This is a genomic window from Nostoc sp. DedQUE02 (assembly GCF_034531035.1).
In the GTDB taxonomy this organism is placed as follows: Bacteria; Cyanobacteriota; Cyanobacteriia; order Cyanobacteriales; family Nostocaceae; genus Nostoc.
Genome location: NZ_JAVRBY020000037.1, coordinates 1 through 81,141 on the forward strand (window position 1 = coordinate 1; position 81,141 = coordinate 81,141).

Annotated in this window: 62 protein-coding genes and 1 pseudogene; 37 read left to right on the forward strand and 26 right to left on the reverse strand. The window is 41.3% G+C overall.

The window, feature by feature from the left end:
- Nucleotides 1–164: 164 nt before the first annotated feature.
- From RMX98_RS23580 to RMX98_RS23590, 3 genes are all read right to left on the reverse strand, one after another.
- Nucleotides 165–1,331, reverse strand: a complete 1,167-nt coding sequence (locus tag RMX98_RS23580) for an EcsC family protein (RefSeq protein WP_322679249.1) — start codon at nt 1,329–1,331, stop codon at nt 165–167.
- A gap of 349 nt (nt 1,332–1,680) precedes the next feature.
- Nucleotides 1,681–2,499 (reverse strand): alpha/beta hydrolase, encoded by an 819-nt coding sequence (locus tag RMX98_RS23585; protein WP_322679248.1) that lies wholly within the window; start codon nt 2,497–2,499, stop codon nt 1,681–1,683.
- Between the two features lie 148 nt (nt 2,500–2,647).
- Nucleotides 2,648–3,373 (reverse strand): 1-acyl-sn-glycerol-3-phosphate acyltransferase, encoded by a 726-nt coding sequence (locus RMX98_RS23590; RefSeq protein WP_322679247.1) that lies wholly within the window; start codon nt 3,371–3,373, stop codon nt 2,648–2,650.
- A 379-nt stretch (nt 3,374–3,752) separates the two neighbouring features.
- Between RMX98_RS23590 and metG the strand changes: the two genes are divergently transcribed.
- The 5 genes from metG to menH all read left to right on the forward strand — a co-directional run bounded on the left by metG (nt 3,753) and on the right by menH (nt 9,005).
- Nucleotides 3,753–5,357, forward strand: coding sequence for a methionine--tRNA ligase (gene metG / locus RMX98_RS23595; RefSeq protein ID WP_322679246.1), 1,605 nt, complete (start codon nt 3,753–3,755; stop codon nt 5,355–5,357).
- A gap of 166 nt (nt 5,358–5,523) precedes the next feature.
- Nucleotides 5,524–6,153 (forward strand): NYN domain-containing protein, encoded by a 630-nt coding sequence (locus tag RMX98_RS23600; RefSeq protein WP_094348455.1) that lies wholly within the window; start codon nt 5,524–5,526, stop codon nt 6,151–6,153.
- Entirely contained in the window at nt 6,153–7,361 is a 1,209-nt protein-coding gene (gene lptC / locus RMX98_RS23605; RefSeq protein ID WP_322679245.1) for an LPS export ABC transporter periplasmic protein LptC, read from the forward strand. Before RMX98_RS23600 ends, lptC begins: the two co-directional genes overlap by 1 nt.
- Before the next feature lie 201 nt (nt 7,362–7,562).
- On the forward strand, nt 7,563–7,964 hold the full coding sequence (locus RMX98_RS23610; RefSeq protein WP_322679244.1) for a metal-sensitive transcriptional regulator: 402 nt from the start codon (nt 7,563–7,565) through the stop codon (nt 7,962–7,964).
- 222 nt (nt 7,965–8,186) lie between these two features.
- On the forward strand, nt 8,187–9,005 hold the full coding sequence (gene menH, locus RMX98_RS23615; protein ID WP_322679243.1) for a 2-succinyl-6-hydroxy-2,4-cyclohexadiene-1-carboxylate synthase: 819 nt from the start codon (nt 8,187–8,189) through the stop codon (nt 9,003–9,005).
- Nucleotides 9,006–9,022: 17 nt separating this feature from the next.
- On the opposite strand, the gene RMX98_RS23620 is transcribed toward menH, so the two are convergent.
- Nucleotides 9,023–9,664 (reverse strand): glycoside hydrolase family protein, encoded by a 642-nt coding sequence (locus tag RMX98_RS23620; protein WP_322679242.1) that lies wholly within the window; start codon nt 9,662–9,664, stop codon nt 9,023–9,025.
- Nucleotides 9,665–9,877: 213 nt separating this feature from the next.
- On the reverse strand, nt 9,878–10,537 hold the full coding sequence (locus tag RMX98_RS23625; protein WP_322679241.1) for an NAD(P)H-binding protein: 660 nt from the start codon (nt 10,535–10,537) through the stop codon (nt 9,878–9,880).
- A 178-nt stretch (nt 10,538–10,715) separates the two neighbouring features.
- Between RMX98_RS23625 and RMX98_RS23630 the strand changes: the two genes are divergently transcribed.
- On the forward strand, nt 10,716–11,387 hold the full coding sequence (locus RMX98_RS23630; protein WP_322679240.1) for a DUF1997 domain-containing protein: 672 nt from the start codon (nt 10,716–10,718) through the stop codon (nt 11,385–11,387).
- A 52-nt stretch (nt 11,388–11,439) separates the two neighbouring features.
- On the opposite strand, the gene RMX98_RS23635 is transcribed toward RMX98_RS23630, so the two are convergent.
- A complete protein-coding gene (locus RMX98_RS23635) occupies nt 11,440–11,910 on the reverse strand; it encodes a DUF4079 domain-containing protein (RefSeq protein WP_322679239.1) in 471 nt (156 codons plus the stop codon).
- Nucleotides 11,911–12,109: 199 nt separating this feature from the next.
- On the opposite strand from RMX98_RS23635, the gene RMX98_RS23640 reads away from it, so the two are divergent.
- Nucleotides 12,110–13,393 (forward strand): ankyrin repeat domain-containing protein, encoded by a 1,284-nt coding sequence (locus tag RMX98_RS23640; protein ID WP_322679238.1) that lies wholly within the window; start codon nt 12,110–12,112, stop codon nt 13,391–13,393.
- An 820-nt stretch (nt 13,394–14,213) separates the two neighbouring features.
- Here the strand turns inward: RMX98_RS23640 and RMX98_RS23645 are convergent.
- The gene (locus RMX98_RS23645) at nt 14,214–15,803 is read right to left on the reverse strand and encodes a glycoside hydrolase family 57 protein (RefSeq protein WP_322679237.1); all 1,590 of its coding nucleotides are present in this window, start codon (nt 15,801–15,803) and stop codon (nt 14,214–14,216) included.
- A 634-nt stretch (nt 15,804–16,437) separates the two neighbouring features.
- On the opposite strand from RMX98_RS23645, the gene RMX98_RS23650 reads away from it, so the two are divergent.
- Entirely contained in the window at nt 16,438–16,575 is a 138-nt protein-coding gene (locus tag RMX98_RS23650) for a hypothetical protein (protein ID WP_322679236.1), read from the forward strand.
- A gap of 322 nt (nt 16,576–16,897) precedes the next feature.
- On the opposite strand, the gene RMX98_RS23655 is transcribed toward RMX98_RS23650, so the two are convergent.
- The 6 genes from RMX98_RS23655 to grpE form a co-directional block, all read right to left on the reverse strand.
- Nucleotides 16,898–17,659, reverse strand: a complete 762-nt coding sequence (locus tag RMX98_RS23655) for a Uma2 family endonuclease (RefSeq protein WP_322679235.1) — start codon at nt 17,657–17,659, stop codon at nt 16,898–16,900.
- Nucleotides 17,660–17,863: 204 nt separating this feature from the next.
- Entirely contained in the window at nt 17,864–19,003 is a 1,140-nt protein-coding gene (gene rsgA, locus RMX98_RS23660) for a small ribosomal subunit biogenesis GTPase RsgA (RefSeq protein ID WP_322679234.1), read from the reverse strand.
- Nucleotides 19,000–19,257 (reverse strand): sulfurtransferase TusA family protein, encoded by a 258-nt coding sequence (locus RMX98_RS23665; RefSeq protein WP_322679233.1) that lies wholly within the window; start codon nt 19,255–19,257, stop codon nt 19,000–19,002. Before RMX98_RS23665 ends, rsgA begins: the two co-directional genes overlap by 4 nt.
- Nucleotides 19,257–20,387 carry a molecular chaperone DnaJ gene (gene dnaJ / locus RMX98_RS23670; protein ID WP_322679232.1) on the reverse strand — a complete coding sequence of 377 codons (1,131 nt, stop codon included), beginning with the start codon at nt 20,385–20,387 and terminating at the stop codon, nt 19,257–19,259. Before dnaJ ends, RMX98_RS23665 begins: the two co-directional genes overlap by 1 nt.
- Nucleotides 20,388–21,032: 645 nt before the next feature.
- Nucleotides 21,033–22,991 (reverse strand): molecular chaperone DnaK, encoded by a 1,959-nt coding sequence (dnaK, locus tag RMX98_RS23675; RefSeq protein ID WP_322679231.1) that lies wholly within the window; start codon nt 22,989–22,991, stop codon nt 21,033–21,035.
- Between the two features lie 227 nt (nt 22,992–23,218).
- Entirely contained in the window at nt 23,219–23,965 is a 747-nt protein-coding gene (gene grpE, locus RMX98_RS23680) for a nucleotide exchange factor GrpE (RefSeq protein WP_322679308.1), read from the reverse strand.
- Nucleotides 23,966–24,430: 465 nt separating this feature from the next.
- Between grpE and RMX98_RS23685 the strand changes: the two genes are divergently transcribed.
- The 7 genes from RMX98_RS23685 (at nt 24,431) to RMX98_RS23715 (ending at nt 34,729) form a co-directional block, all read left to right on the forward strand.
- Entirely contained in the window at nt 24,431–26,434 is a 2,004-nt protein-coding gene (locus RMX98_RS23685) for a GspE/PulE family protein (protein WP_322679230.1), read from the forward strand.
- A gap of 107 nt (nt 26,435–26,541) precedes the next feature.
- Nucleotides 26,542–27,669, forward strand: a complete 1,128-nt coding sequence (locus RMX98_RS23690; protein WP_322679229.1) for a type IV pilus twitching motility protein PilT — start codon at nt 26,542–26,544, stop codon at nt 27,667–27,669.
- Nucleotides 27,670–27,760: 91 nt separating this feature from the next.
- Entirely contained in the window at nt 27,761–28,984 is a 1,224-nt protein-coding gene (locus tag RMX98_RS23695) for a type II secretion system F family protein (protein ID WP_322679228.1), read from the forward strand.
- A 126-nt stretch (nt 28,985–29,110) separates the two neighbouring features.
- Nucleotides 29,111–29,671 (forward strand): hypothetical protein, encoded by a 561-nt coding sequence (locus tag RMX98_RS23700; protein WP_322679227.1) that lies wholly within the window; start codon nt 29,111–29,113, stop codon nt 29,669–29,671.
- A gap of 617 nt (nt 29,672–30,288) precedes the next feature.
- Complete coding sequence (locus RMX98_RS23705; protein WP_322679226.1) at nt 30,289–31,338, forward strand: serine/threonine-protein kinase; 1,050 nt, start codon at nt 30,289–30,291, stop codon at nt 31,336–31,338.
- A gap of 439 nt (nt 31,339–31,777) precedes the next feature.
- Nucleotides 31,778–33,814 (forward strand): serine/threonine-protein kinase, encoded by a 2,037-nt coding sequence (locus tag RMX98_RS23710; protein WP_322679225.1) that lies wholly within the window; start codon nt 31,778–31,780, stop codon nt 33,812–33,814.
- Between the two features lie 180 nt (nt 33,815–33,994).
- A complete protein-coding gene (locus RMX98_RS23715) occupies nt 33,995–34,729 on the forward strand; it encodes a 2-phosphosulfolactate phosphatase (RefSeq protein WP_322679224.1) in 735 nt (244 codons plus the stop codon).
- Between the two features lie 31 nt (nt 34,730–34,760).
- On the opposite strand, the gene RMX98_RS23720 is transcribed toward RMX98_RS23715, so the two are convergent.
- Nucleotides 34,761–35,291 (reverse strand): hypothetical protein, encoded by a 531-nt coding sequence (locus RMX98_RS23720; protein WP_322679223.1) that lies wholly within the window; start codon nt 35,289–35,291, stop codon nt 34,761–34,763.
- Between the two features lie 538 nt (nt 35,292–35,829).
- Here RMX98_RS23720 and RMX98_RS23725 point away from each other — a divergent pair.
- The 4 genes and pseudogenes from RMX98_RS23725 to RMX98_RS23740 all read left to right on the forward strand — a co-directional run.
- Nucleotides 35,830–39,124 (forward strand): annotated as a pseudogene (locus RMX98_RS23725) (phycobilisome rod-core linker polypeptide); the annotation flags it as partial.
- A 398-nt stretch (nt 39,125–39,522) separates the two neighbouring features.
- The gene (apcA, locus tag RMX98_RS23730; RefSeq protein WP_094341663.1) at nt 39,523–40,011 is read left to right on the forward strand and encodes an allophycocyanin subunit alpha; all 489 of its coding nucleotides are present in this window, start codon (nt 39,523–39,525) and stop codon (nt 40,009–40,011) included.
- A gap of 65 nt (nt 40,012–40,076) precedes the next feature.
- Nucleotides 40,077–40,565, forward strand: a complete 489-nt coding sequence (gene apcB, locus RMX98_RS23735; RefSeq protein WP_104908010.1) for an allophycocyanin subunit beta — start codon at nt 40,077–40,079, stop codon at nt 40,563–40,565.
- 222 nt (nt 40,566–40,787) lie between these two features.
- Nucleotides 40,788–40,994, forward strand: coding sequence for a phycobilisome linker polypeptide (locus RMX98_RS23740; RefSeq protein ID WP_012411143.1), 207 nt, complete (start codon nt 40,788–40,790; stop codon nt 40,992–40,994).
- An 80-nt stretch (nt 40,995–41,074) separates the two neighbouring features.
- Here the strand turns inward: RMX98_RS23740 and RMX98_RS23745 are convergent, their stop codons facing one another.
- Together RMX98_RS23745 and RMX98_RS23750 are read right to left on the reverse strand one after the other, a co-directional pair.
- The gene (locus tag RMX98_RS23745) at nt 41,075–41,230 is read right to left on the reverse strand and encodes a hypothetical protein (protein WP_322679222.1); all 156 of its coding nucleotides are present in this window, start codon (nt 41,228–41,230) and stop codon (nt 41,075–41,077) included.
- Between the two features lie 75 nt (nt 41,231–41,305).
- Nucleotides 41,306–41,842 (reverse strand): hypothetical protein, encoded by a 537-nt coding sequence (locus tag RMX98_RS23750; RefSeq protein ID WP_322679221.1) that lies wholly within the window; start codon nt 41,840–41,842, stop codon nt 41,306–41,308.
- 76 nt (nt 41,843–41,918) lie between these two features.
- On the opposite strand from RMX98_RS23750, the gene RMX98_RS23755 reads away from it, so the two are divergent.
- From RMX98_RS23755 to RMX98_RS23765, 3 genes are all read left to right on the forward strand, one after another.
- Complete coding sequence (locus RMX98_RS23755) at nt 41,919–42,344, forward strand: hypothetical protein (protein WP_322679220.1); 426 nt, start codon at nt 41,919–41,921, stop codon at nt 42,342–42,344.
- Nucleotides 42,345–42,565: 221 nt separating this feature from the next.
- Nucleotides 42,566–43,768 (forward strand): FtsW/RodA/SpoVE family cell cycle protein, encoded by a 1,203-nt coding sequence (locus RMX98_RS23760; protein ID WP_322679219.1) that lies wholly within the window; start codon nt 42,566–42,568, stop codon nt 43,766–43,768.
- Nucleotides 43,769–43,825: 57 nt separating this feature from the next.
- Nucleotides 43,826–44,671, forward strand: a complete 846-nt coding sequence (locus tag RMX98_RS23765) for a class I SAM-dependent methyltransferase (protein WP_322679218.1) — start codon at nt 43,826–43,828, stop codon at nt 44,669–44,671.
- Here the strand turns inward: RMX98_RS23765 and RMX98_RS23770 are convergent.
- From RMX98_RS23770 to RMX98_RS23780, 3 genes are all read right to left on the reverse strand, one after another.
- A complete protein-coding gene (locus tag RMX98_RS23770; RefSeq protein ID WP_322679217.1) occupies nt 44,646–46,952 on the reverse strand; it encodes a hypothetical protein in 2,307 nt (768 codons plus the stop codon). The genes RMX98_RS23765 and RMX98_RS23770 overlap by 26 nt on opposite strands.
- Nucleotides 46,953–46,965: 13 nt before the next feature.
- A complete protein-coding gene (locus tag RMX98_RS23775; RefSeq protein WP_322679216.1) occupies nt 46,966–49,200 on the reverse strand; it encodes a hypothetical protein in 2,235 nt (744 codons plus the stop codon).
- A 574-nt stretch (nt 49,201–49,774) separates the two neighbouring features.
- Entirely contained in the window at nt 49,775–51,871 is a 2,097-nt protein-coding gene (locus RMX98_RS23780) for an outer membrane protein assembly factor (protein WP_322679215.1), read from the reverse strand.
- A 259-nt stretch (nt 51,872–52,130) separates the two neighbouring features.
- Here RMX98_RS23780 and RMX98_RS23785 point away from each other — a divergent pair, with 259 nt between their 5' ends.
- A complete protein-coding gene (locus tag RMX98_RS23785) occupies nt 52,131–53,492 on the forward strand; it encodes a lipid-A-disaccharide synthase-related protein (RefSeq protein WP_322679214.1) in 1,362 nt (453 codons plus the stop codon).
- 102 nt (nt 53,493–53,594) lie between these two features.
- On the opposite strand, the gene RMX98_RS23790 is transcribed toward RMX98_RS23785, so the two are convergent.
- On the reverse strand, nt 53,595–54,317 hold the full coding sequence (locus RMX98_RS23790) for a response regulator transcription factor (RefSeq protein WP_322679213.1): 723 nt from the start codon (nt 54,315–54,317) through the stop codon (nt 53,595–53,597).
- 1,276 nt (nt 54,318–55,593) lie between these two features.
- On the opposite strand from RMX98_RS23790, the gene RMX98_RS23795 reads away from it, so the two are divergent.
- A complete protein-coding gene (locus RMX98_RS23795) occupies nt 55,594–56,943 on the forward strand; it encodes an ATP-binding protein (RefSeq protein WP_322679212.1) in 1,350 nt (449 codons plus the stop codon).
- Between the two features lie 16 nt (nt 56,944–56,959).
- Nucleotides 56,960–58,084, forward strand: coding sequence for a hybrid sensor histidine kinase/response regulator (locus RMX98_RS23800; protein ID WP_322679211.1), 1,125 nt, complete (start codon nt 56,960–56,962; stop codon nt 58,082–58,084).
- A gap of 919 nt (nt 58,085–59,003) precedes the next feature.
- Here RMX98_RS23800 and msrA read toward each other — a convergent pair.
- Nucleotides 59,004–59,672, reverse strand: coding sequence for a peptide-methionine (S)-S-oxide reductase MsrA (gene msrA, locus RMX98_RS23805; protein WP_322679210.1), 669 nt, complete (start codon nt 59,670–59,672; stop codon nt 59,004–59,006).
- Between the two features lie 181 nt (nt 59,673–59,853).
- Here msrA and RMX98_RS23810 point away from each other — a divergent pair, with 181 nt between their 5' ends.
- Nucleotides 59,854–60,312, forward strand: coding sequence for a YidH family protein (locus tag RMX98_RS23810; protein WP_322679209.1), 459 nt, complete (start codon nt 59,854–59,856; stop codon nt 60,310–60,312).
- Between the two features lie 627 nt (nt 60,313–60,939).
- Here the strand turns inward: RMX98_RS23810 and RMX98_RS23815 are convergent.
- A complete protein-coding gene (locus RMX98_RS23815; protein WP_322679208.1) occupies nt 60,940–63,117 on the reverse strand; it encodes a recombinase family protein in 2,178 nt (725 codons plus the stop codon).
- Between the two features lie 78 nt (nt 63,118–63,195).
- Here RMX98_RS23815 and RMX98_RS23820 point away from each other — a divergent pair, with 78 nt between their 5' ends.
- Together RMX98_RS23820 and RMX98_RS23825 are read left to right on the forward strand one after the other, a co-directional pair.
- Entirely contained in the window at nt 63,196–64,551 is a 1,356-nt protein-coding gene (locus RMX98_RS23820; RefSeq protein WP_322679207.1) for a proton extrusion protein PcxA, read from the forward strand.
- Between the two features lie 139 nt (nt 64,552–64,690).
- Nucleotides 64,691–65,983 carry a murein transglycosylase A gene (locus tag RMX98_RS23825; RefSeq protein WP_322679206.1) on the forward strand — a complete coding sequence of 431 codons (1,293 nt, stop codon included), beginning with the start codon at nt 64,691–64,693 and terminating at the stop codon, nt 65,981–65,983.
- A gap of 238 nt (nt 65,984–66,221) precedes the next feature.
- Here RMX98_RS23825 and RMX98_RS23830 read toward each other — a convergent pair whose 3' ends face one another.
- From RMX98_RS23830 to RMX98_RS23845, 4 genes are all read right to left on the reverse strand, one after another.
- Complete coding sequence (locus tag RMX98_RS23830; RefSeq protein ID WP_322679205.1) at nt 66,222–66,455, reverse strand: DUF3134 domain-containing protein; 234 nt, start codon at nt 66,453–66,455, stop codon at nt 66,222–66,224.
- Nucleotides 66,456–66,656: 201 nt separating this feature from the next.
- Entirely contained in the window at nt 66,657–67,085 is a 429-nt protein-coding gene (locus RMX98_RS23835) for a hypothetical protein (RefSeq protein WP_322679204.1), read from the reverse strand.
- Between the two features lie 135 nt (nt 67,086–67,220).
- Nucleotides 67,221–67,397 (reverse strand): hypothetical protein, encoded by a 177-nt coding sequence (locus RMX98_RS23840; protein WP_322679203.1) that lies wholly within the window; start codon nt 67,395–67,397, stop codon nt 67,221–67,223.
- A 496-nt stretch (nt 67,398–67,893) separates the two neighbouring features.
- On the reverse strand, nt 67,894–69,309 hold the full coding sequence (locus tag RMX98_RS23845; protein WP_322679202.1) for a substrate-binding domain-containing protein: 1,416 nt from the start codon (nt 69,307–69,309) through the stop codon (nt 67,894–67,896).
- A gap of 1,581 nt (nt 69,310–70,890) precedes the next feature.
- Between RMX98_RS23845 and RMX98_RS23850 the strand changes: the two genes are divergently transcribed.
- From RMX98_RS23850 to RMX98_RS23890, 9 genes are all read left to right on the forward strand, one after another.
- Nucleotides 70,891–71,511, forward strand: coding sequence for a hypothetical protein (locus RMX98_RS23850; protein ID WP_322679201.1), 621 nt, complete (start codon nt 70,891–70,893; stop codon nt 71,509–71,511).
- 15 nt (nt 71,512–71,526) lie between these two features.
- Nucleotides 71,527–71,898: a hypothetical protein gene (locus RMX98_RS23855; RefSeq protein ID WP_322679200.1), complete on the forward strand. Its 372-nt coding sequence runs from the start codon at nt 71,527–71,529 to the stop codon at nt 71,896–71,898.
- On the forward strand, nt 71,852–74,599 hold the full coding sequence (locus RMX98_RS23860; protein ID WP_322679199.1) for a hypothetical protein: 2,748 nt from the start codon (nt 71,852–71,854) through the stop codon (nt 74,597–74,599). Before RMX98_RS23855 ends, RMX98_RS23860 begins: the two co-directional genes overlap by 47 nt.
- A gap of 221 nt (nt 74,600–74,820) precedes the next feature.
- The gene (locus RMX98_RS23865; RefSeq protein WP_322679198.1) at nt 74,821–75,648 is read left to right on the forward strand and encodes a hypothetical protein; all 828 of its coding nucleotides are present in this window, start codon (nt 74,821–74,823) and stop codon (nt 75,646–75,648) included.
- A 271-nt stretch (nt 75,649–75,919) separates the two neighbouring features.
- Nucleotides 75,920–76,969, forward strand: a complete 1,050-nt coding sequence (locus RMX98_RS23870) for a hypothetical protein (RefSeq protein WP_322679307.1) — start codon at nt 75,920–75,922, stop codon at nt 76,967–76,969.
- Between the two features lie 93 nt (nt 76,970–77,062).
- Nucleotides 77,063–77,887 carry a hypothetical protein gene (locus RMX98_RS23875; RefSeq protein WP_322679197.1) on the forward strand — a complete coding sequence of 275 codons (825 nt, stop codon included), beginning with the start codon at nt 77,063–77,065 and terminating at the stop codon, nt 77,885–77,887.
- 50 nt (nt 77,888–77,937) lie between these two features.
- The gene (locus RMX98_RS23880) at nt 77,938–78,630 is read left to right on the forward strand and encodes a hypothetical protein (RefSeq protein WP_322679196.1); all 693 of its coding nucleotides are present in this window, start codon (nt 77,938–77,940) and stop codon (nt 78,628–78,630) included.
- A gap of 8 nt (nt 78,631–78,638) precedes the next feature.
- Entirely contained in the window at nt 78,639–80,252 is a 1,614-nt protein-coding gene (locus RMX98_RS23885; RefSeq protein WP_322679195.1) for a TrbI/VirB10 family protein, read from the forward strand.
- 38 nt (nt 80,253–80,290) lie between these two features.
- Nucleotides 80,291–80,863 carry a hypothetical protein gene (locus RMX98_RS23890; RefSeq protein ID WP_322679194.1) on the forward strand — a complete coding sequence of 191 codons (573 nt, stop codon included), beginning with the start codon at nt 80,291–80,293 and terminating at the stop codon, nt 80,861–80,863.
- The last annotated feature ends 278 nt before the right edge of the window (nt 80,864–81,141 follow it).

Below are 81,141 nucleotides of genomic sequence, written 5' to 3' on the forward strand. Positions count from 1 at the left end.
TTTATCTTGTGTCTTTGGTCTTTTGTATTTTTCCGTGCTGCAGTTCCCCTCCTTATTCATAACTCATAACTCATAACTCATAACTCATAACTCATAACTCATAACTCATAACTCATCACTCAGAACTCAGCACTCAGAACTCAGCACTCCTAACGCCCAATGCGCTATGCCCCAATTGCATTTGTATCAATATCAAATTTCTTGGCGATCGCGGCGATTATTTCTTGCTCGCGTGGTGTAGTCTTATTATCAAGCTGGGTAATTTTTTTACACTGAGCTAGCAAGGGGATGGCAAAATCACGATTTAGCTGATTGAGCAGTATATCTAAAGACTTAGGTGATTTGATATTTTGAGCAATCGCATCCAACGAGGTAGGACTGAGTTTTACAGCTTGTAATTCTGGCAAAATTTCTTCTAAAGTCTTGTCTGGATGACTAGCAAGGATCATGTGAACTAAGATTTGATCCATGACGGCTTCTTGAGCGATCGCACTTTCCAGATACTTCTCACTTTCGGCTTTTAATGTTGCTAATGTCTGTGGCGATGCCAAGGAAGTTGATTCATTCAGCTTGGTTTCGTAAAATCGACAAGCAGCATATCCCAATGAATAAATCATCGTCGCGTTTGAACTAGCTCCAATCACTGCACCCGCTAAGGGCACATTTCGCAACAACCCTAATCCTGCGGCTTTCAACAAACGCCCTCCACCCAAAGCCAACCCAAAAATTGCCAAAATTTCACCTTTACGGGCAGGATCTTTTAAATCCAACCCGTAGACAGATGCAATTTGATAAAGCATTTCTGACTGCAATTTTGTCGTTGCTGTTAAATCAATTGCCAACAATGCCACTGCTATACCTGGCAAAATACTAGTGGCTAATCCCACTGTGCCTGCTTGAGTTGCTTTTTCCAGCATGATTCGGTGAGCAATCTCGCTAGGTGATTCATTTGGATACTGTTGCTTAAGCTTTTTTACCGCCGCTTCTGCTTCTTCCAAATCAACAAGGTTAGTATCACTAATTAGCCAATTTAGATTTAACACTCCAGATAGTTTTCTAATCAGCCAATTTTCGCTGAGGCGATTTACAATCTGACCACTGCTTTGAGTTGTTTGCTCAATAAATTTGTGTGTTTCTTTGGCTGTTGCTTCTCCCACCTCTACTGCTGTGTCTAAAACTGCTTTGCCAGTTTCAGCAACATTTTGAATAAAAGACTCGAATATAGAAGGTTCATTTTCTACTGATGATTGAGTCTGAATTCCTACTTCTGATATTTCTCTGGATGAATTAACTAATTTATTCACCTCTGTTTCTTGGGGTTTGTTTGTCATTGCTTGACACCATCCTGTAAAGCCTCTCTATTTAAAGTTGTAGCGAAGTCTGAGCGGCTCTACATCCCTCTATAAGTACAATTTTTTAGAGCAAATAGAAATTATTTTGAGTCTTAACTATAGACATAGGAAGGATGACAGAGGTTCTGATTTTATAACTGATAACCTAATATCAATAACACTTTACCTTTTAGGAAAGTGAGGATTTATGGAGTCATAACGCACACTTTTATTTGCAATCTTATTTTATCAAATACTCGTAATTGGTGGCAAAGAGCAGGCTAAGGAACTCTTTGAGAGCAAGCATTTGATAGTCTCCAAAAATATGTGCTTAAGCTATTTCAGGTGGTTAGTTTTTAACTCTACCTATATCAGCTTTACTTTCTAAAAAGTCGTTAGCCTGAAGAATTTCGTAGAGATTAGTATCTTGTTCTAGCAAGCAAGCGTGTCCACAATGAGGCAATACAACTATTTTGTTATTTGGTAAGATGTTGCCTATCCGCTTTACTTCAGTTACAGAGGGCAAAAGGCGATCGCTACCACCAGCAATCAACAAAACTGGTTGAGTCAAGTGACTCAATTTTTCCTCATCAATATGAAACTCTCGCAGTAAAGACAACCGCCAAAGTACGGTTTCTGACGGGACAGAACGCATAGTTTTCAGCAAATCGTGGCGATCGCTCCGAGAAAGACGTGGCAAAGATGCTAAAAACGGCAACAACCCCAATGCGCCAACATCATACAATCCTGATGGCACTAAATAAGTGAGTTGCGATGCCCAATTCAACCAAGGACGAAGATGAAAGGATGAAGCTGGGTTAATCAGGATAATTCGTTTAAATAATTGGGGTGCTTGGATTGCGACTTTCATTGCCAAGCAACCACCAAATGACTCACCACACAAGTAAACTGGTCTCTGAGAGCTTTTTTCTAATTCAGCATCGATCAAGTCCAATACACTCTTAGCTAACACATCCCAAGAGTTAAGGTCTTTCCGGGGGAGTGCCAAACAACGGACATCAAAACCAGTTTCTAATCCAGCTGTTTGCGATCGCAATAATTGACCAGTTCCATCCATTCCTGGCAAATATACCAATAGCGGATACTCTGGTTGTACTCGTTCAGGAGTCAGGAAACAAGGATTTAGCTCAACTTCTTGGATAATCATTGGTCACTTGTACTGAGCGTAGTCGTTGGCGTAGCCTCTCGTTAGAGAAGTATTGGTCAATGGTCATTAGTCAATGGTATAAAACTTTTGGGCTGCTGATTGTTGCTGTTACGAGCTTCGCTACTTTTGAGTTCCAAATCGAATCGCTTTAATAGCAACCTTGACGCAGTAAATTGCTAATTTCACCATGACAGTGTTCTGTCAGTTCAGCCACAACAGTTCTAGCGTATTTGCCATGATATTTTTGATGATGTTGGGGCGTAATCCAATAAGGACGACCAATTAACACTGCAACCCGGCGATAAATTACCAAAGGATGCCAACCACTTTGATTAAATAAAGGTTCTGAAGGGTCAAATATACTCAAAAGCTTTAAGGGAAAGCCAGATGTGTTTACCTCTTCTAAGGAGGCGATCGCGATCGGTAAAATCGCTAAATCTTGCACATTCGCTCGCAAAGCCAAATGGGCAAATCCGCGCTGAAACTCACCCAGATGATCTGGCTGAGTAAATTTCACCATTGGTTCTGTCCCTTCTGGAAATACTCCTACCATCTGCTTGGACTGCAATAACATCTGTGACTGCGAAAAAAAGCTTTGCTGGCGGTTTTGAGTCTCCTCCAAAGGAAAACACCCCAATTGACCGGTGACAATCTCCCGCATTATTGGCACTTGCCCCATGTAGTGATGGCAAGCAAAGCGAATCGGACTTGATAACGCTGCCATTAAAATCAGTGCATCCATAAAGCTGCGGTGATTGCTGACTACCAACACGCTAGCATTCTGAGGAATCCGATCCTCATAATAGCGAAACATTTGCGTTGAGAGTGCCGCCACCAAAGCGCGAGAAATCTCTAGGGGGCTATTTCGACTCATACCTAATCAATATATTTTCCGTTAAATATGGCAGTTCACCTTAATTTAATTTTCACATTTCTTTACTATCGCCATGACCGTCTTAAGATAGAAATATCTAATCTACAAAAGTAATTAGTTTTTCTGCGTTCTCAATTATGTGTTCTTGAACACAAGAATATCTGATATAAACTATTCAAAAAAATTATGATTAGTTAATTTCTATCTTTTAGGTAAAAATGAATTTAATTGATGCATATTAAAAAACAATTTTTGACCTGATAAATTTGCTAGGATAAATACGTTATTGGAAAAAATATGAATATTATTGTATAATTGCGTGGTTTTGCCGCCAAAAGCTAAGAAGTAAAACGTTTTAATAAGTTAATTTTTATTTTCTATGAATCTAGTGAATAAAAAAGAATTGACATTTGCACTGACCACACCTCTATACTACGTAAACGATGTCCCCCATATAGGCAGTGCTTATACGACGATCGCCGCAGATGTAGTCGCGCGATTTCAGAGACTACTAGGACATAAGGTATTACTAATTACAGGTACAGATGAGCATGGGCAAAAAATTCAGCGATCGGCAGAAAGTTTAGGCAAAGCACCACAAGAGTTTTGTGATGAAATAGTTCCTAGTTTTGTAAGTTTATGGCAGTTACTAGACATTCAATACGATCGCTTTAGTCGGACTACCGCGCCTCGTCATCAAGCGATCGTTAAAGAATTCTTTGAGCGAGTATGGGAATCGGGTGATATTTACCAGGGACAACAACAAGGCTGGTACTGCGTATCCTGCGAAGAATTCAAAGAAGAACGGGATCTACTAGAAGGACACCGTTGCCCAATTCATACTAACAAAGAAGTGGAGTGGCGAGACGAACAAAACTATTTTTTCCGTTTATCTAAATATCAAACTAAGCTGACAGAATTTTATCAAGCTAAACCGGATTTTATTCAACCAGAAAGTCGGCGTAATGAAGTCCTCAGCTTTGTCAATCAAGGGCTACAAGATTTTTCTATTTCGCGAGTGAATCTAGATTGGGGTTTTCCCGTACCAGTTGATCCCAAGCATACCCTTTATGTCTGGTTTGATGCACTGCTAGGTTATGTCACAGCACTACTAGAACCAGATGCAGAACCGACTTTAGCAAATGCTTTAGAAACATGGTGGCCGATTAACCTGCACCTAATTGGTAAAGATATTCTGCGCTTCCATGCAGTTTACTGGCCAGCAATGCTGTTATCGGCTGGTTTACCCTTGCCAGAAAGAGTCTTTGGGCATGGCTTTTTGACTAAAGACGGGCAGAAGATGGGCAAAAGTCTGGGTAACACCCTTGATCCTGTGGCGTTAGTTCAGCGCTATGGTAGTGATGCCGTTCGTTATTACTTCCTTAAGGAAATCGAATTTGGCAAGGATGGAGATTTTAATGAAGTTAGGTTCATTAATGTTCTGAATGCAGATTTGGCAAATGATTTAGGTAATTTGCTCAATCGCACTTTGAGCATGGTGAAAAAGTACTGCGCCCAGAATAATGTCCCATCAATCGCCAATGAAGCAATTCCTGACGAAAATCCTTTGAAAGCAATTGGTTTACGTCTAGGGGAACAGGTAAAACAAGCATACCAAGAGCTAGCCTTCAGTCAAGCCTGCGTGGCCATACTTTCACTGGCGCAAGCCAGTAATAAGTTTATTGATGAACAAGCTCCTTGGTCATTATATAAACAGGGACAGCAGGAGGCGGTGGAAAAAGTTCTCTACGCACTTCTAGAATCAGTTAGACTAGCAGCTTATCTGCTATCCCCAATTATTCCGAACATCAGCAGCGATATTTATCAACAGCTGGGCTTTGGAATAAACTTTAACGATCAAATACAAAGTTCTATTACTGCTCCTTTTGCTACCCATGCTACATGGGGACTACTATCGAGCAAACAACAGTTAGGTACATACCAACCTGTTTTTCAGCGAATAGAACCCCCGAAAAACGATTAGTCCTTATCAAACTCTGATTTTGTTCAATTTCTTATTTTCTCAAAAAATTTATCGGGGCTTAATTTAAATTAGCCCCGGAACATTATCATAAGCCGCTGTGACTAGCATCTAAAAGTTGGTAATTTGTATCAAAAATAACAGGGATAAAAATTGAGGTATCACAATGATGTTGAATAATTTGGAAAACGATTCAATATTTACGCCAGAACAAGTTTTAGAGAATCGGGGTAGAGTCGCCATATTTATTGATGGCTCAAATTTATTTTACGCTGCACTACAACTAGGGATCGAAATCGACTACACCAAGTTATTGTGTCGATTAACAGGAGGTTCTAGACTGCTGCGTTCTTTTTTCTACACTGGTGTAGACCGGACAAACGAGAAGCAACAGGGGTTTTTGCTGTGGATGCGTCGCAATGGCTATCGAGTCATTGCTAAAGATTTAGTCCAGCTACCAGATGGCTCTAAAAAAGCTAACCTAGATGTAGAAATAGCAGTAGACATGATGGCACTAGTAGATTCTTATGATACCGCAGTTTTAGTTAGCGGTGATGGGGATTTGGCTTATGCGGTAAATTCAGTCAGCTATCGTGGCGTGCGGGTAGAAGTGGTGAGCTTGCGTTCGATGACCAGTGACAGTTTAATTAATGTCAGCGATCGCTACATTGATTTAGAAGCGATCAAAGAGGATATTCAAAAGACCCCTCGTCAAAGCTATCCATACCGGCCGTTATCTGGGATCGGCTTTTTGGAAGACCCTAGAACTAGTGATGGACATTTAGAAATCCAAGAATAATGGCGCATCAATTTCATACAAGAGGGAGATGGGGAAAGAGAAAAATTCAAAATTTCTCCTCCACTCCCTCCTTTCTTGTTTTACCTTTGGCCTTGTTCTTAATATTTGGTTTAGTCGCTTGTGAGAGCAAATCTCCCCCAGCTTCTCAACAAAATACTGAGGTTTCATCTAAATCAGATAGCGATTTGACTTTTTTTGATGTCACCCTAGAACAAGCAGATGAAGTAGGAAGACCGATTTGGAAAGTTAGGGCTAAAAAGGCAAAATACACCAAAGAAAAACAAATTGGTCAGGCTGAAAGTCCTTATGGTGAACTATACCAAGATGGCAAAGTAGTTTACCAAATCAAGGCAGATGTCGCAGACATTGAACAAGATGGGAAGCAGTTATTTCTTAAAGGTAAGATATTTGCCATAGATCCTAGTAATGGGATTGTATTGCAAGGTAATGAATTAGAATGGCGACCCAAAGAAGATTTATTGATTGTTCGTAATCAGATTAATGGTACTCATAAACAACTAAAAGCAGTGGCGCAGGAAGCGCGAGTTAAAACCCGCGAACAGCGTATGGAATTTTCGGGAGGGGTAATAGCCAATTCCACCGATCCCCAGATGCAAATGAGAACCGAGCATTTAATTTGGAATATTAAAGAAGAAAAACTGATTGGCGATCGCCCCATAGAAATTGACCGCTACAAAGATAATAAAATTAGCGATCGCGGCAAGGGAAATTCTGCTGAAGTCAACCTCAAAACAAAAATTGCCACTGTCAAACAAAATGCTCAACTAGATTTACTAGATCCACCAATGCAAATAGCTAGTAACTCTATGATCTGGAACATGAACGCAGAAACTGTCACCACAAACTCGCCTACGCGAATGTTCCAGCGTGCCGAAAACGTAACAGTGACAGCTAATCAAGGTGAAATGAAAATACCACAAAAAATCGTTTATTTGACAGGAAACGTCAACGCCGTTGGGCAGCGTCGCCAGTCTCTGAGATCCAATACATTAACTTGGTATTTAGATAATAAGTTAGTTGAAGCTCAAGGAAATGTCACTTATCGACAAGTTGATCCACCATTAAATTTTGTCGGTGAAACAGCCGTTGGTAATCTGCAAACAGAAAATATTGTTGTTAAAGGCGGCAGCTCTAGCGGTAGGGTAGTAACAGAGATTATTCCCCAAGAAAGAGCCAATCGTCGGTAGTAAACTTAGGGGAGTAGGGAGTGAAGAGTAAGAAGTCTTTGAACTCGGTTAACAAGTGTCTGAGTTTAGATGAACAATTCCTTGAGAGAAATGAACAAAATTCCAACTCTCCCTTATCTTTCTCATCCACCCACTCCCCACTCATAAATTTTGGTCGAGTACTAGGCTACGATCTTGGTATTACAAGTCCTCTGATAACCCATGAATGGATCAAACCAATTAGGTAAGGAATTCTTGCCAACATCCCAGCAAGTAGAACATTCCCACGATCGCGATACAGACTACGAGCATACAGATCATACTTATGGAACTGGAGAGTTGCCTCATCCTCACGTCCATAGCGAAGAGTCTTTACGGCGAATTGTCAATCGATTATCACGTATAGAAGGACATGTTCGTGGTATTAAGACAATGGTGCAGCAAAGTACCCCTTGTCCTGATGTTTTACTGCAAATTGCCGCAGTGCGCGGCGCATTGGATCGAGTCGCACGAATTGTTTTGGATGAACATTTAACTGAGTGTATTGGTAGAGCGGCACAAGAGGGTAATATTGACGTTGAAATTAAACAGTTAAAAGCTGCTTTAGATCGATTTTTACCTTAATAATAAAATAATTTAGAATGCATTCGCCGAATTCGTGATGTAGGAGCAGCAATACATCAGAATTCAATAGTGCATCCTGAAGTTTACCACGCTAACATCAGCTTGCGAAGTGATCATAAACCTATTTTAATAGACTTTCCTTTATTCTCTCGTCAAAAAAAACAAAAAAGCTTATTTTGTAAGATAATACTCTGTGCAAAAACGATAGTTTTTAGCTAAACTATGCTCCGAAAAAATTATCAATTTCATTATTCTTTAATTGGCACTTTAGATAAACCACTAATTATTTTTTTGCATGGCTTTATGGGAAATATTGACGAATTTGATGAAGCCATAAAATTACTATTTGACGAATTTTCCTATCTAACACTTGACCTACCTGGACATGGTAAAACTCAAGTCTTTGGTGGAAATGAGTATTATACAATGGCAAATACTGCTCATGCTTTAATCAACTTACTGGATGAGTTAAAAATTGCTAAATGCTTCTTAGTTGGTTATTCAATGGGTGGGAGATTGGCTTTATACCTTACCATGTATTTTCCAGAACGTTTTCATAAAGTTGTGCTAGAGTCAGCTTCCCCAGGCTTGCCAACAGAAGCAGAACGATTAGAACGCATTAAAATTGATACACAAATAGGTAGAAAATTAACAATAAGCATTGAAAAAAATGATTTTATTGCTTTTCTAGCAAATTGGTATAATCAGACGATTTTTGGTAATCTAAAAAATCATCCAGAATACGATCGCATGGTACAAAGCCGATTGCAGAACGATCCACAGGAATTAGATAAATCGCTGCGTTTCATGGGTACTGGATGCCAACCTTCTTTATGGGAAATTCTCAAAAATAATAAAATTCCTATTCTTTTGCTAACTGGTGAATATGATGAAAAATTTATCTCTATTAATATAAAAATGACTAAAATATGTGAATTTATCCAGATAAAAATAATTAGTAATGCTGGACATAATATTCATTTTGAAAATACCTCAGCATTTGTGAAAAATATCAAAGATTTTTTCTTTGCAACAAGTTAAAAATTAGAATAACTTCACTACTTCTTTACTGCCTTCCTAGAAGGAGTTGGGGATGGTATCGAATTTGGGGTTTTTGGTTGCTTTGCTGCCGTTAATTCCTCTTGCAACATTTTCTGATAAACCTTAGGTAAAGAGCTACTAACAGAATTAGTTTCTATGCCATATCCCAGACTTGTCCAGGTGGGAGAAAGTCGCCGCAAAACTTCATTTAACTTTCCCTGACGCAACAGTTGAGAAAGATCAGTTCCCCAAACTTTAGGATCATTTAACCAACGGTAAACTACTATATCTTGATATTCTGCTTCAAAACTATAAGCAGTCCAAAACATCATCTGCATCGGCTTAGGGTGATAACGTGGGGCTAAACGATACCAAGTAACGTTGATAATTTGATATCTGCCAGCAGCAGTAGAACAATTACCTGTGTTGGGGCCTGTGACAATTGTGACGCATATCTCAGGATGTCGGCTGAGGTCATTGACTTGCTGTCCACCGTATAACAGCGAATAGGGACGGTTTCCACTAGCCTCACTCGCCGAGATAGTTCGCATTAAAGCGCGGATATAGGGATCGCCCTGTTTCATGACCAAAGGCGGCTGTTTATTTTCAAAGATGGGATCAGAAGGCGATCGCAAGTCTCCAATATACCATTGCAACAAATATACAAAGCCGAGAAGCGCGGCTATTGGGCCAATAAGTTTTTCAACACCTTTGAATTCAAAGCCTTTCAGAGTCTAACTCCTTCAAATTCGCTCTCTTTGCTAACAAAATCATCGACGAACTCATTTTGGCAAAGTTCACCAGCGCTTCACTCAAGTTAAAAGTGAGGAGTAGAGATACGATTAATCGCGTTTCTACTCCTCACTTTTTCCTCAAACGACGTTAGCAAATAATTCCCCAAAAGTTTTAGAGGTAGCTTCAGGTTTAGCAACAATTTCGACAATTTTATTGCGTGCATCTGCTTCAAACAGCGCCTCAACAGCAACTTGGGCGACTTTTTGCCTGGGGATGCTACCGTCAAACAATGTATCTGCACTCTGCATCACGATCGCATCGGAATTATCTTCATTTTTCAAGCCACCAGGCCGCACAATCGTATAAGTAAGACCACTTTTCTGGATATACTCTTCAGCTTGTTTTTTCCATAACAAAATCAGCCAAAACAAGTTCAGGGGATGGAAAAGCTGGGAAGTACACAAAGATGAAACCAAGACAAAATGCTCAATTCCCTTGTTTTTAGCAGTATCTACTAAATTTCTAGTGCCTTCAAAATCCACTTTATAGGGCCCAGTGGGGTCAAAGCTAGGTTTTGCGCCAGTCGCAACTAACACAACTGTGCTATCTCCCAACGCCGTAGTTAAACTTTCTGGTTGTAATACGTCGCCTACGACTAATTCGACTTCAGGAGACAGAATACCCTTAGCTTTCTCTATATCCCGCACCAAGGCTCGGACGGGAATATTCCGCGCTATCAATTCTTGCACAATCCGGCGACCTGTTTCACCTGTTGCCCCTGCTACAAATGCTTTCATGAGAAATGCTATCCTGGGAAACTATTGTGTGCTTGTTCAGTTCTTTATTTTAGTAATTCTATGGAGCTGATGGCAGATTAATGAGGTTTCAGTCAAAATGGGATCTGAATGCGAAATGACCCAGGTGTGTGGGGAATCATTAATATAGACCAACGCCAAAATATACAGTAATGCATTTATGCTCTCAAGAAAAGGCGAATATAAATCCTGGGAAATAACAGAAGCAGTTTTACCTGTAGTGTCTACTCAAGAAGCCGAGGACACATTAACAGAAGTAAATGTAGCGACGCTGACAAAATTTTACGGTCGTTACGAAGATTTTATGGAAATGGCTGCCCCAGTGGAGAAAGTTGCTGAGTATCTCAACGCTCATGCCTCATGGTTTTCGCGTTGCGCTGAACCTATGAAGGTACAATCACTTGGGGAAAATGGCTATGCTTTAACAATTGGTCGTTTTGGTTCTTTTGGCTATGAAGTAGAACCGAAAATTGGTTTAGAATTGTTGCCTCCAGATGAGGGTATTTACCGCATCCGTACAATTCCCATTCCTGACTACCAACCGCCTGGTTATGACGTAGACTATCGCGCATCTCTAGAGTTAAAAGAAACCGATGTTTCCACTAGCATTGGTAAGGTTACAAGAGTTGAATGGGAATTAGATTTGATAGTTTATCTTCACTTTCCTCGGTTTATTCAGCGATTACCCAAGTCTATAATTCAATCTACAGGCGATCGCTTACTTAACCAAATTGTCCGCCAAGTTTCCCGCCGCTTAACTCGCAAAGTTCAGGAAGATTTTCATAAATCTTTGGAAATACCTTTTCCTGCTAATTTTAAGCAAAAGCGTTGAGTCAATAGTCAGTTAACAGTTATCGTCTGTTAACTGACAAATAACTTACAGACTATGCTTGAGTGAGAATTCTTTGGACAATTTGCACGCCAGTAACAGCCTGCCAAGCAAAAAGTCCCAAAAGGGTGAAATTTATCAAAATGTGAGTTGCACGCGCCCAATTTGCCCCTTTCTGCATATAAGGGGACAAAGCAGCAGAAAATGCAATTAGACTCGTCATGCCAAGTCCCGCCAGCAGGTGAGGCGCGACAAATAACTTACCATTATTGATGTAAGTGACAGCCATCCCACCAATCGCACCTGCCACCATCAAAGCTAGGAGTATAGAACCGATTTGGTAGTGTCTGACGTTATATCTACCTTTAATGAGTTCTTTCTTTTCTTCTCCCTGAGCATTTCTGGTACGCTGTACTTGCAGCCCCAAGTAGGCAGCATAAATCGAGAGTACTAATAGCGCCCACATGAGCACCGGATGGAAGAAGTTCAGCCAATATTTCACCGACGTAGAAAGTTCCAGACTCATCGTGTTCTCCCCTAATTAATTATTAAATATTTATAAAAATTAGCATAACTCTATTTTCTGTGCTTAATGTTGCACAAATTATAAAGAGACTCTTGTATATTCCTGACTATTTTCCTTCACCCTCTTGCCAAAGTGGATAAACAATCTCAGACTAAATTTTGAGGGTAGACGAACAAACCCCCTGTGTGGGATCTCATTCATGACTGAAAACAACGATACTTTGCTGCTAAAAGCTGCTAAAAGTGGCGATATCAAGGGGCTATGTGCGTTACTGGCTGCTGGTGCAAGGGTGGACGCGTGCGATCGCCTTGGCACCACAGCATTAATGTTTGCTGCTAATTTAGGCTATACCGAAATTGTGCGATCGCTGCTGGATGCTGGGGCAAATATCAACTTGCCCAGAAAACTCTATGGTTTGACGGCTTTGATGTTGGCTACTAGTGCCAAACAACTTGACATTGTGCAACTTTTATTGTCCAGAGGTGCTGATGTTAATGCCACTAATGAAGATGGCAGCACAGCTTTAATGGCAGCAGTACTCAAAGGTTATATCGATATAGTGCGAGTTTTATTGGCTGCTGGTGCCCAAGTTAATATCATAGATAAAGATGATGATACTGCGTTAAAACTTGCCGTTAAGCAGGGAAAAATAGAAGTTTTACAAGCAATTCTCCAAACTGATGTCGATGTCAATATCCCAAATGAAGAGGGTGAGACACTCTTAATGCTAGCGGCAGACTTGGGACATCTGGAGATTGTGGAAGCACTGCTAGCAGCAGGGGCTGATGTGAATCTGAAAAACCCTGATGGTGGAACTGCCCTATCGGCGGCGGCAGCAGCTGGACATAGTGCGATTGCAGCAGCTTTACTAGATCGAGGTGCCGAAATTAATCTCCAAGACCAAGATGGTGAAACCGCCTTACACCTTGCCGTTGTGGAAGGTTACATTGATGTCGTGCAAGTGTTACTTAACAAAGGCGCAAATGTTCACATTAGCAACCACCTGGGTGATACACCACTGCTTGTAGCAGCATTGCAAGGACATAGCCAAATTGTCGAGGCACTACTGCGTTCTGGAGGAGATATTAATGGAAAAAATCTCGGTGAAGTACCTTTGACGTTGGCTGCATCACAAGGACACACCCAAACAGTGAAAGTGTTGTTAGACTATGATGCTGATGTTAACATTCCGGGAGATAATGGCAAAACTGCTTTGATCAAAGCAACCGAACGTAAGCACACAGAGATTATCCATTTGTTGCTGGCAAAGGGGGCAGATGTGAATTTTCAAGACTCAGCGAAGGCAACATCACTGATGTGGGCTGCCTCAGCAGGTTATAACGAAATTGTGCAGGTATTACTCCAAGCTGGGGCAAATGTGAATTTGAAAAACCGGGGTGGTTATACTGCTTTGATGATTGCAGAATTTAATGGTTATAAGAATGTAGTGCGGAGTCTGCAAAAAGCTGGAGCGCAAGAATAGAATAGCCATCTAAATTCTTTATCTAAAATATTTTCAGAAATATCTTGACAACTCATTAAATGAAGGTAAACAAATTGAATACTTAGGGAGTTTATAACAACCAGTTCTAAACTTAAAAAACAAAGAAAGCAAAACTCCGTCGTAGCTGTTGTGAACTTGCTACGGCGGAGAAAGTAAAAATTAAAACGCTAAGAGGGAGCAGGCTAAATGCTTGCGTCACAAGGATAGAAAGAAAGCAAAAATGAAGAAGTAAATTTACCTTTTACTATTTACCTTGTACCTTTTACTTTTTACCTGCTCTCCCCCTTAGCGTTTCCTACTGTGCTAGATGTGCAAAATATATAGTTTTTACTTGAACAGAAAAGTATTCTAAGGATCATTTTTGATGTATTATCCTAAAGGGGAAATACAAACAACTAACTAAGAAAGGTTGATGTGCAACCATTTAGGCGATCGCTACGGCAATTCCCATAAAAAATAAATAAAAAATTAAATTTCATAGAATCACTGTGGTAAATACGAAGTGAAGCAATCTCCAAACCCTTGCTTTTTCAACACGAAGCTGTAGAAGTTCCGCCTAATACTCCTGATTGGATACTCAATGAAAGCGATGTCTACGGTGGTCACTGAATCTCGACTTCGCTCGATTTCCGCGTAGCCGAAGTGCGGGCTACGCCTACGCGATTGGGAATTTTTGGTGATTTGACAAACCCCTACGAGGGCTAAGGCTTTCTTTGTTGTTGCGTAAAATAAAAGCTCCTCACTACTAATATAGGGTGGGCAATGCCCACCCTAATACTTTTGATTATTTTTTGTGCGACTATAACGGACGGTAGACGCGATAGTTGATTTTGGGGAAGATATTATCCATTAATTCGACTTTTTCCAACCAACCACTGTCAACTTTGCCAACTTTAACGTCTTCATAGAGCTTATTAAACCGCATTAGGTGCGATCGCGTCCGTCTGACTGCATAAGGTACCATAGTTCCCGTCCGCATAATAAAAGCCCAGTCGGAAGATTGTGCTAATAACAATTCCCGCGCTGCTTGGTTCAATGCTTTTTCTGCCAACTCATCCTCTGGTTCCAAGTGTGAAATTTCAATCATCCGTTCAGCCGCTTTGTGCAAATGCGGATAAACCCACGCATTCGTTTCATTCAACCAATATTCGTGGAAACCTTTGAAACCCCAACTCGACTGCGAAGGACGACAGACTTGCTGAGTTGGCTGCTCACGCAGATAGTCTGCTAAATGAGTCATTTGATATGTTCCTTGGTCATACCACGACTTGCGGAATAAGTAATCGATGAACCAAGGGCCTTCATACCACCAATGTCCAAATAACTCTGCGTCATAAGGCGAAACGATAATTGGCGGTCGTTGCATTATACCATAGAGATGTTCAGATTGTCGCTCTCGATTATACATAAAGTTAGCAGCGTGTTCTGCTGCCTTCTCCCTAGCCCAATATGGATCGTAGAGCGCCTTATCTGATAGACCTAAACCACGCCCTGTAATTTTGTGATACTTAATGCCCGTATTTTTCCGTTGACCATTAGGCATGATGTAGGGCTTGATGTACTCATATTCTGCTTCCCAGCCCAAATCCTTGTAAAATTCCCGATATTCCGCCGCCCCAGGATAGCCAACCTCAGAAGACCATACCTGTTGGGAAGATTCATGATCTCGACCAAAGACAGCAACGCCAGTTTCTGTATAAATTGGGGCATAAGTCCCAAAGCGCGGCCGGGGACGGGCGTAAAGGATGCCATGCCCATCAGTGAGAAAGTAGCGTAACCCAGCATCGGCTAGCATCCGCTCTAAGCCTTCATAGTAGGCGCATTCAGGCAACCAAATGCCTCTGGGTGCTTGTCCAAAGGTTTGCTCATAATGTTCGCAGGCTACCTGAATTTGCGCCCACACTGCTTGCGGATACATTTTCATCAACGGTAAATAGCCGTGAGTAGCGCCGCAAGTAATGATTTCCAGGTTGTTACTGTCTTGGAACTTCTTAAAAGCTGTCACCAAGTCACCGCCGTAGCGTTCCCATAGCTGACGCGCTTCGCTAAACTCAGTAACGTAATGTTCGGCTAAATAACGAAGATGTCCGTTGTTGACATTATGTTCTGCTTCTAGTGCTATAAGTTCTTCTAATTGAGCTAAGTGTGCTTCATAGCGTTCTTGAAGCAGAGGATCGCGAAGCATTGACACTAAAGGGGGTGTCATACTCATCGTGATTTTAAAGTCGATACCGTCTCGCTTTAAGCCTTCAAATACTTTCAATAAAGGGATGTAGGTTTCTGTAATGGCTTCATAGAGCCATTCTTCCTCCAGCACGTAGTCACTTTCCGGGTGACGAACGAAGGGCAGATGTGCGTGGAGTACAAGCGCGACGTAGCCAATAGCCATAGTGATTTTGGGGTGATACTTGTAAGTTGAAGGTCGAGAGGTTTGGCAGAAATTAACAATATTTTAAGACTTTATGGGGATTGTAAAGTAGATTTATAACAGTTTTCAATTAACAAATCTGGGTGTTTAAGTCTTCTGCTTCTAAAAGCGGCAAGGCAAATTTTTTGGCGAGCTGCGAGGTGAGCGTTGAGTCGAACGCCTCAATTTCTGTGACAAAACTTAATTATAAATTGCGAATTATTTTGTCGAATGGTTTAAATCCACTTTTGAAATTCTCTTTTCTACAAGACGCGCGCGTAGCTTGTTTCCCTGTAAGGGTACAAATTTTGAATTTGGAATTTTGCCTTCTTCAGTGAAGTTGAGTTTGAGAGGATGTCTGAGAAGTATCAAATATTTGTTGCTCCCCCCTAACCCAATACGCTTGGGTTTAAGCAAATTTATCTGTTACGGCCGGCTGGTCTGTTAAGGCAGGCAGGGGAGGCAGGGGAAGCAGGGGGAGAGAAAAAAGCTTAACTGAACTGTATTGCCCCCTAACCCCCTTCAAAAGGCTACGGTGTACACACAAGTCCTAAAAACCTAGCTTGATTGGGCTTAACTCATTCTTATACAAAGTATCGGAACGAGAGAAATAGCATTGTTAGTCAATGTAATGCCATTGTTAGTCGATGCAATGCCATTGTTAGTCGATGTAATGCCATTGTTATTCGATGCAATGCCATTGTTAGTCGATGCAATGCCATTGCAGGTTAAGAAACTTGTGTGTACACCGTAGCTTCAAAAGGGGGGAATAAGAGTCTTAAAGTCCCCCAATTGATCGGGGATTTAGGGGGATCTCCAAGGGTTAGGTATATACAAAAAACTTTTCAGACATCCTTTGAAGAGCAATGCCTACGCTAGAATTATGCAAAAAATGCTGAACTCGAAGCCCGAAACCTGGAAACAATGATGATGTGATTTCGCGATCGACCAGCGAGTCGAGATTCAACTACCGCGCAGTCGTTGTGTCCCCGGTTTTCACTCCTTAATTCAGGAATCAAATCGGATTACTATAGTATTATTTTTCCATACCTAGTTTAGAGAGAAAATTCTATTTTTCAGAATATTTGCTCAGGATCAATACCTGCGGCTTGTAAACGTTCTGCCAATATTGCGACCCGTTGACGTTCTTGTTCTAGTTGTTGATTTGTTTGCTCTAACTGTTGATTTGCCTGCTCTAACTGTTGGTTTACCTGCTCTAACTGTTGATTGGATTCTTCCTCTGGCAACATCACCAGCTGTCCATCTGGTGTAAAGAAGCGTAATTTGCCCAAATATACTGCCAAATACAGCCCTAACTGCTGACTCCACAACCAACCTGACTCAGTGGGTACAAGGTCTTGATATTGCCCATCAATTAAGTGAAATCCCTGGAATTCTAGGTTATTTGGATCAAACCAAAAGTAATCTGGAGTGCGAAATGTATTTTGGTATATTTGCTTTTTCAAACCTTTATCAACCGAGGCAGTGGAATTAGATAATAGTTCAATAATCACATTGGGGTATTTGCCGTCTTCTTGCCACACAACCCAGCTTTTGCGGTCTTTTTTCTCTGTATCTAAAACCACAAAGAAATCCGGCCCACGAAATTCTTCTGACTTTTTCTGGTTGGGACTAAAATAGATTGTCAGGTTGCCGGTAGCATAAAAATCCTGATGATCGCGCCACCACGATTTAATCAGGCGGATGAGTAAATCAATTTGTTCGCGGTGTAAGTCAGATTCCAAGGGGGGTTCGTCACTATAGATATCACCTGGTGGGAAAATTATACTCTCAGTGACATCTTGTAAACTAGGGGTGGTGGCAAGGGGCTGAGACATACAAGATACTTTTTCTATTTGTATATATGCTATCGTGACCAACCTTTGCATTATGAATGCGTAAGCGCAGCCCGCACTTCTCTACGAGACGCTCCGCGTAGCTTGCTTCCACGAAGTGGTACGGCTGCGCGGAAATCGAGCGACTTGCACTGAGCGGCGTCGAAGTGAGTCGAGATTCAGTGACCATCGTAGACATCGCACCACTTATTCCTCATCCCGATATAATTCCTGCAAGTCCTGTAACTGAGTCTTGCGGGAAATCCGGCGATATTTTTTACTTTCTAACTTAGGTTCGTATTGACTCTGCCCTTTGCCTTTGCTTTTGCTTTTTAACTTCATGCTAGATTCTGGATCGGCTTGTTGGTGCAGCTGAGTTTGATGAGCGATCGCAGCATCCAAAAATTCTAAATAATGTTCATAGCGTTCCCAATCTCCCCGCACTGCACACTCAGGCTCGTCTCGATGCAGACAATTACTAAACCGACAGCTAGCAACTGCTAACCGCTTTCTTCCTTCTGGGAAATAATGGATTAATTCTTCTGGTATGCAATCCATATCAGGCTGATTAAAGCCAGGGGTGTCTGCAAGCAAACCACCGCTAGGCAACTCAAATAATTCTATATGACGAGTGGTATGACGACCACGAGCTAATTTGCCAGAAACTTCTCCGACTCGCAGTTCAACAGAGTCAATCAGCGTATTAATTAGGCTAGATTTGCCAACGCCGGAAGGCCCAGCGATTACAGTAATTTTATTGCTTAAATATTTATTTGCTTGGTCAGTATTTATACCATCTTTAACACTGATAAATATTGGTTGATAGCCCCAACCAAGGAGGCGATCGCTAACTTGCTGCTGTTCTAGGGCTGAAATTAAATCACTTTTATTCAAGCATAAAAGCACATCCAAACCAGTAGACTCAGCTTTAATTAGAAATCGACTCAGTTGATAAGGTTCCAAAGGTGGATCGGCAACGGCAAATACCAAAAGGATTTGGTTGACATTGGCGATCGCCGGACGATCTAATTCACTTTGGCGGGGTAAAACCTCAGCGATCGCTCCGCGTCCCCCAGCCCAATCTGGCTCTTCTACCACAACGCGATCGCCTACCATCACCTGTTGGCCGATTTTTTTCAGGCGTGTTCGGCGAGTACAAAGCAGCAAAGGAGGCAAGGGGGCAGGGGGGCAGAGGGGCAGGGGGGCATTTAAATTCAGTTTCTCCTCTACTTCCTTGATCCTCTGCTCTTCATCCTCTCGATCTAGCTTTACTCGGTAAAAATTAGCTTGTACAGCTACCACTGTACCCAATAATCGTCCAGTTGCAGCAGAAATTTCCCCTGTCATTGGCCAGCAACTGGACGGCGTACTAATAGAGAAAAATAACTAATGCAGTCTGTAATTTGTTCTACCTGATAACCTGCCATTGCCAAACTATCAGGAACTTGCTCAATTGGCTCACCTGGATCTAACCAAACTTCTAGCAAACCTCCCAATGGCATTTTCTCCAGACGTAATTTTGTCCGCACGAAATTAATCGGGCAAGGGGTGCCGCGTAAATCAAGTTGAGCATCGGGAGTTAAAACAGAAGAGGGCTTCATCACTTAAATAAATTTCCCAAGAATCCTTCTAGACCGCCTTTACCAGTGCGATCCCCCTTAATTTTAGCCAGCTTCTCTAGCAGTTCCCTCTCCTCTGGGGTGACTTTATTGGGAATATCAATTAATACGTTCAGCATGTGATCCCCACGACTTACGGGATTACCCAAACGGGGTACACCGCGATTTTCCAGTTTCATCACCGTATTCGGCTGAGTTCCTGCTGGAATAATCAGTTCCACTGGCCCATCTACCGTATTTACCTCTAACCGACAACCTAAAATCGCTTGCAGGTAGCTAACTTTGATTTCCGAGAGAATGTTAATGCCATCCCGTTGGAATTCCTCATCTTCATTGACGAACAAGTAAACGTACAAATCCCCAGGCGGCCCATTACGTTGGCCAGCATCGCCTTCACTAGAAATCCGCAAGCGTGTGCCATTATCCACCCCAGCTGGAATGGTAATTTTGAGTTTCTTGGTGACTTGATTGGCACCCTTACCATCACAGGCATCACATTTATCTTCAATTACCATCCCTGTACCATTACAGGTAGGACAAGTCGAGACTTGGGTGAAACTGCCAAAGGGTGTTCTAGTGACACGGCGTACTTGACCCGATCCGCTACAAGTCGAACAAGTACGAGGGCGAGTTCCAGGTTTAGCACCAGAACCGCTACATACTTCACAATTTTCTAAATGGGAAATGCGAATTTCTTTTTCGCCACCAAATATTGCTTCCCGGAAGTCTAACTTTAGGTCTAGCCGCAAGTCATCGCCCCTCGCAGGCCCACTGCGCCGTCTTTGTTGCGTGGGGCCACCCATACCGCCAGCAAAACCACTAAAAATGCTTTCAAAGATATCGGCAAAACCACCCATATCGCCGACATCTTGAAAGCCCGCGCCAGCAGCACCTGATACACCTTCTGGGCCAAAGCGATCGTAACGAGCGCGGGTTTCTGGCTCTGAGAGTACCTCATAAGCGCGGTTAATTTCTTTAAAGCGATCCTCCGCCCCCGGTTCTTTGTTCACATCTGGGTGATACTTCCGGGCTAAACGGCGATAGGCTTGTTTGATTTCTTCTTTGTCGGTGTCACGAGAGACACCCAGGATTTCATAATAGTCGCGGGCCATATAGCAAAGGTAAAAGTTAGAAGGAAGAAAGCAGAAGTCAGTAGAACGTCATTCACGGTCACTTGCTACCCTACGGAAAAGTGTTTTACATACAGATATGCAAGAGCAATACAGTATCTGTTTATAGGGCGGCTTGCCGGAGGACAGGCAGAAGATAAAATTAATTTTTGTTAATAACTGATTTTACCCTTTACCTTTTACAAAAATCACCGACAAATCTTGAACAACAGATGCTTTCCTCGTGTGAGACGACAAAAGCTATAGAAGTTAAAGCAGCGAAAGCCTCTGCTCAGACTTCTCACTGCCGAGTCGGCTGTCTCTTTTACAATTGTGCTACGTAGGAGAGGAAAACCTCGCCCATCAACCAGAGGGGCTAGCCGCACCATTAGGTGTGGAAAACCACCCTTATGCAATGGAAGTACATTTTAACTAGCACATGTGCTTAGCTCAAAGTAATTTGCTTCTACAATCTAGCAAACCCCTGGGGTCTTGTGAAACTTCGCTAAATCTAAATATTTAGATATATTAAAGTATCTTAATAAAAATTTGCTACTTTGGGTATTAGAGACTGAAAGCTAGGGAGCAGCGAAAGAAAACATTGACCAATGCCCCATGCCCAATGCCCCCATACCCAATGCCCAACCCCTAATCTATCGCCTCATAATCAGCTTGTGCGGTACTTTCTTCGTCAAAATCAAAGTTGAATTGTGGTATGAGTGTACCATTCATTGGTGAGTCTACTTCTGGGGTAAAGAGACTAGCTGAAGCCTCCTCAATCTCATCACTTTGGTTGTTAGCTCGGTTATAGACATCAGCACCAATTGCAAACAGGGTTTGTTGAAAATCGTCTAAGCGCTGCTTAAATTCCACAGTGGAGATGCTGGAATCAATCATTGCAGCTTGGAGTTGGGAAACTTTTTCACTGGCCAAAGTTTTCATCTGGTCGCCGATGAAATTGCTATTATCCTTGATGGTAGATTCATAACTGAACAACAAATTATCTGCTTGGTTTTTGAGTTCAACCAGTTCTTTACGTCTTCTATCTTCTTCAGCAAAAAGTTCGGCCTCTTGCCGCATCCGTTCGACTTCGTTGCTACTCAAACCACCTGTATTAGTAATTCGAATACTCTGTTCTCTACCAGTACCTTTATCTTGAGCTGAAACCTTCAGGATACCGTTGACATCGATTTCAAAGGATACTTCAATTTGTGGCACACCACGGGGTGATGGGGGAATTCCTGTTAACAGAAACTTGCCGAGACTCTTGTTATCTCGTGACATTGCCCGTTCCCCTTGGAGAATGTGAATTTCCACTGAGGTTTGCCCATCAACTGCGGTGGAAAAAACTTGTGACCGACTCGTAGGAATTGTGGTGTTGCGTTCAATGATTTTGGTGAACACTTCACCCAAGGTTTCAATTCCCAAGGACAGGGGGGTGACATCCAATAGTAAGAGATTATCGACTTCGCCGCCCAACACACCTGCTTGAATAGCTGCTCCCAATGCTACGGCTTCGTCAGGGTTAATGGAGCGATCGGGAGCTTTGCCATTGAAAAACTTAATCAGCGCGTTTTGGACTGCGGGAATACGTGTAGAACCACCTACTAAAATAATCCGATCTATGGCTGATGGTTTGAGATCGGCATCTTTGAGCGATTGGATCATTGGTTCGATCGTCGCTTCAATTAATTTTCCTGCAAGTTCTTCAAATTTAGAACGGCTAAGTTCCATCTCCAGATGCTTTGGCCCCGTGTTATCGGCTGTGATAAATGGCAAGTTGATCGATGTATTCATCATACTGGAGAGTTCAATTTTTGCCTTTTCCGCAGCTTCCCGCAGGCGTTGCAGTGCCATTTTATCTTGGGAAAGGTCAATTTTTTCTTGTTGCTGGAAGCGTTCCATCATCCAACGCACGATCGCATTATCAAAGTCGTCTCCACCTAAGTGGTTGTTACCACAAGTCGCCTTAACTTCAAAAACGCCATCCCCAAGTTGCAGGATCGATACGTCGAATGTACCGCCTCCTAAGTCAAATACTAAAATTAGCTGCTCTTGGTCTTGCTTTTCCAATCCAAAAGCCAAAGCAGCAGCTGTTGGTTCATTGATGATTCGCAGGACTTCTAGCCCAGCAATTGTGCCAGCATCTTTAGTTGCTTGTCGTTGGGCATCTGTGAAATATGCTGGTACGGTGATCACTGCCTGTGTTACCTCCTCACCCAAGAAGTTTTCCGCATCCTGCTTCAGTTTTTGCAGGATCATGGCAGATAATTCTTGTGGGGTATAGTTTTTTGAGCGAATTTGGACATCAACAGTCTCGTCTCGACCTTTAATACAGTTGTAGGGGACGCGATCGCGTTCTGTTTCAGTGTCTTCCCAACGCCGCCCAATAAATCGTTTAATACTGTAAATTGTGTTCTCAGCATTGGTTACAGCTTGGCGTTTTGCCAATTGACCAACCAAGCGATCGCCACTCTTTCCGAATCCCACAATACTTGGAGTAGTTCGTCCACCTTCAGAATTGGAGATCACAAGTGGTTGACCGCCCTCCAAAACTGCGACGCAACTGTTAGTAGTGCCTAAGTCAATCCCAATAACTTTTCCCATATTTAACAGTATTTTTACCGAGTTTTTCTGCTGTAATTTGTCGCGGACTAACTTTTTTGCTAAAAACAAAGGCTAGCGGATAACGTCTGTGGAAATCCTGTTGCTGGTAGCAACGTCAGAAGTTTAAACACAGAGAGTTATCCAAAGCCTTGTCTTTATTTAGGTACGCGATGCTCGTCCTTGCTAGAACCCAGGCACTTTTGGTCAGCGAGGCGAGCGATTACAGCTTAACTGAAGGCTTGACTCGACTGATCTTCTGGTGCAACAGGGCTATCTTCCTTGGGAGCAGCTACTTTGACCATTGCATGGCGTAGCACGCGATCGCCCAAGTAATATCCACGCACTAACTCTTCTAACACTGTTCCTTCAGGATGTTCATCCGTAGGTTCCCGCATTACTGCTTCATGCAGGTTAGGATCAAATTCTTGACCTTCAGGACGCATTGGTGATACACCCAAGCGCTTTAGACTATCTACTAATTGTTTGTAAACGCCTTGGTAACTTTTGTGCATGGTCATTTCGCCATCAGATTGCGGTTTGAGGTGCGATCGCGCCCGCTCAAAATTATCGACTACTGGTAGCAATTCCAAAATCGTATTCCGCTTCACCTGCAACTCTAAGTCTTCTTTTTCTTTGCTAGTACGTTTCCGGTAATTCTCAAAATCAGCCGCAATCCGCATATATTGAGTACTACGCTCTTCTAATTGCGTTTTGAGAGACTCGTTTTGTTGAGTCAGTTCTGCCAAAGCTGCTGTTTCCACTCCAGTTCTCTCGGTTGCAGGGACACCAATTTCTGAGTTCGGAGCTGTATCTCCCGATATATTAGTTTGTGCTGCCACGTCTTCTGTCACCTCGCTACCAGATTCATTGAAATTAATTTGGGCTGGGGAGTCACTCATCATTGCTTGCTTTACCTCTGTTGGTTCACCCAATTGCTGGCTTGTATTGTTTATCTGTTTATTTTCATCCATTATTGTCTATTCATTCCAGATGCTATTTATGGCAGTGTATCTCCACAGCTTGCAACCGTCGTCATCCACGACGTGCCACTGAGGCTGATTTTATTAGCCAACAAGTTCCTGGAAGTGATGTAACCGTCCTCTTATTGTGACAAATGGTGAACACGTTAGCCCAAACACTACTAAGGCGGGAACCCGAACGATCAATTTGGAAGAGTGACGCTGAATGTGACTTGCCTCTCATCCTATTTATAAATTCCCATCTGAACGCGAAGAGCCTGCCGTAGGCAATAATATCTTTAATTTTGAATTAGGAGCGTACTCTTTCCCTAAAGGATGCTTCGTGAACAAAGAAGCAAATTACGCGCAGCATTTTGTTAGAAAAGTGACATAACTTAAGACTTTTTTGGGAAATGAGAATTCTGTCTCCCAGGCTGGGAATACTTTAAGCAGAGGTTTCCCCAAATCAATTGCTCATTTATGAACTCGTCAGCACATCGGCGCAGTACCGCTCTAACTACCAGAACAGAGTTTTCGCCCTTTGGCAACAAGCTAGTACAATCTGGCTATGTCAATACCGAACAGATGAGGCAGGCACTAATTGAAAGCCGCAAATCTGGCAGACCCTTAACAGAAGTACTAGAGTCAATCACTGGGCAACAACTATCGCCTGAGTTGCTTAGGCAATATAAAAAACAGCAGCTATTTGAACTTAAAATACTATATGGAGTTGAATTCCTCGATCCGGAAGTCAGCTCCGTTGGCAACACGATGATGGGGAACCTGATTGAAACCCTCATCCCAGTGGATATCTGCCGTCGCCATCGTTTAGTACCACTATCGAAACACGAAGACCAAACCCCGCCCTCAGTCTTAGTGGCGATGGTCGCTCCAGATAATCTAGAGGCTTCCGATGACCTGAATCGCATCTTGCGCCCCCAAGGCTTGGCATTGCAGCGCATGGTGATTACCCAAGAAGACTACCAACAGCTAATCAACCAATACCTGGATGAAATGGCTGTTAAGCAAAAGCATCTGGAACAAGAGAAGTTTACAGATATTAATCAGGATTTAGAAAACCTCGGAAATCTGGATATTTCGGATGCTCCTGAAGAAATGGAGGCTGATTTAGGGGCGGCGATGAAGGGTGCAGAGGATGCCCCAGTCATCAACCTAGTTAACAGAATCCTGGCTAAAGCCTTGCATGAAGGGATTTCTGACATTCATATCGAACCGCAAGAAGAAAACTTACGCATTCGCTTTCGCAAGGATGGCGTACTACGCGAAGCTTTCGATCCCCTACCGAAAAAGATCATCCCGGCGGTGACAGCCCGATTTAAAATCATCTCCAATCTAGACATTGCTGAACGCCGTTTACCCCAAGATGGACGTATCCGCAGGTTGTTTGAGGGACGCAAAGTGGATTTCCGGGTGAATACCTTACCCAGTCGCTACGGGGAAAAGGTGGTGCTGCGGATTTTGGATAACTCCTCTACTCAATTGGGATTAGATAAGTTAATTACCGATCCAGAAACTTTGGATATTGTCAAGGATATGGTTAGCCGTCCCTTTGGTCTGATTTTGGTAACTGGACCAACTGGTTCTGGGAAAACAACTTCACTGTATTCTGCACTCTCAGAAAAGAATGATCCCGGAATTAATATCAGTACTGTGGAAGACCCAATTGAGTACAGCCTTCCAGGGATTACTCAAGTACAAGTTATTCGAGAAAAAGGCTTAGATTTTGCTACGGCGTTGCGGGCTTTCTTGCGGCAAGATCCAGATGTGCTACTGGTGGGTGAAACGCGGGATAAGGAAACAGCAAAAACAGCAATTGAGGCTGCCTTGACCGGTCACTTAGTATTAACTACCTTACATACCAATGATGCCCCAGGTGCGATCGCACGTTTGGGAGAAATGGGGATTGAGCCTTTCATGGTTTCTAGTTCCCTAATTGGCGTTTTAGCTCAACGTTTGGTGCGGCGCGTATGTTCTGAATGTCGTATTCCCTACACTCCCACAACCGAGGAACTGGCTCGTTACGGTTTATCAGCTTCCTCAGATGTAGCAGTCACCTTCTATAAAGCTAATACCTTGACATTAGATGCGATCGCAGATGCCAAAGCCAAAAATCACCTTTGCTCAAAATGTAATGGTGTCGGCTACAAAGGGCGTTGTGGTGTTTATGAAGTCATGCGAGTCACCGAAAACCTGCAAACTCTCATCAACGAAGATGCACCCACGGAACGCATCAAGGAAGTGGCAATAGAAGAGGGCATGAAAACCTTGCTGGCCTATAGTTTGGACTTAGTGCGTCAAGGTTCCACCACGCTAGAAGAAGTAGAACGAGTAACTTTTACTGATACTGGCTTGGAAGCAGAGTTAAAAGCCAAACGCAAAACTGGTCTTACCTGCCGGAGTTGCGATGCCACTTTGAAACAAGAATGGCTGGATTGTCCTTACTGTATGACACCTCGGTTTTAAGGCTAGTCATTAGTCATTAGTTATTAAATGATGCTTAGTAACTTTAAACAAGTGACAAAGGACAAATAACAAATAACAAATAACAAATATTACAAGGAAGCAGAACTATGGAAATGATGATCGAAGACCTGATGGAGCAATTGATTGAATTGGGTGGCTCGGATATGCATTTATCCGCAGGTTTGCCTCCCTACTTCCGCATCAGTGGCAAACTCACACCCATAGGTGAGCATATATTGACAGCCGACCAATGTCAAAGGCTAATTTTTAGTATGCTCAACAATACCCAACGTAAAACCTTAGAGCAGAATTGGGAGTTGGATTGTTCTTATGGTGTTAAAGGTTTGGCTCGCTTTCGGGTCAATGTCTATAAAGAACGTGGTTCTTATGCTGCTTGCTTACGGGCATTAAGTTCTAAGATTCCTAATTTTGAAAAATTAGGTTTGCCAGATATCGTCCGGGAAATGACAGATAAGCCCAGAGGGTTAATTCTGGTGACAGGCCCTACAGGCTCCGGCAAGACTACTACCCTAGCGGCAATGATTGACTTGATTAACCGCACCAAGGCAGAGCATATTTTAACGGTGGAAGATCCAATTGAATTCGTCTACGAACCAATTAAAAGCTTGGTTCACCAACGGCAACTGGGTGAAGATACCAAGAGTTTTGCTAATGCTTTGAAAGCAGCTTTGCGGGAAGATCCAGATATTGTTCTGGTGGGAGAAATGCGCGATTTGGAAACGATTTCTTTGGCGATTTCCGCCGCAGAAACAGGACACTTGGTATTTGGTACTCTCCACACTAGTTCTGCCGCCCAGACAGTTGACCGGATTATCGACGTTTTCCCCCATGAAAGACAAACCCAGGTGCGGGTGCAGTTATCTAACTCATTAGTAGCGGTATTTAGCCAGACTTTGGTATCCAAGAAAAACCCTAAACCCGGTGAATATGGTCGGGTGATGGCTCAAGAAATTCTGGTTGTTACTCCTGCTATTTCTAACTTGATTCGAGAAGGCAAAACATCTCAAATTTACTCAGCAATTCAAACTGGTGGCAAATTGGGAATGCAAACTCTGGAGAAGGTTTTAGCTGATTTTTACAAAGCTGGAACGATTTCTTTTGAAGCGGCGATGTCTAAGACTTCCAAGCCAGATGAAATTCAACGTCTCATCGGTACTTCTGTACCACCGCAAGCAGCAGGTGCGAAACCTGGTGCGGCTGCCAAAGCGCATTAAAAGAAGTAGGGATGATAAGGGAGACGAGGGAGTGAGGAAGAAATAACTTATGCCCTATCCCTAATGAATAACAACTATTTTGAATTTATTTATGCCAAACTTCGTTGCCCGTGTTCGGGATTCGCAAGGAAAATCTCGAACAGAAAAAATTGTTGCCGAATCCTTGGTACAAGCTCGTACTAATCTCAGAGATCAAGGTTTTGTAATTCAAGAACTCAAGCAATCTCAGGGATTTCAGCCAGATGTTGCCTTCAAAAACTTCCAAAATTCCTTAGTTAAGGTTTCTGTAAAAGACAAAGCCGTTTTTTCGCGTCAATTTGCCGTTTTGATGAATGCGGGTGTTGCGATCGTTAGAAGTCTGGGGGTACTTTCCGAACAGTGTAGTAATACTAAATTGAAACAAGCTCTTGTGGAAATTAGCACTGATGTTCAAAGCGGAATGAATCTTTCAGAGGCAATGCGGAAGCATCCTGACTGTTTTGATGGACTATATGTGAGTATGATTCAGGCTGGCGAAGTTGGTGGTGTTCTAGACGAAGTATTAAATCGTTTAGCTAAGTTGTTAGAGGATGTTGCCCGCTTACAAAACCAAATTAAATCAGCATTGTCTTATCCAACGGTCGTAGGTTTTATCGCAGTTGCTATCTTTCTCGGTATGACCATTTTTCTGATTCCCATTTTTGCCACGATTTTTGTACAAATTGGAATCTCATTACCGCCTCTAACGCAATTTTTGATGGATGCCAGTAAATTTTTAAGAAGTCCGGGTGCTTTCGTACTTCTAGGTATTCTTATAGGATTGAAAATTGCTTTTACACAATACAGTAAAACTCCTGTTGGTCGCATCACAATTGATCGTTTTTCTCTTAAAATGCCATTGTTTGGTGACTTAATTCAAAAGTCTTCGGTTGCCCGCTTTAGTCGGACTTTTGGTTCTTTGACTCGTTCAGGTGTACCAATTTTAACTTGCTTAGAAATTGTCCGAGATACATCAGGAAACCAAGTGATTGCCAATGCCATAGACGCAGCCCGTATGGAGATTCAACAAGGAGGTATGATTAGCATTGCTTTACAAAAAGATGCCGTTTTTCCGGCTATGGCAATTCAGATGATTAGTATTGGGGAAGAAACTGGAGAATTAGATGGAATGTTAATGAAGGTTGCCGATTTCTATGAAGATGAAGTCGAGCAAGCAGTAAAAGCAATGACCAGTATTTTGGAACCAGTGATGATTGTAGTTTTAGGGGGAATGGTTGGAACCATTTTGTTAGCAATGTATTTGCCTATGTTTGCGGTATTTGAAAAACTAGGATAGGGGATTAGGAGCAAAGGCAAAGATGGTTCGCTTCCGGTTAGAAGTTAGGGTATGAAACTGTTTACTTTTTATTCTTAACTTCTAACTGATTAATTTTATGGTTAAATCCTCACTATTTAATAAATTATGACTGTGCAAAAATCTCATTATGAAGCGAGTTTAGCAGAGTATAGCAATCATCTAAGTGCGATCGCCTTACTAAAGCAATATCGGCCATACTTGGAGATGATCCCCAGTTTGCGTCGTCCAGATGAAAGTGTTATCACTATACCTTTGCCAATTGTCCGGCTTCGCGACACTGGTACAATTGCACCACAAACGATTTGCTTACCTTGTGATGTGGCAATTTTGATGTGCGATCCAGAGTGGAAAATCAAAACTGGAGCTGAAATTTTAGTCTTTATTCATCGTGCTCACGAAGACTTTTCTGATTTATTAGGACGTTGGCGACAAACCCAAGTTTTTTTGGACAATGATTATGAGTGGTTGATGCCTCTCCGTCACAGTCATATTTTGAGTGAAGGAGCTAATACTATATATCCTCTGTTTGTCGTTTTTAGCGAGACTTTAGAACGCATCCAAAGAGGTCTTGTGGGAGCAGAACTCCCATTTATTATGCAAACACCAGATTTACTGCTTGAGGAAAATTTCACAGATATTTTCTCTCCAGAAATTCCACCAGCTTAGAAAAAGTTAGGAATTAACAGTGAGTACTTATACAAACTTTTAAAGAACACAAAGAGATAAGAAGTCTGATTGGCGGATGTATAGATGGGTTTAAAAGCCCCACTAAATCATAGATTTAGTGGGGCTTTTAAAGATCCTGCACGTAACTTTAACTTGCTTGTATTGTAGGGGTACGTGCAATACGGTTCGGATAAGCAGGGGAGGCAGTGGAAAAAAGAGGCTTATTGTTCAGTAATTCTTCTCTTCCCCCCTGGCTGCCTCAACCAAAAAATTCCTTAAATACTTCAAAATACACTTGATTTATTTCTCCTCCCCTGCGTCCCCTGCCTCCCCTGCGTCCCCTGCCTCCCCTGCTTGCCCACCTCACTCTCATCGCATTGCTCCCACGGTGAGGGTACGCAGACTCGTTGGCATAGGCTCTCGGTTACATTATCTCCCACTGATTAATTCTAATTCTGACTAGAGCTTCATAGTTGGAGACTCTGCTCCTGACTTCTCAATTTTTGAATTTTTAATAGAAAAGCAATGAGGATTTGGCAAAGATACAGTAATATTACTGTTCTTTGAGAATATTTGTCGTAAGATTAGAGACATTTTAGAGCAGATATTTTATACTAATGAATCGCTTTTCTCAGAAAATAACAAATTCTCAAGAGAGCATTTCACAACAAACTCAGTTGGGTCAGATGTGTGGTTCTAAACGGTTATTTCGCGATCGCTATGAAATACTGCAAATTTTGGGTAGAGGTGGTTTTGGCATCACGTTTTTAGCCAAAAATGCTGTATTACCTGGCAATCCCCTATGTGTGATTAAACAGCTTTGTCCGAAAGTGAGTAGCCCCCAAAGTTGGCAAAGGGCGTGTATGCGCTTTGAAAAAGAAGCAAGAACTTTGGGTCAACTCGGTAGTCATTCGCAAATTCCCATGCTACTAGACTATTTTCAGGCGAATGGTGAGTTTTTTTTAATTCAAGAATACGTACCTGGTTTGACTTTAGCACGGGAAGTGCAGCAAACTGGGCCCAAAAGTGAAGCCGCAGTTAAACAGTTTTTACAGGCATTATTACCTGTATTACAGTATCTTCATAAACATCATGTAATTCATCGGGATATTAAGCCCCAGAATTTATTGCGGTGTGAGTATGACGGGCGGGTAGTGTTGATTGATTTTGGTGCGGTGAAAGAGCAATTAGTTGATGCTTGTGAAAATTCAATTAATCAAGCTGCAAATACCAATTTTATTGGAACTAAGGGATTTGCACCACCTGAACAGTTTTCTCTACGTCCAGTTTATGCCAGTGATATTTATGCACTAGGTGTAACTTGTATTTATATGTTGACTGCTAAAAGTCCTTTAGAATTGGATTATGACCCAAATACTGGTGAAATATGTTGGCAAAAACAGGTAAATATTAGCAACAGTTTCGCCCAGATTTTAGGAAAGATGGTGAAAATTACCTTAGAAGATCGGTTTAAGACTGCTGATGAAGTGATCAAAGCTTTAGGTAATGACAGTTACTTGCCCAGTTTAGCTAACTGTCTAACTACCCAAAAATTGAATAATAAAAGTATTGCACAACACGAAAATTATGATGTATACGTGCCACCTGTAGCCAGAACTGCTAGTGCAATTCGGCAATGGAGAGCAAAGCTTAAGGAAAGAAGGTAGTACATTTAAGTTGAAGTCTTTTTTTACCTAAAGTATCAAATGAATAATTAATTATGGACAATTCAAAATATCCAAAATAAATTTAGTAATCATTTTAACTATATTTGCTAGTCAGTAATGACTAATCAATCAGGGTTTATCTTCAATACTTAGTCAATTATCGCTTGCTAATATACAAGCAAAATTACGATGTTTAATATTTAATAAAAATATTTATATTCAGATTATTATATAATAGATAGAATAATTAATCTTATGGCTCTCGTAGTTTTCCACATAAGAGGAAGACGGACTACTATTTACAAACGCTAACTATATAAGTAATTCCCCAATCCCCAGAACAGGGTTTTCTACCACCAGTAAGCGAGAGTCAATTTTCTTAAGGGAAAGTTCGGGGCAAACTTAGCCTAAGTTGTCATGCAGTCGCGCCTGTCAGATCATGATCTGCTGCTTAAATCCCGATTGCTCAAATCCCCTGAATCCTAATGGAAAGAAGTTTTGCCAAAGTTGTAGCACCCCACTGGTGTCACTTTTAAGAAATCGCTTCCGTGTCATCCGAGTCCTTTCAGATGAGGGGGGATTTGGCAGAACCTATCTATCAGAAGATGTAGATAAACTCAATGAACGTTGTGTTATCAAGCAATTAGCTCCAAAATTCCAAGGAACTTGGTCGCAAAAAAAGGCGATGGAGTTGTTTGCTGAAGAAGCGCAGCGACTACAAGACCTTGGGGAACATCCCCAAATTCCGACTTTGATAGCTTACTTTGAGCAAGACGGCTGCCTATATTTGGTGCAGCAGTTTATCAATGGGGAGAATTTATTAAAGGAATTGGAACAGCGCAAATCTTATAACGCCAGGGAAATCCAATCTATTTTGCTAGATTTACTCCCGATCCTGAAATTTATCCACGATCGCAAAGTCATTCATCGGGACATCAAGCCAGAAAATATTATCCGCCATAAAAGTGATGGGCGATTAAGCCTGATTGATTTTGGTTCCTCAAAACAATTCACTGCCAAAGTTCAGCAAAAATCTGGTACATCCATTGGTTCACATGGTTATTCTCCGCTAGAACAGATTCGAGATGGTAAAGCTTTTCCCGCGAGTGACTTGTTCGGTGTGGGGGCTACCTGCTTTCATTTGCTAACGGGAAATTCGCCCTTTCAGTTGTGGATGGAATCTGGGTACGCCTGGGTGAATAATTGGCGGGAATATTTGCGGAGTCCATTAAATCCTGAGTTGGATTTTGTCATTGATAAACTTTTGAAAAAAGATATCCATGAACGTTACCAGTCAGCCGATGAAGTTCTCAGAGACTTGACTCCAAAACAACTCCTGGCACTACCACCAGCCGGAAAATCGTCTGGGAAAATACCACCAACTAGAGCGCCATCTTTACCAAAAAGTTATCCCTTACTAAGAATTTTAATCTTAATAAGTGCTTTGATTATGTTGTTCGGCTTTGGAGAATCTTGGTATAAACATTTTCGCCAGATTCAGACTAGTCTAGTCTCTAGGTTGAGTCAGCATAATAGTTCTGGCAAAGATGAAGCCCTTTTAAGTCAACCACTAAAGATTACTTTGGGTAAGGTTTCCCTAACTAACACCCTCCAAGCACACGAAAACTCAGTTTTATCTGTTGCCATCAGCCCCGATGGCAAAACCATTGCCAGCAGTGGCGACGATCGCACAATCAAACTTTGGAATCTCGCAACTGGAAAACCAATCTCTTCACTCAAAGGGCATTTTCAACGGGTGAATGTGGTGGTAATTAGCCCAGATGGCAAACTTCTGGTTAGTGCCAGTGATGACAACACCATCAAAATCTGGAATTTGGCAACGCGAAAACAAATTCGCACTCTTATGGGGCATTCTGATTCAGTTCATGCCCTAGCCATTAGTGCTGATAGCGAGACTCTGGTTACTGGTAGTGATGATAACACGATTAAAATTTGGGATTTGGCAACAGGAGAGCAAATTCGGACACTAGCAGGGCATACATTTTGGGTGCGTTCAGTAGCTATCAGCCCCGATGGCGTGATTTTGGCTAGTGGAAGTTTTGACAAGACGATTAAAATCTGGAATTTAACAAAGGGATACCCAATCCGCACGCTAGAAGGAAATTCTCAAACAGTAACAACCGTGGCTATTAGCCCAGATGGTAAAACTTTAGCTAGTGGTGGCCGCGATCGCACCATCAAACTTTGGAATTTAGCTACCGGAAGAGAAATTCGTACATTGTCGGGACATGGTAACACTATTACAACCGTAGCCTTCAGTACTGATGGTAAAATTCTTGCTAGTGGTAGCCGCGATCGCACCATCAAACTGTGGAATTTAGCCACAGGAGAAGAAATTCTAACATTAACGGGGCACACTAACACCGTGACATCCGTCGCCTTCAGCCCTGATGGCAAAACCCTTGTCAGTGGTAGTGAAGACAACACTATTAAGGTTTGGCGGTTGTTTCAGTGAGGGGGAACTAGGGGATGAGGGAGAATTATCCCAACTCTCCAAAATAAAGCTTTGGAAAATGTGCCGCGAATGTTACAGCTTCGATCTGTTTATCTCAATGCAAACCTTTAATTATTTACACTAGGTTTATTTATTTTCTATAGTTTGATTTTTATCATATTGTTTTTTGCGATCGCTCTAATGATTTACAATCAATCAGAGTTTAATTTACGCTGTGAATGGGGCCCACAAGGAGTTGCTCAACTTGCTCCCATCAGTGATGTAGTTGTGATAGTTGATGTTCTCTCTTTTTCTACCTGTGTGGAAATTGCTACCAACAACGGCGCGATAATTTTTCCCTACGCATATAAAGATGAATCAGCCATAAATTATGCCAAGTCAGTACAAGCAGAGTTAGCAAGTCATAGACAACGTTGGACTACAACTGGATATTCTCTCTCGCCAAAATCGGTAACTCAGATTCCTGCTGGAACCAGACTAGTTTTACCTTCACCTAATGGTTCTTTTCTGACTTTACATACAGGAAATACCCCAACTTTGGCTGGCTGCTTGCGAAATTGCCAAGCTGTAGCGCAGTTTGCTCAAACGTATGGTGATAAAATCGCTGTGATTCCTGCTGGTGAGAGGTGGAAAGAAGATGGTAGCCTCCGACCTGCATTTGAAGATTTAATTGGTGCTGGGGCAATTCTCAGTTATTTAGATGGCAGCCTATCACCAGAAGCCGAAGTCGCTGTGACAACATTTCAAGCTTTCCAGCAGGATTTACTGGGTTACTTGAAAAAATGCAGTTCAGGGAAAGAGTTGATTGAAAAAGGTTTTGAGTCAGATGTTGAACTGTCCGCCGCCTACAACATTAGTGATTGCGTGCCTTTGTTTACTGACAATGCTTATGTAAATTATACGCCACAGGCTTAATCAAACTCAAAAATTACGAATTACGAATTAATTAAACGTCGCACTGATTGGTTTGGCAATATTTGGCATTATCTATAAACTCTTGCAACTTATTCAAGGGAATTATTTGCAATGATGACCCACCCTGTACCTCAGCAGCGATATAAGCAAACTTTTGTCCACGATAAAACTGGTCACGTCCAACTTTGGTGATATATCGGGACTTCTGGAAGTCATTGGCAATATTAGAATTATAAATATTTTGTAACAATTTCACCGCATTAGCATTTTTTGTGGTGAATTTGAGGCGATCGCTACCACTAACGGTTATGCCTTCTTTAGTCACTGTCCCATTTTGAGAAGTGACATCAGCATAAAAGTATAAATTTCCCTTTGTACCCTCGTAGCCGTGGGCTTCGCTGTTGTATCTCAGAGTTGGTAGTAAAGGTCTGGTCTTTGCCCACTTCGCAACGGTGTTGATGTTTTGTTCTGGAAGCGCATTTGCTGGAGTGATAGCCAAAATAACTGCGATCGTAGACAGGGCAGCATTAAATAAATAGTTAAATTTAGAACTTTTTTGCATAGTATTTTCCGGTTAAAGAATGCTGAAAGCAAATGCTTAAACCACAGCAGTTTAAGAATTATTTCTAGGATGAGTTATATTTTCGGTATTAATTTGCCAGTAGCAAAAATAACTTAACATCGACTAATGGCTACTGTCCACCGATATTGCTATAGGCAATTTGGTTTCAACTAAAATTTTGTATAAATTGTAATAATCATAGAGTGGACACTGCCACAAACATCAAAATAGAGGTTTTCGGCATCAGTAGACCATGCTTACTCTATTACTTAGTTACAGAACTTAGATTTTGTCTCAGCCAAAGAAGAGTATGTACTCTTAAGACTGGATGTATCTAAGCTAAGGTTCTACACAGTTCTTAATAAACCAGCTTTGAGAACGCAAAACGTTCTAATCTAAAAGCTAACCGGGTTAATTTACTGGCAGTTTTGCAGGCACTACTCTCAAGCTTATAAAGCACAGACACACCGATGTGTCAAGCCTCAAAGCGACCCAGACTTAACACATAAATGATTATGATGGGAGTTTTACAAATCCGATGAGTGTTAAGGCAAGTGGTGGAAGCTCAGTTGCGCGTCCGCAACTATATCAAACCCTAGCTGTAGCGACAATTACCCAAGCCGAGCAGCAAGACCGTTTTTTGGGAAGTGGTGAATTAGATGAACTGGCAAGCTATTTTGCATCTGGTGCAAAGCGTCTAGAAATTTCCCAGACGCTGACGGATAATGCCGAGATTATTGTATCTCGCGCTGCCAACCGGATTTTTGTCGGTGGTTCGCCAATGGCTTTTTTAGAAAAGCCTAGAGAAGTAGAAATAGTACCTGTTAGTGCTGGTGCTAATGTTCAGCAAGGGATGCAACTAGGAACTGTAACCTACGTTGAAAGTCGTGGTGGGTTCCTAGAAAATTTACGATCAATATTTAATTCATCCCCCAGTGGCCCGACACCTCCGGGTTTCAGACCAATTAACATTGCTCGATATGGCCCAAGCAACATGGCCAAGAGCTTGCGGGATTTATCCTGGTTCTTGCGCTACGCTACTTATGCGATCGTTGCTGGCGACCCCAACATCATAGCGGTGAATACACGGGGTTTGCGGGAAATCATTGAAAATGCCTGCTCTGGTGAAGCAACGCTGGTAGCTTTGCAAGAAATCAAAGCCGCGTCGCTTTCCTTTTTCCGCAACGATGCTGAGGCTACAGAAATTGTGTCTCAGTACATGGATGTTTTGTTAACAGAATTCAAAGCAGCCACACCTTCAAATAAACTCCGCCAACGTCCCTCTAGCGACCAGCAAGGGTTGGAACTGCCGCAAATTTACTTTAATGCGTCAGAACGGCGTCCCAAGTTTGTGATGAAACCTGGGTTGTCAAGTAGCGAAAAAAATGAGGTTGTCAAAGCGGCTTATCGGCAAATCTTTGAGCGTGATATTACCCGTGCTTATAGCTTGTCAATATCTGACCTAGAATCTAAGGTGAAAAATGGCGACATTTCCATGAAGGAATTTGTTCGTCGTCTAGCTAAATCTCCCCTTTACCAAAAACAGTTTTATCAGCCTTTTATTAACAGCCGAGTCATCGAACTAGCTTTCCGTCACATTCTGGGACGGGGCCCAAGTAGCCGCGAAGAAGTACAAAAATACTTCTCAATTGTTTCTAACGGTGGTCTGCCAGCCTTAGTAGATGCCTTAGTAGATTCTGCTGAATACGGCGACTATTTTGGCGAAGAAACAGTACCCTACCTGCGGGGACTGGGACAAGAAGCACAAGAATGTCGCAACTGGGGGCCGCAGCAAGACCTGTTTAACTACAGTGCTCCTTTCCGCAAGATACCTCAGTTTATTACGACATTTGCGGCTTACGAACAGCCACTACCAGACCAACATCCTTACGGTTCTGGTAATGACCCCTTGGAAATTCAATTTGGGGCGATTTTCCCCAAAGAAACTCGCAACCCCAGCACCCGTCCGGCTCCTTTTGGCAAGGATACCAAACGCATCCTGATTCACCAAGGGGCAGGGATTAATAACCAAAATAGTAATCCGAAAGCGCGGGGTGAAACTCCTGGTACTCTTGGGGCCAAGGTGTTTAAGTTAGACCAACTGCCTGGTACTAGAGGTAAAAAGGCTGCCAAAAATTCTAGCATTAGATTCTCCGAAAGCTCCACGCAGGCAGTGATCAAAGCTGCTTACCTGCAAGTTTTCGGTCGTGATCTTTACGAAGGTCAGCGCTCGAAGGTATTGGAAATCAAGCTAGAAAACGGCGACATCTCTGTACGAGAGTTTATCCGTGCTTTGGCTAAGTCGGATGTATTCCGCAATCTGTACTGGTCATCGCTATATGTTTGTAAAGCGATCGAGTATATTCACCGCCGCTTGTTGGGTCGTCCTACATATGGTCGTCAAGAAATCAACAAGTACTTTGATATCGCTTCTAAACAGGGTTTTTACGCTGTCGTTGATGCCATTATTAACAGCGTAGAATACAGCGAAGCATTTGGTGAAGATACAATTCCTTACGAACGGTATCTGACTCCTGGTGGTGTATCAGGGCGGCAATTGCGCGTTGGTAGTATTCGTGACGATGTTGCGGCGAAAGTTCAGAAGGAAGAAACGCCGGGCTTTGTAACATTGGGTACAGTCACAGAAAATCGGTCAGAACCAGATATTCAGTTCCGCATTAATCAAGGTGTCAGCAAGCAACGCGAACAAACCAAAATCTTCAAACTGGTGGCGAATAACAGTGACAAAGTTGCTGTAAAAACTTTGATTAGTGCTGCGTATCGTCAAATTTTTGAGCGGGATATTGCACCCTACATCGCCAAAAACGAATTTACAAAATGGGAAAGCAAGCTGGGTAATGGCGAAATTAGTGTGAAGGAATTTATTGAAGGTTTGGGTTACTCTAACCTTTACCTGAAAGAATTCTACACACCCTACCCCAACACGAAAGTGATTGAGTTAGGAACCAAACACTTCTTGGGACGTGCGCCACTAGACCAAGCAGAAATCCGCAAGTATAACCAGATTTTGGCTACTCAAGGTATTCGTGCCTTTATTGCTGCTTTGGTAAATAGTGTGGAATATAACCAGGTATTTGGTGAAGATACAGTACCTTACCGTCGCTTCCCGACCCTACCTGCGGCAAACTTCCCGAATACGGAGAAGCTGTATAACCAGCTTACCAAGCAAAACGATGACGTGGTTGTGCCGAGCTTTAAGCCAGTGCAAACCCGCGTCGGGGCTGGCGATACGCCGCTTTTGACACAGGCAATCGCAGATATAGCAGTGCAAACAAATGGTAAGCCCTCATTTGCTGAACTGGGTCGTTCCTACAACGATGGTAGCGGACAAACCGTAGAAGAGGGTGTGCGTAAATATGCACGCATTTACCGTCTAACTGAAACCACCAACCAAGCCGAAAAACAACAGGCAATCAACGCCATTTACCGTCAAGTGTTGGATGTATTTAGCGGTGAAGTGCCTGATAATTTCCGCCGTACTGACCTAGAGGGCAAACTCCAGAATGGGGAAATTTCCGTCCGCGAGTTTGTGCGTGAACTAGCCAGTTCCGAAATCTATCGCCAGCGCTTCTTATCACCTTATCCTCATGCCAAGGTCATTGAGTTACTCTTCCGTCACCTGTTGGGGCGTACAGCCGCAGATCAGGAAGAAATTCGCCAGTATAACAAGCTGCTAGCTGATAGTGGTTTGTCGGCTGCTGTAGAAGCAATAGTCGAAAGCCCAGAATATTGCCGCTACTTCGGTGAAGATGTTGTGCCCTACAACCGCTTCCCATCCAGCAGGTAAATATCTCGGTAGTGTACAAGTGGCTGAATAGGGAATAGGGAGTAGGGAATAGGGAATAAATTATTTCCAGTCCCCAATCCCTAGTCCCCAGCCCCCTGTAACCCTTCCCCTGTCCCCTTCGTAACCTTTCGTAATACCGCTCTCAGATTGCTGCTAAAACAGGAAATTCTGAAAAGCAATATTACAAAGTATTAAGAGCAGTCATAAATGCTCAACAGAATGCCGGAAAATGTTTTGCGGAAGGGAATTGAGTTTAAAAGCTTGTGTACTTATGTTGACTCAAGCAAACTCGTAATTTATTAGCCGTAGCAGTTGTAAAACTGTTGTGTTTAAAAGAACGAGAAAATAGACTCAGTAAACCAAACTCAAAGTCGCGCCAGTTTAATCAAATCCTGGTTTCATTCGTATTGGAGGAATCCATTAATGAGTATCGTCACGAAAGCTATCGTGAATGCTGATGCAGAAGCCCGCTATCTCAGCCCTGGTGAGTTAGATCGGATCAAATCCTTCGTTGCAAGTGGTGAGCGCCGTGTGCGGATTGCTCAAATTCTGTCAGAAAATCGCGAACGCCTTGTTAAGCAAGCTGGCGATCAACTGTTCCAAAAGCGTCCTGATGTTGTATCTCCTGGTGGAAACGCTTACGGTCAAGAATTGACTGCTACTTGTCTGCGTGACCTAGATTACTACCTCCGCCTCGTTACCTACGGTATCGTTGCTGGTGATGTTACCCCCATCGAAGAAATCGGTGTTATCGGTGCCCGTGAACTGTACAAGTCCTTGGGAACTCCTATCGATGGTGTCGCTGAAGGTATCCGTGGGCTGAAGAATGTAGCTGGTACATTGCTGTCTGGTGATGATGCTAGTGAAGCTGGTAGCTACTTCGACTACCTAGTTGGCGCTCTTCTAGGATAGGGTAAAGCTGTTTACCTACTGAAACAGAAGTATTGCAATACGGTTGGAAATAAGGAATTAACAACATGGCTCAAGACGCAATTACCGCTGTCATTAACTCCGCAGACGTTCAAGGTAAATACCTAGACTCTTCTGCTTTAGAGAAGCTAAAAGGCTACTTCTCTACTGGCGAACTACGGGTACGTGCTGCTAGCACCATTAGTGCTAACGCTGCTGCGATCGTCAAAGAAGCTGTAGCAAAATCTTTGCTGTACTCTGACATCACCCGTCCCGGCGGCAACATGTATACCACTCGCCGCTATGCTGCTTGCATCCGTGATTTGGACTACTACCTCCGCTATGCCACCTATGCTATGTTAGCTGGCGATCCTTCCATTTTGGATGAGCGTGTATTAAATGGCTTGAAGGAAACCTACAACTCTTTAGGAGTTCCCGTTGGTGCTACCGTGCAAGCTATTCAAGCAATCAAGGAAGTAACCGCTAGCTTGGTTGGTTCTGATGCTGGTAAGGAAATGGGTGTTTACTTAGACTATATCTCCTCTGGCTTAAGCTAAGAACTAGTTTGCGCTTAAGAATTTAGGTGCGGCTTTATTAAGGTCTGGAAATCAGCCGTGAGTGCTAGAACGTTATATTGCTTATCTTGGTAAATTATCAGTGATGAGTGTTGGTGGTCTAGTATTGATGTTTGATTTCCAGCCTTTGAATGATTAAAAGATTTGCACTCAAAATTTTGAGATAAAAAAGTTTTCACAAAATATACAGGAGATTTTCAAAATATGTCCCGTTTGTTTAAAATTACTGCTCTAGTTCCCAGCCAAACCCGAATTCGTACCCAACGCGAACTGCAAAATACTTACTTCACTAAGCTAGTTCCTTATGAGAACTGGTTCCGGGAACAGCAACGTATTCAAAAAGCAGGCGGCAAAATCATCAAAGTGGAATTGGCAACTGGTAAGCAAGGTGCTAATACAGGCTTGTCTTAATTTTGTAAATAGAATATTATTTTAGGGAATTGATAAGAGGTCGAGAAAGACCTCTTTTTTATGGTTAGGATTTTTGCAAATCAAGAATCAAACATATTTAAAAGGCGATACCCGCGAGTATATAGCGGAACTGGAGCGCCAGAATTCTGTTTTTTTCTCGCCTGCTCAACAGCTTCATCAAATACAATTAGCGTTTCTTTTCCAACCTTCAGCCAGTCTTCATAGGGCACGCTCATATCAATACTGCTCGGTTAAGCATTTTCAACTCGGCATTGGGTTTGGGGAAAAGGTTAAAGGGTAAAGGTTAAAGGTTAAAGGTTTTTTCTTTCCCCTTCCCCCCGCCCCTTATCCCCAGAGGGGGCCCCACCTTCCCCTTTTCCCCTTAACCGACAAGTATTGACGCTCATATCTTCTTCAACACCACCAATACTAGGTGCTACCATTGCTTGATAAGCTTCATTGAATTTTCTGCGGAACCGGAAATCTACCGAAATTCTTAGACCTTCAGTTTTTCTTCTCACCGTTTGATGCAATCCACGGGCATCATTAAAGTACATTGTGCCGTGTTGTAGTTGTGCTTCTGTATAGGAGACAACCATTGGAATATCCCGACCTTCATCGAAGTCTGACATCACCTGCATAGCTTGTAGTTCAATTTCGCGGGGCATTTTACCCGCTTCGATGGTTATATTATCGATATCGCTAAATAGGGGCAGAACCACTACAGTTGCATCAGCTGCAACACCCGCCCAGACATCGCTATGGCACTTTGAGCTAGCGAAGGGCAAACCCAACTTCTTGGCGTCAGTCTTGCCATAAACCATACGGAGATTTACTGGTAAATCCACTGCATCAATCAGGTCATTTGCTCCTAGTTGGTAGAAAGCCTCTGCGACGCTTTTTTGAAAAAGGTTAAATGCGAGAGTGTGTTCTCTCTTTGTCTTGTGCCTACGGAATTTCTCTCGCCTTGATGAAGCAGAGAAGAAAAGAGTTGATATTCACCAGGTACTGGATAGTACTTTGCTGATTTTACAGAGTCGCTTCAAAGATAGTATTGATCGTCCTGGAATCAAAGTAGTGAAAAATTATGGAGATTTACCTTTAGTAGATTGCTACCCTGGTCAACTCAATCAAGTATTCATGAATATTATCAGTAATGCAATCGATGCGCTCGATAACTATGATAGTAAACGCGCGATCGCAGAAATTCATGCTAATCCTAATAAAATTACAATTACTACGGTCAAAATTGCAACTCGCATATCCCCGACAACTTTTACGAAGTCGGGGATTTACGGGTTTGATTCAGTAGCCCTATGTCCCAGTGATAAATTCTCAATATTTAATTGAGTATAAAATAGTACTTTTTTGTAGGTAGCGATGCTTTTTGTACGAGAGGCTTTGCCAACAGCAGGTATAGCTAACGCAATTTGTCATAAATATTGACTAGTGGCGTATTTAAGTTGACAACTCTAAGATTTATGGTTGTAAAGCTTACTTATAAGTTATAAGTTATGATTTATGAGTTTTATTTCTAACTCCTAATTCCTAACTTTTTACCTGTACTGCTCGTGAATCTACGCCGCCTAATTCCAATTTTTGATAGTTCAGTCTCCAACTGGGCATTAGAAGCACGGTTGTTGCGCTGGTTAACTTTGATTTGGCTGTTCGCAGGCTTGATCATGCTATTTTCAGCATCATATCCTGTCGCTGATGCCCGTCAGAATGATGGGTTGTACTACTTTAAGCGTCAACTGCTTTGGGTCTTAGTTTCCTTAATCGGATTCAATATTATTGTTAATTCGCCGTTACAGAAAATTTTGGGACTATCCCATTGGTTTTTGTTGCTGTTTTTGGGGTTAATTTTTGTCACACTGATCCCAGGATTGGGAAGAAAAGCTTTTGATGCAGCGCGTTGGATTGCGATCGGGCCAATTCCGATTCAACCTTCAGAACTAATTAAACCCTTTTTGGTGCTGCAAAGTGCGCGGCTTTTTGGTCAGTGGGAACGAATCAGTTGGCGGGTTCGCTTAACTTGGTTGGGTATTTTTGGTCTGGTACTTTTAGGAATTCTTGCCCAACCTAACTTAAGTACAACAGCACTTTGTGGTATGACTATTTGGCTAATTGCTTTAGCTGCTGGCTTACCTTATAAGTATCTGGGAGGAACAGCAATTGGTGGAGTGATGTTGGCAGTACTCAGTATTAGCATTAAAGAGTACCAGCGTAAGCGGGTGATGTCATTCCTTAATCCGTGGGCAGACGCTACAGGAGATGGCTACCAGTTGGTGCAAAGTCTACTAGCTGTGGGTTCTGGGAAAACTTGGGGAGCTGGATATGGGCTTTCTCAACAAAAGCTGTTTTATCTACCAATTCAAGATACCGATTTTATTTTTGCGGTGTTCGCTGAAGAGTTTGGCTTTGTTGGCAGTATAGTGTTGTTGCTGCTTTTAGCTACATTCGCTACTCTCGGATTAGTTGTAGCACTGAAGGCTAAAAATATAGTACATCGATTAGTAGCGATCGGTGTGACAACTGTGATGGTAGGACAATCATTGCTCCACATCGGTGTTGCTACAGGTTCTCTACCGACTACGGGCTTACCTTTGCCCATGTTTAGTTATGGTGGTAATTCCATGATTGCCAGCTTAATAGCTGCTGGGTTGCTGATTCGGGTAGCACGCGAGAGTAGCGAAGCTGAGGTAGTACCGTTGCGAAAACCTCTGCTTGAAAATGGGCGCAGACGCCGAGCTTTTCATAAAAATAGAAATTGAGCTAGCAAAAGCCACGACAGACAAAGTTTTACGCTCTTTGCAGGAATTGAATAGATTATGAAAGATTTAAAACAAACAATAATCAGTTACTCCAGCACAGACCTAGAACAGCGCAAACATTGGTATTCTCCAGCCGCGCAAGCTTACAATCAGGCAAGACCACGCTATCCTCAAGATTTAATTCAGCAAGTTGTAGAACTTACTCAACTCTCCACTGACTCAAAAATTCTGGAAGTGGGATGTGGCCCTGGAACTGCAACAGTAGCGATCGCTCAATTGGGTTGCTCTATAATCTGCTTAGAACCCAATCCAGATTTTTTCCAGTTAGCTCAACAGAATTGTCAACCGTATTCCAATGTAGAGATTGAGAACACATCCTTTGAAGAGTGGGAACTCAAGCCACTTGAATTTAATGCTGTTTTAGCAGCGAGTTCTTTTCATTGGATATCACCAGAAGTTGGATATCCAAAAGCTGCAAATGCCCTAAAAGAGAATGGCTACCTAATTTTATTATGGAATAAGGAACTTCAACCCAGCTACGAAGTGTACCAAAGTTTGTCGCAAGTCTATCAACTACATACTCCATCTCTTGACCGATATGAAAACCAAGAAACTCAAGAATATATCTTGAGACAATTAGGAAATATGGCCATTGATTCGGGAAAATTCAAAGGCTTGATCTCAGGACAAGTTATCTCAGAAGTAACCTACACTGTCGATGAATATTTAACACTTTTGAACACTTATTCGCCATATCTAAAATTAGCTCCAGAAAATAAAGAGTTTTTATTTTTGGGATTGAGGCGTTGTATAGAAGATGATTTTGGCGGTAGTCTGCAACTTTCATATATCTCTGCTTTTCACATCACCCAAAAAGTTACCTCTGAGGTAAGGGAGTTTTAAATGGGCTACTGTTGGATGGAAGACTAGGTGCAAGTGGGTTAATGCTAGGTATAGGAATAGGCTCTACTTTTTTAAGGACTGTGATTGCAAATCCTCTTTGCTGCGATTGTTGCTTACCAGATATATCATTAACTTGCAATGCGATTTGAGGTGGAAAGGCTTGATTGACTGGAAGCTTCATTGAGCCGACTGCTGGAATATCATTGCCGTATGGTAGAAGTTTAACCTGAATGTTTTCTCCTTCTACTCTCCAACTCAGAGTAGCAGATGTCCCTTCGTTCAGAACCAAATTTGGTTGCTCACTACCGTTGATTTTGAAAGAGACAATCTTAAATGGTTTTGGTAATATTTGAATTTTTGATTCAGCTTTTCTAGAACTAATTTTGTCGCTTCCATTGTTGGGAAAAGCTTTGATTTCAAAAGCGAAGTTTCCCACTTTATTTGCTGCTAAAGGAACATTTTTACATCGCAGTTGTTGATTTTCTTGAGTACATAGCTTTTTAAATTTAGGGTCTGTAATATTGCCTTGATTAAATTTATAAGTAACTGGCTCACTATAGGATGTTCCATCATCTGCATTACCAATAACCTGAAGTTGTGACAGCAATAATGGACGTGCAATTGTCCAACTAAAAAGAATATTTTCACCTTTTGTATACTGTGGCTTATCTAACTGAAAACCAACTACTGATGCAATTTGTTTTTCAGTAATTTCTACCTGCGTAGTTTGCGTTGCTACTTGGTTATTTCGAGAAAATATTTGTATCCCATTACGATAAAAAGCTTGTAATTCAAAAGTGTAATTACCTTTTGTTTTTACTCCAGTTTTTACGTTGCTACAAATTAACTGTTGTTTATCTTGTACCTGACAAGGAGGGATTTCATTAGCACTTCCTTTATCCAGTGTTTCAGGAATGCCATTGCTAAAATCATAAGTAATAGGCTGAATAGGTTGGGAACCTTTAGCTGTTAGAACTAACTTTTGTAACTGTTTATAGTGGTAAATTTCCCAGTTTAAAGCGACCTCATCACCTTCAGTGATTTTAGAGTCATTTGCACTAAAATTTTCTAATCTCAAAGGAGCGGGATTTAAAATTCTCCAAATGATAAATCCTATCCCTCCCAATAACCCCAAAGCTATCAAAATTAACAAAATAAATTGCCACCAAGGACGGGGTTTCCATACCAAAGTTCCTTGAGGTAATGTATTAGGTAAAGGTAAATCTTGTTGGTCTTTGATATCGAGTTGAAAGTTGATTACTAACCCTGCACCAAACCACGGCTGTCGCCACCAAGGTTTGGGTTTGACCGTCAAATTCGTCACAACACTTCTATTAGGTAATAATCTTACTTCAGTAGGATCAAATTTATAAGTATATAGTTCTTCTTCGTCTCGACTTTTTAAGTTTAATATCAGTTCGCGGACAATATTGCCCCGGTTCGCTAGTGATAATTCGTATTTGCCAAGACTACGGCTAACTTGTCCCAAGATGGTATTAAGTTCTATATCTAGGCGATAATTTGTCGGAATTTGGACATACACCAAATCCAGCAGTACTAAGTCTGGAGAGTTTTCCGAATACAAGCGGATTGTCGGAGAATAACTTCCTGCCAGAGTATCCCCAGGTGGGTGAAATTTCAATAATATTTGACCTTGAGTACCAGGGTTGAGTTCTAGTGCAGTCACTTCAGACACTAACCCTGGCCCCTCAAATCCAGTTGCGGGATAATTAATTGTAAACCAGTCATCGTCTAAATCTGGGCAACTCAAGCGGAACCTATCTACAAGATAAGAGCGATTGTCTACTATTACCTCTACTTGCAGAGGCTCACTAGAATTGAAAATTAATGGTTTGTTGGGGTTGGTGTTAGGTCTAAGGGAAAATGTCGGGTCGTTCACCCGAATTGCAGTCTGTTCTTTTAGCAGAACCTTAATTTGATTTGGGTAGGTTATGGGAGTGTCTTGGGGATAATGTAGAGGGGAATCTACGACTAGTGTATAGTCATAGGTTCCGGGGAGAGCATTTGCGGCAATTGGAAACTCAAATTTTACTTCATCACTATTTTGTCCTGGAGCTAATGCTAAACTTTCTCTAGGAGAACTAGACCAAGCGGTTAAATTTTGAAATACTTCGTCAAAAACAAAATATAAGTCAATAACCGCACTTTGATCTCCCTGATTGATCACAACAATATAGAGTTCAATGGTATCTCCTGGCATCCCAAATTGAATTCCAGGTGGGTTGATAATAACTTGCAGTGGATTGAATTTAGCTTGCATGTCATTGATTCCCTTATTTGATGCGGTGTAATTTGACCTGAAAATCTTCACCACCACTCACAATCATGGTTCCTTGATTGGTTTTCAAGTCGATACTATTGATTTTTTTAGAGCTTTGGTAAATTGTTTTACCTTCTGCTGCTTTTGCTTTGTCGAGTTTATGTTCGGGGGTTAAGTCCCAAACCACTACTCGTCCATCATCGCCACCACTTACTAAGAGACTACCATCATCACTAAATGCCAGACTACGCACAGATGTTTTTGATGCTGACCATCGGTCTAAGGGCGTACAATTGAGTTGATTTACTTTTTCGAGGGGATTTGAATTTTTGATAGTTTGGCACTGATTCAAATTCCAAATCGTAATGAAGCCCGCAGAATCAGAAGTTGCCAGGATTTTTCCTGTTGAGTCAGGAACAAAAGCCAATCCCCAAATATAGTCTTCACGCCCAACTAATGGGTCTAGTTTTTCTAGATTTTGCACTGATAAACCTGGAAATTGTTTATCAGATTGATTTGGATTCCACTGCCACAAGATGAAACGCTTAAAGTTTCCGCCAATTACTAGAGTTTTTGCATCTGGACTGAGATTTAATGCCCGGACTTGAAAACCTGATAGTTTCAATGTACTTTGTACGTCAATAACTTGCGGTTCTGGGAGAAAATCGCTGTTAGGCGCTGATCTTGACCATAGTCTCACTTTACCACTGCCATAGCCACTAAATAAGTTAAGTGAGTTTGAGGTAAACGCTAGGTCAAAAACGCGATCGCCTTTTGCTTTAGGATCTTTAAGGTCTTGAAGTTCGCTGATTTTTGCACCTGATGGTACATCTCTGAGTTCAATCACACCATTATCTAGACCAACAGCAACACGATTATTTTGTAATGGCATGAAGCGTAAGACTTCTACAGCATCATCGGTAATCGCCATCAAACCCTTGGGCTGTTGCGGTTGATCACAAGCAAGGGGCTGCCCAGCGTATGTTACTGTATCATCAGGGTCTAACCTATCAGCACCAATTCTCCAAAGCCTTAAGGTGCAATCATCTGAGCCACTGACGACAGATAAACCAATGCCACTAAAACGTACTGAGTTTACAGAACGAGTATGCATTACATTTCTTGGTTGCAATATTAATGCGAGGAGTGCGGCTAAAAGTGCGATCGCAGCCAATTGTAGCCATAAAGGTATAATTGGCAGAGTCTTCACTTCTAATGTCTGCGTGGCTGGGTCTGTACTCCCTAAACGTTGGTCGGATAATTCAGATTTGGCTTCTAATAATAGAGTTTTGCCGATTCCTACCCAAGGACGTTTTGTTTTTACATCGAGGATGACTTTACTTGTCTCTCCTAGATGGGGATTGGCGGTTTCAGGAAGCTTTTTAAAAGTACATTTTCGCCAGTCTCTACCCTGCATTTGTACATTAATTTGCTGGTTAAGGTTGCTAGCATTTTTAAATAGTAATTCAAAGGAAGCTGTATCAGATTTCCAGTCAGGCAACCATGCCGATTTACTCGGAATTTTCAGGTGTTTTTGGGTGGTGGTAAAGTCTATAAAACCCACAGGTAAAACTTCAATGTTGCCTTCAGCATTAGTTGGATAACCATTATTGCTAACAGCTTCAATAGTAAAAGGGTAATTTTGACTGGGCGCTTGGACTACAGAAGGAGGTTGGCATTGGAATGTAGCTTCTGCTAGACCACCTGGATCTAAGGATAATCGGCGTTCTGCACTGCCTACTAGCCAAGATGGATTAACGCCTGTAAAACGTAGTACCACATCTGTCGGTTGTTGCCCCAAATTCCGCACCCGCACTGGTATATCTACAGAATTGCGGGGATAAACTTGGAACTCTCGCACAGGCAATTCTACACTTAAATGTGTTGGTCTGTTGTCTCGCTCAATTTTCAGGCGTAGCACAAGTCTGCACTGTTGTGCTAATTGCGGTGAAAAAATATTGACCATCAGGTTGACAGTGCCAACAAATCCCGGAATGGGTGTATTGAATACAAAAACTTGGAAGATGGTACTACTACCGGGTGGCTTGGCTGCTGCTACCTCTGGTTCGAGTCTATACCAGCGATATCCTGTATTTCGGGTTTCTCCTGCCGCAGTAATTTCTATCTGAAAATTGACAAAGCGATCGCTGTCATTATTGACACTTACCTCAAATGATACAGGAGTATCACCTGGACGAAAGGTTAAGTTCTGGGTAGAAAGGCTGGCATTTATAACACTTTTTTCCATACTATTACTTATAATATTTTTCTATATTCTGTATGATTGGTACTATTAAAAAATTAATGTCTGCGAAAATGTGATAAGAATTCTTTTGGTTTGATTATTAAAATGTATATATAGGGCAATACGGTTCGTTAAGCATTTTTCTCTTTCCCTGCTTTCCCTACCTATCTCAATAAAGAATTTAGAGAGGTAGCAGTGCTACCTCTCTACAAGAGTTCTGGATAATACATAACCCGCATTTCTCACAAGCTTGAGGGGCGGAGGGGCAGAGGGGCAGAGGGGCGAAGGGGCAAGAGGGGCAAAGGGGAAAGAACAAAGCACATTGAACTCTCCTCTGCTCCCCTGCTCCCCTGCTCCCCTGCTCAAGCGCAGGCTTATTCAAGATATGGTGAGAAATCCGGGATAACACCTCTTCCAAAAGTTCCCTAACACCCCACCCCCAGCTCCTCCTCGCGTGCGGGGAGGGGGGACTTTGAGGTAAGTCAAAAGCGGGATAGGGTTCTTTTTTTGATTTATGCAGGAAGTCTCATATTTAATTTTTGAAGGATATGACCTCTCAGCAACACCTTAACTCAGACTAAAATCGCTGCCCAATTCCTAAATGCACCTTGCTTTCTCCTTGGTCATTAATACCATAGTCAGCCCGAATTAAGCCTAGTGGCGAATTTAATCGGACTCCCGCCCCATAACCAAAACCATAGCCTGGTTTGCCTCGTACACCGGCCGGATCTCCTAATACAGTATCACCAGAGCCTAAGTCTGAGGCGAAGTCGGCAAATAATACACCGCCGACGATTGGTAAGACTGGGAAACGATATTCTGCGGAAGCTAACACATAACTGCGCCCACTTCCTACATCTCCAGAATCGTAACCGCGCACTGAGTTGGAACCACCCAAATTAAAGCTTTCGTAAGGCGGTAAATTCCCAATGACAGTACCAGCTTGCAAATTCACTGCAAATACCTGTGGTTGTTTGGTATTAAATAACTGCACTGGTAAATATTGGCTGTAATTGGCTTTCAGGCGATTCAGGGAAATATTACCTTGACCGATGGGCACAGATTGTTCTGTACTCAAACTCAAAACGGAACCTTGAGTTGGATTGAGGGGATTATCTCGTTGGTCTTTGGTGGCGGTGAAGGAGACGGTAGTTAGGTCATCAATACCAGTTCCACTCGCAGAGAGGGGATTGCCCTGAACGTCGGTAGGAGTAATATTACCTTGGCGATCGCGAATACTGGTTCGGGTATAGTTTAATCCTAATGAGGTATTCCAGTCATCAATTGGTCGCTGTAAACTTACACTGCCACCAATTTGACCTTCCCGTACTGTGTCACCGTTGGCTAGCTTGATATTATCGTCAAAGGTTTCTGAAAGTTCCCGACGACGAAAACCATTTACAGTGTAGCCCAAGCGATCGGGGTTAGTTGTCCGATAAGGACTGATTAATTTGCTATCAAACTGCAAGTCTCGGCTACTTACACCAACATTCAGAGCTAAAATATCATTAACACCGCCGACATTTTGATCTTGATAGCTGATTGTACCTACCAAACCCTGATCGGCATTGTAACTACCACCCAAGTTAACACCACGCGCCCCAGTTTCTTTGAGTTGGTAGACTAAATCAAGTTTTGTTGCATCTCCTTCTAAGGCAACATTCACAGTCTCAAATAAACCAGTCCGATATAGCTGTTGTATGTCTTGTTTAACGACATTTTCTTGGAAGATTTGACCAGGTTTTAACTTGAGTTGCTGTTGTAAAAAATCTGGTTTGGTACGTCCTCCAACGGGATTACCTTTGCTATCAACGGTTTTACCTTCATCGTTGACAAAGCGAAATTTGATGTCACTCACCAAACCTTCAGCAACATTTACAGTAAGGATGCCTTGAGGATTGGGTTTAATTGATAGCACCCGCGCCAAGTTATAACCATTGTCGGCGTACCATTTGTTAATTTGTGCTACTGCTTGCTGGAGTCCACTGGGACTGATGGTGGTTCCAATTTGAGATTGCAAGCGTTGTTGAGCTATTTGATAAGTAAGAACTTTAGCACCAGATAATTGCAGTGATCGCACAATCACCGGCTGCACTTGATAAACTACATTCAATCCAGTCTGTGTGCTAAAGCTATTTACACTGACATTTCTAAATAAACCTGTATCCAAAATTGCAGCAACATCTTTTTGTAGCTGGCTTTGACTGGTTTCTCCACCCGCCTGAGTTTTAATTACTTGGCGAATGATTTGCTGCAATTCTTGATTGGCTCCCACTACCTGTACATCTGTAGCTGTGACTACTAAATCGCTTTCAGTATTAGGAGTTTTGGGAGATGGTGAGAGGATGGAAGTAGAGGGAGCAGGGGAAGCAGGGGAAATAGGGAGGATGACTTGGGAAATTAACTCTTTTGCTGGCTTTAAGACTACTGTGGAATTTTTGTTTGCACCTGTTTGTACGGCGGTGGGATTCTGAGAAAATTGTTGTGCAACTATAGTTTCTGGGGAAGCAATTGTCTCTACCCGTGCGGGAGTATCTTCAATTATTGGCACCACCAAGTTACCAGCTTTTGCAATTGGAGTAACGCTTTTAGCAGGTGCAGCCGTTGCTTGCTGAGTTATATTGGCAGCAGTTAAGGTAGCTAAAGTAAAAATTGCACTAGCAGAAACTCGCATAATATTTAACCTAATTAACTGGGAGTTATATCAATTTTGGATTTTAGACTTCGACTTCGCTCAGTCGAACGATTTTTGATTAAAAGTGATGACCAAAAGGCTGTTCGGTAGAATTTCAAACAATAATACCTATCCAAAATTGGTGTTAGTTGTAGGGAAGTAAAGAAATAGGGATAATACTAACTTCCAGCTTCTTCGCCGATTTTCCTATTTATACCTCTTACCCAAATAGACAGTTAATTTTGAGCTTTTGTTTCTTATGAATAAAATATCTCGCTTATCTCAAGCCTCTAACTCCCAATCTGCAACTTCTCCTTTACGGTTACTTGTATTAAGTAATGGTCATGGAGAAGATATGATTGCAGTTCGGATTTTGCATGAACTCCAACGACAATCAAACCCACCAGAAATCTTTGCTTTACCTCTGGTGGGTGAAGGACGTGCTTATGAACAGTTGGATATCCCCTTTATAGGTTCAGTTCTGAATATGCCTTCTGGCGGCTTTATTTATATGGATGGCCGCCAATTAGCACGGGATGTACGCGGTGGTTTATTGAAACTTACCCTCAGCCAAATTAAAGCTATCCGCCGTTGGGTGAGTTCTCAAAAAAAATTAGGTCATAGAAGAGCAATTTTAGCCGTGGGAGATATTGTGCCGTTGTTGTTTGCAACTTTTAGTGGCGCTAATTATGCTTTTGTAGGTACGGCAAAATCTGAATATTATGTGCGCGATGAAGCTGGATTATTACCACGTAAATCCAAAGATGCACGTTGGGAAAACTTTTCCGGTTCAGTTTACCATCCTTGGGAACGTTGGTTAATGAGCCGTCGCCGTTGTAAGGCAGTATTTCCTAGAGATGCGCTGACAACGGAAATATTAAAACAATGGCCAATTCCAGCTTTTAATTTGGGTAATCCGATGATGGATGGTCTGCAACCGACCTTTTCACGCCAACAATTTTATAGTCAGGATAGCGAACAACAAGAGATTGTTCGGCCTTTTGTAGTGACTCTTCTTCCTGGTTCCCGTCCGCCAGAGGCATATAACAACTGGGAAACAATTATGATTGCCGTATCTGCATTGATGGCAAGTTTTCAGGAGCGAAATTCGGTGTTTTACACTTCTGGCACAGTGATATTTTTAGGTGCGATCGCTCCAGGTTTAGACTTTAATATTTTATCCCAAAGTGTGCAATCTCAAGGCTGGCGCACTGAATCAGCATCTCCTATCAAAATTGCTGATCCAAATGTCTTGACATTTAAGCAAAGAAATGCATATCTACTGTTAACACAATATGCTTATAATGATTGCTTGCATTTGGGAGATTTTGCGATCGCAATGGCAGGTACAGCCACAGAACAGTTTATTGGTTTGGGCAAACCTGCGATCGCGATTCCCGGTAATGGGCCGCAATATAACCTTACCTTTGCTGAAGCTCAAAGTCGTCTTTTAGGCTCATCTTTGATTTTAGTCGAGCAGCCAACAGAAGTAGCGAAGGTTGTACAGTCCCTATTCAAAGATCCTGATATTTTGCAAATTATTGCCGAAAACGGTTTCCGACGCATGGGTAAACCAGGAGCCGCACAACGCATTGCGGAATGTTTACAGGAACGATTTTAAATGGGTATTGGGCATAGGGAATTAGTCAATAATTAATAGTTCACCTTCCCCTACTCCCCCTGCTCCCCCTGCTCCCCCTACTTCCCCTGCTTCCCCTACCCCTCACGCCACCAACCCAGAACGTAAAGCCCTCACAGCAGCTTGGGTACGATCATCAGCACATAGTTTATTTAGAATATTGCGAACATGAGTTTTTACAGTACCAACTGTAATGTAAAGTTTCTCGGCAATTTGCCCATTGCTACATCCAGCTACAATCAACTCTAAGATTTCCAATTCCCGTTGAGTTAGGGGATATGTTTCTAAAACTTGCTCGTATTCTGAAGCTAGCGCTTCAATTTTTACAGTTTTCGGCTTGTCAGAACCTTGGCTTTCTCCAGGAATACCTTGGCGCATCTTCCGCAATACCACGTTGGCAATTGCCGGATCAATCCAAGAGTTACCGCCGTGAGTTGCTTGGATCGCTTCAGTTAATTTACTGATGCTAGTTTCTTTCATATAATAAGAATCAGCGCCAGCCGCGAAGGCTGCAAGTACAGCATCCTCTGTATGATCCATTGTCAAGATGAGAATCTTCGTACTTGATTGCCCATTTTCAGCTTGGTAGCGTTTGAATTTACGAGTAAGTTCGATGCCATCCATGTCAGGCAAGCCGATATCCACAACTGCAACATCTGGCTTTGCAGTTTCTAAAAGTTTTAATCCTTGGGTAGCATTTGCCGCTTCGCCAATTACTTTCAATGCACTATGAGACTGTAATGCTGCTCGTAGCCCCATTCGCGTTAAGTCATGATCTTCAATTAAAATAATACTAATTTCATTCATCGCTACACTCACTCTTGCGCTGCTTGCATCTTTCAAAGTACTACCTTTATCTAACTACTATTATCTAACTACTATCTGACTATTATCTCTTATTTTCCCAAACTAAAGATAGATGATTTTTCTACCAGCCTGCATCCACCGATAGAAATAAGAAGTACGCGATTTTTTTCTAATTCGATAGAGGACAAATCTAGCTGGAGATATATGGATACTTATACAAAAAGTATGAAATATTGAGGCGAATGCCAAGTTGCTGTTCCTTGCTTACAATTCAGCTTTGAATTACCATATTCCATCGGTTAATTAGTATTATTTTGGATAAAACTTTAAAAAAGCTTACAAAAATGAAAAAATAACAACAGTTCAAAGTTGCTTTCCTCTAGCCTTCAACGAGAGTTTCGAGCGATTTTAACCAAACCTTTGGATTCATCCCATTGATAGAGCCAACAGGAATCGTTATCGAAGGTGGGTAATCAGACGGCGTTCAAATTTGCTGGAATCACCAGCAGTAAAGTAATTCGTTGCCCTTTAGAGCGAGCTTGTTCGTCTAAAATTTTCACAGGATATACAAATCTTCTGTGCAAACCTCTCCCTTTTAGGTTTTGAATTTACGGCCAACTTTCGTCAGGAATCTTTCTTAGGGATTAAGTATTGGTAATTTTGCGAACATACAGAAGTGCGATGTAACCAGGGAAATACTAACATTAGGTCTGGCGATCGCTAAGAAAATTATCGAAATTTCAAGAGGTGGGATGACTTCAGCACCAATAAGTATAGATATTACTTTCTTATATACCTTGTCTAATCAATCTAAGGGGTAAAAGTGTTCAAGCTTATGGTACAGGATAATGGTGTACAACTATCACCAATGGCTGACGACGGTGGCTTGTTGACTCATTTACAATTGTTTTAAGCTTAGTAAAGTATTTTATTTTACTTTATACTAGCTTCTGCCTGCTGTCTTCAGTTCAATAGTTTTCAATTTGTTAATTGCTAATTTTTTGAAAGCTATTAGTGACTTGCTAGAAGTTTAATTCCCAAATTCTGGGAAATTAACGAAATTAAGGAGACACAGACTGAACTCAACCAAAGTCAATGTCCAAAATGTTGAGATTCTGGCAAAGCTCAACAAGTATTGAATATTATTATGCAAAATGTCTTAGTCAATCAAGTTACAGATTTTAAATGTGCGAAAATATTATATTCTTTAAGTTGGATAATCTGAAAAGATAAATATTATACATCAACCTATGTTTGGCGGCAAAAATAAAAACCGATGGAAGAGACGCTGAAAATTTTGGTTGTAGACGATGACGAAGTAGACCGGATAGCAATTCGTTCTGCCCTGAATCAATCAGGTTTTCAGATGGAATTGTCTGAAGTAGGCGATGCTAATGATGCGTTTTCTGCTTTAAGCACTACTGCCTATCATTGTGTTTTACTGGACTATCGCTTACCAAATCAAGATGGACTAACCTTGATTCAACAGTTACGTTCTTCGGAAATTAAAGTTCCTTTAGTAGTTCTAACTGGTCAAGGAGATGAACAAATTACTCTCCAATTATTGAAAGCTGGTGCTACAGATTATATCTCTAAGTCTAGAATATCGCCAGAAATTTTGGCGCAGGTTTTGCGAAGTGCGATGCGAATTTATCGGGCAGAAATGCAGGCAGATTTGGTAAAACAGCAGCTTAGAGACACTCATGAACAACTCATTTTTAAAAACCAAGAATTGGAGAAACAACAGCAACAGATCCAAATGCAAAACTTCAAGCTATTGGAGGCATCACGCTTAAAATCCCTTTTTTTGGCCACTATGTCTCACGAACTCAGAACGCCGATGAATGCGATTATTGGTTTTTCGCAAATTTTATTGCGTCCTAAATTCGGTCAACTAACGCATCAGCAAGCAGATATGGTTGAGCGAATCTTGAATAATGGAAAACATTTGCTAATGTTACTCAATGAAGTTCTCGATTTTTCTAAGCTGGAGGGAGGGGGATTAGACTTAAAAGCAGAACAATTTGATATATCAAAGGTAATAAATCTGGCTGTGGGTGAAATACGTTCCCTAGCTGAGGCTAAAAATCTTTCATTGTCAGTACAAACTGATTTGCACAATCCTTTAGTATTTAACGATCCAGTTCGGATCAAACAGATTTTAATTAACCTGCTCTCCAACAGCGTTAAATTCACAGAATCCGGTGAGATTGGGGTTGAGGTTAAAGAACTACCTACAAATCGAGTGGTAATTATTGTTCGAGATACAGGTATTGGTATAGCACCGAAAAATTTTAAACATATTTTTGAAGCATTTCGGCAAGTCGATCAAACTATCACTCGCAAATATCCAGGTACAGGTCTGGGTCTGGCAATTGTAGATTCGCTAGTGCGAATGATGGGTGGTAAAATCTTTCTTGAGAGCAAAGTGGGAGTCGGTTCAATATTTAAAATTGAATTGCCACGTCAAGTTACATTGCCGACTGTAGCAGCCGATGCCTCAGTTTCACAGTTAGGTGATGAAAGTTTTTTTCGCCCTGCTAAAAATCCCCATGAGTCATCTTATCAAGGTAAAAAAGAACCAATAGAATATCATAAATTTAAAAATTACTTCCAAAAAAACTGATAAAAGTTAATCAATCATGTCTGTAGTTGAAAATAATAAAATTTATCGTATCCTCGCAGTTGACGACACTCGAGATAATCTAATTTTAGTTCAAGCAATTTTAGAAAGTGAGGGTTATGAAATTGATTTGGCTTCAGATGGAATAAAGGCTTTGCAGCAAATTGACCGATATCCACCCGATTTGATTTTGTTAGATGTGATGATGCCGGGTATTGATGGTTATGAAGTCACACGTCGAATTCGCAAGAACCCGGCAATTCCTTATATTCCAATTTTGTTGATTACTGCCTTTCACCAATCCAGCGTTGTCGAAGGTTTGGATGCTGGTGCTGACGATTTTATTCGTAAACCATTTGATACTGATGAACTACTGGCGAGAGTGCGATCGCTATTGCGTCTGAAGCAAAGTTTAGACGAACAACAAAAAATGGCCCGCCAACGAGAAGACTTTGTTTCTCGGCTGACTCATGATTTGCGAACTCCCTTAGTAGCTGCCGATCGGATGTTGAATTTGTTTGAAATGGAAACATTCTGCAAAATTTCGCCGGAAATGAAACAGGCGATCGCAGTCATGATTCGCAGTAACCAAAATTTGATGGAAATGGTGAACACCCTGTTAGAAGTCTATCGCTTCGAGGCAGGTAAAAAAACGTTGAATTGGGAGGAATGCGATTTACGTGAGATATCTCAAGAAGTAGTCAGCGAACTAAGTCCTTTAACTAGTGAAAAAGGCTTAACTCTGGAAATAGATACCCGTAAATTAGATCCACTGAATAAAAACGCTGGTATTATTATGGGCGATCGCTTGGAACTACGACGCGTGATAAACAATCTGATCGCCAATGCCATCAAATTTACAGATACAGGAGGCATAACCCTCCGCATTTTTGAAACACCACCTCAGCCAGAAAATCCAGATTCGGTAACAATTGAGATAGAAGATACAGGATATGGAATTGCGCCAGAAGATCAGGCAAGCATTTTTGAGCGATTTCGCCAAGGTAAAAATAAACGCTCAGGTAGTGGTTTAGGATTACATCTATCCCATCGTATTGTCGAAGGACACGGAGGAACTATCCAGGTTGCTTCTGAAGTAGGTAAAGGTAGCTTATTTACTGTGAAACTACCTAAAAACACTTAAGTCTAATTAATTAGCGATCGCCAAATTATCTGTAGGAAACTCTGCTATAAATTACATTCAATTTGAGTTCTCTTTTTACTCTCAATCAAAGGTTAATATCAAATTATAGAATGTTTAACCTGATACTAAAGGAATAGAAAGTTTTATTAAAATCCACAAATTTAGTTTTATGAAACACTATCTAAAAATAGACCAGGCAACCCAAAAAACTCATACCATATACAGAGCAATATTTGGATCATTCTATGGATAGTAGAAATAACTATTTTACAAAGTTATTATTTAAACTATTAATGCCTGAAAAACGTGTATTCACCCTGGAATAATACCCAGGGTCTTTTTTTATAAAAGCTTAAATAAGCGAAAGATACACTTTCGATAACGTTCGCTTATATACAGCAGAATCCAGGAGTCAGGATTCAGAATTCAGAAGTAAAACAGGTATTATACCTGGCTTTGCAAGTTAGCTTGTGTACTTCACTAAGTTGAAATTTGCTATATCAGTCTTCAGAATATTTGGATACGGTCTATAGGAAGATGAACTGTTATGAAAGCCAGTCTAAATTAATCTGGAATGTCTGCTTAAGCACTAAATATGTAGAGGTTTAGCACTTAGCTAAACCTTTTTTTAGATCAAGCGATCGCACTTGACATTAGACCTCTTGCAAAAGCCCCTAACACCCCACCCCCAACCCCTCCCCGCTTGCGGGGAGGGGAGACAAAGCATAGCTTTGGCGGGGTGGGGTTCTTTATTTTTGATTTATGCAAGAGGTCTATTCAAGAGAGTCGCTACAATTTTTCTTAACTAGAAAAAATATATCCCTCTCCGATTCGGAGAGGGACAGACTTGAACTTTAGTTCAAGGCAGGGAGAGGTTCGTCGAACTCATGTTAAGTTGACTACCCTACCAACTTCATTTCTAACTACTAACTTGCGATTCAACTATACCCACGGGACAAGAAACATTTGTCCCTCCCAAACCACAATACCCGTTGGGATTTTTAGCCAAGTATTGCTGATGGTAAGCTTCAGCGTAGTAGAATTCCGGCGCATCCAAGATTTCTGTAGTAATCTTGCCATAACCTGCACCATTGAGAGCTTCCTGATAAGCTTTCCGCGATGCTTCTGCTAGCTGCTTTTGATTTTCGGAATATACATAAATTCCCGAACGGTATTGAGTGCCAGTATCATTACCTTGACGCATACCTTGGGTGGGATTATGGCTTTCCCAAAAGACTTTGAGCAGTTCGGCATAACTAATCACTTTGGGATCGAACACAACCAACACCACTTCATTGTGACCGGTTCGCCCACTACATACCTCTTCATAAGTGGGGTTGGGTGTGAACCCAGCAGCGTAACCGACTGCGGTGGTGTAAACTCCTTTAAGTTGCCAGAATTTGCGTTCTGCACCCCAAAAACAGCCCAAGCCAAAAATTGCCTTCTCTAATCCATCGGGAAAAGGAGGTTTTAAGGGATTCTTGTTGACATAATGAGCGGCAGGTACTGAGATAGATTGTGCCCTCCCTGGCAAAGCTTCCTCAGGTGTGGGCATAACTGCTTTTTTGCCAAATCCGAATAGTGCCATTGATTTTGACTCTGATATATATCTTTACCTTATTTACTATTGTAAAGATTCTCGCGATCGCTTGGGATTTTCTCAGAGTCCTCGCTGGACTGTGTTGCTTCTTACAGATGCGTCTGGGTGTTTCCTCTTTCCCTAGTTAATGCTATTCATCAAAAGGGAACTTGGCGACAAACAGCTACTCATGGATAAAATACCCAAAATTGACCGTCAAAGAGAGCATCAAGCGAACGAACGTACTTTTCTAGCTTGGCTACGCACTTCTATTGCATTGATTAGCTTTGGTTTTGCGATCGCGCGATTTGGTATATTTCTGCGTCAGTTGAATCTTGCGATTACCCAACAAGAACCTCCGGTTAATCCATTATCCAACTCGGAAAATTTAGGTCTTGCTTTGGTAATTTTTGGAATTTTGACCGTTGCGTTAGCCGCGTGGCGATACAATCAAGTTTTTTGGCAAATTGAACGAGCAGATTATAAACCAAATAGATTAATGGTTTGGATAATGACTGGAGTCGTAATTATTTTAGGACTTCTCAGTATTCCTTTGCTCTTAAGGCGCGATAAAGTCTTTCTTCGCTCTCCTTCTCCAATTCAACCACAGTCACGTCGCTTTGCTCCGAATTCAAAATTCAAAATTTAATATTCCAAATTAATTATCCTCATTCATCAATTTAGAGGCTTGTATCCTTTTATTTATCGATTTCGAAATTTACAGCAAATTGCTTCCCCCGCCACAAACTTTTTTGCTTGAGACTAGAAAGCGAAATTCAACCTGATTGCTGTTTGGTTGATTTCACCCCCGAATATTCTAGGAAGTTTCGTTAATAGAAACAAATATTTTCGTTTGTTAAATTGATAATTAAAAGTGATTAAGTAAGTAATAGTGGAGGCTGTAACAACTGATTTTGGGTAGATAAATCGCTAAATCCTTTATCTAATGTCTGAAATCATCTTTAGCATTTTTTTGCGATCGCTGCGTTTAATAAACCTATTTTAATACCAATTTTTTATGAAGCTGCATAGAATTCGATCCCCCCTAGCCCACGCCAGTCGCTCCACTTGGGGAGACCCCAAGACCGCGCTGGCTCCCCTTAATAAGGGGGGAACCAGAAAAATATCTATTAAAGTCCCCCTTTTTAAGGGGGATTTAGGGGGATCTCTAAGGGTTAGATGTATATAAAAGAACTTTTCAGACATCCTTTTAGGAGAGGTTTGAAGAGAGGTCAAAATTGTACTTCACGCTTGTCGAGAACCGCTACAAAAACACTCAATTAACATTAGCCCCAGAAATAACTGTTACACAAGCATTTACCAAAGGTAACAACGGCCCTAATTGTTCTTGTCCATTCACGGCTAAATCGCTGTGACACAAATAAACTCTTTCGGATACACGAGAGAGCAAATCTGTCAAAATTCTTTGCAGTCGTTGTTCTTCTGCTAATTTTTCATCTTCTGCTGTCCAAGGTTCGCCTAACCTGTCTCGCAGGAAAAACGGCGCACCAAATAACGTTGCCGCGCCACCTTTCGCCCATAGTGGTGAACCAGCATCCAGCCAAAAATGCCAACGGTGCGATCGCCTACTAGACCGATATTGAAATATAGTTGCTAAGGTGACAGCCTTTCTCGCTCCCCCAATGGGACGCACAGGGTAAGGATTAGCGGTTATTGTACCACGTCGCAGTAGTTGAATGAATTCAATAATAGTTGTCTGAGGTGTTGTTTCAACTGGGGCAATTTGTCGTAATCTAGTGTCAATTTCCCAGTAGTGTTGAGCGGTTTCTAATAATTCGCGTAATGCGGCTAGTTGTTCGTAAGGGAGATTGCTCCCATTCCACAAAAAACGCTGAATTGCTCTGTCTAAGAGAGAAATGGGACTGGGAATTAAACGCAATTCTTGTTGCGATCGCTGTTGTTCTAACCACTGCAATATCTCATTATATGCTGTAGTTGCTGCATAGCCGATTCTATCCCAGCGCTCGAAGGCTGATACTGGTAGCAAGTTAGGGCGATCGGGATGGGGTACAAAGCAGTAATCTGCAATCAAACCAGCGCGTACCGGATCAATATCAGTAGAGACGCGATTAATCGCGTCTGTAGAGTTTTCTGGTGGTTGTTTCCTACTCAAGACAACTAGCATTTCTGCCACCGCATCCCGGTCTACCAAACGTCCCAAGCCGGGATAAACTAGTGCCAGCATGGTGAGTAATGCACGAATCACGGGTGAACTAATTAGGGGACGTTGGTCATTGAGCGATTCTACTTGGATATTTTGCTTGACGAGGATTTCTACTAGAGTATAACGAGCGATCGCATCTAAACCTGGTGCAATAATCGCCACTTGTTCTGGTTGCACTTGCTGTAATTGGATGGCATTAGCAATTTCCTCTGCTGTTTGCCGCAATAATTGAGCGCGGGAGGTAGTTTGAATTGAATGCACCGTTTTTGGTAGACTCAATAGCACCATCGGTTCTGTGACTAATTCCACCATTTGTTTGGTGAGTTGCTCACCAAGGGACTCTGGAGGCGGCCCGTTTAAGATTTCTACCCGACAACGTTCTGCTAACCCTTCTAGGTAATTGGGATCAGCTCCCAATCCCAATCGCACAGCACCATCAGGATTGTAACTAAACGCCCCAACTACGCCTTGATCTAATAGCAGTTCAAACAAAAGACGCGCTACGCTAGGATAGTCATCTACATCATCCGCCAGTACCGCCTGATAGCGTTTAGTTAAGTGCTGCTGATAATTGCGATCGCTTAACAAGTGCTGACTATAAAGTTCGGTAATAATCCCGTAAGTTAGTAACCCCCTCTCTAAACACCAGTTGCGCCAATCTAGCAGCAAAGATGCCAAAAATTCCGGCTCTAAAGTTGTGGTATTTTCCCCCAGACCCCTTACCAAAATCTGGGCAATATCTTCGCAAGGTGTACCACTGTAAGCTGCTAATTGCAATAAGTCTAGGATGCGACGCACCATGCGAGATTCATTCACTCCCGCAAGACGTAAAATTTCTTCGTCTAATTGGGGACGCCAGAGTTTGGTTGCTAACTCTTGCTCTGTTTCTGGCCGCAGCCGTACCGGAAACTGTGCCTTCAGGTTCAACGAGTTAACTAGCAACGGCCAAAATAAAATAACTTCATCCTGGAAAAAACCTAGTGGTGTCTTGGCACGAACCGGATATTTACCAAAAGTAGATGTAACAATTATGTCTCCTAGCTCTCGACGATTATCATCATTAGCAGCTAAGACTAAAACTCCTGGCTCTGTTTGTTTAAGATATAAAAATTCAGGTACATGAACAGCTTTTTTTCGTCCTGTTTTTTTAGTATAAAATGATTCAGTATATTTATTCTCAGCTTTTACCCAATTACAAAATTGCTCTACTAAGCGAGCCGTCTTACCACTACGGCTAGTGCCAACAATCCAAACCGAATGAGAAACCACAAACTTTCTCCTTGTAGATTTGCTAGTATACCTCGTGCGTTAACTTAAGGTTAATAATCGCCAAATAATGCTGGATGATTGTCTGCAATGAAAAACTCTGTTTTTAGCCAAAAAATTTATTCTTTCTTACTTGCTGCTTATCGGCTGTACTTACAGACTCCTGAACGTTCTTTACATGAGGCTTACGATGCAGCATTAAAGATTCAGGAAATAGAAAATAAGCATTTCAATGGTAATAAGATAGACACTGACTCAGCTATGTACAGTAATAGCGTCATGGATTATTTTGAGTCAGACCTCAACAAGCTATTAAAAATTGCCAGGATGCGGCTGACGGAGTTTAGAGCAAGCCGTTGGTTTCTAAATGAAGAAAATCAAAAAGCTGCTCAAAAAGTGGGTATACAGCATCTAAGTCCTTCTTTAGTTTTGGAAAAGCTCAACTTCATCGATCAAGTTATATCTAAATACACAACAAGTTCCGAGCAAACAACTTCCAAAGATTTAGTAGTTAGACCTCCAAATCTACCAGTAAACTCTGTGATATCTGACGACAAATCTCTGCTCGTCAATACTCCAACATTACCACCCAAAATACCAACTCAAGACTCTGATAATCAACAAAGAGTAAAGCGTAAAACAGATACAATGGGCGTTTTACCCCGCTCTATTTTAAGTACTATCAGTCGTCTGCAAGTTGAATTAGATCCTAATTCCGAACGAGAGGTAATTCAGAGTTTTCGTCAGACTCAAAGAAGAACAATAATATCTCTCAGGTTTATTTTACTATTAATTATTGTACCACTTTTGACCCATCAGATAGCAAAATCTTTCGTAGTTGGCCCAATTATTGAGCGGTTTAGAAGCGCAGAGCAAATGCAGATATTCCTCAATTCTGAAATGGAGGAGGAAGCACTTCTAGAATTACAAAGATTTGAAGAAAAGCTCAAGTTTCAAAATCTTATTGTCAAAGCTCCTACACTATTGCCTGAACAGATAGAAGTTGAAATGAAAAATAAGGCTGTAGAGCTTGCCGAAGAATTTCGTCACGAAAGCTCTAGTGCTATCAAAAATGTTTTTGCAGATATTTTTGCGGTGGTTGCTTTTATCTGGCTTTTGTTAGTCAGTAAGTCTTCCATTGCTGTGCTGAAAGATTTCTTTGATAATATTGTCTATGGACTGAGTGATAGCGCTAAGGCATTTATTATCATTTTGTTCACTGATATTTTTGTAGGATTTCACTCTCCTCATGGCTGGGAAGTACTTCTAGAAGGTGTATCACGTCATTGGGGATTACCAGCAAATAGAGATTTTATCTTCTTATTTATTGCCACATTTCCGGTGATTTTAGATACGATTTTCAAGTACTGGATATTCCGGTATTTAAATCGGATATCGCCTTCGGCAGTTGCGACTTACCGGAATATGAATGAATAGGGAATAGGGAATAGGGAATAGGGAATAGGGAATAGAAAATAGGGGAAATTTTTGTGTTGTAAAACAATTAAAAATAATTTTTGATGTTTGATTTGAGAATTTGAGCAAGGTAGGATAATCTTGAAAATTTTGAATTTTGATGAACAAGACACTTGCTGAGTTAGGAAAGTTTAGCAAAATTATTGCTATTAGCTTACCTGTGGTTTTGTCGATTTTGCTGGTGCGAATGCAATCTTTGGCGCATCAGGAAGTCATTTTGCCAGAATGTCAGGTGAAAAAGTGGGATATACCAGTGTCTTTGACTGCTGAAAATCAAGATGCATTTTCACAAAAGCAAAAATCACCGTTAATCCAGAGACTACCAATTACTTGTTGTCAAGGTGATACCTCTTGTTTGGATGAAGTAATTTATGGCGAAATACCAGAGAAAAAGGCGCTAATAAATGCGATCGCTCGTAGTCTCGAATACCTGGAAACGGCTAATGCTGCGGCTGCTTATCAAAACTATCCGGTGGCTGGGATTACGCGCGATCGCATTATCAAAAGCTTGAAAAGATTCCGCGAATTGCTATTAAAAACTAATTCTGCAACAGAATTACATCAAGCCATTGAGCGGGAATTTGTTCTTTATCAGTCAGTCGGAAAAGATAACAAAGGTTCTGTTTTATTCACCGCCTATTATGAACCGCTTTACGCAGCCAGTCGCGTCCCCACAACAGAATATCGCTATCCTGTTTATCGATTACCTCCTGATTTCAATTCCTGGCCTAAACCTCATCCGACACGCGAGGAGTTAGAAGGAGCTGATGGTTTGCAAAGTGCAAAAGGAAAATTACGAGGATTAGAGTTGTTTTGGTTTCGCGATCGCCTTGAGCCATATCTAGCACAAATTGAAGGTTCGGCGAGACTTCAACTTCTCGATGGCACTCAAACAACAATCGGTTATGCGGGTCATACCGCTTATAATTACAAAAGTATTGGGCGAGAATTAGTGAATGATGGCAAATTACCGCTAGAAGGTATCACTTTGCCAATTATTCTCGACTATTTCCAAAAGCATCCTCAAGAATTAAATATTTATATACCGCGCGATCGCAGTTTTGTTTTTTTTCAAGAAAACCACGGTGAGCCAGCCCAAGGTTCTATCAATGTACCATTAACGGCAGAGCGTTCTATTGCTACAGATAAATCTCTCATGCCTCCTGGTGCATTAGCGTTGATTCGCGCTTCTATTCCTTTTGTTAATTCTACCGGAACAATGGAGGAGCGCATCGTTAGTCGCTATGTTCTTGACCAAGATACGGGAGGTGCAATTAAAGGTGCAGGTAGAGTAGATTATTTTTTAGGTACTGGGAAAATAGCAGGCGATCGCGCTGGTGTTACAGTCAGCAATGGACAATTATTTTATCTCTTACTCAAGTCTAAGAATTAAACAAACTTGCATTTTAATAGCAAAATTCCCGACTGATTTAAAAAGTCGGGAATTTTAGGCTTTTGGTGAAAATGAAGCAGCCCTTCGGGTTCGACAGTTCCTCATGGGGGGAACCCCCAAGACCGGACTGCCTCACCATTCCAAATCAATGGAACGCTTACGCTGTATTCATTTTGAATTTTGAATACTTCGGCTACGCTCAGTACAAGTTTTGAATTTTGAATTCCGCCTTGCGGTACTAGGCTTCTAAATCCATATCAGAATCGTCATCGTCGTGATCGTAAGGAATATCATCAAGGTCTATCATTTCGGAAATTTCTTCTACTTCAGTTAGATACTCAGATTCTTGATGTTCACGCTCAATTAGACGACCAGTTGACTTTAGCCATTCCAAAAGAATAAACTCATTACTTGTACGGATTACAGGCGCTCGCTGGTTACGAGGTTCTTCACGCAAAGGACTTGTAGGCATAAAAAAAACTCACTTTGAATTATAGATTACCGTACAAAAACACCAAAATTATACATTCAACTGGTTGCGGCGTTCTTTTCCCTGGGTACTGGAAAAAGTTTTTTAACATTTGGTAGTCGGTACAAGCCTACACCATAATTTTTCGATTTGATACCCAATAAAGAATCCCTAATTCCCAGTCCCCTTTTTCCAAAAGCGAGATCACAAAGCATTTGGTAGCTTGGCGATAGTTTCATACATATCAGAGGGCAATGCAGATAGTCTATTCGCTACAGCTACCGCATCAGCTAAGTTACTAAATTGACATCGGACTATTTCTTGTCCATTTCCTGAAGGGAATCGCTTTCTAGCTTTGTTAGACACAGCACAAATAATCGCTAATGCTTTGGCGAACCCATCTTTTGTCAATATTGTTTCTTGAGCGAAGCCTTCAACAGGGATAAGGCAAACCTCAAACCGATAGCCAGGTCTGGGAGAAACAGCTATGTCGATATATGGTTTATCTTCTTTTCTAATTCGGCGTAAATATTTGGCTGTCAAGTTAGTATCATGCAAATCAGTCCCAAGGGCGTAAGTAAAAAAGCAATCTTCTGTCAGGGACTCAGGACGGGTAATTATATCCGTTAGCATAAGCTCAAATAGTATCCGTATGTTGTCTGGATTTGTGACACACTAGACTTGTCGTTCTTCTCAGTAGATTTTTTTGATAGTTTGAGATATCAGTGTCACACGAGATATTACAATACAGTTCGTTTAACTAAAGTTTCAATTTTTGGGATGCTGAAGACTCTTATTTCTAAAACTCTTAGCTTTATTCTTGAGACTATTACTCATCCCTTGGATATCTCTCAACACTAAAATAGCGATTACTTCTTGGGCGTATATTTTTATTTCTACAACGGCAAATCCCCTCTTTTTACCATTTTTATAGTTGGTAGCCACCAAAAGCTTTTATCCATACTCTGAGAAGACTCGTTCTCGGTCGTCATCTTTAACCTCATTGGATAGATTAGCAACATCAACTGACATCAAACACCTTCAGAATCAAAGGGTGTAGAGATTTAGATTCGGAGAGGCGTCTATAATAATCAGTTACATAACCGAAAATATTTCTCAACATCTCGTAATCATAACATAGTTAGTGATTGAACTTTTTTTAACTATTCTGATCGATATATATGTAGATAGCAATAGTTAAACTGTATTAAATCTACAAAAAACAAGTAAATATATTTATTTTTGGTTTTAATTTTTACTAAAAATAGTTATAAATTCAGGCTAAATACTGGTACTGATTGCGATCGCATCCATCGCTTAAATAAAACCCCAGAATTGTAAATATAATCCTGGGGCATCGTTTTCATATCCTTGCCAAGATATTTATAGATTTAAAGGAGGCAAGGGCGGTTAAGTCCAAAAACGGTATGTATGAACGCAATTATGGAGCGGCATTAAAAACATTATTCACGTAAGTATTAACAAGACCTCGAGACAGATTTTTAATGCCGGCGGGAAGAGGAGCATATCCACGAGCTATAGCTATAGCATTCGGATCAATTGTCACATCTGTTCCTGGTGCTGGAACAGGTGGAACTCCTAAAGCCCAGTTGATGAATCCTTTAATATGATTTGCGACGTTAACGTTTGCGTATTTGTCATAAAATAGCAGGTAAGTTGCTGTAACAATCGGATAAGCATTTGCTGCTGCTGGATCGGTGACAACGAGTTTAATCCGCCGAGCATTTGTATCTTGGTCAGTCGCACTAACAAAAGCATTTGAAATTGTAGTTGGTGAGATGGCATTGTAAGTACCTGCCTTGTTCTTTAAGACAGCTGCTTGCAGACTATTCGCTAACCGTGTCGCACTATCCACATAACCAATTGCACCAGCAGTGGCTTTGATTTTAGTGGCTACAGCTCCACCTCCTGAAGCGGATTGGAAACTGGCTGGCCAAACAACTGTATCGGCTGGTAGTGGATTGGGTATACCACCAGCAGGTTGAGCAATACTTTTTTTACCAACTCCTCTGTTCCATGTAGCACCAAATGCCGCCTTGAGATGAGCGCTTAAAGCAAAAGTGGTACCACTATCGTCACTACGACGCACTACAACGATGGGCTTATTTGCTGAAATTGCTACACCACCGTTATCTGCTTTAATTTGGGGAGCATTCCAATTTGCGATAGTGCCGTTAAGAATACCCAGATAAGTAGCTCGTGAAAGCTTAATTCCACCTGCTGGTACAGTTAGACCAGTGGGGTTGTAAGCTAATGCGATTCCGACGCTGATCACAGGCACTTGAATGTATGGAACAGGGTTTTGGGGTGTGCCTGCGGGGGTGGGAACATCGTTAGGACTGCCAATCACTCTTTCTGTTCCTGATACAGGGTCGTCAGTAGCGGCAAAAGAGACTGGGGCTAAGATAGTTGCAGTATTAGGTGGTACTGGTGGCACGGTTTGACTGAAGAAAGCTGTTAGCCCTGCACCACTACCAATGGAAGCATATCTGAATGTGGATAACGTAGTAAGTGGACCATAGCTTCCGTTTGGAAATCCAGTTAGGGCTGGGGGTACATTGTTATTGAGAGATGGAGGATTTCCAACACCGTAAGCGTTAAACCATGAGTCTTTCGGCGCAAGAGGATAGGTAGTTCCTGTACCTATAAGCAATGTAGTTATAGAGCTTGCACCTGCACCATTTATAGAGGTTACTCCAGATGGGGGAGGAGTGGTGGAGGTCTGAGCTAAAGATTGCTGAGTAGTAGATTGACCTACTACTAAACCAGTTGCTATAGCAAGTACAGTAATTGAACTTGCTAATTTACTCAATTGGCGATCGCAATAAAAATTCATGTCAAGCTCCTTGAAGTTAATTTCTGTTTCAACACTCAATCAAAGGCAAATCAAGTGTCAAACTGACGATAAAAAATAACCTTTTATAAGCACGGTAAACTTGTGCCTTTCAAGGCTAGTTTTCAATCAAAATTTTGCAAAATTCTCTAAAGAATGTAGAAAATATTAGATGCAAAGCCTTCAAGATTTGAAAGGAGTTAAGCTATTGCTTATACACCCAGTCACATAATCATTTGCTAGTTAATAACTCTACATTGATGATGTAAGTTTGCATAAATAAACAATTAGTAGCTTTAATGTTCAGGGAATAACTAATAGGTAGTATGAATCATCCATAAATCCACACTTTTAGCTTTTTATCCCCTTCTAAAAAGCCATGTTTATTTTACCCACTTACTTGTTTGACGTGGCAATTTTCTCTGAATTATGAAAATTCCTTTCTTTCATGTAAATATGCAGCAGTTTACAACAAACTACCGCTAATGCACGAAGTAAAGAAAGTCAATATTTCACGAATCTTTGTAGGACTGCTATAGCTAATAGCTGTTAAATTGCGCCAACGAAATCAACACTATAGTCTGAAGGTAAAGCTCAAATCATGATTACATTATGGAATGATTAAAAAATAAATATATTTTCGAAATTTAAGAGTATTAAAAGTGGTTTTTATTACTTTTATCAGAGAAAAATTTGCAACTTTCATATAATTATATAATTTTGCTTATTGAGATTTTTTTAGAGGGTTTAATAAGCATTGAACATCATTTCCTAAATACATTAGCCTCCTTGACAAAAAGTACGCTATGTAATTCAAATAAAATCCAGATTCAGATGTATTATCTCTTGTAACACCTGATGCTTGAAAAGATGCATCTCTATTTTTCATGTCTGTTCGCATAGCGTCTTTAAAGAATCTGTGTAATTTTACTTTTTATTCAGCACTTGTTACGACGCTGCACGAATGCTAATGCCAGTCGCTCATCCAGGAAATCTTTGAGACTGCACTAGCTCACTACCGTGTGTCTACGCTAAACTACAGCATACTTCCACTTTGCTCACTCAAATACTCATGGGGTCAGGAAAGTCAAAGCTTTGAAGTTGGTTTATTAAGGCTCTGTGTATGAGAAGATTGAGGAAATTCTCAAAGCCGAGCAGGATTCTAGAAGGTAAAGCTTGAGGTTTGCAACCTAGTACAGCACGGCGTAATATAAACCACCCCTGACGCTCGTTCGCGCAGCGTGCCGTAGGCAAGACTCGCTAACGGGTTCGGCAGTTTCTCATTGGGGAACCCCCAAGACCGGACTGCCTCACCATTCCAAATCAACGAAACTTTTACGTTGTATTCATTTTGACTTTTAATTTTTGACTTCGGGCTTGCGGTACTAGTTTCTCAAATCAGAGATATTAAGTTTTAGATAAATCTTAATATTAAGTTAACTTAACTTCATGATACTGATGTAGAATGTAAAACTTTACTACAAGTTCATAATTTGATTAAAAATCATGTTAAAGCATGTTAAATTGTAGTAGCTGCAAAATCTGAAAAAGAGCAATTATAGTACACTATAGGAAAATTAGCAAATGTTTAGACAAAGTTCTCACGAGAGAAACTTTTTCAAAGCTTTAACTGGTAGTGGTGCGAAAGAATCTCACAAGTTAAGACTGGCATTTAAATCCGGTCTGACTATTCTGGTTGAATCTGTACCTTTTTTGATTGCTTGTGCTGTATTCGTTAGCGTTATCAGCCTAAAAAGTCCTATCCTGCTCTTTTGTTTACTCGTTGGTAGCTTAATTGCAGTTATCACCCAGCAAATTGGGCAGCAAGTAAATTTACCAAAGCGATCGCTAATATTATTACAAATTTTAGCAGCAGCGATCATTTTGAGTTTATATTGGTTAGACTGTTTTGCAGCCCCCGCACAAGCACAGTTTTTTGGGGAAGCTGAAAAGTTTTTCAAAAAAACCTTACAAGATGGTTCAACAACCAATGCTGGTGGTAGCGACACAGCCGTAAGTTTGATATTTAATGTGTTGCGGGCAATTTACTTACTCTATATTGCAATTTCCTTGGTTGGTGTGATCAATGCAGTGCGTAAAGATGAAGATTGGCAAAGCATCGCCAGAACTCCCCTATTAGTGGTTGTTGCTGTTACCATTGCTGATGTACTCACACGCTTTGTAATTGGCGATAGCAGTAAATAATTTAGATATTTTGAAATGTCTCAAGAGCGGGAACAAGAATTTCGTCCAGTCAATCAGGTTTTGGGAAGTCAACCTTCATTAGGGCCAATCCCTGCCGATCAAATTCTTCCTTGGACAGTAATTGCCCTAGCCTCCTATTTTATTATCAATGGAATTTTTGGAGGTCTTTTCCAAGAAGAGTTTCAAAAATGGTTATGGACAGTATTAATGACTGGTTGGGGAATAGGAACTTGGTGGATATTAACTGGTGGTAGGAGTTGGAGTTTTTTAAGTAAATTTATCGGCGTTCCCGCTTGGACAAGAGGCTTTGCTCGTTATCAAAGCTTACTGGAAGTTAACCATGAAGCAAAAAATCGGAAAACAAAGCGTCGGCATCGCCGGAAATGAAGGTAGATTAACACCATTTGAAGATGCCTTGCACTTGGCGACAATGCTGCGTGTCGCAATGAATGGACGCAATATTGGCGCTTATCTTTTAACAAAGGGCACTCAAAAAGATCGGTTTTGCTTTGTTTTTGGTTTTGATTGTAAGGGAATTCATACCACCTTAAGACCTGAACAAATTGATACACTTTTTAATAACATTGAAGCTGGATTAAAAGACATTCCTAGCGGTGAACGGATGACACTGCACTTAGGTTCTTTTAGTTCAGATAAAGAACGCCAAAAAGAATTAGCTACATTAATCAGAAATGCGCCATCACGAGACATAAAATATTTGTTGATGGCGGAGAGAGCCAGAGTTAAAGAACTGACAATTTCTGGGATTCGTAAACCCAAGTTTTTGCGAATTTATGTCACCTATACCATTGAATCTAACTCGCAACATGCAGATGATTGGATAGAAAAGCTTTTAGTCAAAGCTGAATCGTGGTGGTTGAAATTCAAAGGCGATCTCTCAGAAGTAGAAAATCAACGCATTGAAACTCTAATTACAAATGCTTACAACCAAGGTTTTCTCCGATGGGAACAAATTTTATCTAACAAAATGGGATTGGATGTCAAGCCTTTGACTGCTGATGATCTCTGGGGAGACATCTGGAAAAGGTTTAACGATACGCAGCCAATAGATATTCCCCAATTAATGACTTTAGATGAACAAGGACTGCATGAGCAAGTTAATTCTGATTTAGCCAGCACTAAATTGCTTCTAGATAATATCCACGGCACAACTTTGCTGATGGAATCTAGTGTACCTTGTGCCGATCGCCGTTGGGTTAATGTTAACAATCGTTATATTGGCACACTGTCATTTCTCGAAAAACCCGGCGGCTGGACTAGTAAATCGGCTCAACTGCGCTATTTATGGGAACTATTAGCCAGAGAAACAGTAGTAGATACAGAAATTTTTTGTGAGTTGACTGCTGCAAATCCAGCATTGGTAAAAACTACTCTACAACGAGTGCTGAAGCAGTCAAACATGACAACAATCATGGCTCAAGAAAAAAGTAAAACTATTGATGTCAACGCTCAATTAAAGTTGAAGAAATCGGTAGCAGCGCAAGAACAATTATTTGAAGGTGCAGTTCCGATTTATACAAGTGTCGCTATTTTAGTACATCGTCCAACTGTAGAAAAATTAGATGAGGCGACAAGATATATTGAAAACTGTTTTCAACGTCCAGCCAGGGTAATTAGGGAAACTGAATATGCTTGGAAAATTTGGCTACAAACTCTACCGATAGTTTGGGAGGGTTTATTAGCAACACCTTTTAATCGTCGCCAGCTATATTTAACAAGTGAAGTTCCGGGATTAATGCCTCTAGTTTTAACTAAGAAAGGTGATAGACAAGGCTTTGAGTTGATTGCTGAAGAAGGCGGAACACCCGTACATTTAGACTTATTTACTCAACACAAAAATTTAGCTTTGTTTGCTACAACTCGTGCTGGGAAATCGGTGTTAGTATCAGGAATTTTAACTCAAGCTTTAGCGCATGGAATTCCAGTTGTGGCCTTAGATTTCCCTAAACCTGATGGGACATCTACTTTCACCGACTATACAGAGTTTATGGAGGGGAATGGAGCCTATTTTGATATTTCCAAACAATCGAATAACTTATTTGAACAGCCAGATTTACGATCGCTAGAAGTAGAACAACAGCGCGATCGCTTTAACGATTATACCGCCTTCCTAGAATCAGCGTTAATGACAATGGTTTTAGGATCATCGACTGAAAGTCAAATTTTATCGCAAACCGTGCGATCGCTGCTCAACCTCGCCTTAGAAGCCTTCTTTAGAGATGAAGGCATCCAAGAGCGATATCGGCAGGCGATGGCGGGGGGATTTGGCACTCTTGCTTGGCAGAAAACTCCTACCTTGAAAGATTTTCTCTATTTTTGCTCACCCGAACACTTACAACTAAGTTCTTTAACTGGCAGAGTAGAAGACGCTCTGAGTCAAATTCAGTTGCGCTTGAGGTTTTGGCTTTCTAGCCGTGTGGGACAAGCAATTTCTGCACCATCTAGCTTTCCTACCGATGCACAACTTTTAGTTTTTGCTCTCAGAAACCTATCAGATAGTGAAGATGCAGCCGTACTCTCGTTAAGTGCCTATTCAGCCGCACTCCGCCGTGCATTAAGTAGTCCAGCTTCCATATTCTTTATCGATGAAGCACCAATTTTATTTGAATTCGAGCAAATTTCTGACTTAGTTGGCAGAATTTGTGCGAACGGTGCCAAAGCTGGTATCAGAGTCATCTTATCAGGACAAGATCCTGACACCATTGCCAAATCTAAAGCTGCATCTAAAATTTTGCAAAACTTGACAACACGATTAATTGGACGTATTCAGCCAGTTGCAGTAGATAGTTTTGCAGATATCTTGAAATATCCCCGCCAAGTTATTTCTCGTAATGCTTCAGAAAGCTTTTTTCCTCGCAAAGAAGGCGTTTATAGTCAATGGCTACTAGATGATAACGGTAGTTATACATTCTGCCGTTACTATCCAGGTTTTGAACAATTGGCAGCAGTCGCTAATAACCCTTATGAACAAACTGCACGTAGCCAAATGATGCAACTTCACAGCGATAAATATGAAGCAATTTCTGCCTTTGCACGTCAGTTAGTGGCGACTCTGCGTAGTAGTTAATCGGATTTTTAAGCAGTTAACAGTGAGTCAACAATTTTGGTTTTAGATTGACTGCAACTCCAGAGTGGGTGCAGGCTAAAAATTTTAGATTTAATAGCAGCCATAGGGCTTTCCTAGAACCGAAAGACTAGTTCAAAATCCCAAATCCAAAATTGGCAAACTTAAAAAACTAAGTTTTTACTCACTATATAATGTAGTTTACCTTTTTCCGGCACAGATATATGCGAAAAACTACGATTTTTACTTTTACCTTGCTATCCCTGGCGATACTACCAGCAATGGCACAAATTCAGACGGGCGGATTAGGCCAGGTTTGGACTGATTTTCAATCCTATTCCACAGATTTGCAAAACTACCTTCAATACAATCTGAGCGACAACTTAAAGCCTCTAGAAGTACAAAGTCAAAATGCTCTGAGTAGTTCCAAGGGAGAATTAAACATACCTAATCCCGTGGCTGCCGGACAAAAGGTTCGTGATGATTTGATTCTCTACTCTTATAGTTCCGATTCTAAATCAAGTCGTTTCGAGAATAATTCAGCAGTGCGGGGAAATTTAGTTAGTAACGAATTAAACCGTGTAATTACTCGTGGAGTAGCGGTAGGTGTTCTCGGTCGAAATGGGCAAATTCGGACAAAAGCAAAGTTAGAAAGTACAGAGAAAAGTATACAAGATGTTGCAGGATTCAACGATGCTAATAATAAAATTAATAACTTTGAGACTAAATTGGGAAGTGTTGTTATTGACCCGAAGAGTGCCGCTATAAGTATTGCAGATAATTTGCTAGGTCAGGGGATATTAGCATTGTTATCTACCAATCAAGAAACCATTAAAATCCAAAAAGAACAATCGAAGATTGTAGCTGAAACATTTGCTCAGACATTACAAAATAATCAGTCTTTGCAATACTCTAACCTAAATTTAGCAAATATTTCTCAACAGGCAGAAGAGGAAAATCGCGCTCGGAGAGTAGAAACATCTACTGAAGCGGCAGGACTTTTACGAGCGACTTCTCAACTAGATTTGTTTGGCAGAAAAGTTAATAGGTAGGATTTTAAAATAAAAAATCTTATTCCTCAGAATTTTTTTCAATCCTTTAACTTCTGAAAAATCAACAGGAAATCTAAAAAATAGTGGTGTTGCTGAATCGAGGTATGAATTTGGATGTAGAGACTAGCAATTGCAACGTCTCTACAAGGATTTTGAAATAACGCAAAATTATTTTTCATACCGCAATCAGCAACGCCAAAATAGTTTAGTAGGGTGGGTGACGTTTTTAACACACCCGATGCAATCTCAGAAAATAGCCCATAAACTCAAAATGCAAGTTGCTATTAAACTAATTTTTGCCCAAGTAGGCATCGATCAGATTCTCGATAATGGTGCGGCAACTTCTCAAAGTATCGCCGAAGGTTGGGACAAACAATGGCTGGATTTATTACAAAATAACACTGGTAATAACTTGTATGGAGCGCTGACAAATCTGGGTATTTTTTTTGCCGTAGGAACCCTGTTATTTTTTATGGTACAATTCCTCAGAGACTTAATATCCTACGAATATAGCCGTCCCATATCAGCTTTGATTTGGCCTTTTATTGTGGTAGTTCTCTTAAGTAATTCAGGCAATGGAAGTATACTTTCTAATCTGACACTAGGAGTACGGAATTTTTTAAACACAGTGAATCAGCAAGTAGTGGTATCAGCAGATGCAGATAAAATATACCAGCAAGCACTGAATATGAGTGTTGCTGAAGAAGTCGCTGGTTCCTTGCTACGTCCTTGTCAATCGCTTACGGGTGAACAACAAAGTCAATGCTTTGTTAAAGCTGCCGAAAAAGTCAATGTTCTCTGGCAGAAATATAGAGATATATACGGAAATAAAAACTGGATAGTTAGGCTACAAACTAAGGTAGATAATATCCGATATGGCACTGGCATTGTATCAGAAACCTCTTTTAATTCTTTGTTAGGTTCTACAGTCCAAACCAGCATCAAAAACTTTTTAGTTTCCTTACAATATGCGTTCCAGAATTTGATCGAAGCAACTATGTTGCTAATAGCAGTTTTAGGGCCAATTGCTGTAGGTGGATCTTTGCTGCCTGTAGCTGGTAAACCGATTTTTGCATGGCTGACTGGATTTCTATCGATTGGAATCGCCAAAATTTCATTTAATATTATTGCTGTGCTGACTGCCGCAGTTATTGTCAATGGGCCAGGTCAAAATGCTAATGTTGATCCAGATTTAATGTGGTTCATAATTTTTCTGGGAGTTTTAGCACCAATTTTATCTTTACTTGTGGCTGCTGCTGGTGGTTTTGCAGTTTTCAGCGCTATCAGTAATACGGCTTCTTTAGTAAAGGAGAGAATATAGGATGCTGAACGACTTGAAGTCGCGACTACATAGACAAAACCCATCTTTGTGGGTTATGCATAGCTGAGGTTTTTTGCAGGAGGAGGTGAGAAAATGGTACGTTTACTAGATAAAAGACAAAAAACGGGAAGTGCTTTAACGGCTTTTGCGATCGCTACCTTCAGTTTGCATATATTAGTTTTATTTTTATTCTTATTACAAGGGCTAACTATTCGCCAACTCAGTTTAAGAAAACCTCCCAACTTCGTGCAATTAATCGACGGTAAACCAGTCCCTAAAGTTGATGATTTAGCAAGAGATTCAGAAGCAATTCGCAGATTTATCAGCAAAACGATGATATCAATGTTTAGCTGGTCTGGAACTTTACCACCACAAAGTATTGAAGAAGTCGCAAATCCCAAATCAGATTTAGGAATACTTATTAGTACACCTCAAGGTGGTAGCCAAAAAATTAGTACCAGCAGTTGGGTAGCTAGTTTTGCCTTATCAGAGGACTTTCGCAAAGGTTTTTTGAGCACAGTTGCAGAAATGACACCACCAGAGGTTTTTTCTGAAAATCCTACTCAAGCGATGACATCACAATTAGTTATTAAGCGGGTTTATCCACCAAAACAAACTGCACCAGGTAAGTGGCAAGTGGGTATGGTAGCCGACTTAATTCAAAAAAACCGAGTTGGTAGCGCCAGAACCATAACTCCTTTTAATAAAGAGTTTCTGGTACGTGCAGCAGATTATTTCGCTAATCCTCAAGCTGGTAATAACACTGACTTGCAAAAAGCAATTTATAGTGTCCGCACTGATAGACTAGAAATTTATGAAATTCGTAACTTATGTTTGCTAGATAGCTACAACAACCTAAACGAAGATCAATCAAACAAATGCAGGAGTGGACAATCATCTAATAGTTTTATAAGATAATAAATTTCTAATTACCTGGCTCATAGTTAAATTTATATAATTAAGTATTAATGCAATTACTCAAACCAGAGAATAAAAAAAATAGCCCCTTACCACTGTTGGCAGTAGGAACCCTTGGTTTAAATTTATTAACTTTATTGTTATTAATATTTCATGGGTCTATGTTACAACAGTTAGGTCGGCAACTCACACCTCAAAGTTTAGTGCAACTTGTCGATGGTCGCACTATAACCGTAGACCCCCAACCAAATTTAGAACGACAGCCAGAAGCTATTCGGCGCTTTGTGGGTGAAACTATGAGCTTAATGCTTACCTGGTCACAGCAACAGCCGCCAACGCAAGTCTGGGAAATTACTTCCCAACTGGTAGCTGATGACTTTAAAGAAAAACTTAAGTCAGAACTGACTAATTTAAATCCAGATAGGCAATTTGAAAATGTTAATAGAGGAGCAGAGAATGTATTAGTCATCCAAAAAATTTCTCAACCTACAGAAATAGGCAAGGGAAAGTGGAAAGTGGAGATGCTTGCCAATCAATTAATTTTTAGCAGTTATGATAAGTTGGGAAAATCAGTTTCATTTAACAAACAAATTTTAGTTAGAGCAATAGATGAACCAGCAACTGCACTACCAAATGCACCACTACCATTGCACTTCGCAGCTTACCGCCTTGGTGAAGCCAGACTAGAAATCTATAATGTCTGTGAAATCCAAGATAAAAATTGTTCTGGAAATCCCAACTAAGCTTTACCATGACTCGATACTCAACTCCTGCCCAAACGCCTCCCCAAAATGGATTTACTTTAACTACCGACGATCGCCAACCAGAAGTAGAATCTCTAGATTGGGAATCACGGATGTCAAGGTTGGTCGGCTTTGAAGAAGAATCTTCTACCACTACCCAAGGATCAGAAGACTCGGCAACGCCACCAGAGTCGGTTTCTCAACCACAAGAAGTTCAGACTAAGCAACCCCTCTCATCTAATCCCTTTGCAAAGTTAGGCTTGGTAGGGGCTGCTACCTTAGCGATCGTTTTGTTGGGTGGTGTGTTTTTGTCCCAGTTGATGAGTACCAACAGTCAAAAGCCAAAAAATATTATTTCTCAGCCAGTGCGATCGCAGCCCACTAATGAATCTGCATCTCAACAGCTAGAAGCTGAAGTAGATACTCTCAAAACGAAATTAGCCCTGACTGAACAAGCACAGATGGTGAAAGCTGCCCAACAACAGCTGAGAATTGCCAAATCAACACCTACAGTAGCTTTACAAGAACCGCCAGTTTCTTCCAGAGGTAGACAAACAGTGATTCCAACACCCCCACCAACACCTTACGTGCCTCGGACAGTGACAGTTGAACGCATCGTTAAAGTACCTGCTTATCAACCTTTGCCATCACGCCAGCTACCACGCCAGCTACCAGTTGTAAGACCAAACACTCAACCGATAGTCAATATCATCACTCCGCCATCTCCACCAAGCCCGCTTGAAGAGTGGACAAGGTTAGCAAAGTTAGGCAGCTACGGTCAAGTAAATGTCACCGATCAACCTAATAACATTGCAGCAGCTCCTGAACCTGTAAACAATACGCCGCAGCCACAACAGACAGCAAACCCCAATCCTGAGCAAAGCCCACAACCGGAAACTCCTGTAGTTAGTGAAGCACAACCGCAGGGACAGAAATCTGTACCAGTCGGGACTAGTGCCAAAGCTGTATTAGCGACAGCAGTATTTGGTGAAACTACTAATAAGTCAAACGGTGGTGGTGATACAGGCGAAGGAAAAAACGTATTTGTGATCCGATTGAAAGAACCGCTAAAATCTAGCGATGGTGCGATCGCTTTACCTGCCAACACCGAATTCCTTACTGAAGTTCGTTCCCTCTCCGAACAAGGTCTTTTGCAGATGAACGTAGTTAAAGTTATCTCGCAAAATGATGGCAACCTTACAGAACGAAGCTTACCCAACAATGCAATTATTATTCGCGGTACTCAAGGTAAACCTTTAATCGCAAATAAATTTCCTAATCAAGGCTCGTCCATAGCATCGATGGATGCAGGACTATTCGTTTTGGGAGGTATTAGTAAAGCCGCAGAGTTAATAAATCGTAGTGATACTGAACTCCAACCACTTACTACACAAACTACCGTTGACGGCAACACCAGCAGCAGCACAACTCTTACTACTGTCACTAAGAACAGACGCAACCTTGCAGCCGGCGTTGTGGAAGGTGGTTTAAACTCTGTAGTACCCCAAATTGCTCAACGTAATCAACAGGCGATCGCCCAAATGTCACAACAAACTGGTGTTTGGTTTTTGCCAGCAGGCACAAATATTGAAGTATATGTTAATCAAGCAACCCAGTTTTAAGAGGTAAGATTTATACCAATTTTTAGATATTTGCAACCATGAAAAATGATACTAACTTGCCAGGAAATATCCCAGAACGTTCTTATTTCCTACCTCTAGCTTCCTTAATTTTCTCGGTTGCTATGTTCTTGTTGGTAGGTCGTGCCATAGCTAATAATGCCGTTTTGCGTTCGATGTTTTCCTGCCAAGCACAAGGCTTAGGGGGAGCAATACCTACTATCAATGTTTCGTATCAGCAAGGAACAAACTTAAGCTTTATTCAGGCTGGAGAAGTAATAAAAAAAGTTTGGTTAAACGATCCATCACAAGTAACTATGGATTTTGATGGTCCGGTATGTATGCAGTTTGGCCCAAAGCCTAATACTACTTCAGGAGATTGTAAAAACTCAGCAGCGAATGTAATTCAACTCAGACGAATTAAAAAACTAGATATTCCTGGACTTCCTAACACTAGCAATACACTTTTAACAGTTGTTACTGAAGGGCAAGGTAGAAATAAGTTATATACTTTTCGAGTGTTATATGGAGTAGATAACCCCGAATATCATACTTTAGCAATTTTTCCTGATCCTTCTGGTCAGGAAGGAGCTTGTGCGAGAGTTCCACAATAAACTTTTACCAAAAGTAAGAAGTTAAAAAGATTTGAAATAAGGGCTTTAATTCAGATAATCCTTGTTTGGAGCGATTCATCGCTCAGTATCAACTAGGATTTTATTTTAAGTAGAAGGACTAAATTAAACTTAACTCGATCTCGCCGGGTTTCGACTGCGCGGAAGTTGAGCGTAGTCGAAACTCAACCCTCAAGGAATAAGCTTACCGAGCATTGAGCGTTCGCGTAGCGTCTCCCCTTGGGAGAAGTCGAAATGCGTCTTCTAAATAATTGTGTCCA

Excerpts from the sequence above, each read along its gene's own strand:
- RMX98_RS23580 (WP_322679249.1), bottom strand. The coding sequence starts at position 1,331 with ATGACAAACAAACCCCAAGAAACAGAGGTGAATAAATTAGTTAATTCA.
- RMX98_RS23585 (WP_322679248.1), bottom strand. The coding sequence starts at position 2,499 with ATGATTATCCAAGAAGTTGAGCTAAATCCTTGTTTCCTGACTCCTGAA.
- RMX98_RS23590 (WP_322679247.1), bottom strand. The coding sequence starts at position 3,373 with ATGAGTCGAAATAGCCCCCTAGAGATTTCTCGCGCTTTGGTGGCGGCA.
- metG (WP_322679246.1), top strand. The coding sequence starts at position 3,753 with ATGAATCTAGTGAATAAAAAAGAATTGACATTTGCACTGACCACACCT.
- RMX98_RS23600 (WP_094348455.1), top strand. The coding sequence starts at position 5,524 with ATGTTGAATAATTTGGAAAACGATTCAATATTTACGCCAGAACAAGTT.
- lptC (WP_322679245.1), top strand. The coding sequence starts at position 6,153 with ATGGCGCATCAATTTCATACAAGAGGGAGATGGGGAAAGAGAAAAATT.
- RMX98_RS23610 (WP_322679244.1), top strand. The coding sequence starts at position 7,563 with ATGAATGGATCAAACCAATTAGGTAAGGAATTCTTGCCAACATCCCAG.
- menH (WP_322679243.1), top strand. The coding sequence starts at position 8,187 with ATGCTCCGAAAAAATTATCAATTTCATTATTCTTTAATTGGCACTTTA.
- RMX98_RS23625 (WP_322679241.1), bottom strand. The coding sequence starts at position 10,537 with ATGAAAGCATTTGTAGCAGGGGCAACAGGTGAAACAGGTCGCCGGATT.
- RMX98_RS23630 (WP_322679240.1), top strand. The coding sequence starts at position 10,716 with ATGCTCTCAAGAAAAGGCGAATATAAATCCTGGGAAATAACAGAAGCA.
- RMX98_RS23635 (WP_322679239.1), bottom strand. The coding sequence starts at position 11,910 with ATGAGTCTGGAACTTTCTACGTCGGTGAAATATTGGCTGAACTTCTTC.
- RMX98_RS23640 (WP_322679238.1), top strand. The coding sequence starts at position 12,110 with ATGACTGAAAACAACGATACTTTGCTGCTAAAAGCTGCTAAAAGTGGC.
- RMX98_RS23645 (WP_322679237.1), bottom strand. The coding sequence starts at position 15,803 with ATGGCTATTGGCTACGTCGCGCTTGTACTCCACGCACATCTGCCCTTC.
- RMX98_RS23655 (WP_322679235.1), bottom strand. The coding sequence starts at position 17,659 with ATGTCTCAGCCCCTTGCCACCACCCCTAGTTTACAAGATGTCACTGAG.
- rsgA (WP_322679234.1), bottom strand. The coding sequence starts at position 19,003 with ATGACAGGGGAAATTTCTGCTGCAACTGGACGATTATTGGGTACAGTG.
- RMX98_RS23665 (WP_322679233.1), bottom strand. The coding sequence starts at position 19,257 with ATGAAGCCCTCTTCTGTTTTAACTCCCGATGCTCAACTTGATTTACGC.
- dnaJ (WP_322679232.1), bottom strand. The coding sequence starts at position 20,387 with ATGGCCCGCGACTATTATGAAATCCTGGGTGTCTCTCGTGACACCGAC.
- dnaK (WP_322679231.1), bottom strand. The coding sequence starts at position 22,991 with ATGGGAAAAGTTATTGGGATTGACTTAGGCACTACTAACAGTTGCGTC.
- RMX98_RS23685 (WP_322679230.1), top strand. The coding sequence starts at position 24,431 with ATGAACTCGTCAGCACATCGGCGCAGTACCGCTCTAACTACCAGAACA.
- RMX98_RS23690 (WP_322679229.1), top strand. The coding sequence starts at position 26,542 with ATGGAAATGATGATCGAAGACCTGATGGAGCAATTGATTGAATTGGGT.
- RMX98_RS23695 (WP_322679228.1), top strand. The coding sequence starts at position 27,761 with ATGCCAAACTTCGTTGCCCGTGTTCGGGATTCGCAAGGAAAATCTCGA.
- RMX98_RS23700 (WP_322679227.1), top strand. The coding sequence starts at position 29,111 with ATGACTGTGCAAAAATCTCATTATGAAGCGAGTTTAGCAGAGTATAGC.
- RMX98_RS23705 (WP_322679226.1), top strand. The coding sequence starts at position 30,289 with ATGAATCGCTTTTCTCAGAAAATAACAAATTCTCAAGAGAGCATTTCA.
- RMX98_RS23710 (WP_322679225.1), top strand. The coding sequence starts at position 31,778 with ATGATCTGCTGCTTAAATCCCGATTGCTCAAATCCCCTGAATCCTAAT.
- RMX98_RS23715 (WP_322679224.1), top strand. The coding sequence starts at position 33,995 with ATGATTTACAATCAATCAGAGTTTAATTTACGCTGTGAATGGGGCCCA.
- RMX98_RS23720 (WP_322679223.1), bottom strand. The coding sequence starts at position 35,291 with ATGCAAAAAAGTTCTAAATTTAACTATTTATTTAATGCTGCCCTGTCT.
- apcA (WP_094341663.1), top strand. The coding sequence starts at position 39,523 with ATGAGTATCGTCACGAAAGCTATCGTGAATGCTGATGCAGAAGCCCGC.
- apcB (WP_104908010.1), top strand. The coding sequence starts at position 40,077 with ATGGCTCAAGACGCAATTACCGCTGTCATTAACTCCGCAGACGTTCAA.
- RMX98_RS23740 (WP_012411143.1), top strand. The coding sequence starts at position 40,788 with ATGTCCCGTTTGTTTAAAATTACTGCTCTAGTTCCCAGCCAAACCCGA.
- RMX98_RS23745 (WP_322679222.1), bottom strand. The coding sequence starts at position 41,230 with ATGAGCGTGCCCTATGAAGACTGGCTGAAGGTTGGAAAAGAAACGCTA.
- RMX98_RS23765 (WP_322679218.1), top strand. The coding sequence starts at position 43,826 with ATGAAAGATTTAAAACAAACAATAATCAGTTACTCCAGCACAGACCTA.
- RMX98_RS23770 (WP_322679217.1), bottom strand. The coding sequence starts at position 46,952 with ATGCAAGCTAAATTCAATCCACTGCAAGTTATTATCAACCCACCTGGA.
- RMX98_RS23775 (WP_322679216.1), bottom strand. The coding sequence starts at position 49,200 with ATGGAAAAAAGTGTTATAAATGCCAGCCTTTCTACCCAGAACTTAACC.
- RMX98_RS23780 (WP_322679215.1), bottom strand. The coding sequence starts at position 51,871 with ATGCGAGTTTCTGCTAGTGCAATTTTTACTTTAGCTACCTTAACTGCT.
- RMX98_RS23785 (WP_322679214.1), top strand. The coding sequence starts at position 52,131 with ATGAATAAAATATCTCGCTTATCTCAAGCCTCTAACTCCCAATCTGCA.
- RMX98_RS23790 (WP_322679213.1), bottom strand. The coding sequence starts at position 54,317 with ATGAATGAAATTAGTATTATTTTAATTGAAGATCATGACTTAACGCGA.
- RMX98_RS23795 (WP_322679212.1), top strand. The coding sequence starts at position 55,594 with ATGGAAGAGACGCTGAAAATTTTGGTTGTAGACGATGACGAAGTAGAC.
- RMX98_RS23800 (WP_322679211.1), top strand. The coding sequence starts at position 56,960 with ATGTCTGTAGTTGAAAATAATAAAATTTATCGTATCCTCGCAGTTGAC.
- msrA (WP_322679210.1), bottom strand. The coding sequence starts at position 59,672 with ATGGCACTATTCGGATTTGGCAAAAAAGCAGTTATGCCCACACCTGAG.
- RMX98_RS23810 (WP_322679209.1), top strand. The coding sequence starts at position 59,854 with ATGGATAAAATACCCAAAATTGACCGTCAAAGAGAGCATCAAGCGAAC.
- RMX98_RS23825 (WP_322679206.1), top strand. The coding sequence starts at position 64,691 with ATGAACAAGACACTTGCTGAGTTAGGAAAGTTTAGCAAAATTATTGCT.
- RMX98_RS23830 (WP_322679205.1), bottom strand. The coding sequence starts at position 66,455 with ATGCCTACAAGTCCTTTGCGTGAAGAACCTCGTAACCAGCGAGCGCCT.
- RMX98_RS23835 (WP_322679204.1), bottom strand. The coding sequence starts at position 67,085 with ATGCTAACGGATATAATTACCCGTCCTGAGTCCCTGACAGAAGATTGC.
- RMX98_RS23845 (WP_322679202.1), bottom strand. The coding sequence starts at position 69,309 with ATGAATTTTTATTGCGATCGCCAATTGAGTAAATTAGCAAGTTCAATT.
- RMX98_RS23850 (WP_322679201.1), top strand. The coding sequence starts at position 70,891 with ATGTTTAGACAAAGTTCTCACGAGAGAAACTTTTTCAAAGCTTTAACT.
- RMX98_RS23855 (WP_322679200.1), top strand. The coding sequence starts at position 71,527 with ATGTCTCAAGAGCGGGAACAAGAATTTCGTCCAGTCAATCAGGTTTTG.
- RMX98_RS23860 (WP_322679199.1), top strand. The coding sequence starts at position 71,852 with ATGAAGCAAAAAATCGGAAAACAAAGCGTCGGCATCGCCGGAAATGAA.
- RMX98_RS23865 (WP_322679198.1), top strand. The coding sequence starts at position 74,821 with ATGCGAAAAACTACGATTTTTACTTTTACCTTGCTATCCCTGGCGATA.
- RMX98_RS23870 (WP_322679307.1), top strand. The coding sequence starts at position 75,920 with ATGCAAGTTGCTATTAAACTAATTTTTGCCCAAGTAGGCATCGATCAG.
- RMX98_RS23875 (WP_322679197.1), top strand. The coding sequence starts at position 77,063 with ATGGTACGTTTACTAGATAAAAGACAAAAAACGGGAAGTGCTTTAACG.
- RMX98_RS23880 (WP_322679196.1), top strand. The coding sequence starts at position 77,938 with ATGCAATTACTCAAACCAGAGAATAAAAAAAATAGCCCCTTACCACTG.
- RMX98_RS23885 (WP_322679195.1), top strand. The coding sequence starts at position 78,639 with ATGACTCGATACTCAACTCCTGCCCAAACGCCTCCCCAAAATGGATTT.
- RMX98_RS23890 (WP_322679194.1), top strand. The coding sequence starts at position 80,291 with ATGAAAAATGATACTAACTTGCCAGGAAATATCCCAGAACGTTCTTAT.